112 protein-coding genes and 2 pseudogenes (2 of these 114 cut by a window edge) are annotated in these 113,130 nt (G+C 65.1%); 48 read left to right on the plus strand and 66 right to left on the minus strand.

Translation table 11 applies throughout. The annotated features are described in order from the left end of the window. A protein-coding gene (locus tag ACOGJC_RS03490) for an alpha/beta fold hydrolase (protein ID WP_419847122.1) crosses the window boundary here: on the minus strand, positions 1-420 show its 5' portion. It extends 486 nt beyond the left edge of the window; only the first 420 of its 906 coding nucleotides appear in the window; its start codon is at positions 418-420; its stop codon lies off the left edge, out of view. Positions 421-476: 56 nt separating this feature from the next. On the opposite strand from ACOGJC_RS03490, the pseudogene ACOGJC_RS03495 reads away from it, so the two are divergent. From ACOGJC_RS03495 to ACOGJC_RS03520, 6 genes and pseudogenes are all read left to right on the plus strand, one after another. Beyond that, positions 477-566: pseudogene (locus ACOGJC_RS03495) on the plus strand (DUF2510 domain-containing protein); the annotation flags it as partial. Positions 567-671: 105 nt separating this feature from the next. Next, a complete protein-coding gene (locus ACOGJC_RS03500; RefSeq protein ID WP_419848189.1) occupies positions 672-1,124 on the plus strand; it encodes an RDD family protein in 453 nt (150 codons plus the stop codon). A gap of 26 nt (positions 1,125-1,150) precedes the next feature. Further along, on the plus strand, positions 1,151-2,383 hold the full coding sequence (locus tag ACOGJC_RS03505) for an RDD family protein (RefSeq protein WP_419847123.1): 1,233 nt from the start codon (positions 1,151-1,153) through the stop codon (positions 2,381-2,383). A gap of 12 nt (positions 2,384-2,395) precedes the next feature. Continuing rightward, positions 2,396-2,482 (plus strand): annotated as a pseudogene (locus tag ACOGJC_RS03510) (DUF2510 domain-containing protein); the annotation flags it as partial. A gap of 147 nt (positions 2,483-2,629) precedes the next feature. Continuing rightward, a complete protein-coding gene (locus tag ACOGJC_RS03515) occupies positions 2,630-3,037 on the plus strand; it encodes an RDD family protein (protein ID WP_419848190.1) in 408 nt (135 codons plus the stop codon). Positions 3,038-3,110: 73 nt separating this feature from the next. Then, on the plus strand, positions 3,111-3,851 hold the full coding sequence (locus ACOGJC_RS03520) for an RDD family protein (RefSeq protein WP_419847124.1): 741 nt from the start codon (positions 3,111-3,113) through the stop codon (positions 3,849-3,851). 30 nt (positions 3,852-3,881) lie between these two features. On the opposite strand, the gene ACOGJC_RS03525 is transcribed toward ACOGJC_RS03520, so the two are convergent. From ACOGJC_RS03525 to ACOGJC_RS03535, 3 genes are read right to left on the minus strand one after another with little or no spacing between them, the layout of a single operon-like run. Next, positions 3,882-4,838 carry an LLM class flavin-dependent oxidoreductase gene (locus tag ACOGJC_RS03525; protein WP_419847125.1) on the minus strand — a complete coding sequence of 319 codons (957 nt, stop codon included), beginning with the start codon at positions 4,836-4,838 and terminating at the stop codon, positions 3,882-3,884. A gap of 5 nt (positions 4,839-4,843) precedes the next feature. Next, complete coding sequence (locus tag ACOGJC_RS03530; protein ID WP_419847126.1) at positions 4,844-5,695, minus strand: TIGR03619 family F420-dependent LLM class oxidoreductase; 852 nt, start codon at positions 5,693-5,695, stop codon at positions 4,844-4,846. A gap of 43 nt (positions 5,696-5,738) precedes the next feature. Then, complete coding sequence (locus ACOGJC_RS03535) at positions 5,739-6,581, minus strand: SDR family oxidoreductase (protein WP_419847127.1); 843 nt, start codon at positions 6,579-6,581, stop codon at positions 5,739-5,741. A gap of 86 nt (positions 6,582-6,667) precedes the next feature. Between ACOGJC_RS03535 and ACOGJC_RS03540 the strand changes: the two genes are divergently transcribed. Beyond that, complete coding sequence (locus ACOGJC_RS03540; RefSeq protein WP_419847128.1) at positions 6,668-7,474, plus strand: SDR family NAD(P)-dependent oxidoreductase; 807 nt, start codon at positions 6,668-6,670, stop codon at positions 7,472-7,474. Here ACOGJC_RS03540 and ACOGJC_RS03545 read toward each other — a convergent pair. The 5 genes from ACOGJC_RS03545 to ACOGJC_RS03565 are packed head-to-tail and all read right to left on the minus strand — an operon-like array spanning position 7,471 to position 13,537. Beyond that, a complete protein-coding gene (locus tag ACOGJC_RS03545) occupies positions 7,471-8,643 on the minus strand; it encodes an acyl-CoA dehydrogenase family protein (protein WP_419847129.1) in 1,173 nt (390 codons plus the stop codon). The genes ACOGJC_RS03540 and ACOGJC_RS03545 overlap by 4 nt on opposite strands. 52 nt (positions 8,644-8,695) lie before the next feature. Next, complete coding sequence (locus tag ACOGJC_RS03550) at positions 8,696-11,131, minus strand: CaiB/BaiF CoA transferase family protein (protein WP_419847130.1); 2,436 nt, start codon at positions 11,129-11,131, stop codon at positions 8,696-8,698. An 8-nt stretch (positions 11,132-11,139) separates the two neighbouring features. Further along, positions 11,140-12,042 carry a cyclase family protein gene (locus tag ACOGJC_RS03555; protein WP_419847131.1) on the minus strand — a complete coding sequence of 301 codons (903 nt, stop codon included), beginning with the start codon at positions 12,040-12,042 and terminating at the stop codon, positions 11,140-11,142. Between the two features lie 53 nt (positions 12,043-12,095). Then, positions 12,096-12,779, minus strand: coding sequence for a DUF3159 domain-containing protein (locus ACOGJC_RS03560; protein WP_419847132.1), 684 nt, complete (start codon positions 12,777-12,779; stop codon positions 12,096-12,098). Between the two features lie 20 nt (positions 12,780-12,799). After that, on the minus strand, positions 12,800-13,537 hold the full coding sequence (locus ACOGJC_RS03565) for a maleylpyruvate isomerase family mycothiol-dependent enzyme (protein WP_419847133.1): 738 nt from the start codon (positions 13,535-13,537) through the stop codon (positions 12,800-12,802). Between the two features lie 68 nt (positions 13,538-13,605). Between ACOGJC_RS03565 and ACOGJC_RS03570 the strand changes: the two genes are divergently transcribed. Next, complete coding sequence (locus tag ACOGJC_RS03570) at positions 13,606-14,010, plus strand: hypothetical protein (RefSeq protein WP_419847134.1); 405 nt, start codon at positions 13,606-13,608, stop codon at positions 14,008-14,010. A gap of 35 nt (positions 14,011-14,045) precedes the next feature. Here ACOGJC_RS03570 and ACOGJC_RS03575 read toward each other — a convergent pair whose 3' ends face one another. Next, positions 14,046-15,263: a hypothetical protein gene (locus ACOGJC_RS03575; RefSeq protein WP_419847135.1), complete on the minus strand. Its 1,218-nt coding sequence runs from the start codon at positions 15,261-15,263 to the stop codon at positions 14,046-14,048. 10 nt (positions 15,264-15,273) lie between these two features. Continuing rightward, entirely contained in the window at positions 15,274-16,455 is a 1,182-nt protein-coding gene (locus ACOGJC_RS03580; RefSeq protein ID WP_419847136.1) for a hypothetical protein, read from the minus strand. Positions 16,456-16,486: 31 nt separating this feature from the next. On the opposite strand from ACOGJC_RS03580, the gene ACOGJC_RS03585 reads away from it, so the two are divergent. Both ACOGJC_RS03585 and ACOGJC_RS03590 read left to right on the plus strand, forming a co-directional pair. Beyond that, entirely contained in the window at positions 16,487-17,305 is an 819-nt protein-coding gene (locus tag ACOGJC_RS03585; RefSeq protein ID WP_419847137.1) for a formate/nitrite transporter family protein, read from the plus strand. A gap of 63 nt (positions 17,306-17,368) precedes the next feature. Next, complete coding sequence (locus tag ACOGJC_RS03590; protein WP_419847138.1) at positions 17,369-18,274, plus strand: SDR family NAD(P)-dependent oxidoreductase; 906 nt, start codon at positions 17,369-17,371, stop codon at positions 18,272-18,274. A gap of 24 nt (positions 18,275-18,298) precedes the next feature. Here the strand turns inward: ACOGJC_RS03590 and ACOGJC_RS03595 are convergent, their stop codons facing one another. Then, complete coding sequence (locus tag ACOGJC_RS03595) at positions 18,299-18,886, minus strand: TrmH family RNA methyltransferase (protein ID WP_419847139.1); 588 nt, start codon at positions 18,884-18,886, stop codon at positions 18,299-18,301. Between the two features lie 66 nt (positions 18,887-18,952). Here ACOGJC_RS03595 and ACOGJC_RS03600 point away from each other — a divergent pair, with 66 nt between their 5' ends. Continuing rightward, positions 18,953-20,221, plus strand: coding sequence for a branched-chain amino acid ABC transporter substrate-binding protein (locus ACOGJC_RS03600; RefSeq protein ID WP_419847140.1), 1,269 nt, complete (start codon positions 18,953-18,955; stop codon positions 20,219-20,221). 17 nt (positions 20,222-20,238) lie between these two features. Here ACOGJC_RS03600 and ACOGJC_RS03605 read toward each other — a convergent pair whose 3' ends face one another. The 12 genes from ACOGJC_RS03605 to ACOGJC_RS03660 form a co-directional block, all read right to left on the minus strand. Continuing rightward, a complete protein-coding gene (locus ACOGJC_RS03605; RefSeq protein ID WP_419847141.1) occupies positions 20,239-21,264 on the minus strand; it encodes an acyl-CoA dehydrogenase family protein in 1,026 nt (341 codons plus the stop codon). Positions 21,265-21,266: 2 nt separating this feature from the next. Next, entirely contained in the window at positions 21,267-22,460 is a 1,194-nt protein-coding gene (locus ACOGJC_RS03610; RefSeq protein WP_419847142.1) for an acyl-CoA dehydrogenase family protein, read from the minus strand. Positions 22,461-22,481: 21 nt separating this feature from the next. Beyond that, positions 22,482-23,000: a hypothetical protein gene (locus ACOGJC_RS03615; RefSeq protein ID WP_419847143.1), complete on the minus strand. Its 519-nt coding sequence runs from the start codon at positions 22,998-23,000 to the stop codon at positions 22,482-22,484. Further along, positions 22,997-23,404 (minus strand): PaaI family thioesterase, encoded by a 408-nt coding sequence (locus ACOGJC_RS03620; protein ID WP_419847144.1) that lies wholly within the window; start codon positions 23,402-23,404, stop codon positions 22,997-22,999. Before ACOGJC_RS03620 ends, ACOGJC_RS03615 begins: the two co-directional genes overlap by 4 nt. A 37-nt stretch (positions 23,405-23,441) precedes the next feature. Then, entirely contained in the window at positions 23,442-23,891 is a 450-nt protein-coding gene (locus ACOGJC_RS03625) for an SRPBCC family protein (RefSeq protein ID WP_419847145.1), read from the minus strand. A gap of 12 nt (positions 23,892-23,903) precedes the next feature. Further along, a complete protein-coding gene (locus tag ACOGJC_RS03630) occupies positions 23,904-24,713 on the minus strand; it encodes an ABC transporter ATP-binding protein (protein WP_419847146.1) in 810 nt (269 codons plus the stop codon). A 24-nt stretch (positions 24,714-24,737) separates the two neighbouring features. After that, positions 24,738-25,610 (minus strand): TIGR03619 family F420-dependent LLM class oxidoreductase, encoded by an 873-nt coding sequence (locus ACOGJC_RS03635; protein WP_419847147.1) that lies wholly within the window; start codon positions 25,608-25,610, stop codon positions 24,738-24,740. Between the two features lie 85 nt (positions 25,611-25,695). Continuing rightward, complete coding sequence (locus tag ACOGJC_RS03640) at positions 25,696-26,676, minus strand: acyl-CoA dehydrogenase family protein (protein ID WP_419847148.1); 981 nt, start codon at positions 26,674-26,676, stop codon at positions 25,696-25,698. A gap of 2 nt (positions 26,677-26,678) precedes the next feature. Further along, positions 26,679-27,821, minus strand: a complete 1,143-nt coding sequence (locus ACOGJC_RS03645) for an acyl-CoA dehydrogenase family protein (protein ID WP_419847149.1) — start codon at positions 27,819-27,821, stop codon at positions 26,679-26,681. Between the two features lie 12 nt (positions 27,822-27,833). Next, positions 27,834-28,916, minus strand: coding sequence for an NAD(P)H-dependent flavin oxidoreductase (locus ACOGJC_RS03650; protein ID WP_419847150.1), 1,083 nt, complete (start codon positions 28,914-28,916; stop codon positions 27,834-27,836). Between the two features lie 7 nt (positions 28,917-28,923). Then, positions 28,924-29,691, minus strand: coding sequence for a CoA-transferase subunit beta (locus ACOGJC_RS03655; protein WP_419847151.1), 768 nt, complete (start codon positions 29,689-29,691; stop codon positions 28,924-28,926). Further along, a complete protein-coding gene (locus ACOGJC_RS03660) occupies positions 29,688-30,542 on the minus strand; it encodes a CoA transferase subunit A (RefSeq protein ID WP_419847152.1) in 855 nt (284 codons plus the stop codon). The genes ACOGJC_RS03655 and ACOGJC_RS03660 overlap by 4 nt, the downstream gene beginning before the upstream one ends. A 104-nt stretch (positions 30,543-30,646) precedes the next feature. On the opposite strand from ACOGJC_RS03660, the gene ACOGJC_RS03665 reads away from it, so the two are divergent. Continuing rightward, entirely contained in the window at positions 30,647-31,435 is a 789-nt protein-coding gene (locus ACOGJC_RS03665; RefSeq protein WP_419847153.1) for an SDR family oxidoreductase, read from the plus strand. Between the two features lie 10 nt (positions 31,436-31,445). After that, the gene (locus ACOGJC_RS03670; protein ID WP_419847154.1) at positions 31,446-32,348 is read left to right on the plus strand and encodes an MBL fold metallo-hydrolase; all 903 of its coding nucleotides are present in this window, start codon (positions 31,446-31,448) and stop codon (positions 32,346-32,348) included. Positions 32,349-32,388: 40 nt separating this feature from the next. On the opposite strand, the gene ACOGJC_RS03675 is transcribed toward ACOGJC_RS03670, so the two are convergent. The 3 genes from ACOGJC_RS03675 to ACOGJC_RS03685 form a co-directional block, all read right to left on the minus strand. After that, positions 32,389-33,057: a hypothetical protein gene (locus ACOGJC_RS03675; RefSeq protein ID WP_419847155.1), complete on the minus strand. Its 669-nt coding sequence runs from the start codon at positions 33,055-33,057 to the stop codon at positions 32,389-32,391. Between the two features lie 57 nt (positions 33,058-33,114). Beyond that, on the minus strand, positions 33,115-34,608 hold the full coding sequence (locus ACOGJC_RS03680) for a peptidylprolyl isomerase (protein WP_419847156.1): 1,494 nt from the start codon (positions 34,606-34,608) through the stop codon (positions 33,115-33,117). A 76-nt stretch (positions 34,609-34,684) separates the two neighbouring features. Further along, a complete protein-coding gene (locus ACOGJC_RS03685; protein ID WP_419847157.1) occupies positions 34,685-35,824 on the minus strand; it encodes a CaiB/BaiF CoA transferase family protein in 1,140 nt (379 codons plus the stop codon). Positions 35,825-35,874: 50 nt separating this feature from the next. Here ACOGJC_RS03685 and ACOGJC_RS03690 point away from each other — a divergent pair, with 50 nt between their 5' ends. Both ACOGJC_RS03690 and ACOGJC_RS03695 read left to right on the plus strand, forming a co-directional pair. Then, entirely contained in the window at positions 35,875-36,693 is an 819-nt protein-coding gene (locus tag ACOGJC_RS03690) for an SDR family NAD(P)-dependent oxidoreductase (RefSeq protein ID WP_419847158.1), read from the plus strand. Next, entirely contained in the window at positions 36,690-37,646 is a 957-nt protein-coding gene (locus ACOGJC_RS03695; RefSeq protein WP_419847159.1) for a zinc-dependent alcohol dehydrogenase, read from the plus strand. The genes ACOGJC_RS03690 and ACOGJC_RS03695 overlap by 4 nt, the downstream gene beginning before the upstream one ends. Positions 37,647-37,665: 19 nt before the next feature. Here ACOGJC_RS03695 and ACOGJC_RS03700 read toward each other — a convergent pair whose 3' ends face one another. Beyond that, a complete protein-coding gene (locus ACOGJC_RS03700) occupies positions 37,666-38,412 on the minus strand; it encodes a tyrosine-protein phosphatase (protein ID WP_419847160.1) in 747 nt (248 codons plus the stop codon). Positions 38,413-38,471: 59 nt separating this feature from the next. On the opposite strand from ACOGJC_RS03700, the gene ACOGJC_RS03705 reads away from it, so the two are divergent. Together ACOGJC_RS03705 and ACOGJC_RS03710 are read left to right on the plus strand one after the other, a co-directional pair. After that, entirely contained in the window at positions 38,472-38,810 is a 339-nt protein-coding gene (locus tag ACOGJC_RS03705; protein WP_419847161.1) for a hypothetical protein, read from the plus strand. Beyond that, positions 38,807-39,388 (plus strand): Dabb family protein, encoded by a 582-nt coding sequence (locus ACOGJC_RS03710; RefSeq protein WP_419847162.1) that lies wholly within the window; start codon positions 38,807-38,809, stop codon positions 39,386-39,388. Before ACOGJC_RS03705 ends, ACOGJC_RS03710 begins: the two co-directional genes overlap by 4 nt. Here the strand turns inward: ACOGJC_RS03710 and ACOGJC_RS03715 are convergent. Genes ACOGJC_RS03715 through ACOGJC_RS03755 form a run of 9 tightly spaced genes read right to left on the minus strand, consistent with a single transcriptional unit; the run spans position 39,385 to position 47,645 of the window. Beyond that, positions 39,385-40,167, minus strand: coding sequence for an SDR family oxidoreductase (locus ACOGJC_RS03715; RefSeq protein WP_419847163.1), 783 nt, complete (start codon positions 40,165-40,167; stop codon positions 39,385-39,387). The two genes, ACOGJC_RS03710 and ACOGJC_RS03715, sit on opposite strands and share 4 nt — an antisense overlap. Continuing rightward, complete coding sequence (locus ACOGJC_RS03720; RefSeq protein ID WP_419847164.1) at positions 40,164-41,057, minus strand: SDR family oxidoreductase; 894 nt, start codon at positions 41,055-41,057, stop codon at positions 40,164-40,166. Before ACOGJC_RS03720 ends, ACOGJC_RS03715 begins: the two co-directional genes overlap by 4 nt. After that, a complete protein-coding gene (locus tag ACOGJC_RS03725; protein ID WP_419847165.1) occupies positions 41,057-41,959 on the minus strand; it encodes an SDR family oxidoreductase in 903 nt (300 codons plus the stop codon). The genes ACOGJC_RS03720 and ACOGJC_RS03725 overlap by 1 nt, the downstream gene beginning before the upstream one ends. A gap of 11 nt (positions 41,960-41,970) precedes the next feature. Next, positions 41,971-42,708: a redoxin family protein gene (locus tag ACOGJC_RS03730; protein WP_419847166.1), complete on the minus strand. Its 738-nt coding sequence runs from the start codon at positions 42,706-42,708 to the stop codon at positions 41,971-41,973. A gap of 20 nt (positions 42,709-42,728) precedes the next feature. After that, positions 42,729-43,529, minus strand: a complete 801-nt coding sequence (locus ACOGJC_RS03735) for an SDR family NAD(P)-dependent oxidoreductase (protein WP_419847167.1) — start codon at positions 43,527-43,529, stop codon at positions 42,729-42,731. Positions 43,530-43,582: 53 nt separating this feature from the next. Then, the gene (locus ACOGJC_RS03740) at positions 43,583-43,999 is read right to left on the minus strand and encodes a Zn-ribbon domain-containing OB-fold protein (RefSeq protein WP_419847168.1); all 417 of its coding nucleotides are present in this window, start codon (positions 43,997-43,999) and stop codon (positions 43,583-43,585) included. Continuing rightward, on the minus strand, positions 43,996-45,174 hold the full coding sequence (locus ACOGJC_RS03745; protein ID WP_419847169.1) for an acetyl-CoA acetyltransferase: 1,179 nt from the start codon (positions 45,172-45,174) through the stop codon (positions 43,996-43,998). Before ACOGJC_RS03745 ends, ACOGJC_RS03740 begins: the two co-directional genes overlap by 4 nt. Positions 45,175-45,183: 9 nt before the next feature. Further along, positions 45,184-46,416, minus strand: a complete 1,233-nt coding sequence (locus ACOGJC_RS03750) for a CaiB/BaiF CoA transferase family protein (protein ID WP_419847170.1) — start codon at positions 46,414-46,416, stop codon at positions 45,184-45,186. Continuing rightward, on the minus strand, positions 46,416-47,645 hold the full coding sequence (locus ACOGJC_RS03755) for a CaiB/BaiF CoA transferase family protein (RefSeq protein ID WP_419847171.1): 1,230 nt from the start codon (positions 47,643-47,645) through the stop codon (positions 46,416-46,418). The genes ACOGJC_RS03750 and ACOGJC_RS03755 overlap by 1 nt, the downstream gene beginning before the upstream one ends. Positions 47,646-47,717: 72 nt before the next feature. On the opposite strand from ACOGJC_RS03755, the gene ACOGJC_RS03760 reads away from it, so the two are divergent. Beyond that, the gene (locus tag ACOGJC_RS03760; protein WP_419847172.1) at positions 47,718-48,644 is read left to right on the plus strand and encodes an NAD(P)-dependent oxidoreductase; all 927 of its coding nucleotides are present in this window, start codon (positions 47,718-47,720) and stop codon (positions 48,642-48,644) included. Between the two features lie 7 nt (positions 48,645-48,651). On the opposite strand, the gene ACOGJC_RS03765 is transcribed toward ACOGJC_RS03760, so the two are convergent. Continuing rightward, a complete protein-coding gene (locus tag ACOGJC_RS03765; protein WP_419847173.1) occupies positions 48,652-50,133 on the minus strand; it encodes a class I adenylate-forming enzyme family protein in 1,482 nt (493 codons plus the stop codon). A 61-nt stretch (positions 50,134-50,194) separates the two neighbouring features. Between ACOGJC_RS03765 and ACOGJC_RS03770 the strand changes: the two genes are divergently transcribed. The 3 genes from ACOGJC_RS03770 to ACOGJC_RS03780 are packed head-to-tail and all read left to right on the plus strand — an operon-like array spanning position 50,195 to position 52,967. Continuing rightward, a complete protein-coding gene (locus ACOGJC_RS03770; protein ID WP_419847174.1) occupies positions 50,195-50,872 on the plus strand; it encodes a class I SAM-dependent DNA methyltransferase in 678 nt (225 codons plus the stop codon). Between the two features lie 54 nt (positions 50,873-50,926). Continuing rightward, positions 50,927-52,153, plus strand: coding sequence for a cytochrome P450 (locus tag ACOGJC_RS03775; protein WP_419847175.1), 1,227 nt, complete (start codon positions 50,927-50,929; stop codon positions 52,151-52,153). Next, complete coding sequence (locus ACOGJC_RS03780) at positions 52,146-52,967, plus strand: class I SAM-dependent methyltransferase (protein ID WP_419847176.1); 822 nt, start codon at positions 52,146-52,148, stop codon at positions 52,965-52,967. The genes ACOGJC_RS03775 and ACOGJC_RS03780 overlap by 8 nt, the downstream gene beginning before the upstream one ends. Before the next feature lie 10 nt (positions 52,968-52,977). Here the strand turns inward: ACOGJC_RS03780 and ACOGJC_RS03785 are convergent, their stop codons facing one another. The 3 genes from ACOGJC_RS03785 to ACOGJC_RS03795 form a co-directional block, all read right to left on the minus strand. After that, positions 52,978-53,907, minus strand: coding sequence for a VOC family protein (locus ACOGJC_RS03785; RefSeq protein ID WP_419847177.1), 930 nt, complete (start codon positions 53,905-53,907; stop codon positions 52,978-52,980). A 10-nt stretch (positions 53,908-53,917) separates the two neighbouring features. After that, positions 53,918-54,796 (minus strand): hypothetical protein, encoded by an 879-nt coding sequence (locus ACOGJC_RS03790; protein WP_419847178.1) that lies wholly within the window; start codon positions 54,794-54,796, stop codon positions 53,918-53,920. 142 nt (positions 54,797-54,938) lie between these two features. Then, positions 54,939-58,790 carry a PIN domain-containing protein gene (locus tag ACOGJC_RS03795; protein ID WP_419847179.1) on the minus strand — a complete coding sequence of 1,284 codons (3,852 nt, stop codon included), beginning with the start codon at positions 58,788-58,790 and terminating at the stop codon, positions 54,939-54,941. 707 nt (positions 58,791-59,497) lie between these two features. Here ACOGJC_RS03795 and ACOGJC_RS03800 point away from each other — a divergent pair. Continuing rightward, on the plus strand, positions 59,498-60,406 hold the full coding sequence (locus tag ACOGJC_RS03800) for a DNA adenine methylase (protein ID WP_419848191.1): 909 nt from the start codon (positions 59,498-59,500) through the stop codon (positions 60,404-60,406). A 15-nt stretch (positions 60,407-60,421) separates the two neighbouring features. Then, positions 60,422-61,312: a NotI family restriction endonuclease gene (locus ACOGJC_RS03805; RefSeq protein ID WP_419847180.1), complete on the plus strand. Its 891-nt coding sequence runs from the start codon at positions 60,422-60,424 to the stop codon at positions 61,310-61,312. Positions 61,313-61,574: 262 nt separating this feature from the next. Here ACOGJC_RS03805 and ACOGJC_RS03810 read toward each other — a convergent pair whose 3' ends face one another. From ACOGJC_RS03810 to ACOGJC_RS03820, 3 genes are all read right to left on the minus strand, one after another. After that, positions 61,575-62,519 (minus strand): hypothetical protein, encoded by a 945-nt coding sequence (locus tag ACOGJC_RS03810; RefSeq protein WP_419847181.1) that lies wholly within the window; start codon positions 62,517-62,519, stop codon positions 61,575-61,577. Between the two features lie 225 nt (positions 62,520-62,744). After that, positions 62,745-63,149 carry a VOC family protein gene (locus ACOGJC_RS03815; RefSeq protein ID WP_419847182.1) on the minus strand — a complete coding sequence of 135 codons (405 nt, stop codon included), beginning with the start codon at positions 63,147-63,149 and terminating at the stop codon, positions 62,745-62,747. Between the two features lie 5 nt (positions 63,150-63,154). Beyond that, positions 63,155-63,901, minus strand: a complete 747-nt coding sequence (locus ACOGJC_RS03820) for an SDR family oxidoreductase (RefSeq protein WP_419847183.1) — start codon at positions 63,899-63,901, stop codon at positions 63,155-63,157. A 62-nt stretch (positions 63,902-63,963) separates the two neighbouring features. Between ACOGJC_RS03820 and ACOGJC_RS03825 the strand changes: the two genes are divergently transcribed. Further along, on the plus strand, positions 63,964-64,338 hold the full coding sequence (locus ACOGJC_RS03825) for a DUF2784 domain-containing protein (protein ID WP_419847184.1): 375 nt from the start codon (positions 63,964-63,966) through the stop codon (positions 64,336-64,338). Positions 64,339-64,412: 74 nt separating this feature from the next. After that, a complete protein-coding gene (locus tag ACOGJC_RS03830; protein ID WP_419847185.1) occupies positions 64,413-65,372 on the plus strand; it encodes a cyclase family protein in 960 nt (319 codons plus the stop codon). A 7-nt stretch (positions 65,373-65,379) separates the two neighbouring features. Here the strand turns inward: ACOGJC_RS03830 and ACOGJC_RS03835 are convergent, their stop codons facing one another. The 4 genes from ACOGJC_RS03835 to ACOGJC_RS03850 all read right to left on the minus strand — a co-directional run bounded on the left by ACOGJC_RS03835 (position 65,380) and on the right by ACOGJC_RS03850 (position 70,252). After that, complete coding sequence (locus ACOGJC_RS03835; protein WP_419847186.1) at positions 65,380-66,993, minus strand: MDR family MFS transporter; 1,614 nt, start codon at positions 66,991-66,993, stop codon at positions 65,380-65,382. A gap of 16 nt (positions 66,994-67,009) precedes the next feature. Beyond that, a complete protein-coding gene (locus ACOGJC_RS03840) occupies positions 67,010-68,575 on the minus strand; it encodes an acyl-CoA synthetase (protein ID WP_419847187.1) in 1,566 nt (521 codons plus the stop codon). Positions 68,576-68,641: 66 nt separating this feature from the next. After that, positions 68,642-69,415: an enoyl-CoA hydratase/isomerase family protein gene (locus ACOGJC_RS03845; RefSeq protein WP_419847188.1), complete on the minus strand. Its 774-nt coding sequence runs from the start codon at positions 69,413-69,415 to the stop codon at positions 68,642-68,644. Positions 69,416-69,427: 12 nt separating this feature from the next. Beyond that, positions 69,428-70,252 (minus strand): enoyl-CoA hydratase/isomerase family protein, encoded by an 825-nt coding sequence (locus tag ACOGJC_RS03850; RefSeq protein ID WP_419847189.1) that lies wholly within the window; start codon positions 70,250-70,252, stop codon positions 69,428-69,430. A gap of 218 nt (positions 70,253-70,470) precedes the next feature. On the opposite strand from ACOGJC_RS03850, the gene ACOGJC_RS03855 reads away from it, so the two are divergent. Next, on the plus strand, positions 70,471-70,737 hold the full coding sequence (locus ACOGJC_RS03855; protein ID WP_419847190.1) for a hypothetical protein: 267 nt from the start codon (positions 70,471-70,473) through the stop codon (positions 70,735-70,737). Positions 70,738-70,761: 24 nt separating this feature from the next. Here ACOGJC_RS03855 and ACOGJC_RS03860 read toward each other — a convergent pair whose 3' ends face one another. Together ACOGJC_RS03860 and ACOGJC_RS03865 are read right to left on the minus strand one after the other, a co-directional pair. Then, complete coding sequence (locus ACOGJC_RS03860; RefSeq protein WP_419847191.1) at positions 70,762-71,541, minus strand: SDR family NAD(P)-dependent oxidoreductase; 780 nt, start codon at positions 71,539-71,541, stop codon at positions 70,762-70,764. After that, positions 71,541-72,107 (minus strand): methylated-DNA--[protein]-cysteine S-methyltransferase, encoded by a 567-nt coding sequence (locus ACOGJC_RS03865; RefSeq protein ID WP_419847192.1) that lies wholly within the window; start codon positions 72,105-72,107, stop codon positions 71,541-71,543. Before ACOGJC_RS03865 ends, ACOGJC_RS03860 begins: the two co-directional genes overlap by 1 nt. Between ACOGJC_RS03865 and ACOGJC_RS03870 the strand changes: the two genes are divergently transcribed. Both ACOGJC_RS03870 and ACOGJC_RS03875 read left to right on the plus strand, forming a co-directional pair. Then, positions 72,106-73,194 carry a phosphotransferase family protein gene (locus tag ACOGJC_RS03870; RefSeq protein ID WP_419847193.1) on the plus strand — a complete coding sequence of 363 codons (1,089 nt, stop codon included), beginning with the start codon at positions 72,106-72,108 and terminating at the stop codon, positions 73,192-73,194. The genes ACOGJC_RS03865 and ACOGJC_RS03870 overlap by 2 nt on opposite strands. Before the next feature lie 148 nt (positions 73,195-73,342). Beyond that, the gene (locus tag ACOGJC_RS03875) at positions 73,343-76,489 is read left to right on the plus strand and encodes a hypothetical protein (protein WP_419847194.1); all 3,147 of its coding nucleotides are present in this window, start codon (positions 73,343-73,345) and stop codon (positions 76,487-76,489) included. Positions 76,490-76,568: 79 nt separating this feature from the next. Here the strand turns inward: ACOGJC_RS03875 and ACOGJC_RS03880 are convergent, their stop codons facing one another. Continuing rightward, a complete protein-coding gene (locus ACOGJC_RS03880) occupies positions 76,569-78,326 on the minus strand; it encodes an SLC13 family permease (RefSeq protein WP_419847195.1) in 1,758 nt (585 codons plus the stop codon). A 105-nt stretch (positions 78,327-78,431) separates the two neighbouring features. On the opposite strand from ACOGJC_RS03880, the gene ACOGJC_RS03885 reads away from it, so the two are divergent. The 9 genes from ACOGJC_RS03885 (at position 78,432) to ACOGJC_RS03925 (ending at position 88,435) form a co-directional block, all read left to right on the plus strand. Further along, the gene (locus ACOGJC_RS03885; RefSeq protein WP_419847196.1) at positions 78,432-80,147 is read left to right on the plus strand and encodes a bifunctional sulfate adenylyltransferase/adenylylsulfate kinase; all 1,716 of its coding nucleotides are present in this window, start codon (positions 78,432-78,434) and stop codon (positions 80,145-80,147) included. Positions 80,148-80,199: 52 nt separating this feature from the next. Continuing rightward, on the plus strand, positions 80,200-80,985 hold the full coding sequence (locus ACOGJC_RS03890) for a 3'(2'),5'-bisphosphate nucleotidase CysQ (RefSeq protein ID WP_419847197.1): 786 nt from the start codon (positions 80,200-80,202) through the stop codon (positions 80,983-80,985). Further along, positions 80,982-81,710, plus strand: coding sequence for a 3'(2'),5'-bisphosphate nucleotidase CysQ (locus ACOGJC_RS03895; protein WP_419847198.1), 729 nt, complete (start codon positions 80,982-80,984; stop codon positions 81,708-81,710). Before ACOGJC_RS03890 ends, ACOGJC_RS03895 begins: the two co-directional genes overlap by 4 nt. 36 nt (positions 81,711-81,746) lie before the next feature. Continuing rightward, positions 81,747-82,406 carry an endonuclease NucS gene (nucS, locus tag ACOGJC_RS03900; RefSeq protein ID WP_419847199.1) on the plus strand — a complete coding sequence of 220 codons (660 nt, stop codon included), beginning with the start codon at positions 81,747-81,749 and terminating at the stop codon, positions 82,404-82,406. A gap of 83 nt (positions 82,407-82,489) precedes the next feature. Beyond that, entirely contained in the window at positions 82,490-84,502 is a 2,013-nt protein-coding gene (locus tag ACOGJC_RS03905) for a VanW family protein (RefSeq protein ID WP_419847200.1), read from the plus strand. Between the two features lie 22 nt (positions 84,503-84,524). Then, positions 84,525-85,739 (plus strand): geranylgeranyl reductase family protein, encoded by a 1,215-nt coding sequence (locus ACOGJC_RS03910; RefSeq protein ID WP_419847201.1) that lies wholly within the window; start codon positions 84,525-84,527, stop codon positions 85,737-85,739. A gap of 19 nt (positions 85,740-85,758) precedes the next feature. Beyond that, positions 85,759-86,664, plus strand: a complete 906-nt coding sequence (locus ACOGJC_RS03915) for an SDR family oxidoreductase (RefSeq protein WP_419847202.1) — start codon at positions 85,759-85,761, stop codon at positions 86,662-86,664. Then, positions 86,661-87,341: a phosphatase PAP2 family protein gene (locus ACOGJC_RS03920; protein WP_419847203.1), complete on the plus strand. Its 681-nt coding sequence runs from the start codon at positions 86,661-86,663 to the stop codon at positions 87,339-87,341. Before ACOGJC_RS03915 ends, ACOGJC_RS03920 begins: the two co-directional genes overlap by 4 nt. A 14-nt stretch (positions 87,342-87,355) precedes the next feature. Further along, complete coding sequence (locus ACOGJC_RS03925; protein WP_419847204.1) at positions 87,356-88,435, plus strand: uracil-DNA glycosylase family protein; 1,080 nt, start codon at positions 87,356-87,358, stop codon at positions 88,433-88,435. Here ACOGJC_RS03925 and ACOGJC_RS03930 read toward each other — a convergent pair. Beyond that, positions 88,398-89,378 carry an LLM class F420-dependent oxidoreductase gene (locus ACOGJC_RS03930; RefSeq protein WP_419847205.1) on the minus strand — a complete coding sequence of 327 codons (981 nt, stop codon included), beginning with the start codon at positions 89,376-89,378 and terminating at the stop codon, positions 88,398-88,400. The two genes, ACOGJC_RS03925 and ACOGJC_RS03930, sit on opposite strands and share 38 nt — an antisense overlap. A gap of 62 nt (positions 89,379-89,440) precedes the next feature. Between ACOGJC_RS03930 and ACOGJC_RS03935 the strand changes: the two genes are divergently transcribed. The 7 genes from ACOGJC_RS03935 to ACOGJC_RS03965 all read left to right on the plus strand — a co-directional run bounded on the left by ACOGJC_RS03935 (position 89,441) and on the right by ACOGJC_RS03965 (position 94,714). Further along, the gene (locus ACOGJC_RS03935; RefSeq protein WP_419847206.1) at positions 89,441-91,204 is read left to right on the plus strand and encodes a PHA/PHB synthase family protein; all 1,764 of its coding nucleotides are present in this window, start codon (positions 89,441-89,443) and stop codon (positions 91,202-91,204) included. A gap of 78 nt (positions 91,205-91,282) precedes the next feature. Beyond that, on the plus strand, positions 91,283-91,594 hold the full coding sequence (locus tag ACOGJC_RS03940) for a hypothetical protein (protein ID WP_419847207.1): 312 nt from the start codon (positions 91,283-91,285) through the stop codon (positions 91,592-91,594). 128 nt (positions 91,595-91,722) lie between these two features. After that, positions 91,723-92,628: a 3-hydroxybutyryl-CoA dehydrogenase gene (locus ACOGJC_RS03945; RefSeq protein ID WP_419847208.1), complete on the plus strand. Its 906-nt coding sequence runs from the start codon at positions 91,723-91,725 to the stop codon at positions 92,626-92,628. Between the two features lie 9 nt (positions 92,629-92,637). Next, positions 92,638-93,000 carry a helix-turn-helix domain-containing protein gene (locus ACOGJC_RS03950; protein WP_419847209.1) on the plus strand — a complete coding sequence of 121 codons (363 nt, stop codon included), beginning with the start codon at positions 92,638-92,640 and terminating at the stop codon, positions 92,998-93,000. An 89-nt stretch (positions 93,001-93,089) separates the two neighbouring features. Next, positions 93,090-93,260 (plus strand): hypothetical protein, encoded by a 171-nt coding sequence (locus ACOGJC_RS03955; RefSeq protein WP_419847210.1) that lies wholly within the window; start codon positions 93,090-93,092, stop codon positions 93,258-93,260. After that, positions 93,257-93,844, plus strand: a complete 588-nt coding sequence (locus ACOGJC_RS03960; RefSeq protein WP_419847211.1) for a thermonuclease family protein — start codon at positions 93,257-93,259, stop codon at positions 93,842-93,844. Before ACOGJC_RS03955 ends, ACOGJC_RS03960 begins: the two co-directional genes overlap by 4 nt. Before the next feature lie 36 nt (positions 93,845-93,880). After that, a complete protein-coding gene (locus tag ACOGJC_RS03965; RefSeq protein WP_419847212.1) occupies positions 93,881-94,714 on the plus strand; it encodes a ChbG/HpnK family deacetylase in 834 nt (277 codons plus the stop codon). A gap of 17 nt (positions 94,715-94,731) precedes the next feature. On the opposite strand, the gene ACOGJC_RS03970 is transcribed toward ACOGJC_RS03965, so the two are convergent. Both ACOGJC_RS03970 and mca read right to left on the minus strand, forming a co-directional pair. After that, the gene (locus ACOGJC_RS03970; RefSeq protein ID WP_419847213.1) at positions 94,732-95,127 is read right to left on the minus strand and encodes a hypothetical protein; all 396 of its coding nucleotides are present in this window, start codon (positions 95,125-95,127) and stop codon (positions 94,732-94,734) included. 4 nt (positions 95,128-95,131) lie between these two features. Next, positions 95,132-95,986: a mycothiol conjugate amidase Mca gene (gene mca, locus ACOGJC_RS03975; RefSeq protein ID WP_419847214.1), complete on the minus strand. Its 855-nt coding sequence runs from the start codon at positions 95,984-95,986 to the stop codon at positions 95,132-95,134. Positions 95,987-96,095: 109 nt separating this feature from the next. On the opposite strand from mca, the gene ACOGJC_RS03980 reads away from it, so the two are divergent. Then, positions 96,096-96,998: an alpha/beta hydrolase gene (locus ACOGJC_RS03980; RefSeq protein WP_419847215.1), complete on the plus strand. Its 903-nt coding sequence runs from the start codon at positions 96,096-96,098 to the stop codon at positions 96,996-96,998. Between the two features lie 49 nt (positions 96,999-97,047). Here ACOGJC_RS03980 and ACOGJC_RS03985 read toward each other — a convergent pair whose 3' ends face one another. Beyond that, positions 97,048-97,380 carry a WhiB family transcriptional regulator gene (locus ACOGJC_RS03985; RefSeq protein WP_419847216.1) on the minus strand — a complete coding sequence of 111 codons (333 nt, stop codon included), beginning with the start codon at positions 97,378-97,380 and terminating at the stop codon, positions 97,048-97,050. Between the two features lie 189 nt (positions 97,381-97,569). Here ACOGJC_RS03985 and ACOGJC_RS03990 point away from each other — a divergent pair, with 189 nt between their 5' ends. Continuing rightward, positions 97,570-99,048: an MDR family MFS transporter gene (locus tag ACOGJC_RS03990; protein ID WP_419847217.1), complete on the plus strand. Its 1,479-nt coding sequence runs from the start codon at positions 97,570-97,572 to the stop codon at positions 99,046-99,048. 51 nt (positions 99,049-99,099) lie between these two features. Here the strand turns inward: ACOGJC_RS03990 and ACOGJC_RS03995 are convergent, their stop codons facing one another. The 9 genes from ACOGJC_RS03995 to ACOGJC_RS04035 form a co-directional block, all read right to left on the minus strand. Beyond that, complete coding sequence (locus tag ACOGJC_RS03995; RefSeq protein WP_419847218.1) at positions 99,100-99,897, minus strand: enoyl-CoA hydratase-related protein; 798 nt, start codon at positions 99,895-99,897, stop codon at positions 99,100-99,102. Beyond that, on the minus strand, positions 99,894-102,026 hold the full coding sequence (locus ACOGJC_RS04000) for an acetate--CoA ligase family protein (protein ID WP_419847219.1): 2,133 nt from the start codon (positions 102,024-102,026) through the stop codon (positions 99,894-99,896). Before ACOGJC_RS04000 ends, ACOGJC_RS03995 begins: the two co-directional genes overlap by 4 nt. 46 nt (positions 102,027-102,072) lie before the next feature. Next, a complete protein-coding gene (locus tag ACOGJC_RS04005; RefSeq protein WP_419847220.1) occupies positions 102,073-103,233 on the minus strand; it encodes an acyl-CoA dehydrogenase family protein in 1,161 nt (386 codons plus the stop codon). Positions 103,234-103,255: 22 nt separating this feature from the next. Continuing rightward, the gene (locus ACOGJC_RS04010; protein ID WP_419847221.1) at positions 103,256-104,797 is read right to left on the minus strand and encodes a 3-hydroxyacyl-CoA dehydrogenase NAD-binding domain-containing protein; all 1,542 of its coding nucleotides are present in this window, start codon (positions 104,795-104,797) and stop codon (positions 103,256-103,258) included. 16 nt (positions 104,798-104,813) lie between these two features. Continuing rightward, a complete protein-coding gene (locus ACOGJC_RS04015) occupies positions 104,814-105,203 on the minus strand; it encodes a type II toxin-antitoxin system VapC family toxin (protein ID WP_419847222.1) in 390 nt (129 codons plus the stop codon). Then, positions 105,196-105,441, minus strand: a complete 246-nt coding sequence (locus tag ACOGJC_RS04020) for a type II toxin-antitoxin system Phd/YefM family antitoxin (RefSeq protein WP_419848192.1) — start codon at positions 105,439-105,441, stop codon at positions 105,196-105,198. Before ACOGJC_RS04020 ends, ACOGJC_RS04015 begins: the two co-directional genes overlap by 8 nt. 115 nt (positions 105,442-105,556) lie before the next feature. Beyond that, positions 105,557-106,312, minus strand: coding sequence for an SDR family NAD(P)-dependent oxidoreductase (locus tag ACOGJC_RS04025; protein WP_419847223.1), 756 nt, complete (start codon positions 106,310-106,312; stop codon positions 105,557-105,559). After that, positions 106,309-106,782 (minus strand): cupin domain-containing protein, encoded by a 474-nt coding sequence (locus ACOGJC_RS04030; protein ID WP_419847224.1) that lies wholly within the window; start codon positions 106,780-106,782, stop codon positions 106,309-106,311. The genes ACOGJC_RS04025 and ACOGJC_RS04030 overlap by 4 nt, the downstream gene beginning before the upstream one ends. 23 nt (positions 106,783-106,805) lie before the next feature. Then, entirely contained in the window at positions 106,806-107,207 is a 402-nt protein-coding gene (locus tag ACOGJC_RS04035) for a helix-turn-helix domain-containing protein (RefSeq protein ID WP_419847225.1), read from the minus strand. Between the two features lie 382 nt (positions 107,208-107,589). Here ACOGJC_RS04035 and ACOGJC_RS04040 point away from each other — a divergent pair, with 382 nt between their 5' ends. Both ACOGJC_RS04040 and ACOGJC_RS04045 read left to right on the plus strand, forming a co-directional pair. After that, positions 107,590-108,432 (plus strand): DNA-methyltransferase, encoded by an 843-nt coding sequence (locus ACOGJC_RS04040; protein ID WP_419848193.1) that lies wholly within the window; start codon positions 107,590-107,592, stop codon positions 108,430-108,432. A 65-nt stretch (positions 108,433-108,497) separates the two neighbouring features. Continuing rightward, positions 108,498-109,208: a hypothetical protein gene (locus ACOGJC_RS04045; protein WP_419847226.1), complete on the plus strand. Its 711-nt coding sequence runs from the start codon at positions 108,498-108,500 to the stop codon at positions 109,206-109,208. 868 nt (positions 109,209-110,076) lie between these two features. Here ACOGJC_RS04045 and ACOGJC_RS04050 read toward each other — a convergent pair. Both ACOGJC_RS04050 and ACOGJC_RS04055 read right to left on the minus strand, forming a co-directional pair. Then, positions 110,077-111,015 carry a zinc-dependent alcohol dehydrogenase gene (locus ACOGJC_RS04050; RefSeq protein WP_419847227.1) on the minus strand — a complete coding sequence of 313 codons (939 nt, stop codon included), beginning with the start codon at positions 111,013-111,015 and terminating at the stop codon, positions 110,077-110,079. Between the two features lie 37 nt (positions 111,016-111,052). Then, on the minus strand, positions 111,053-113,130 hold the 3' portion of the coding sequence (locus ACOGJC_RS04055) for a CaiB/BaiF CoA transferase family protein (RefSeq protein WP_419847228.1). Its footprint extends 358 nt past the window's final position; 2,078 of the gene's 2,436 nt are visible here — the last part of the coding sequence; its start codon lies beyond the right edge, outside the window; the stop codon is at positions 111,053-111,055.

A 113,130-nucleotide genomic window follows, 5' to 3' on the forward strand; every position in this document is an offset into this window, starting at 1 on the left:
CGGCACCAGATCCGGGTGGCGCGCGCCCAGGCAGATCGCGGTCAACCCACCAAGCGACATGCCCACCACCAGCTCAGCCTGCGGGGCCAGCTCACGGATGGCAATCGCCAAGTCATCGGCCATCGATGGCGGCCAATAGTCGTGCTCGGGACGCCAGTCAGAGTGCCCATGGCCGGGCAGATCTATAGCAACAGCGGGTTCTCCCAGAGCCAGCACCACCGTGTCCCAAGTGTGGGCGTTCTGGGCGCCCCCGTGCACCAACACCACTCGGGCTGCTGCATCTCCCCACACGATGGCGCTCAACCCAAGCCCGCTGGGCAACTCCACCCGGCGGCGCTCCACCGGAGGCGGCCCATCCCAGCTGAACCCCACCTCAATGGCATTGTCCGCCAGCATGGAAAACTCGTCATAGCCCGTCATCTACATCACCCTGCCGGTGTTCGATTGTCGCTGCCAACTACTAGTGTGACATCACGATGAGCGTTTCTTCCTGGGAGCCCGACCCAACCGGCCGCCACCAATATCGCTGGTTCGATGGCGAAGAGTGGACAGGCCAAGTAGCCGACGACGGCGCTCAGTCAGTCGATCCAATCACCTCTAGCGAGGCGAACCTCCCTCGCAATGCGCCACCATCGCCGCCTCCACCTCCGGGGTCGGTCCCGGGAGTGTCAATGCCCGATTCTGGGTCAGGTACCCCCGACCCACTTTCGATGCTGGCATCGAAGGGGCGGCGGTTCGGGGCGTATCTGCTTGAAATTCCATTGACAATCGTGACCCTGGGCATTGGCTACCTCATTTGGATGCTTATCGTCTGGGCACGCGGCCAGACCCCGGCCAAACAACTGCTCAAAATGAGAGTGGTGCGGTTGGAAGAGCGCAGAGCCGCCCACTGGGGATGGATGGCTCTGCGTAACTTTGTGCTGGCCATGCTGATTGGCATTCCCTTGGAGTTGATCTTTCCTGGACTCAGCATTCTCTGGCTGTTGGCCAACGCAATTGCCCTGCTAGTCAGCAGCCGGAATCAAGCACTATGGGACATGATGGTGAAGACGGTGGTGGTTCACGACCCCAACTACCTCTTCGACCGTCCCCGCCGCTCGTCGCAGACTGGGACAAACGACTAGTTGGACTATTGGCCCCCAACTGAGTTGTGAGCAACCCCGCTTGGCTTCCTGACCCCACCGGGCGTCACCAGTACCGCTGGTGGGACGGCGAAAGGTGGACCCACCATGGCGCCGACGACGGCGTTGCCACCAGCGATCCGGTCACAGGCCTCGACGCCCTGCCTACCCCTTCTGATCCACAGGCCGCTGAGGCGGGACAATTTCATTTCGGCGGCCGAATGGCCGAATTCGGCGACGGGCGGAGCGTGACGCTGGCCAGTCCCGGCGCTCGGCTCGGGGCGAAGCTCATCGACTCTTTCCTGGTCTCCACGCCACTTGCATTCCCCGCATTCTTCACAACAGAAGGGGACATCAACTGGGGCGATTTCGCCGGTATTTTCGTAACGTCACCAACCGTTGAAGATTGGATTTTCTTCGGGGTGGTGTTGTTCATCAGCTTCGTCTACGAGGTCGCGTTCACTGCCACAAAGGGCCAGACCTTGGGCAAGATGGCCGCGGGGATCAAAATGGTAGGAATCAAGGACGGCAGCATCCCCGGTGTCGGCATGGCGCTGCGCAGGTGGTCTATCCCCAGTTTGCTGGGCCTGGTCCCCTTCGCCGGGTTGATCTTGGCCCCACTGTGCTTTCTCGCTCTGACCTGGCACCGGGACCGCCGAGGATGGCACGACTTGGCCGCAGGCACCATGGTCGTCAAAGTGAACCGGGCTGCCTCCCCCAAAGCGGCCTGGGCCCGCACAAGAACCGGCCAACCGGTCTTACTGGCCACCCCAGGCGCCCGACTCGGAGCCCGAATGATCGACTTCTTGGTCATGTCTTTCTTTTGGCTTGCCCTGATTTTCCCCATTGGCTTCGCTCTCGATGCCCTGGACTTTTGGGACGACCAATCCTGGCCCGGGACAGCGATCTATTGGCTCATAGTTGCCCCCGTTTTCATTGTTGGCTTGCTCTACGAGGTCACGATGATCTCGGCTGGAGGGCGAACACTGGGGAAGATGGCCACTGGAATCCATGTCATCCGCAAAGACACTGGAGGCAGGCCAGGACCCAGCCGATCGATCCGTCGCTGGGTCATACCTGGGCTGCTGCTTCTGATCCCATTCGTTGGATGGCTGGCGACGCTGTTTTGCCGTCTCTCCCTCACCTGGGGCAAAGAGCGTCAGGGTTGGCACGACAAGGTCGGGGGAACCCTCGTCGTTGTGAGGCAATCCCGACAACCAACCACCGGGCTGGCAAGTGTCGAATTGCCAGCCCACGGCTAGCCTGAGTCCGCTATGGGTGTTTCTTCTTGGGAGCCCGACCCGACCGGTCGCCACCAGTACCGCTGGTGGGATGGTGAGAATTGGACCGACCAAGTCGCCGACGACGGGGTCCAGTCGGTCGATCCCGTCAGTTCCACTGAGGCAGGGCTCCCCCTAGAAACGCCCCCGTCAGCGCCACCGCCTGCTGGCCCGACTTCAGAAGAGTTCGACAGCGGCCTCAGCATTGAGCAACCCGAGTTGTCGAGAATGCTGGCGTCCCGAGGTCAGCGTTTCGGGGCCCTGTTTCTCGAGCTCCTGCTGGCCGTAGTCACACTGTTGATCGGCTGGCTGATTTGGTCGCTGATCGTCTACGCCCGAGGCCAGTCGCCAGCCAAGCAGGTGCTGAAAATGAGGGTGATCCGTCTGGAAAGCCGTTGTTCGGCCGATTGGGGATGGATGGCCCTGCGCGAATTGGTGCTGAAGGCGGCGGTCATCTTCTTCTTGGCCGGTGTTTTTCTTTTGGGCATCATCTGGGTCATCGTCAATGGCATCGTCCTGCTGAACAACGACCGCAATCAGACGGTGTGGGACAAAATGCTGAAGACCGTGGTCATCAGCGACCCCCACAACCTCTTCAAACCGGTCCCTCAGGCGCGCTATCCACAAGGCAGCTAACGCCGATGTCACCTAGGTCGACGCAGACTGAGCCACGGGTCGGTTGACAGCCACCGGTTAGCCTGACCTCCGCATGAGCAACCCCGCTTGGGAGTCGGATCCCACCACCCGCCATGAGTACCGCTGGTGGGATGGCGAGAAGTGGACAGAGTATGTGGCCGACGACGGGGTCCAATCGCTGGACCACCTAACCGGGGCGGAGAATCTCAAACCGCCGAAGAGCCGAACAGCCCCGCCAGCACCTCAGACATCGAATCAATCCGACCAGAGCACCCCGGATTCTCGCCAGTCCCAGGAACTGGCTACTCGCTTTGCCCGATTCGGCGCCCGGCTCATCGATGGGCTCATATTCGTGGCATTCACCATTGCCTTGCTCTTTGCCCTTCACTTCATCGATGTCAAGCCGATGCCACTCGACGAACTATCCGACTCAGACACTGCCGATGAGTTCTTCGACCATTTGCAGGACTATTCCGAGAGCATTCAGTCGGTGGGCATCTGGCTAGCTGCCATAGGGGCTATCTACGAGATTGCATTCACAGCAATGCGGGGTCAGACACCGGGGAAAATGGCTACCAGAATCCAGGTAGTTCGAGCCGACGACCTCTTCCAGCCTGAATGGGGCCGGCCTCCGACATGGGGCAGTTCACTCGGTCGCTGGGCCCTGCCATTTGTTCTGGGTCTTCCTGCATGGTTTGTTCCGTACGTTGGAGAGATTCTGGTGCTGCTTTGCTACCTCTCCCTCGTGTGGGATCGAGACCGCCAGGGTTGGCATGACAAGGCCGCGAAAACGTTCGTCGTCAAAAAGCAATAAAGCGAGAGCATCCGACGCTCAGGCGCGGCGTTATGAACCGGAGATCATCCTTTTCAGGGGTCCCACGAGTTCGCCGTGGAGGTCGAGCTGGTCGCGGATGTAGCCGGGGGACAGACCGACTACGTGGATGCGGATGTTGATGGTGTCGGTGCCGGTGGCGGCCATCTCGGCGTGCAATCGCTCGGCGACTTCGGCGCCGTCGTCGGCCAGAACGGTGTTGGCGCCTTGGTCCCAGCGGGCCATGGTGCCCTCGGTGGTGTAGGTCCGGTATAAGTCGAGCTGGTTGTCGACGGCCTCGCCGGGGGGGCCGCCGATCCACACTCGGCGGATCAGGATCTTGGGGCCGGTCCCCCCGGCCTCGTCGTAGGCATCCGACAGCGCCCGGACGTGGTCTGTGGCTTGGAGGCTGTCGTAGAGGATTCCCAGACCAAGCCTGGCGGCCCGACGGACGGCGGCGAGCGACTGGGCAGCCGCCACCATCGGTACCGGGTGATCGGCGCAGGCGGCGATAGCCCGATCGCTGGCCAGCGGAGGGTCGGCCTCCCCGCGCAACGCGGCCACCACCTTGGGGAGGGCTTCTTTGAACCGCGGAGTGATCTCGTCGAACGGGACCTCAGCTAGTTCGAAATCGACCGGCAGCGCCCCTGACGCGAACCCTGCTCCCACCCGACCGGGAAACGCCGCGGCCAGCCAGGCCACTTCCTCCGCGATGAGCGGGTAGGGCTTCATCGGCAACAGCAGCGGGCAGGGCGCGGCCCATCCCGAGGGCATGGCCGCCAGCAGAAATCCGGCCATCTGCTGAGGGTTGGGAAAATAACCCGGGAATCCGGCGTGGTGCTCCGACACCATTACTCCGTCGTAGCCCACCTCCACCGCCCGGCAAGCCAAGGAGCGCACCTCGTCCAACTGCTCGGCGGCGGGGCCGTCGTGGGGATACAGCCGCAGCGACACCGAGCCCTTGGCCAGCGGTGGTGCGGTGTCAACCATGGAGTTCAGCGCCGGATGAAGGCGTCGGCGAAGCGACCGAGGGCGTCGCGCTTGGCCTCGATGGATGCGTGAGTCGGGTCGCCGGGGTACCAGGGCATGGCGATGGTGGAGGTGACCCCGTGCTCGTTCATCTTGTCATGCAGCCGGGGAGACGGTTCGGCGTTAGGGATCACCATCGTCTCGAACGGACCGTCTTCCTTGCCGGCCTCCTTGCGCAGCTCGCCCAGGCGGTCGAGCAGGCGGTGGATCTCAGACAGGTCGTAGTTCATGCCCACCCAGCCGTCGTTGCGAACCGCACGGGCCAAAGCGGCCTCTGACTTGCCTCCGACCCACACCGATACCGGCGCCTCGGGCTGGGGGTACATACCGGTGGAGCCGAAGTCGAAAAACTCGCCGTGGAACTCGGCGGTGCCGTCGCGCCAAAACCGGCGGCAGATCTCGATCATCTCGTCGGTGCGCCGCCCCCGGCTGCTGGGGTCCGCTCCCAGCAGCTCGATCTCCTCCCGCAGCCAGCCCACCCCTATGCCCAGCCGGAGCCGGTTGTTGGATAGCAGCGACAGAGTGGCGACTTGGCTGGCCACCGAGAATGGGTCGCGCATGGGCAGGATGTACACGTAGGTGAGCACCTCCAGCGTGGTGGTGGCGCTCAGCATGGCCGACGCGGTGATCAGCGGGTCTGGGAACGGCGAGGTGTGGCTGAAGGGGTTCTCGCCCGACGGGTGTACCGAAGCGAACCCCTCGGGAACGGCCACGTGGTCGGCCAGCGCCACTCCGGTGAGCCCCTCGGCCTCAGCGGCTCGAGCGATGTCCACCAGCTGGTCGGTGTCCTCGAACATCACCGCGGCGTAGTACTTCACTGGCCTCTCCTTCTTTCGGCACCCGCTGAGCCGCCTTGGCCAGTCATGATCCCGGTATGTCGCCCAGCATTACGTCGCGGCCCAACGCGGGCTCGATAAAGGAGCCGAAATAGGGTCCCCGCCGCAGACTGTGGCCACCGTCGATGTTGATGCACTGCCCGGTGATCCATCGGGACTCGGGACCGATCAGAAATCGGGCCAGGTGGCCCACGTCTTCGGGATACCCCACATCGGCCATGGGAGTGTTCTCGATGTAGCTGTCGTACACCTCGCCGTCTCGGGGGATGCCTTCCATGATCTCGGTGGCGATGAAACCGGGGCGGATGGCATTGAACCTGATGTTGGCCGCGCCATACTCATCGGCCGCGTTCCGCATGATGGCCTCGATGCCCGCCTTACCGGGGGTGTAGGCCCCAAAGTACATGTGGGTCACGTGACCGGCAATCGAGGACATGCCCACGAACGACCCACCCCCGGCGGCCCTCATCAGGGGTACCGAATGCTTGACGGTGAGCATGGTGCCCAGCACATTGAGGTGCAACACCCGCAGGAACTCGTCGGTGTCCTGGAGGTGGTAGGGGCCCATTCCGCCGCCCCCGCCAGCGTTGGCCACCACCCCATTCAGTGTCCCGGTGGGCTCGGCGGCGGCAGCCACTGCGGCAGCCACCGAGGACTCATCGGTCACGTCGGCCACCACGTAGGCCACGCTGCCCCCGTTGCCAGCTTCTTTGCTGATGCGTTCGGCCGAATCGGCCAGCTTCGACTCGGTACGCCCGCAGATGGTCACCGCAGCGCCGTCGGCAGCCAGCGCCGCCGCACAGGCATGACCGATTCCTGTGCCGCCACCCGTCACCAGCACTCCATATCCCTTCACGCCATCTGCCATGATTGCTCCCTGATGAATCGCACAAGGCATCTTCACCTTGTGCGGTTGATTGATCTCAGCAGCCGCAAAGGTAACAGGAGGATCTGATGAAGGCAGACGCGCTGGACGCATTCCGGTTGGACGGCAAAGTCGCGGTGATCACCGGGGCGGCCTCGGGCATAGGTGAGGCCACCGCCGAGCTGTTTGCCGCCGCCGGAGCCAAGGTGGTGTGTGGCGACCTGGACGGCGAGGGGGCCGAGAGCACCGTCAAGGCCATCCGCGAGGACGGGGGCGAGGCCATCGCCCAAGCCTGCAACGTGACCTCCCGCGACGAGGTGGACGCCCTGGTGGCCCGAGCAGTGGCCGCCTATGGCGGACTCGACATCATCGCCAACGTCGCCGGCGCCATGTTCCCCGGTTTGATCGAGGACCTCACCGACGAGGACATCGACCGGGGCATCGACCTCAACCTCAAAGGGGTGCTCTACGGCTGCCAGGCGGCCATCGGGGCGATGAAGGACGATGGCGGCGGGGTGATCCTCAACGTGTCTTCCGGGGCCATCGATCTGGCCTATGAGGGCATCGGGGTGTACGCCTTCACCAAGGCGGCGGTGGCCATGCTGGGCCGCACTTTGGGGCTGGAAGTGGGGCGCTACGGGATCCGGGTTTGCACCCTGGCCCCGGGCAGCACGCTCACCAACTTCACCACTTGGCGCCTGCACAACGAAGACGGCACCCTGAATCAGGAGGCCTATGACGAGTTCTTGGACTACGCCCGGGACTTGTCCCCCATCGGCGCTCTCGGCGAAGCCATCGACCAGGCCTACCTGATGCTGTACTTGGCCTCAGACGCCGGCAAGTTCACCACCGGCAACGTCTTCCGCTCCAACGGCGGCCAGACCACCACCTTCTAGCGAGGCGACCGGGGCAACCCCATCCCCGCGGTGGCGATGATGTCGCGCTGGACCTCGTTCACTCCCCCGCCGAAGGTTCCCACCGGCGCTCCCCGGTAGGCCCGCTCCAGCTCGCCGGCGAGCACCGCCTCCGGCGTGCCCTTCACGAGGTATGACCGCTGTCCCAGCACCTCCATGAGGGACTGGAACGACTTCACCTTCAGCTCCGTGCCGAACACCTTCATGGCCGAGGCATCGGCCGGCTTCAGCTCGGTGTCTTCCAGAGCGGCGGCCACCTTCCAGTTGTACATCTTGAGCGCCTCGTTGCGGGCGTACACCTCGGCCAGTGCCAGGCGCACCCACTCCTGATCGATCACCCGGCGACCGTCGTCCAGGGCGGTCTGGCGGGCCCAGTCCACCACCCGGCGCAGCGGCCCGTCGATGTTGCCGGCCGGGGCCAGCCCCACCCGCTCGTGGTTGAGCTGGGCGGTGATGAGTTTCCAGCCTCCGTTGACTTCGCCGATGCGGGCCCAGTCGGGCACCCGGATGTCGTTGTAGTAGGTGGCGTTGGTGTGGCCCCCGCCCAACAGCCAGATGGGGGTGTGGCTGAACCCGTCCAGGGTGGTGTCCACCGCGAAGATCGTGATGCCCTTGTGCTTGGGCACGTCGGGATCGGTGCGGGTGGCCAGCCATATCCAGTCGGACTCGTGGCCGCCGGTGGTCCAGATCTTCTGGCCGTTGATGATCCACTCGTCGCCGTCGCGCACCGCCCGAGTCTTGAGCGAAGCCAGGTCGGTGCCTGCGGTGGGCTCGGAGTAGCCGATGGAGAAGTGCAGTTCGCCGGCCAGGATCTTGGGCAAGAAGAACGCCTTTTGCTCCTCGGTGCCGTACACGTTCAGGGCCGGCCCCACCGTGTTGAGGGTCACGAACGGCAGGGGCACACCAGCCCGGTTGGCCTCCTCGAAGAAGATGAGCTGCTCCAGCGGGGTGTAGCCCTGTCCGCCCCACTCCTTGGGCCAGCCCACCCCCAGCCAGCCGTCCTTGCCCATCTGGCGGACGGTCTCTCGGTAAACCTCCCCCGCCCGTCTGCCTTCCATGGCGTCCCGACGCTCGGGGGTCATCAGGTTCTCGAAGTAATTTCGCAGCGTGGCTTGCAGCTCGAGTTGGCTTTCGGTGAGGTCGAGGAACATCGACGGAAACCCTATTGTCCTTCAGGCCGCGATCCGCAGCCCGGAGTCGTCTTCAGCCCGCATGGGCGGGACGGGTGCCGATGACTTTGGCTTCGGCTAGGCGGGCGATCTCGGAAGCGTCGAGGCCGAGCACGTCGCGCAAGATCTCCTCGTTGTGCTCGCCCAGGGTGGGGGCGGGGCGACCCAGGCGGTGGTATTGGCCGTTGAACCGGCCGGGGAAGCTGGGATAAGGCACTCGACCAACAACTACGTGGTCCATCCACTGTTGGTGGCCCCGGGCGACAAGCTGAGGGTTGTCAACCGACTCCCGGCCACTGATAACCGGGGCGGCGGGCACACCGGCTTCAAGGAGCTCGTCCACCGCGGCATCGCGGTCCCGATCGGCCACCCATGCGCTGATGGCAGCGTCGATCTCGTCGTGGTGGGCATGGCGCTCATCCCGGCTGGCCCACGCCACCCAATCCTCACGCCCAAGCAGGTGGGCCAATGCGGGCCATTGGGCATCTTGGTCCACTGAGATCACCACCCACCGGTCTTCGCCCGGCGCGGCGTAGATGCCCTGGGGGGCGGAGTAGGGCGAGCGATTGCCTTGGCGTTGGAGGAGCTGTCCGTAAGCCGACCACTCGATCACCTGCTCAGCCGCCGCATTCAGCCCGGCCTCGATCAGGGGAACTTCTACCAGCTGCGCCTCACCGGTCTGGGCTCGGTGCTCGACGGCCAGCAGCGTGGCGAACACCGCGTGCATCCCGCCGAGTTGGTCGCACATCCCCCGGGGCACCAGCGGCCGCCCCTCGGGATCGCCGGTGAGGAAGGCCAGGCCGCTGGCCTGCTCGATAGTCATGGCGAAGCCGGTGCGATCGCGCCACGGCCCATCGAGCCCGAAGGCCGGCATCCGAACCATGATGGCGTTGGGGTTCAGACGGTGAACCTCGTCCCAGTCCAAGCCGAAGTTCTCCACTACCCGGGGGGAGTAGTTCTCGATCACGATGTCGGACATCTCGACGAGCCGCTTCACCTGAGCTAGACCGTCGTCGCTGGACAAGTCCAGCGTCACCGAGCGTTTGCCGGTGTTGGCCCCGTGGGTAACCGGGCTCCACTCCCACAAGTCCTCGCGTTGGAGCCCGCTGGCATAGCGCATCCCGTCGCACCGCTGGATGGACTCCACCTTTATGACGTCGGCCCCCAGGGCGGAGAACAGGCACGACGCAACCGGCCCGGCCCAGAACGTGGCCAGATCGCACACCCGGAGCCCGGCCAGCGGAAGCGACGGCTCAGTACGGGCGGGTAGCGGGGTCGGGGCCCGACTGGTAGCGCCATTCGCCCCGAGCAGTGCATCGCCGGCTTCTCCCAATTCAGGGGCAGGCCACACTGGGCGAGACGGCCGAGCACTGAGCTTGTAGGGCACTCGAGGTTGGGTGAACCCGCCGGGGTTATGCACGTAGACGCCCCGCTCGGCGAAGTGGTCGATCTGGGCGACCCGACTGCCGTCGCCGATCGGGGCCACCGGCACCCGCAGCAAGGTGGCCTTCTCTACGATCTCGTCCACGGTGTGGGCTTGGGTATATCGGGCGATGCGCTCCCAAACCTCGTTGCGGTTGTCCATCCGGCCATCTCCGCTGGCCAGCTTCGGATCGTCGGCCATTTCAGGGTCGTCGATGACCACGCAGAAGTCCTTGAACTGCTGGCCGGTGATGGTGCAAAACCCCACCCAGCCGTCTTTGGCCTGCTCAATGGAGGGGATCTCGATGGAACGAGTGGCCCCAGTGCGGGACTCGGGGGCGTAGGTGGCGTAGAGGTGGGCATAGACAATGAAGCTGGTGGTCATGGCCTCGTAGGCCGACACGTCGACATGCTCGCCCTGGGCGTTGTCCCGTCGGGCAGACATCAGAGCGGCCAGTCCCAGTGCGCTTGCGTTTGCTGCTGTCAGGAACTCACCAAGCTTGCCCCCCACCCCGAGGGGCATTTCCCCGGGAATGCCCCGGCTGTGGGTGGAACCCACCCAGGATTGGAGGGTGAACTCGTTGGCCGGGCGCTGGTCCCACGGCCCGCCTCGGCCCCACGGCGAGATCGACAGCAGCACCAGGGCCGGATTCTGTTCGGATAGCTCGGCGTGGCCCAGCCCCATCGACTCGATGGTCCCGGAACCCAAATCCTCCACTACCAGATCGGCGGTGGCAGCGAGCTTCAAGAACCGGTCCCGGCCCCCGGAATCATCCAAGTCGATCACCACGCTGCGTTTGCCCGCGTTGAGGAATTGGAAGAAGGCGCCGTCACCGGAATCGCCGCCCGCGGGCGAGCCCGATGCCGACCACGACCGCAATCGATCGCCGCCGGGAGGTTCGACCTTGATCACCTCGGCACCGGCGTCGGCGAACAGCTTGGCGGTGTAGGCCCCGCCAATGGTGCGCGAGAGCTCCAGCACCCGCACTTGGTCGAGCACCGCCCCTTCAGGGGTGCCCAGCAGGCCACCTCCGGCCATCTCGGGCATGGGCAGAGCTACCCGATGACCACAGGGTTGATGGGGCTGCCGGTGGCGCCGGTCACGTTGAGGGGCGACACGGTCATGAAGCCCTCGTGGCATCCGTCGGCGGCCATTTCAGAGAAGCTCAAGAACTCCAGCATGTAGATGCCCGCTCCCACCAGCAGGATCTTGTGGACGGTGAGAAAGTCGTTCTCGTCGAACGGGATGACCTCGATGGCGGCATTGTCAGACCCGACGGCCACGACATCCCTTTCAGCCAGCCACCTGGCCCCGTCGTTGTTGATGCCCGGCTGGGCGAAGGGCTGTTCGGCGTTGGGATCGGCCTCAATTGACCACCACATGTCGAGATAGCCGGTACGGATCAACACGATGTCGCCCGCTCGAACTGGGGTGCCCTGAGCCTCCGCGCAGGCCGCCATGTCGGCCCCGCTGATCGGCGTGCCCGCCTCCAGCCACTTGTCGGCGCCCATGTGGGCCACCATGTCGAGCAGCACAGCCCGCCCGGCGATAGCCCCCACCTTCTCGATGCCCAGTCGGGAAGCCCCGGTGTGGGTCTTCATGGCCTCCTTGGAGAAGCCGTTGTAGTGCTTGTCTTGGCCGTACACATGGCACAGAGCGTCCATGTGACTGGTGGTGTGGGAGGCGAACACCAAGACGTCCTCATGGGCCCCGGTGCCGTCGTGGCAGCCGTAGGCCGCATAGATGCCCTCATCGGAGGCGTTTTGAAGGGTGAGCCGCATGGGCGTCCCCCGGTAGTCCATGATGGGCACGCCCTGCGACTGGATCGGGATGCCCAACGGGTACACCTTCCCGGTGGTGATCGAGGCACTGGCCTCCTTCACCACGTCGGGAGTGAGCAGATTCAGCGCCCCCCGCTCATCCTCGTCGCCCCATCTTCCCCAATTGTTCTCTCCCATGGCCGAGACTCTAGTTACGGCGGTGTCGCCCGGTCACCCCAGCCTGCCGGTCTTTACTCCGAGGACGACGGCGGCCTCATGCCCAGGTCTTCCAAACGCCGCTCCACCAACGGCATCAAGCCGGGGAAGCCGGGGATGCGGCGGAGACGGCGGTCAAGGTACAAGCCCACGCCCAGGATCGTGGCGATCGATGCCCCCCAGTTGACCCCCAAGCGGATGAGCACGAACTTGTTGACCGAGGCGTTCTGAAGCAGCCAGGTGTCGAATCCTGCGCTGGCGAACACAATCAAAGCCACCGCGATGGAGACCCGTCGGGTGGCGGCTCGGTATTCGGGGTGGGACTTGGTGTCACGGTCGATCGGCACGAGATAGGGAAGGGCGTAGCCGGTGGCGTTGCGCCTCATGGCTGCCGATACCAGCAGCGCCAGCGCGGCCAGCGCCTTGGCCGAGATACCGATGCCGAAGTACACCTCCTCGCTGTCGTAGATGATGCCCAAAGTGCCCCGGATCAGCAGGTACACCACGATGATCGGCATCACCCTCCCGAGGGGCAGACCCCGGCGGTATCGGCTGACCTGGGCTTTGACGGCCCACAGCGTCATGGCCGCGATGGCAGGGATCAAGCCGAAGGCGCTGTTGAGCACCAAAAACAGCACGACCGGCATGTACTGGTCGAACACATCGGCCCGGGTGGGGACCGACGGCATCGGCGCCGGTGAGGATGCGTCGTCGGCCATTGTCGGGTTACTCGGCGGCTCTACCGGGACAGGGCGAACCAGGCGCGGGCGGCGTCTGCGTCGCCGAAGGTCTCCACGCCGGGGCTGTCCAGCCCGATGCGCTCCCACGACAGCAGCAGCAGGTCGGTTCCGCTGGCCCGCACGGCGGCGTCGCCCTTGGAGTGCTCGAGGCTCATCTTGATGCGGCCGCCGTCGTTCACCAGCAGCCACTCCCCCTCACCGTCGGTGCGGTGCAGATGGAGGCTGGCGTCGGGCAGGGTCATGTTCCAGTTGGCCACCGCGAACGGCAGCACCACCTCGAACAGCTCGCTCACCCCGTCGGCCCCCAGGTCGGAGTCGATGGTGTCGGACTGGCCGAAGGCAGCTTCGGCATCCCAGCGGTGTACGGCGGTCTCGTGGGCCATCCGGCGGAAATAGAAGGCCATGGTGCTCTGGCCGGTCCAGGTCCACACCGCCTCGTCGGGATCGGCACCATCCAACGCCTCCTGCACGAATCGGTGCCCTTCCTCGAACCATTCCCCGATGGCGTCGCCCTCGGGGGGACGGGGGATCTCATCGGCGGGAATCATCTCGGTGGCTCGTTCGGCCACGTGGCGCCCCACCGAGCGGTACACCCGGCCCACGTGGGCCAGCAGCTTGTGCATCGTCCATCCCGGGCATGACGGCACCTCTGCGTCGATGTCCCTTCGCCCGGCAGCGGCGATGGCCTCGCCGTCGGATCGCAGGGCTTGCTGATAGACGGCTCGGTCGATGCTCATGGCGCGACGGTACCAATCGCAGACCGCCGAACTGCTACTAGCTCGACGCGGTTTGCTAGAACCGAGTCATGATCGAAGCCAATTGGGACCTCGACGCGCTCCGAGCCTTCCTTCACATATTGGGCGCCTCGGTGTGGGTGGGCGGCCAGGTGATAGTGGCCGCCCTGGTGCCGGCCTTGCGCAAGGTGGGGCCAGAGGCCACTCAGGCGGTGGCCCAACAGTTCGGAAGGGTGGCGTGGCCGTTCTTCGCCCTGTCGGTGGCCACCGGGCTCTGGAACATCTTCGAGGTGGATTTCGCCGACGCGGCCACGAGCTATCACGTGACTTTCGGCGTCAAGTTCGTGCTGGTGATCGCCACCGGGCTGGCTGCCTGGCTGCACACCAAGGCCACCGAACGCCGCCACATCGCCATGCTGGGTTCGGTGGCAGGCGTGACTGCTATCGCCGCGCTGCTCTTGGGCGTGACCCTGTAGGGCGGGAGCAAGTCCTCAGCGGCCCAGCGGCAGCCTCATTCTCTGACCCTGACGAAATCGGGGACGGCGAGAACCATGCCAACCTCGAAAGCCTCCCGGGCCTCCACCAGAGCCTCCAGCGCCGAACTAGCCATATCGTGCGCAGCCCGAGTTTCGATCAGGGCCTCGGCGCCCACCGCGGCTCGGGCCTCGATCAAGGCATCGGCCGCTACGGCTCGGACTTCGGCCAATACGCCTTCCACCGCCTCGTAGGCAGCCTTGCAGCTAAGAAGGTCGTTGGTCACTTCGACAACCACATCCACAGCGGCGTCATAGGCGTCCGGCGACGTCTCGTCGGAGTCGCCGAGGGCCGCGACCATGGCCGAGGCGGCATAGGGATCGCTGTCTTCGCGGTGGACGTCGACCGCGGCCTGGACCTCCCCCAGGGTTATGGCCGCCTTGGCGAAGGCCATCCGCACCTCGGCGAGGAGGTCCCATACGTCGTTCGTCACGGTGGCGTTGTACGCCGATCGCACAACGCGCAGTTCGGCCAAAGCAGCCCTGACATCGCCCACCCGGTCCATCTGGGCCTCGGCGGCCAGATGAATCTGGATGTCGGCCGCGATGGCAGTTTGCCAGTCGGTGCCGATTTCCTGCCGGTAAGCCTCCAGGGCCTCCAGCAAGGTGATCAGGGCATCGGCCACGTCGCGATAAGCGCCCCGGGCCTCCGTCAACACGCTCAGGCTTTCTGCCAGTGTGATGTAACCGTCGTCGGAACCGTTACCTGTATCGGCGGTCACGCCGTTTCGACGCTCCTCGGCCAAAGAACTCAAGGCGTCCACAAGCGCATCGAAGGCGCTGCTGGACGAGGTGTCTGCGCCTTCGTCTGTGCCTCGTTCGGGCAAAGTGTGGGCGCCTTCTGTGGCGGCACTGGCTCCCATGCTTTCGTCGCCCTCCTCAGTGGCGGCGTAGGCCGAGGCGATCTCGGCAACGGTTTGGCGGGCCGCCTCGGCAAAGACGGCTGTCTCCCGCCTTGCCCGACGAGCTGAGACCGCGGCCCAAACTGCGGTCAGGTCGGCCTCGACGGCTGCGGCGTCGGCCTCGTCGTCCCAATTGGCCATGCTGGCGAAGAACCCGGCCCTTTGCGCGGCATCAGCCGCCTCGCCCACAAGAGCGAAGGTGCTGCGAATGGCGTCAGCGGCTCGGGCATAGAAGCCCGAATCGCCCATCACACCCCCTGGGGGCAGCTCAATGCTCAGCTCAGGCTCAGACATGGCCGTCACGCTATTCGAGGTCTCCGAAAATCTCAGGGAGAGTGAAATCGAATCCCACTTCGAAAGCGGCCCGAGCTCCGAACAGGGCGTCCATGGCGGCGCTGGCCGTGTCGTACGCAGCCCTGATCTCAAAGAGGGCCTCAGCACCGACCACTGCTCGGGCCTCAATCAAGGCGTCAGCGGCAACTGCCCGGTTCTCCACCAGCAGGGCATCGACCGTGTCGCAGGCGCTCTGGGCCCGTCGCCGATGCTCCTTGGCCTCGATGACCACATCTCGGGCTGCGTCATAGACGTCGGTCGGAGTCCCCGAGTCGCTGAACGAATACGCCAAAGCCGAAGCGGCGTGAACGTCGTCGGCGCCGCCGTGATCGCCAGCGGCAGCCTGGATCTCGAACACAGTGGAAGTGGCCGCGGCCAGATTGGCCTGAGCCTCAGCCAAGGCGCTCCACAGACCGTCGGCGACTTCCGCGTTGTAGGCCGTTCGGGTTACCGCCAGCGTGGTCACCGCGGATCGGAACTCGCCGACGAACGACGACCGGATGTCATCGGCCAGAGCGGCCCCGATATCGGCAGCCACCGCGGTTTGCGAGGCCGCTTCCGACTCCTTCAGGTATGCGGTTCGAGCGTTGGCCAGCAGAATCAGAGCCTCATCGACGTCTCGATAGGCCGTACGGGCGTCAGCGAGCACCGACAGGGTCTGGGCCAGCTTGCTGTAGCCATCGTCTTCGCCGCGGCCGGCCTCATTCTCCCGCTGCTCGGCGAGCGCAACGAGCGCACCGGACAAGTGGCCCGAGAACGACCCCTCTTCTTCCCCATCCTCCTCGACGGCATCGGCCTCTTCGGCACCGGTATCGCCGATTGAAATGCTTGGCATTGCGGGCGCGGCAAACGCCGCAGTCACCTCGGCCAGCGTTTGCCGGGCGGCGTCGGCATAGGCGGCGACCGCTTCTTTGGCCCGCAGAGCCTCGGCCATCGCCATGACCGCGGCCTTGCCTGCATCATGGGCCGAGGCGTCGGCTTCGTCGGTCAGATCGTCGATATCGGCGAAGAATCCGGCTCGTTGGGCCGTGTCGGCCGCCTCCCCGATCTGGGCGCAGGCACTGCGCAAGGCCTCTACGGCACCGGCGTAATACCGGGAGTCGGAGATAACGCCCCCGGCAGAGAACTCCATACTTGCGACCGAATCAGCCATGCCTACACGCTAGTTGGGTAAGAATAGGAACATGTCGGAAGCCCTGACTCCAGAGGAGATTGCCCGGAAGATCAAGCGAGCCGGGATCGGCAAGGCCAAGTTCGACCTGGCCCAGACGACCATCCTCGGCATCATGGCCGGGGCGTTCATCGCCTTGGGCGGTGTTTTCGCCCTCACCATCGCGGTCAGCCCCGAGTTGGGCACTGGCCCGGCCCGGCTGCTCATCGGCGTGGGATTCTCCCTGGGGCTGTTCTTGGTGGTGGTCACCGGGTCGGAGCTGTTCACCGGCAACAACCTCATGGTGGCCAGTTTCTTCAGCCGCCGCATCAGCGGCCGCGAGCTCACCCGCAACTGGGCGCTGGCGTTTGCGGCCAACCTCATCGGCTCGCTGGTGATCGTGTTCTTGCTGTACTACAGCCGGTGGTGGGCCCAGGGAGACTTCTCCTTCTCGGTGCGGACCATCCAGATCGCCAACGACAAGGTCAACCTCTCCTTCGGGACCGGGTTCGTGCGGGGGCTGATGGCCAACATGCTGGTGTGCTTGGCGGTGTGGATGGCGGTGGCCGGCCGCACCCTGGTGGACAAGATGATCGGGATCATCCTGCCCATCACCGCCTTCGTGGCCGCCGGCTTCGAGCACAGCATCGCCAACATGTTCTTTTTGCCCCTGGGCTGGCTGGTGTCCACCGACGCCGACGCCCTGGCCGCCGCCGGGCTCACCTCCGAGCAGATCAGCCGCCTGAACTTCCCCTGGGTAGTCCACAACCTCGCCGCCGTCACCCTCGGCAACATCATCGGCGGCGTCCTAGTAGGCCTCGCCAACTGGACCGTCTACCTGCGACGGCAGTAGCAGCCCGTCCACCAACGTCTCCACTTCGAAAGGCCGCTGCCACCGGCGGCTACTGTGCCAGCCATGAGCAAGAGGCTGGATGGAAAAGCGGCGATGGTTACGGGGGCGGGGAATGGGATTGGGCGGGCTATTGCGCTCTTGTTGGCGGAGCATGGGGCTCAGGTGGTGGTGAACGATCTGGGGACCGACGAGGCGGGCGACGGGGCCGATGATTCCCATGCGGCTCGGACGGTGGCCGAAATTGAGGCGGCGGGGGGCACGGCGGTGGCCAACCACTCAGACGTGGCTTCCTTTGAGGGGGCTGGGGCGGTGGTGCAGCAGGTGGTGGATACCTATGGGCGCATCGACATCGCGGTGAACTGTGCGGGGGCGGCTATCGAGGGGTCGATCTACGAGATGGCGCCCGAGCTCTACCACAAGACCATCGCCTTGCAGATGTCCCAGAAGTGGTTCATCGCCCGCCACGCGGTGCCGCTGATGGTGGGCCAGGGCTGGGGCCGGGTGGTGAACACCACCTCGCACGGGGCGCTGGGCGATCTGGGCCAGCCGGCGTTCGCCGCGGCCATGGGCGGGGTGATCTCGATGACCAAGGCGCTGGCCACCGAAACGGCGGGCACTGGCGTCACCGTGAACTGCCTGGCGCCGGGGGCGGCCACTCGGCTGCACGCCAAATCGCACGACGGCTTCAAGGCCTGGCACGAGCAGGGGATCATCGACGACGAGATGTGGCAGAGCTACCTCACCACTCCCCCACCCGAGTACGTGGCCCCCGCGGCGGTGTGGATTTGCACCGACGCGGCCGACTACATCAGCGGCCACGTGGTCCATGCGGCCGGGGGCCAAGTGGCGGTTTTCAACGAGTTGCGGGAAGAGCGGGCCATCTACCGGGGCGACCACGCCGAGGTGGACCCGTGGACCTTGGATGAGCTCGACCACCTCTTCCCCCGCAACCTATTGCCCCGGCCCTGAATATCGGCTGGGTCGCCCCAGCAATCAGAGGGCGTGCTGACAAACCCAGCGGTGCATGGCGATGCCCGAGGCGACGCCGGCGTTGATGGAGCGGGTGGAGCCGAATTGGGTGATGGCCAGCACGCTCTCACACACCTCTATCGCCTCCGACGACAGGCCGGGTCCTTCCTGGCCGAACAGCAGCACACAGCGCTCGGGCAGCGAGTAGCTCTCGATGGGCTCAGAACCGGGGCCGTTGTCAATGCCCAGGATCGGCAGCTCGGCTTCGGCAGCCCAGGCCACCATGTCGTCCAACTCGGGGTGGTGCAGCACGTGCTGATAGCGGTCGGTGACCATGGCCCCCCGACGGTTCCAGCGCCGACGGCCCACGATGTGTACCGCGGCGGCTCCGAAGGCGTTGGCGTTGCGGACCATGGTGCCGATGTTGAGGTCGTGCTGCCAGTTCTCCACCGCCACGTGGAATCCGTGGCGGCGTTCGTCAAGGTGAGCCACGATGGCCTCGTGGCGCCAGAAGCGGTAGGCGTCCACCACGTTGCGGGTGTCGCCGCCCTCCACCAACTCGGGGTCGAGGTGGGGCGGCAGGCGTTCAGCCCACCGCCGCTGCGTCCGCACCCTCGTACCTGTCGACACCCATCGGATGACCGTACCAATTCGTCGAGAATCGACTAGAAACTGCCCATGGTTAACCGCCTTGTTACTGCTGGCACATCGATCCTGCTGGCCATTTGCCTGCTGGCATCAGCGTGCAGCGACGCTGACGGCCCCGCCCTCGGCGACAGATCACTCGGGGTCATCACCGTCCGCCCGGGCGATGCTGTCCAGATCCGGTCGCTCAGCTCATTCGACATCCCCGGCGCCGGCGCACGGGACTACATCGATGCCGTCGAGCTCGCCATCGAGGACTACGGGCCGATCCACGGCGGGTTCGCAGTCGAGCTGGGCGACGGCATCAACGACCTGTGCACGGCCGACGACGGTCCGCTAGCAGCCCAGGCCGTGCTGGCCGATGCGAGAACCGTGGGGGTGATCGGCTCGTCCTGCTCGGTGACCGCCATCGCTGCCGCACCGCTGATCACCGCCGCCGGGCTGGTGATGATCTCCATGTCGAACACCTCGCCGCAGCTCACCTCCGACCTGGCCGGCACCCCCAGCCAGCACTACCTGCCGGGGTACTACCGCACGGCGCACAACGACCTCTATCAGGGCGAGGCGGTGGCGGCCTTCCTGCACGACACCCTCGGCCCCCAGAATGTGGCGGTAGTCCATGAGGGCGACGCCTACACTGAAGGGCTGGCCCAGGCGTTCCGCAGCTCGTTCGAGGGCCACGGCGGCACCATCACCCATTACATCGAGATCGACTCAGACACGACGGATCTGGTTGAGGTGCTGACCCCGATCGCAGCCGACGAGCCCGATGCGCTGTTCTTCCCGCTCTACCAGGACACGGGGGCCGACCTCATCGAGGTCTTGAGACAGCACGGGGGTTTCGAGGACACCGTGCTGGTCTTTGCCGACGGCGTGCTCCACTACTCCTTCATGGAGCTGGAGTTCTCCGCCGGGGTGTACATCTCCGGTCCCGACCTGGACTTCCGCGACAATGCCAACCAAGCCACCGGCATGAACGCCGAGGAAGCTGTCAAGCGTTTCGCAGACATGACAGGAGCGCCTCCCGTGCGGGCCTTTTGGGCCCACGCGTACGACGCCACCACGCTGCTGTTGGACGCCGTCACCGCCGCCTCGCGGGTGGAGCGCGGGAAGTTGGTGATCGACCGGGCCGGAGTCCGCCAGTACCTCGATCAAGTTGCCGGATACCAGGGCATCATCGGCGAAATCAACTGCGACGCGTTCGGGGACTGCGGATCGGGGAAGATCTCCGTCATCCAGCACCTCGACCCCGAGAATCCCGACGCCACTTGGGACAACGTGGTCTACCAGTTCTCCCCGTAAACGCCCGCCACAAACCTCTAGACCATCGCGGCGATGCGCTCGGCGTGGCGGTCCAGCGAACCGAAGCACGGGGTGAGCGCCCAGGCCCGCTTGAGGTAGAGGTGGGCGTCGATCTCCCAGGTGAAGCCCATGCCACCGTGAATCTGCACGCAGTCTTTGCCGTTGTGGTCGGCGGCCTCTGCGGCCAATATGCGGGCGCCCGATATCGCTCGAACCATGTCCTGCTGCTCCTCGTCGCCCAACGTGTCTCCTTTGAAATTCGTGCAGCCGTGGAAGAACAGATAGTCGCCGGGGCTCGAGGGCAGGCCAGGCCCCATCGTGGCGTCCATCACGCAGCCGGCGTAGTACAGGGCGGCTCGGGCCACTTCTTCTCTGCTGTACATGTCGGCGCACTTGTGCTTGATGGCCTGGAACTGGCCGATGGGCTTGCCGAACTGCTGGCGCTCCTGGGCATAGGCCACGGCCAGCTCTCTAGCGCCCGTCGCCAGGCCCACTTGGAGGGCTGAGCACAAGAACACCGCCCGGTTGGCCCAGCCGTAGGTCATCTCAGCTACCTGTTCACCCTGGGGCAGTTCGGCCACCCGGCCCACCGGAGTGAGCGGGTCCACCGACTGGGCCGGCTCCACTGACAGCTCGGCGGCATCCACCCGCCACACCCCGTCGCCGTCGAGCACCAACAGGGCGTCAAGCACGTCGGGGTACTCCACCAAGGCGGGACCATCGGTGCGCTCGATGAGGCCGACCACCGCGTCATCGACCACCCCGGCAGCCAACAGAGTGCCCACCAGGGGTCCAGGCACCAGGGCTCGGCCCAGTTGCTCGAACACCAGTCCTGCCTCGGCCCACCCCAAGCCGACGCCGCCGTCTTCCTCGGGCACTACCAGCGAGAACACGCCGGTGTCGGCCAGCTCGCCCCACAATTGGCGGTCCACTCCGCCGCAGTCGGCCAAGCCCCGCACGGTGTCGATGTCGAAGCGGCCCTGGCACAGATCCCAGATGCCGTCGCACAGCGCTACTTGATCGTCGGATAGCTCGAAGTCCATACCTATCGCTCCTTGGGCAAGCCCAGGATGCGCTCACCGATGATGTTCCGCTGGATCTCAGATGTGCCCGCCGCGATCGACAGGCTGAGCACATACAGCCGGCTAGCCACCATGTCGCCGCCGGTCTGCTCATCGCCTACGTCGTCGGCGAGCACGAGGGCTTCCCGATCGAGCATGCGGTGGGCCAAATCGGCCATTCGCTTTTTGACCTCGGCGTAGTAGAGCTTGAACACCGACCCGCCCGGGCCGGGCATCCCCGTGCGCTGAGCCTGCGACACCACCCGCTTGGTGAGCGCCCACAGGGCGTCGTATTCGGCCTGGAGATGGCCGATCTCCCGGCGAATCTCGTCGTCATCCCAGGCGGTTGACCCGTTGCGGGGAACGCGCTGGGCCAATTCAGACATCTCGGCCAGCTGGTTCATCGTGCCCAGCAACTCGCTGATGAAGGCGGTGCCGCGCTCGAAGCTGAACGTGACCATGGCCACTCGCCACCCGTCGTTCTCGTCGCCCACCCGATTCTCCACCGGGATGCGGACCTCGTCGAAGAACACCTCGCAGAACTCGCTGGACCCGGCCACCGTGGTGATGGGCCGCACTTCGATGCCGGGCAGGTCCATCGGGCAGATCAGCCAGGTGATGCCCCGGTGCTTGGGGGCGTCGGGGTCGGTGCGCACCAAGAGCTCGCAGTAGTCGGCCACATGGCCGAACGAGGTCCAGATTTTCTGGCCGGTCACCACGTAGTGGTCGCCGTCGCGAATGGCCCGGGTGGACAGCGAAGCCAGGTCGGATCCGGCGTTGGGCTCGGAGAATCCCTGGCACCACACCTCCTCGCCCTTCAACATGGCGGGCAAGTGGCGGGCCTGCTGTTCAGCAGTGGCCTCGAGGATGAGGGTGGGGCCGGCATGGAGCTGGGCGACGAAGTTCATCCCCACATACGGGGCACCCATCCGGGTGGTCTCCTCCAGGAAGATCAAGTGCTCGGTGGGAGTGGAGCCCCGGCCGCCGAACTCAGAGGGCCAGTTGATGCCCGCGTATCCGGCGTCGTAGAGCTTGCGCTGCCAGCCCATGTCCCACTCCCGGCGAGCGATCCAATCGTCGCGGTCGGGAGGGTCGCCCAGCGTGGGCAGCACATCGCCCAGCCAGGCCCGCAGCTCGTCGCGGAACGCAATCTCTTCCGCGGAGAATCGAATATCCATCGGCAGCGATGGTACCGACCTTCAGAGAAGGGGCAGTAGTCGGTCCATGAGCGAGTCGACCTCGCGGGCGCAGGCGATGAAGATGTCGTCGTCAAAGCCGCCGGGATCCACCACTTCCTCGCCATAGGGCACCGGGGCGTCGGCCAAGTTGAGGGCGGCTACCCGCTGAGCCAGCGGCTCAGGACCAGGTGGCAACACGTCTACTAGGCGCTTGATGGTGGCGGTGCGGGCCGCGGCTTCGGGGTGGACTCGGCGCACATAGTCGACGTGTTCGGGGGCGAAGGCCACGATGAGATCGGCACCCCCGGCCTCGGCGGCGGTGAGCTGGTGGCTGCGGTGGCTTCCGTCGGCCAGACCCAGGGATTCCAGCGCCCGCCGGGTTCGCCCGCTCATGGGCAGACCCTCGATGCTGTGGGTGCCGGCTCCGATGAATCGAACGGCGTCGGTCCGGTCCCGCCCGATAACAGTGGCCATCACCGAGCGGACGGCGTTGCCGGTACACAGCATTACCACCACTGGCCGGGGGTCTGATTCAGTCATGGCCTCTCAGCGGCAGGGCGGACGAACAGGGCCTCGGCTTCGGCGGTCAGTACGCCACCAGCATGGCACTGGCCCGCCGCGGTGACCCGCCGGCTGCGGACACTGGTCAACCGGCCGGTGAGAACCAGCTCGGTGTTGAGCGGGGTGAGCACTCTGTAGCGCACGGTGAGTCGACCGGTAAACGCCCCCTTGCGCCCGGTCAGTCGGTAGGGCAGCACCCCGAGCAAGTTGTCGAACATGGCGGCCAGATACCCGCCGTGGATGGAGCCGGGCGGGCCTTGATAATCCTCGCCCAAGCACACCACGGCAGTCACGGTGGGGTGGCCCAAGTCGTCAACGTCGTAGCTCACGTCCAAGGCCGCAGGCAGCAGGTTGGGCGCTGGCAGCCGCCCCGACTCGCTCACGCTGCGTTCCGGATCGACCAGGTCGCCAGTGGACGCCTCACGCCGATTGAGCTCGGTTCTGAGCCTCCTCGGCGATGCCGGCAGCCATCTTCGCTACCGCCGACGCCATGAAATTGCGCAAAATCCCGCCGGTCAGCGGAATGACGACGTCGAACCAGGAATCCCAGTGAAGCTGGCAGCTATCGCCCCCGTCGTCGCCCACCAGAATCATCTCGGAGCGGTAGTTTCGTATCGGCAGCGGCGCGCTCAGCAACCGATAGACCATGCGATAGGGCGGCTCGAAAACGGTGACCTCCTCACGAGTGCTCACCGGGCCGGTGCGAAACGCCCGGACCGCTCCCACGCCGTTGCGCTCGGGCGATCCCTCGATTTCCACGTCGACCCGGGAAGCGGGCGTCCACCGGGCATAGAGCTCGTGGCTGGTCATGACCTCCCAAGCGATCTCCCGGGGAGCCGCTATAGAAGTGGAGGATGAGAAAGTCTGCATCGGCGGCAACCGCTAGCCCAGATAGGCGTCGCGCACGGCCGAGTTGTTGCGGACTTCCTCGGGCGAGCCCTCACCGATCACCTGGCCCAGGTTCAACACGGTGATCAAATCACACTGGGCCATCACAAAGGCCACGTCGTGCTCCACCAGCAGCACCGAGCACTGGTCTTCAGACCGGATGGTTTGGATGATCTGGCCGAGTTGTTCGGCCTCGTCGTGCTCGATGCCCGAAGTGGGCTCGTCCAGCAATAGGAGTTTGGGACGGGACACGATGGCCCGGCCCAACTCCACCATGCGGGCCCGGGCGATAGGCAGCTCACCTGCCGGAGTGTCGGTGATGTCGGTGAGGCCGCAGAGCTCCAGCACCTCATCCACCCGCTCACGCCGCTCGGCCTCGATGCGCCGCCGGGAGGGCAAGGCGAACAGGTCGGCGGTGATGCCGCCTCCTCCCCCCTCCCACTCCAGAGCAGCCAGAACATTGTCGGCCACCGACAGCCAGCCGAACGGCTGCTGGCGCTGGAATGTGCGGCGGATGCCCTGCCGGGCCCGCCAGGTCGCTGGCCGGCCGGTGAGCTCCTCGCCTTCCAGGCGGATCGAGCCGGCTGCCGGGGTGTTTACCCCGGTGATGCTGTCGAACAGGGTGGTCTTGCCCGCGCCGTTGGGTCCGATAAGTCCTCTGACCTGGCCAGGCGGAACCGACATAGACACATTGTCAACCGCCACCACCCCGCCGAAGCGCACGGTGACTCCTTGAACCTCCAAGAGGGGCTGGCCCGAATCGGCGGGACGCTCGGCCACCGCAGTGGCGCCCTCAGTGCTCATCTCCGCCACGCTACTCCCCCAAGCTCACAGGCGGGAGATCACCGCGTCGGCGACGGCTGCCATGGTGTCGCGCTTGAACTCTATAGACGAGGTGGCCAGACCGTGGCTGAACAGCCACGGGACCACGTTCAGGTCGGTGACCCCCAACTCCTTGAGCTGCTCCACGTCATCCAGCGTGGGCGCCTCGTTGAGCGCCATCATGATGCGGTAGTCGGCGCGGTCGGCGGTGCCAGCCTCTTGGCGGGCGGCGGTGAGCTGGCCCACCATTTCTCTGAGTTCGCTGATTTCGAAGTTGATGCCCAGCCAGCCGTCCCAGCGGGCCGCGCGGGCCAGAGCGGGCTTGGACACGCCCCCGATGAGCACGGGTACTGGCTCGGTGGGCACCGGCTCCATCTGTACCGGCGGGAAGTCGTAGAACTCCCCGGAGTGGCTCACCATGCCGTTGGTGGTCAGGAACTTCCTCAGCACCTCCAGCATCTCGTCGGTGTGGCGGCCCCGGCGGTGGAAGTCCTGGCCGGTGAGCAAGAACTCGTCCTTCATCCAGCCGACACCGGCGCCCAGCTCCACCCGGTTATCGCTGAACACCGCCGCGGTTGAGATCAGCTTGGCCACCGAGAACACCTCCCGCAGCGGGGGGATGTACACCAGGGGCATGAACCGCAATGTGGTGGTGTGCTGGGCCAGCACCGCGGCGGTCATCCACACATCGGGAAAGTCGGTATTGGGATCCCACCAGATGCTGCCGTCCTCGGAATAGGGATAGGGCGCTTCGATGTTCTGAGGGGTGACCAGGTGATCGGCAGTGGTCAGCCCGGTAAAACCCAGCTCCTCGGCAGCCACGGCTATGTCGACCAGCTGCTCCGTCTCCGCAAACGCAATGCTCTGCCAAACGCGCATAAATCCCTCCTGGATAAATCTCCGTGGCCGCAGCGTAACCGGCCACTGATTCCAGGGGCCCGGTCGCTGACGGTCCTTCGGCGACTCAGATACCTAGAGCAGCGGCGATTCGGTTCTGGTGCCAGGCCGCATCGCCCCAAGCGGCCGAAAGAGCCCAGCCCCGCTTCATCCACAGGTGCAGGTCGTATTCGAAGGTGTAGCCGATGGCCCCGTGGCACTGAAGGGCGGTGCGGGCGGCCAGGTCCACCGCTTCGGAGGCCAGGGCCTTGGCCAGGGACACGTCCCGGCTGCGGTCGGGATCACCGGCGGCGATGCACCAGGCGGCATGGCGGGCCGCGGGGCGGGCGAATTCGATCTTGAGCGCGGCGTCGGCCAGGTGATGTTTCACAGCTTGGTAGCTGCCCACCGGTTTGCCGAACTGATAGCGCTGGGCCACGTACTCCACGGTGGCGTCCAGCAGGTGCTGGGCCACACCCACACACTGGGCGGCAGCCGCCCCGGCGGCCCGGTCGAAGGCCAATGCCGGATCGGCGTCCAGCACCACAACCTCCCCGTCCACCTCGTACAGGCGTCGCGATCCGTCCACCGATCGATGCTCGACCAGCGATGCGCCCTCCACCGGCAGAGCCCGAACCTCGTCGCCGATGAGCAGCACCACATCGCATGTGGCCGCTCCTACGGCATAGCCCCCCTCGGGTCCTGCACCCAGCGTCGCTTCCCCGGCTGCCGCCTGTTCCAACCAGGCGTCGGCCATGGAGCCACCGGCTTCGGCCAGGGTGGGGATGCCCACTGCGGTGTGCTCCAGCAGAGGCTCGGGCAGGGCAGCCCGGCCGGCTTCTTCGAGCAACAGCACCAGGTCGGCCTCATCCATGCCCAGCCCACCAGCCGACTCGGGGGCAGTCATGCCCACCACGCCCATCTCAGCCAGTGCCGCCCACAGGCCGTCGGTTCGGCCGGTGTCGTTCTCCCAGGCCGATCGAACCACCTCGGGCGGGCACTCGTTGGCCAGGAAGTCCCGCACCGCCTCCTGAAACATGACCTGGTCGTCGCTGAACGAGAAATCCACGCCTACCGCCTCGGAAGCCCCAGGACCCGCTCAGAGATGATGTTTCTCTGAATCTCGTTGGTGCCGGCGTAGATCGGCCCCGACAGAGCGAACACATAGCCGTCCATCCACGAGCTGTCGGCCCGCTCCCCGTCACGGCCCAAAAGGCGCAGGGCGGTGGCGTGCAGTTCCACGTCGAGCTCCGACCAGAGCACCTTCATGAAGCTGGCCTCTGAGCCGATGGGGGCACCGCCCCGCAAACGGGCCTCGGTGGCGTAGGTCTGCCAGCGGTAGGCCTGGGCCCCCATCCAGGCGCCCACCACTTGATCGCGCCGGTCCAGGTCGGGGCCCCGACTGTCGGCCAGCTCCCGGTAGAGGCCCACCAGACGGTCAGCGGCCGCCATGAACCGGCCCGGCGCCCGCAGGTTCAGCCCCCGCTCGCTGCCGGTGGTGGCCATGGCCACGGCCCAGCCCTCGCCCTCGCCGCCCAGCAGGTAGCGCTCGTGCACCCGGGCGCCGTCGAAGAACAGCTCGGCGAAACCGGGCTCGCCGTCCAAACGGCCGATGGCCCGAGCATCAAGGCCCTCGGTATCGGCCGGAATCAGCAGATAGCTCAGCCCGGCGTGGCGCTCGGAGTCGGGATCGGTGCGCACCAAGCAGAAGAACCAGTCGGCAAACGCCCCCCGAGAACACCAGGTCTTCTGGCCCTCGATCACGAAGTATTCGCCGTCGCGCCGGGCCTTGGTCTTGATCCCGGCCAAGTCCGACCCGGCGTCGGGCTCCGACCAGCCCTGGGCCCAGATCTCATCGCCCCGGGCCATGGGCCGCAGGAATCGGTCCTGCTGCTCGGGGGTGCCGAAGTCGAAGATGGTGGGGGCCAAGAGGCTCACCCCGTTGGATGACACCCGTCCCGGCGCACCCGACGCCCAGTACTCCTCCTCGAAGATCAGCCACTCCACCAGCGACGCCTCTCGGCCGCCGTAACGCTCGGGCCACGACACCACCGCCCAACCGGCGTCAAACAAGATGTGCTCCCACGCCCGGTGCTCCTCGAACCCCTCCGGAGTGTCCATCGACGCCAGCGGATCAGCAGGTACGTTCTCAGCCAGCCAGGTGCGGGCCTCCTCCCGAAATGCCTCCTCGGCCGACGTGAACGACAGATCCATCAGCGCAGAACTCTAGAAAGAACTCTGGTCAGGACCCGAACCGGCCAGGCGATCCAACACTTCCAGGGCTTCGGCGACGGTGGAGTCGATGATCTCCTGACAGCTGGGTAGAGCGTCGATGTTGCCCACCACCTGCCCGGTGGGCAGGATTCCGACCTCGGGATGGCCGTCGACCATGGCGGCCTTGGTCATCATGGGGGCGTTGGCGGCCATGGCCATCTGGGCCCAGGTGAGGTTGAGGCTGCGGCGCATGGCCAATCCCTCCGACAAGAGTTGGCGATAGCCCACCCCGGTGAGGGCTCGGAACTTGAGTGCGTTACGGGCCGCCCGGATGAACGACAGCGGCCCCGACCGCTCTAGTCGGGAGATCACACGGGTGTTGATCACCCGCTGGGGCACGCCGTCCACCGCGGTGGTAACCACCGTGCCGGTGAGCTTGGTGTCGAGGTAAACGGCCTTGACGTGATCAGGCACGTCGCTGTCAGACGACAGCAGAAAGCGGGTACCCATTGCGACGCCGTCGGCCCCAAAGGCCAAGGCCGCCGCCAGAGAGCGTCCGTCCACCATGCCGCCAGCGGCTATGACCGGGATATCCACGGTGTCGATCACCGCGGGCAGAAGAAGCGTGGTGGCGATGGGCCCGGTGTGGCCTCCGCCCTCGGCCCCTTGGGCAATCACCGCGTCGACCCCCCAGGCAGCCACCTTCTCGGCGTGACGGGGGGCACCGATGGTGGGAACCACCGCTACTCCGGCGTCCTTCAGCTTCTTGACGATGGCCTCGCCAGGGGCTTGGGCGAAGCTGGCCACGGGGATCTGCGCCGCGATGATGTGGTCAACCCGACGGTCGATGTCGGCGGCATCGGTGCGGAGGTTGACCCCGAAGGGGCGGTCGGTCGTCGCAGCCACCGCGTCGATGGTCTCGACCATCTGATCGAAGGTGAGGGGCGCGGCGGCGATGATGCCCAGGCCGCCGGCATTGGAGGTGGCCGCTGTCAGCCGGGCTCCCGACACCCAGCCCATTCCGGTTTGCACGATGGGATACTCCACCCCGAACAGCTGGCACACCCTGGTCTGGAGTCGGGGATCTACAGCCATCGGGGGCTCAGCGGAACTCGGCCTTTCGGGCACTGGTGGGGTCGAGCACCTCGCGGACCAGGCGTAGCTCTTCGTCGGTGGGCAGCCGGGTCTCGGCCACCTCGTCGGTGCCAGCCAGCTCGAAGCCGGTTGCCTCCACCACCTGCTCCACGGTCACACCAGGGTGGACCGAAGCGACCCTCATGCGGTTGTCGTCGGTCTGGAAGTCGAACACTCCAAGGTTGGACACCACCCGGCGCACCTCGTGGTAGCGGTTGCTCGGCGAGCCCAATTCCCGCATGCGGTCGTAGCCCGGCCCCGAAACCACGTCGACCGACGACACAAAGGAGCGGGTGGAGTGGTTGGGCACCCAGTAGCTAGTGGTGTGGTTGACCAGATTGCCCGGGGCGCCCCGCAAGCCGAGAAGCTGGGCCTTGGGCTGGCGGAAGTCGCCGATGGCAGCGATGTTCTGGTTGCCCCACTGGTCGATCTGGCTGGCGCCCATCATCACGTGGCGCTTGCCCGACCACACGATGTCGAAAACCGTGCGGTAAGGCACCCACGCCTCCACCACCTTGGGGGCATCAGGATCACCCACCGGGAAGTCGTTGGCCGGCAACACCGACACCGTGTCGGTGTACACCAGGTCGGGCTCAAAGGTGGCCCGAGCCAGCCGGCCGCCCACGATGGGCACGGTCCCGATGGGGTTGCACAGAATCTCGCCGTCACCCCGGAAGGCCTCGGCGCAGGCCACCACGCAGATCTCGTCGATGGTTGCTTCGGTGATGCTGCTCATGCCCGGGCCTCCAGCGCCTTCAGGTATTCGGCATGGGAGGGAGCTTCCAGGTAGGTGGCCCGGAACGCCTCCCAGGCCTCGGGGTCGCGGGCGGTGGCGGCGTATTCCCGCTGGAAGGCCTCGTCGCGCCCGTAGTCGGGCGGGCATTCGGTGAAATGCGCCCCTTGGGGCGCCTCAACCACACCGTCGGTGAATATGCGCTGGATGCGAAGCGTGTGCACGGGCCCCTCGTCCAGCAGGTTCTCGGTGGGCACAATCTTCTCGGTGCTCAGATAGGTCTTATCGGCGGCCATGGCGAACAGGTCGTCGAAATACAGATCAGGCCCCAAGAACTGGCCGTTGCCGGCGGCATCGGCCCGGTTCATGTGGATCAGTGCAGCGTCGAGCTTGAAGGCAGGAATGGCCACCAGTTCCTCCCCATCGTCATACGGCGACGTCACCGTGCGCAGCTCGGGGTTCATGGTCAACATGTCGGAGCCCAGACCGGCCCGGGTGGGATAGAACGGCACCCGGTGGGCGGCGGCCAAAAGCCCCAGGTAGAAGGCCCCCTCGTCCAACTCGGTGAACTCGATGGCCCCGCTTTGGCGAGCCTGGCGGAAATGAGGCTCCAACGGTATGGAGTCGAGGGACACGAATCCGTACACCGCCCGGCGCAGCTTGCCCGCCGCACACAACAACCCAATGTCGGGTCCCCCGTAGGCCACCACCGTGAGGTCCTTGAGATCGGAGCGCAATATCGCCCGCACCAGCGACATGGGTTTGCGCCGGGACCCCCAGCCGCCGATGCCAATGGTCATCCCGTCCTTGAGTTCGGCGACGACCTCGTCTTCGGTCATCCGCTTGTCGACCATGGCGGCGACGATAGCCCGCGCCTATGACCTGGCCCACACTGGCAGTAGAGCCTCCTTCAGCGTGGTAGTGCTCCCAGCAGTCCCCATAGGGCACACTGGCAGCAATGGATGACCTCGATTTCACCGGCAAGACCGCCATCATCACAGGCGGCACCAAGGGGCTGGGCCGAGGCATGGCCACTCGCTTTCTGGCCGCTGGTGCCGATGTGGTGATCTGCGCCCGCCGTCCGCCAGACGAGCCGGTGACCGCTGACGGCCGTGAGGCACTGTTCGTGGCCGCCGACGTGCGGGACCCCGAGCAGATCGCCGGGGTGGTGACTGCCGCGGTGGAGCGCACCGGACGGGTCGACACTCTCATCAACAATGCGGGCGGAGCTCCTCCGGCAGAGTCGGCCACGGTGTCGCCCCGATTCAACGAGAAGATTGTGGCCTTGAACCTGATGGCCCCGATGGCATTCAGCCAGGCGGTGTATCCGGTTATGCAGAGCCAGGACAGCGGCGGGGTGATCCTCAACATCTCGTCGGTGTCGGGCATCCGACCCAACCCCATGGGGATCGCCTACGGGGCAGCCAAGGCCGGGCTGTTGAACCTGAGTGAGACCCTGGCGGTGGAGTGGGGGCCCAAAATACGGGTGCTGACCGTGACCGTTGGGCTAATTGTGACCGAAGACGCCCACCTCTATTACGGCGACGAGGCCGGCATCGCCGCGGTGGGCGAGACCATCGCCTTGGGCCGCATGGGCCAACCCGACGATGTGGCCGACGTGTGCCTGTTCTTGGCGTCACCCATGGCCCGGTGGATGTCGGGGGCCAACATCAAGGTTCACGGCGGCGGGGAGAAGCCGGCCTATCTGGGCGTCTCCACCGGCGAGGTGGCCGCCGAGGAAGGCTGACTGCCCACAAATGGCGGTGAGCATCCCGTTTCTGACCGAGCCGGAAGTGGACTACGGCGCGGTGGTGGAGATGGCCCCGGGCCTGCGCCGGGTGATGGCCAACAACCCCAGCAAGTTCACCTACCGGGGCACCGGCACCTACATCGTGGGACGAGGCCGGGTAGCCATCGTTGACCCCGGCCCCGACGACGCCGACCACATCGCCGCTGTCGTAGCCGCGGTGGAAGGCGAACAGGTGGAAGCCCTGCTCATCACCCACACCCACCGTGACCACTCCCCCGCGTCCCGGGCTGTGGCCGAGGCCACCGGGGCTCAGGCCTATGGCTTCGGCCCCCATCCGGCGGCTGACACCGACGATGGCAAGAGCGAGGAGCGGGGCGACGTCGATTTCGCCCCCGATGCGGCCGTGGTCCACGGCGATGTGATCGAGGGGCCGGGGTGGAGCTTCGAGTGCCTGCACACCCCCGGCCACATCTCCAACCACATCGCCTACCGCTGGCGGGAGGCGGCGGGTGTATTCACGGGCGACCACATCATGGGCTGGTCCACCACCATCATCCCCCCGCCCGACGGCAACATGACCGACTACCTGGCCAGCCTGCGCCTATTGGCCGATTCCCCCGACGACCGGGTGTACTGGCCCACCCATGGCCCGCCGGTCACCGAACCCCATGCGTTGGTGGAGGCTCTCTATGCCCACCGCCTGGACCGGGAACACCAGATCATGGAGTGCTTGACCACCGGACCGCAGACCATCCCGGAAATGGTGGAGGTGATGTACGCGGAGGTGGCCAAAGAACTGCATGAGCCCGCCGCTCGCTCGGTGCTGGCCCACCTCATCGCCATGGTCGCCGACGGCCGGGTGGGCACCGACGAAACCGCGACCGCCGAGGCAGTATACTACCGCAACTAACAGGGGGTTCGGAGCGCCGCCGCCTCCCCCTGCTGTTCAACTACGAGACCGTCTCGGGAGACGCGTTCAAGTAGCAGGAGGTAAGCGCGGACGCCACCTCGTCTTGTGCCTGGCCGAAGCCCTCCCCCGTGTCGACCACCATGGCATCCCTCACGACGGCCCGCAGCCCGTCAACGGAGATTTGGGAGGCGATGCATTGGGCTCGATCTATCGGCTCACCTTCTGAGACCAAGACCTGCACCACGAAGTTCCGCCAGTCAACACAACCCAATGACAGGTTCTCCAGATCAAACGCCTCACGGTCGGAAATGTCGAACCAGTCCCCGAAGACGAACAATCCAGGCTGCCGGTATGCCTCAGCAAACGACTCTGGGTTGAGATCCAATTCGTCAAGCCGTTCGTCGGTGAATACGGCAAAGGCCTCCTCGGCCAGACACATGATCTCCTGTCGGGTCATGAAGGTGGTGACCAGTTCGTCACCCAAGACCAACTCGGCAAATGTGTCGGTCAACTCTTGTCGGTTGGGTCCGGGCGGATCGCCGCTATCAGCCTGCTCGCCGTTCTCAGGATCAGCAGCGCCGGGAACAGCGGCGTCGGTGGGCGGCGGCGTGGGGGCTTCGACCGCCTCGGTGGGTTGGGCCGCGGGGGCCTGGGTAGTCGGCGCGGACGGTGCGCTGCCCTCGCTTTCGCTCGAGCAGGCTGTCGCCATAATGGCGACAAGGAATATCGGAATGAACCAGCCGCGGCGCACAGGACAGCTCTTGTGTCAGCCGGTTTCCTCGATGGTCACTGAATGAACGATAACCGGAGGCTCAGGGCCCCCACCCAGAGGATTGTCAGGCTGGTCCACGTGGCTGGCCAGAATAGCCTCGGCCACCGCCAGGCTCGCATCGTCCATCTGACCGAACACCACGTAGGTGCCCTGGCTGTTGAGCCGGGCGGTGTTCTCGTTGACGGCGATGAAGAACTGGGCGCTGGCGCTATCGGGCGCCGCAGTGCGGGCCATCACCAGTTGGCCCGGCTCATAGGTGAATCCTGCGCCCTCATCAGGAATGGTGTAGCCCGGACCGGGATCAGACGGGGAATTCGTATGGGGCGCCCCACCCTGGATAATCCCGATGCTCGGATCGGTCCGGAACAACAGCGTCTCGTCGTAGTAGTGATGGCGGGCCAACACTGCGAAATTATTGGCCGTGACCGGCGTGTTCGCCATGTCGAGGGCGATTCTCATCTCCCCTGCGGTGGTGTCGAACACCGCGGTGTACTGCTTCGTGGGGTCCAAGCACATGGGCTGCGGACCGTCGAAATACAGCACGGACGGACCAGATCCGTCAGCAGGCGGGCAGGCACCTGATCCAAAAGTCGTGGTGAAAGCGGGATCGGGGTTGTCGAACGCCGAACCGCCCATTAGCTCCATTTCCTCGGGGGTCAGGCAGCGGTTCTGAAGGGCAATGAGCTCACCCATCATCTCCAATACTGCTTCTTCTTCGTCAGGCTCTGAGCCCTCAAGCATCATCTCGACCACTTCATCGGGCAATCCGTCGGCCACACATCGGGCGCTGTCCTCAGAGAGGCCCTGTAGGACGTATGTCTCATAGAGCATCTCCCGCACATTGACACAGGATTGAAATGCCGCCATCGCCTCCGAATCAGCAATCCCAAGGTCATCCTCGGACTCGGCCAGCAACGAAGCTGCCACTGCGGACCGAATCCCCTCTTCAGAGATCTCAGATGCAATGCAATTTGCCTGGTCTGCCGGAAGGCCCTCGCTTGCTATTGCCTCAGCTAGAACGGTTCGCCATTCCATGCACTCCAAGGCCTTGTCCACGACTTGTGACTCCTCTTGGTCGGTTATGTCGTAGTCGTCGCCCAGGGCAAAAGTGCCCCTATCGGTGTACGCCTCGGCCAGCCGAGCCCCGTTCATGCCCAACTCATCGATCCGTTCATCAGAAAAGACACCGGCCAAGTTGTCACCCAAGCAGCGGATCTGGTCTTCACCCACGACGGCTGGCCGCTCGGCGTCCTCCAACATCACCGTGAAAATTGCGTCGGACAGCTCGCGCTGGCTGGCAGAGAGCGGAGTAGCGGCCTCGGCGGGCTCAGGCGCAGATTCCTCGGCAGCCTCGGGGGGCTGGGATACGGCCTCGGTCGCTACCGCGGCCGGTTCGCTGTCGTCGCTGTCGCTCGAGCAGGCCGCGGCAATCAGGCAGACCAGGGCTAAAGGCAAAACCAGTTTCAATATGCGCATGTAGGCACCCATCTTCCAATCACCATCAACGACGTACCAACGGTACTCACGGTTCCGCCAAAAGCGGCGAAATTACCTGTATGCCATTTCAGGCCACGGCGCCCGTCGTCCGGAGCTCGGCCACCTCCCCGGTGGAATAGCCCAACTCGGCGAGAAGCGCATCGGTGTCGGCCCCGGGGGACTGCGATTGCACGGAGGGCTCCGATGGCGTCCCCTCGAAGCGGGGAGCGGGCCGGGGCTGGGTAACCCCGCTGAACTCGAAGAATGAATCACGGGCCTGGGCGTGAGGATGCGACGGAGTTTGGCCCATGGTCAGCACCGGGGTGACGCAGGCGTCGGTGCCGTCAAACACGGCCATCCACTCATCCTGGGTGCGGTTGGCGATGATCTCGCCCACTCGCTGCTTCATCTCTGGCCACCGGTCCCGGTCCATCTGGTCGGGCAAATCGTCGGCGCCGGCCAGGCCGATCCCGGCCATGAACTCGGCGTGGAACTGGGGCTCGATGGCCCCCACCGACAGCCATTTGCCGTCGGCAGTGCCGTACACCTCGTAGAAGTAGGCCCCGGAGTCCAAGAAATTGGCCCCGTATTCGTCGGTCCAGAATCCGCTGGCGTGGGCTGCGTACAGGGGTGACAGCAGGTAGGCGGCGCCGTCCACCATGGCCGCGTCCACCACTTGGCCGTCGCCGCCCCTCGCCACCTCCAACAGCGCGGCCACCATGCCCAGCACCAGGAACACCGAGCCGCCCCCGAAGTCGCCGATGAGGTTGAGCGGCACCGACGGAGGCTGTCCTGTCCGCCCGATGTGGGCCAGCGGTCCGGCCAGGGAGATGTAGTTGATGTCGTGGCCGGCCCGGTCGGCCAGCGGGCCGCTCTGGCCCCAGCCGGTCATTCGCCCGTACACCAGCTTGGAGTTTCGGGCCAGGCACTCTTCAGGCCCAACGCCGAGGCGCTCAGCAACCCCGGCCCGGAAACCCTCGAACAGCCCGTCAGAAGCCTCGACTAGACGAAGCACGGCTTCCACGCCTTCGGGCTGTTTGAGGTTGAAGGCCACGGTGCGCTTGCCCCGCTCCATGGGACCCGACTGCGAGGCCACTGGGTTGCCCGAGCCGCCCACCCGGTCGATCCGGATCACCTCGGCACCCAAATCCGACAGCATCATGCCGGCGAACGGAGTGGGGCCGATGCCGGCCAACTCGACGATGCGCATTCCCTTTAGCGGACCCATGGCCCTACGGTATGCCTGCGAGCCGGAGCAACCGAAAGGCAGAGACCCAGATGAGCGCCAATGATCGAAAGACCGCCTTGGTCACCGGAGCCAGCCGGGGAATCGGAAAGGGCAGCGCCATCGCATTGGCTCGGGCCGGCTTTGACGTTGCTGTGTCGGCCCGGACCCTGGTGGATGGTGCAGGCCGGGACATGTACGACCCCAACCTCACCATTCCCGGCGGACTCGACACCACCGTGGAGGCCATCGAATCCGAGGGCCAACAAGGAGTGGCCTTCACCATGGACTTGTTGGACCGAGAAAGCGTGACGGCGTGCATCGATGGAGCGTTGGAGCACTTCGGCCACCTCGATGTGCTGGTGAACAACGCCATCTACCAGGGCAAAGTGAGCATGACCCCCTTCCTGGAACTGGAAGAGCCCGAGGTTCACAAGCTGTTCGAGGGGAACGTATTCGCCCAGCTGGCGATCACCGAGCGGGTGCTGGCCGCCATGGTGGAACGGGGCTCGGGCACCATCGTGAACATGATCTCGGCCTCGGCCTACACCGACCCGCCCGGCCCCATCGGCAAGGGTGGCTGGGGCATGGCCTACGCCATGAGCAAGGGGGCGTTCACCCGCATGACCCCGCACATCCACGTGGAGCACGGCCCCGACGGCATCCGCTGCTTCAGCATCGACCCCGGCTATGTGATCACCGAGGCGGCACGAGCCCGCAACACTGCGGGATCGTTCCCCTACCCGGGCGGAGAGCCGGCCACCATCGGCGCGGTAGTGGCCTGGTTGGCCACATCGCCCGACGCCGATGAGCACTTGGGCGGCATCGTGTACGCCCAGAGCGAATTCAAGAAGCGGGGCCTGTCGGCGTGAGGGCGGTGCGCCACACGCCCGAGGGCATCCGCCCGGTGGAGGTGCCGGTGCCCACCAAGGTGGCGGTGGGCGGCGCCGAGGGAGTGCGGATCCGGCCTCGCTCGGTGGGCATCTGCCAGACCGACCTGAACATGGTGGGCTTCGGGCCAAGGGAGATGACCTTCGGCCACGAGTTCGCCGGAGTGCTGGACGATGGCACGCCGGTGGCGATTGAGCCGATGGTGCCATGCGGGACGTGCGAGTTCTGTGGGATGGGCGACTACCACTGGTGCGAGAAGTCGCACGAGATGATCGCCGGAGTGGCCTTCGACGGCGGCATGGCCGACGAGATTCTGCTTCCCGAGCGGTGCCTGGTGAGGTTGCCCCACGGGCTGGACGTGGCCAACGCCTGCCTGTGCGAGCCGCTGGCCGTCAACATCCACAGCCTGGTGCTGGGGCGGTTGGAGAGCCGCCACCGCGTGGCCGTCGTGGGCCCCGGCATCACCGGATTCGGCTTGCTGGGTGGGGCCGCGGCCCGCTGGCGGGGCTGTGTGGTGGATGTCGAGCCGGATCACGACCTGCACGCGGAAGCTGCCGAGCAGATGGGCCTGGGGGTGGGGCTGTCGGGCACCTACGACATGGTCATCGAAGGTGACGGATCGGAGCGCTCCATCACCCGCTCCGCCGAGGTAGCCCGGCCGGGAGGAACGGTGCTGCTGGTAGCCGGGTATTACCAGAACAAGCTGTTCGAGGTACTGCCCTGGGTGCTGAAGGAACTGACCGCGGTGTGGGGAACGTTCTACGGCCACCACGGCGCGGGACGGGCCTTCGATTCCGCCGCCGCCCTGCTGGCCCACCGCCCCGAGGTCGCCGAGGCCATGATCACCCAGCGATTCCCCCTCGACGCCGCCAGCGAAGCATTTGCCCTCGCGGCTAGCGACACCCCCACTCTCAAAGTGGTCGTTGAGCCATGATTCGGGTGAGCTAGCAAGCTCAGACCAAGAACGACTCTCGCAGTCGCTCGATGCTCTGGGGCTTGACCCCGTATTCGAGGGCATAGCCCTCGGAGCCACCCCATTGGTCATCGACGATGCCCAACAGCTCGGTCATGGCACTGGTCGGGGCATTGGTTATGTCGTCGGGGAACTTCTCCCAGACATGGGCCAGATCTGGCAGCTCGACCAGGGACCGCTCCCGAATGGCCGGAACGGCAGGAGCGGTGGCGGCATAGTCGGCCACGATGTCCTGGCGATCTACCCCGGTCAAGCCCAGGATCAAAGCCGCTAGACAACCGGTGCGGTCTTTGCCGGCCATGCAGAAAAAGGCGGTCGGCCACCGATCAGGATCGGCCACCACCTCGATGGCGGCCGCAAATCGCTCGCCTCCGCTGCGGATCATGTTCTCGTAGAGCTGGCCGAAGGACTGGGTCCTGATCTCGGGATCGGGACGCTCGTAGGTGTGCATGGTCCGGTCGGTCGTGCCGACATGGTGCTCGACAATGCCCAGGGACGGATCAAGCACCCCGACCCGCTCTCGCTCGTCGTGCGCCCGCAGGTCCACGGCCGTGCGGATACCCAATCGACCGGCGACCACCTCGCCGTCGGCCGGGCTGAGGCGATGCATCGAGTCTGCTCGAAACAGCACTCCCCACTTGGTGGTGCCGCCCAGTGTGCTGGCGTAACCGCCCAAGTCCCGGAAGTTCACGCACCCGTCCAGCGGGATGCGCCTTTGATGGTTCATTGCTTCAGTTCCCGTCTTCCTTCCGGCCTTGCAATCTAGAACACCACTAGCGTGTGGTCGTGGTCGGGAAGATCCATGTGCTGGACGAGTTGACAGTTGAACCAAGGAACCTCGCGGGAGTGCGGCAGTTGATGGCCGAGGGCTACATGGCGGGCGCGGCCGAGCGAGGCATGACGTTGGAACAGACGTGGCTGACTCCGCCGATTGAGCTGTTCGACCAACCCAACACGCTGGTGTACTTGTGGTCGGTGCCCGATGCCGCCGCGTGGTGGGCCATGCGGGGCGCGGCCGGGCGAGATCCTGGCATCGCCGAATTCTGGGCTGAAGTCGACGCCCTCTGCGTTGAGCGGCAGCGGCGGTTCCTGGTGGACCATCCCCCTTCTGAGGAAGAGCGATGAGCCGCAAGCTGGCGCTGGTCACTCTGGCCGATGGGGCCGATCCCGGTCGGGTGGCCGAGCTGGAGACGGCCGCGGTGCTCGGTCGGCACCTGCCGGGCACGGTGGGCGGCGGCCAATACACCTGGGACGGCATCGACGACCCGATCCCACCCGGCTTCGAGGACGTGACTCATGTCGACCTGGTGGAGTTGGAGCTCATTGACGGTTCGTTGGCCGACCCCGATTTCACCGGGGAGATCAAACGCACCCTCCTGCTTCGGGTTGAGCCCGACGCCCCGGCCGATTCGGTGGCTGCGTTCGAACGGGATCTCATGGCCATGCCCGACCACATCCCGGCCATCGTGAACTGGACCCTCAGCCGGGTGGCCGGCCCGTCGAGCACCCGGTGGACCCATAGCTGGGAACAGGAGTACTACACCCTGGACGGGCTCAAGGTGGACTACATGATGAGTCCGCATCATTGGGGACTGATCGACGGCTGGTTCGATCCCGAGATGCCCCGGCAGATCGTGGACCTTGAGCTGGCCCACGTGTATCACGCCACCGACCGCTCGGTTTTGGCTGCCGCCCTCGGCTAGGGGTGCTGGGAGCTGACCGAGACGATCTCGCCGGTCATATACGTCGAATAGTCGCTGGCCAGAAAGACCATCACGTTGGCCACCTCCCACGGCTCGGCGGCCCGGTCGAACGCCTCCAGCGAAATCAAGCTGTCGAGGAACTCCTGGCTGGATGTCTTGGCCAGAAACGGGTGCATAGCCAGGCTGGGCGCCACACAGTTGACCCGCACGCCGGTCTCGGCCGCTTCAATGGCCGCGCAGCGGGTGAGCGCCATCACCCCGGCCTTGGCCGCGGCATAGTGGCTCTGGCCGGCTTGGGCCCGCCACCCCATCACCGAGGCGTTGTTGACGATGACCCCTGAACCCCGAGGCATCATGTGGCGCAGGGCAGCCCGGGTGGTGCGCATGGTGCCGTTGAGGGTCACATCGATCACCACCTGCCACTGCTCGTCGGTCATATCCACCAAGTTGGCGGTTCCCCCCAAGCCAGCGTTGTTGATCATCACGTCCACGTGGCCCAGTTCGGCCACTGCGGCGTCGATCAGGGCTTGGACCTCCTCCTCAGCCGTCACATTGCACATCTGTGTGGCCGGTCGCACTCCGAACTCTTCAGCCAAACGGTCGGCGGCTTCATCCAAGCGGCGCTCGTGGATGTCGCTGATAAGCACTTGGGCGCCCTCGGCTAAGCACCGCCGAGCCGCGGCATAACCCAGGCCGGTGCCCGCCGCCGCGGTCACCACCACGGTCTTGCCCTCCAACAGCCCCCGGCCTGGCGGTTCGGCGGGAACTTCCCGGCTCACGGCGACACCGGTGCCGGCGGCAGATCCTTCATGGCCTCGGCCAACTCGGCGATGGTCCACTCCCGCTCGTCGTCAAGAAAGTCTTGACGCAGCCACGGGGTGTACCAGCGGACGTCGCCGCCTTTGGCCATGAACACCCGACCGGTCACCTCGCAATCGGCGGTGGCCAGCCACCCCACCACCGGAGCGGGATGGAAGGGGTGGTACACGTCGAACCCCTCGGCGGGCTTGGCCACCATCTCGGCCACTCCCGGCGCCCCCTCGGTCATGCGGGTGCGGCCCGCGGGGGTCACGCAGTTCACCCTCACGCCGTAGCGCCCCAATTCTTGGGCGATGATCACCGTCATGCCGGCGATGGCCGATTTGGCCGCGCCGTAGTTGGACTGGCCCACCTGGCCGATCAGACCTGAAGTAGAGCTGATGTTGATCACCGAGGCGTTCACCGCCTCCCCGGCCTTGGTCTGGTCGCGCCACCAGCCGGCGCATACCCGGGTCATGCAGAACGTGGTCTTGAGGTGGCCGCGGATCACCGAGTCCCAGTCGTCCTCGCTCATGGAGGCGAACATTTTGTCCCGCAGGATGCCGGCGTTGTTCACCAGTACGTCCACCCCTCCTAAGGCGTCCAGCGTCTGAGCCAGCACTGATTCGGCCCCGGACATCTCAGCCACGTCGTCGCTGTTGGCCACTGCTGTGCCTCCGGCGGCAGTGATCTCGTCGACCACCGCCTGCGCTACCGCCGGATCGGCCCCAGTACCGTCGGCCTCACAGCCCAAGTCGTTGACCACCACCTTGGCGCCCTCGCCAGCGAACAAAAGGGCGTAGTGGCGGCCGATTCCCCGCCCGGCGCCGGTGATGACGGCGATCCGCCCCTCAAGCGCGCCGCCCGACATCAGCTGCCCTGAGCGGCCTGGCGCTGGGCGGCCTGCGCAGCCAGCAAGGCCATGGTGGGGTGCTCTTCGAAGCCGATGGTGCGAGGCAACGACTCTTCGATGCCCTCGGGCGTCCAACTGCTGTCGGGGGCGTACATGGAGCGAAGTTCGCCGAATTGGGCCCACACAGAAATGCGGGGACCGACCACGGTGTACACCTGGGCAGTGAGGTCCCGAGCAGCATCGCTAAGCAAGTACACGGCCAACGGCGCCACGTCTTCGGGCTCGCCGGCCTCGATCTCGAACGGGACGTTCTCCGACATGCGGGTCTTGGCGCTGGGTGCGATGCAGTTGGCGTTGATGCCGTAGCGCTTCAGGGCCAGCGCCGCGCTCTTGGTGAGCGAGATGATGCCGCCCTTGGCCGACGCGTAGTTGCACTGGGAGGTCGATCCGGTGAACGCCCCCGAGGTGATTCCCACCAGCGACCCGCCGGTCTCCTGCTTGCGCATGATGGCCGAGGCGTGCTTGTACACCGTGAAGTGGCCCTTGAGGTGTACCCGGATCACATCGTCGAACTCTTCTTCGGTCATATTGAAGATCATCCGCTCCCGCAGGATGCCGGCTACGCACACCGCGCCGTCGATGGACCCCCAAGCGTCCACCGCAGCCTGAACCGCGGCCGCGCCCCCCTCCATGGTGCTGATGTCGGAGGCCAAGGCCAGAGCGGTACCGCCCGCCGCCTCGATCTCAGCCACCACCGCGTCAGCCACCTCCGATGACGGGTCGGAGCCGTCCAGCGACACGCCGTAGTCGGCCACCACCACGTTGGCCCCGGCCGCCGCACAACCCATGGCGATGGCCCGCCCGATGCCGTTGCCCGCACCGGTGACGACGATGTTCTTGCCTTCGAGATATCCAGTCACGGGCGAAAACCCTACCCTTCGCCTGGAGCCAACAGTTGGTCGAAGAGCTCAGCCAATCCCTCGGGGGGAATTCGGCCGCTTCCTCTGAGGGCCAACGTTCCGTCCCCAAACACGAAGACCCAGAACGGGGTGCCTGACTGACCATAGGCGGCGGCTATTTCATTGTCGGCGCTGTCCACCAGAACCGGGAATGGCCAACCCTCGTCGGCCAACCATTGGCTGGGCGGGTAGTAGTCCCTGTCGGGGTCAACCAACGTGACCACGCTGAGAAGATCTACCCCTTCAGGCAGGTTGTTGCCTGCGGCTAGCCAGTTGGTGAATTCGACAACCTCAGCCTGACAAGCCGGGCACCAGTGAGCCAGAAACACGATGGCAGCCGGCCGCTCTCCTGGTGTCCATTCCAGCGGTGAGCCGTCTATGGCGGTGCCAGAAAGGCCGGGCACCGGTTGGCCGAATGCGGGATCGGCTTCCGGAGATTCCCCAATTGGCCCAAGCGGTGGACCGAAGATCTGCACCGGAGCAACCTCGACCGGCGTGGGAACCTCGGTAGCAGGGACAGTTGCGACGGGTGTGGGCTGCTCGGTTGCCGTCGGGGTCGCCAATTGCGTCGGCTGCTCGGTTGCCATCGGTGTCTCGACTCCGGTGGGAGCCGGTGCAGCTTCGTCGTCGTTACCACCGCAGGCAGCAGCCAGCAGCAGGGCAGCGGCAAGCAGCGCTACTACGCGGCGGACAGTGCGCTTGAACTTCATGACCACAGGCTACGGGCTGGCTACAGCGGCATCACCACGCCGCCGTTGGGCCGCATGGTCTGCCCGGTTACGAACCGGCCAGCCTCGGAACAGAGGTAGAGAATGGCGTAGGCAATGTCGTTGGGGTTGCCCACATAGCCAAGGGGGTTCATCTGGGCGATGGTGTCGAAGTGGTTCCTCTGGCGCTCCGGGTCCACCTTGCCGTCGTCGTCGAGGAAGTGGCGGTCGTAAATCGGGGTCTCAATGGAACCGGGCGCCACCGCATTCACCCGGATGGGAGCCATCTCCACCGCCGCGGTTCGGGTGATCATCTTCACCGCCGCCTTGGTGAGGGCGTACACCGAGATCATCGGGGCGGGCATATCGGCCCCGGCCGATGACAGGTTGACGATTGACCCCGATTTCTGATCAGCCATGGCCCGGCCCGCGGCTGCGGTGCCCCAGTAGACACCCTTGATGTTCACGTTCATCACCCGGTCGAGCTGCTCGGGGGTGGTGTTCACGATGAGGCTGTCGGTGATGATCCCAGCGTTGTTGACCATGACGTCCAGCCGACCGTGCCGGTTCACCGCGTCGGCCACCAGAGCATCCACCGCGGCTTTGTCGCTCACATCAGTCGGCACCGCCGACCACGAGGCCCCCAGCGCGTCCAGCTCCCCACCGGTCTCTCCCATCCCGTCGGCGTCAACGTCCCCCAGCACTACCGAAGCCCCAGCCTTGGCCAGCGTCACCGCCGTCCCCCGGCCGATCCCCGAAGCCGCCCCCGTGACCACCGCCACCCGGTCGGAAATATCAAACGCAGCAATGATGTCGTCGTGCATGGCCCCATCATGGCCCGCGTCGGACAGGGATCAGGAACCGTGATTGAGGTCCATTAGCTCGGCTCCCAGAAGACCATGGCGTGGGTGTCGTCGTAGGTGCGGGCGTAGGCGGTGACAGGCATGCCGATCTCTACGGATTCGGGGTCGATGCCGGTCAGGCCGCCGAACATTCTCACTCCTTCGGGGAGGTCGATCATGGCCAGCACATAGGGCAGTTCGGCGAAGGCGGGGACGCCGTATTGGCGGACCACGGTGTAGGTGTAGATGGTGCCGGTGCCGGCAGCCTCCATCCACTCGGGCTCGGCGCCGCAGGCGGTGCATATTGCTCGGGGATAGTGCTGACGATGGCCGCACTCCGGGCACTGCTGGATAAGCAATCGGCCCTCAGCCGCAGCGGCGAAGAACTCTCCATATTCGCCCTCGCCGGCGGGTACCGGTCCCTGCCACTCCAGGTCGCGTACAACCCTCATGACGGCCGGTCCTTGCCCAAGATGACGGTGGCGATGGCCGACAGCCAGCCGCCCGAGCCACAGGCCAGGGCTAACTCCGCGTCGGGCACCTGGGCCTCGCCAGCGTCGCCCCGGAGCTGGCGGACCGCTTCGATCAACAAGAAGATGCCCCGCATCCCCGGGTGATTGGACGACAGGCCCCCGCCGTCGGTGTTGGTGGGCATCGACCCGCCCCGGCGCAGGTGGCCTTCTTCCACATAGGCGCCCCCCTCGCCCCGACCGCAGAAGCCCAAGCCCTCCAGCATGAGCATCACAGTGATGGTGAAGCTGTCATAGAGCTGGGCGGTGTCGATGTCGGCGGGTGCCACCCCCGCTTGGCCCATCGCCTCCGGTCCGCACACCGCGGCGCCCATCTCCGTGAAGTCGGGCATCTGGTGGATGTTCCAGTGAGTCTGGGTGCCCGCCGCGCCCAGCACGTAGATCGGGGGCCGGCGCAGGTCGCGGGCGATCTCCTCGGTGGTCATCACCAAGGCCCCGCCCCCGTCGGTGATCACACAGCAGTCCAGCTTGTGCAGCGGATCGGCAATCATGCGGCTGTTCACCACGTCGTCCACCGTGATGGGGTCGCGGTAGCGGGCATCGGGATTGAGGCCGGCGAACTCTCGGACCCCCACGGCGATCTCGGCCAATTGCTCCGAGGTGGTGCCGAACTCGTGCATATGGCGGCGGGCGGCCAGGGCATAGGCGCCCACCAGGGGCAATCCGTAGGGGGTGGCCATCTGCATGGCTCCGGTCACCGGCTGGGCATCGCGCTGAAACCCGCCGGTGCCCAACACCCGGCCCATGCGGGTGAGCTGGTCCGAGCCGTACGTGATCAGCACGGTGTCGCAAAGCCCCTCCCGGATGGCGGCGGCGGCGTGCTGCACATGGAACTCGAACGAGGAGCCGCCAACCATAGTCCCGTCGATGTATCGGTGGTTCACCCCCAGGTACTCGGCCATGGAGACCGCGTCATCGCCCGCTCCCGGCCCACCGCCGCTGGTGCTCACGTAGCCGTCGATGGCCGACTTGGCGATGCCGCAGTCGGCGATGGCCCGGCGGGCGGCTAGGGCATGGTGCTGCACCGAGTTCAGGTGCGGCACCACCGGATAGTCGCTGAGGCCGATGCCGCAGATCACCGGGTTTCGGGAAGGCACTGGGGCAGCCTAGGCGAGAAGGTTGTTGTGCTCGCCGACGTGGGGGGCGCGGTGGCGGATGCGGTAGGGGGATTTGGGGGCGATGTACGGCGCTCCCAGATAGGTGAAGCTGCGGCCCAGGTCTTCGTGCACTACCTCGACGGGGAAACCTCGCTCTTGGAAGTGGGGGTCGGCCAGCACTTCTTCGGGCGAGTAGATGATGCCCACCGCCAGCCCCCGCTCTTGGGCGCCGATGAAGAACTCGTAGGCGGTGATGTTCTCGGAGATGAACCTGACTGCCTCTCGGGCGGCGCCGAACATGGCGGTCACCTCCGGATCCTGGCCGACCTGCGAAAGATGCAGATCCTCTTCGAGTTGGGCCCCCATCTCCAAGAAGAAGAACTCTTCAAATTGGTCTTTCAACCCCAGACTCTCCATCCACTCCACTACCACGGCGAAGTCCCGAGCCGAGCGGGGTGGGAAGCCGGTGTTAACGTCGATGCCGTCTGCCGACAGTGCCCGGGTGAACGTGGTGGGCTCGATGGCTGCGTGGCGCCCGGTCTGGCGCTGCACCTCGTCGCCAGCCACCAACCACTGCACCGAGCCGAACTCGGTGGTCACGTTGGCCGCCGCGTGCATGCTGACGTCCACAAACTGTCCTTGCCCGGTGCGGTCTCGGGCCAACAGGGCGGTCTGGGCGGATAGCACCGCGAACACCGAACCGGTCTGGTACCCCTGGTTGCCGCCGCCCCGCTGGGGCGGAATGGCGTGGTCGTCATAGCCGCAGCTCCACACCGGCCCGCCCGCGGCCAGCACGGTGAGGTCAATGCTCTCTTCTTGAGACCGCGGTCCGTTGCGGCCAAACGGTGTGAGCGACACCCAGATCAATTCAGGATGGTCGGCCCGCAACGTGTCATGGTCGATGCCCAGGTCAGCCAATCGGCCAGGACGCTCCGACTCCAGCACCACATCGGCGCTGGCTACCAGCGAACGGAACCGATCTCGATCGCCTTCATCCCCTAGATCCAGAGTCACTCCCAGCTTGGAGGCGTTGTAGTGCCACCACCACAGGCTGCGTTCGGGATCGGGTTCGTCGTTTAGAAACGGTTCAAATCCCCGGGTGTGGTGACCATCGGGGGGCTCTACCACTATGACCTCAGCCCCCATTCCGGCCAGCAGCAACCCGGCATAGGCCGAGGCCTCTCCGGCCAGCTCCACCACTCGAATTCCCGCCAGTGCGCCGGGCAGGTCGTGCCCCGTCATCAGATCACCCCTTCGGCCGCCAAGTCGGCCAACTCGGCGTCTGAATGACCGAGCAGGCCCCCGAGAATCTGGCGGTTGTGCTGGCCCAACAGGGGTCCGCCCCGCTCCAGAACCCAGTCGGTTTCGGAGAAATGAGCGGGAATGCCGTCGACCCGGACCCGGCCCATCTCGCCGTGGGTGACGGTGGGCCACAATCCCCAGGCCTCGGTGTTGGGGTCGTTGTCGATTCGGTCCACCGGCTTGGCCACCCCCGCCGCGGGCACGCCCACTGCCTGCAACTCGGCAGCCGCCTTGAACCGATCCCGACCCGAACTCCAGGCCCGCACCGCATCGTCCAACTCGTCCTCATGGGCCAGTCGCCCGGCTAGATCATCAAACCGGCTGTCGTCGATGCCCATAAGCCCGGCGATGGCCTGCCAATCTCGGTCGTCCCGGGCAGCCAGGGCCAGCCAGGCGTCGTGCCCGTCGGCCTCATAAATGCCGTGGGGGGCCATGGCCGGGAACTGACTGCGGTTGGAGTAGGGCATGCCGTCGCGCCGCAGTGGCCTTCCGTTCACGGTGTTGTCCAGCACCACCGGGCCGAGCATGGTGGCACCCGCGTCGGTACACGACATGTCGATCCACTGGCCCTCACCGGTGCGGCTGCGGTGGAGGAGCCCGGCCATGATGGCCATGGCCATGAAGTTGCCGCCGTGGTGGTCCATGTAGGAGTAGCCCCAGCCGGCCGAGGGCATGTCGGGAAGCCCGGAGGTGAACGTGAGTCCACAGCAGGCCTGCACGATCGGGCCCCACGTCTTGTACTTGCGATAGGGACCGACGTGGCCGAACCCGCAGTTGGACACGTACAAGACGTCGGGCTTGATCTCCTTCAGACGGTCGTAACCGAAACCCAAGCGCTCCAGCACTCCGGCGGCGAAGTTCTCGGTGACGGCGTCGCTCACCGCGATGACCTCGGCCAGGAGCTCTTTGCCCCGCTCGGTGCGGAGGTTGAGCGTGACCCCCAGCTTCTCCACGTTGTGGTTGTTGAAGCAGCCGCCGAACTCATGGCCCCGGCGGTCGTCCACGAACGGGGACGTTCCCCGGAGCACATCCCATTTGCCAAGGCGCACCGGATCCTCGATGCGGATGATCTCGGCCCCGAAGGCGGCCATCCACCGGGTGGCCCCCGCTCCGGCCAGCTGCCCGGTGAAGTCGCAGATGCGAATGTGGGACAAAGCCTCAGATTTCACGGCCCGACCTTATGCGGTCGGATTCAGCGGCCACCGAGTCGGGAAACGCCCACAGTCCCTAGGCTTCAGCCCGTGCGAGTGCTACACCACATGGAAGACGGGCGGCTCGACTCGATCATCGCCCAATTCGAAGACGTGGAGTTCGTGTACGTACCCCGCCAAGGCGACATCCCCGAGGGTGCGTCCGGCGACGTGCTGTTGACCATTCCCCGGGGCTATCCCAATCTGGCCGAGCTGCTGGACCGGGGCGTGGAGTGGGTACACGTGACCAGCACCGGGATCGACAGTTTCCCCCTCGAACTGCTGGGCGACCGGGTGATGACCTGCTCCCGAGGGTCCTCGGCCATCGGCATTTCCGAGTGGTGCCTGGCCATGATGCTGGCCTTCGAAAAAGATCTTCCCCACGTGTGGCTGAACCGCCCGCCCGAGCGTTGGTTTACCGCTGATTTGGGGGCGCTCTACGGCAAAACGCTGGGGCTCATCGGCCTAGGGGGCATAGGCACCGCGGTGGCCCGTCGAGCGCTGGCCTTCGAGATGTCGGTGCTGGCTTTGCGACGCACCGCGGCACCCTCGCCCATGGCCGAGGTGGAGATCGCCCGGTCGTTGGAAGAGCTGTTGGAGCGCTCCGACCACATCGTGGTGGCTGCGCCGGCCACTGCCGCCACCCATCACCTCCTGGATGCCGACGCCCTGGCCAAAACCAAGCCAGGCGCTCACATCATCAACATCGCCCGGGGCGACCTCATCGACCAAGTCGCCCTGCGAGCCGCACTCGACAACGGGCACATCGCCCGGGCCTCATTGGACACGGTGGAGCCCGAGCCCCTGCCCGAAGGCCACTGGCTCTATGACCATCCCCAGGTCCGACTGAGTGCCCACGTGTCCTGGTGCATGCCTGAGTCGTGGGACTTTTTGATGGCCCCCTTCGCCGACAATCTTCAGCGACGCTTGGACGGGCATCCCCTGGAGGGAATCGTTAACCTCGACGAGGAGTATTAGTGGACCTCTAGCCGTCGGTTGACGATACTGCCGCCACCACGTCGCGGCGGCGAACCTGGCCGGTGGCGGGGGTGCGGGGGATGGCATCCATGGTCTCGATACGGCGAGGGTGCTTGAACCGGGCCAAGCGGTCGCTCAGGTGGGCCTGCACTGCATCGAGGGTGGGTAGGGCAGCACCGGGAGCCAACACGAACACGGCGCAGACCACCTCGCCCCAGCGGTCGTCGGGAATGCCCACCACCGCTACCTCGACCGCACCGGGGAAGTCGGCCAAATGGCCCTCGACCTCGGCGGGCGACACCGTCTCCCCACCGGTGCGGATCACGTCCTTGACCCGCCCGACGATCGAGTAGAAGCCGTCGCCGTCCACCTCGGCCAGATCGCCGGTGCGGAACCAGCCGTCGTCGGTGAATGCCTCAGCCGTGGCCTCGGGATTGTCGAAATAGCCGTCGAACATGAACGGGGATCGAGTTTGCAACTCGCCCTGTTCGAGGCGCACCTCGGCTCCGGTGTGGGCCTGGCCGCAGCTTCCCGGCCGAGACTCCATGTCGGCGTCGTCCAGCATCGTGACCGAGCCCGCTTCAGTGGACCCGTAGAACACCCGTCGATGGGCGTTGGGGAACGCCGCCTTCAAGTCGGCCAGCAGTTCGGGCGGGGTGGCTGAGGTGCCCGAGGTGGCGAATCGCAGCGAGGCCAGATCGGCATGGCGACCAGCTTCCAGCACCCGGCGCCACACCGCCGGAATGCAGTTCATGTAGGCGGCTTGGTAAACCTGGACCGCGTCGATGAGGACGTCGGCGTCGGCCCGGTCGGTGAACACCACCAGGCCCCGGGCCTGCCAGGCCTGAAGAGCGATGGTCCACGCCCCCATGTGGAACATCGGGAACATGCACACCGTGGCCCCCCTCGGCTCCAGCAGCGCCGGAGTGCGGGTGCGGAGCCAATTGCAACGGTGCGACAGCACCACGCCCTTGGACTTCCCGGTGCTGCCGCTGGTGAAGAACACCACATGGGGATCGCTCTCCCCCACTCCCGACGGCGCCGGCGCGATGGCCGACGCCGACTCGGCCTCCGATACCAGATCGAGCCCCGGCCCGGTCCCCCCCAGCCGCACCAGCGGCACCCCCACCGCATCGGCCACTGACTGTCCGGCCTCGGCATGTCCAGGATCGACCACCAGCAGCCGGGGTCTGGCCAGGCCCACCATCTCGGCCGCCTCTTCGGGCGACAGCCGGGCGTTGGCCGGGGCGAACACCGCCCCTGCTCGGGCCAAGGCCACAAATAGGGCCACCGACGCCAGGTTGTTGTCGCTCCAGGTAACCACCTGATCGCCCCGACTCACGCCGAGGCCGGCCAGCACATGGCTCATCTGGCTGGCCTGCCGACTCAGCTCTCCGTAGGTGATCGTCTGCTCACCTAACACCGCCGCCGGACGAGACGGCACGGTCGCGGCCGCATTGTCGAATACCGAGCCGATAACCAACTCCATCGCCGGGCACACTACCGGGAGATGGGGCCTCCAACCGGTGTGGTCACTACCGTGAAGAGTAATGACGGAGCAAACAGAGCCACGATCTAGGGCCACAGAGCTCGCGCTCGAAAAGGCCTACGCGGCCAAAGGTCCGAAGGCCAATCGCGAGCTGTACGCATCGTGGGCCAAGACATACGAGTCGGGCTTCATCGTCGACAGCGGATACGTCTACCACCAAGAGGTGGTCAAGGTTTTCTGCGATGGATTTGCTCAAAAAGGCCAGCCTGTTTTGGACGTGGGCTGCGGAACCGGAGTCATCGGCGGCGAGCTGGCCAAGTTGGGGATGTCGGTCATCGATGGCATCGACATCTCGCCGGAAATGCTGGCCGAAGCTGCGGCCAAGAATCACAACGGCCGCCCGGTGTACCGGCAACTCATGGAAGCCGACCTCACCATTCCGACCGATCTGGCCGACAGTGCCTACGCCGGCGTGGTGAGCTCAGGAGCGTTCACCCATGGAATCCTCGGACCGGAGACGATTTTGGAGTTGCTTCGAGCGGCCAAGCCCGGTGCTCGTTTCGCGCTCGGGATCAACTCTGCTCACTTCGAAGAGTTCGGCTTCGGTAACTGGCTCGGGCAGCAGCAGTCGGATGGCCATATCGAGGAGCTTAAATTCAGGTTGCGGCCCATCTATGGCGAAGCAGACGAGGCCGACCCCAACCAGTGGAGCCGCATCGCGGTTTTCGCCGCCACGTGAGCAAGGCCGCCGGACTCTTCAGCCCGGCGAGCGGCAACGTGGCACCATAGGGCCATGAGCTTGACGTCCGATCCGCTCCCCGGCACCGATGAGGCCAAGGGGTTCGATCCCTTCGCCTATCCCGAGGAGGTGCCCATCGACACGCTGGCCGAGCTGCGGTCGGAGTGCCCGGTGGCCCGGACTCCCACCGGCTGGTACCTAACCAAGTTCGACCATGTCCTAGATGCCACCAGGGACGTGGAAACCTTCGTGTCCAGCTTCCGCGATCCCGGCGTGGTGGTACCCGAAGAGGAAAAGCTCATCAGCGAGATCCCCGAACCCCGCCACGGCAAGGTGCGGCGGATCATCAACGCCACCGTGGCCCACCACAAGTCGATGCGGGCCGAGCCGTTCGTGCGGGATCTGTGCCACCTATATCTCGACCCGATCTTGGAGCGGGGCCACGGGGAGTTGGTGGCCGAGTTCATCACCCCGGTGCCCATCAACGTGATCTCCCATCTCATCGGGGTGCCGGCCGAGGATTGGGAGCAGTTCCACGCCTGGACCGACGAAGTGGTGCTGGGCGACTACCCCCGCACCAACCGCAACGAGCGGGGCGAGGGCCTGGCCGGGGCCCACCCCGAGTTCTGCGCCTACATCGACGCCCTGATCGCCGAGCGGCGGGCCAGCGACGAAGCCCCCGACGACCTAGTAACCCGGCTCATCACCACCGAGATCGAGGGCCATCGCCTCAGCGATGTGGAGATCCGCACTCAGCTGGCCTTCCTCATCATGTCGGGCAACGAGACCACCCGGCACCTGATCGGGAACCTGCTGTGGCGCATCATCGGCGACCCCGAGCTGTTCGCCACCCTCAAGGCCGACCGGAGCCTCTCTGAGCGGGCAGTGGAGGAATCGCTGCGGATCGACTCCCCCGCCCACATGCTCATTCGGGATTGCACCGTCGACACCGATGTATTCGGTGCTCCGATGCGCAGTGGCGACAAGATCGTGTTCGGCGTGTCGTCGGCCAATCGGGACGAGGACTACTTCGACCACCCCGACGAGTTCCGGCTCGACCGGGACCGCCCCAAAGATCACGTCGCCTTCGGCGGCGGCCCCCACATCTGCCCCGGCGCCAGCCTGGCCCGCCTCGAGGGCCGGGTGGCACTCGAGGTGTTCTTGGACCGAGTGGCATCTGCCGAGCTGGCCCCCGGCTGTGTTCGCAAGAAGACCCCGGTGTTCTGGGCCAACGGACCCGACCGCCTCGACGCCTTCTTGACTCCCGAACCCGTTGGCTGACCAACAGCCCGAGGGCGAGACCTACACCCACGGTTACCACCAGGTGATCGTGGGATGGCACTCCCGGCGCACCGCCGAGTCATGTGCCGCCTTCCTGCTGCCTCGACTGCGGCCCGATGCGGAGGTGCTCGACATCGGTTGCGGCTCGGGCACCATCACCGCTGGTTTGGCCCGCCGCGCTGGCCGGGTGGTGGGCATAGACCTGTCGGCTGACGTGGTGGATGTGGCCCGTGCTCACGCCGACGACTGTGGCCTGTCCAATGCATCCTTTGAGGTCGGCTCGGTCTACGAGCTTCCGTGGGACGACGCCAGCTTCGACGTGGTGTACGCCCATCAGGTGCTCCAGCACCTTTCCAATCCGGTCCGGGCTTTGCGGGAGGCCCGGCGAGTGCTGCGGCCCGGCGGGCTGGTGGCCGTGCGCGACTCCGACTACGCCACCATGGTCCACGCCCCCGTGTTCCCGGCCATCGAGCGCTGGCGAGACCTCTACCACCAGGTTGCGACCGCCAACGGCGGTGAGGCCGACGCCGGTCGCTACCTGCTGTCGTGGGCAAGGGAAGCCGGTTTCACCGATATCGAGACCACAGCCTCCACCACCGCCCACACCGACCACGAAGGCCGGACTGTGTGGGGCGAGATGTGGGCGGTGCGGGCAATCGAAAGCGATTTTGCCGAACACGCAGTCAACAACGGATTCGCCACCCGCGATGAACTACAGGAAATCTCCGACACCTTCCGCGAATGGGCCGTCCAGCCCGACGGCTTCTGGGCCTGGGTAAACGGCGAGGTGATCGGGGTCCGCCCGTCGGACTGACTGGTCGCCGCTAATCGACCGGCGGGCTCTCAATGAGCTCGACACAGGTGCCGTCGGGGTCCTCGAAGAACAAGGCTCGAAGGTCAGAGGGAAGACCTGGGCCCATTTCCAACTCCACCGGCGGGGAGTAGCACATCACCTCGGCATCGACCAGTGCGGCGTAGTCCCGGTCGATGTCATCGGTGAGCAGGGCCATCCGGAAGATGCCGAGCTCGTTGGCCTGCCGTCGAGCACTGCCAGTGGGTCGGGGCTGCTTCCACTCCACCAAATCGAGAATGAACCCGGAGGGGCTGGCGTTGGGGGCGCCGATGAACCAGGCGTCCCAGGCCACCTGCCCGTCTACCCGGAACCCGCTGCCGGGTTGAGGCTCCGAAGGACACGAGCGAATCCGAGCGTTCAGTCCGAGCAAGTCGCAGTAGAAGTGGCGAGAGCGCCTCAGGTCGGAGCAGTTCACGTTTACGTGGGCCAGCCGGGTGCTGTCGCCCTGGACAAACTGCACCGCGGTCCCATCGGGATCGGAGCACAAGAAAAGCTCTGGAGCCGCCATCCCCTCGGCCCCGAGGTTGACCCGCACCGGCGGCGACCACACGTCGTGCCCGGCATCGGTGAGTCGGCGGTGCAGCCCGGCCAGGTCGTCGGTGAGGATGCACAGCCGGCCGAAGCCCAACTCGGTAACCGACGCCGGCGGCAACCCTGTCGGTCGGGGCACCTGCCACTCCAGCAGATCCAGCACCACCCCGCCGAGAGCGTCGTCACCCGCCATGATCCAGGCGTCCCACTGCACCTCGTCCAACCCGAACGCCCCACCCGGCTGAGGCCGCTCCGGCCGAGTCCGAACCGTCGTCCGCAACCCCACCAGATCCCGATAGAACCCCAGCGATCGTTCCAGATCCGAGCAATTCACATTCACATGAAAAAACCGCAGCGGTCCCACAGGCATAGATCGTTGACTACCACACCGTCTTCAATTTGTTCCTAGCCCATTCCGCGAATTCATCGACTTTCCCATTGGCTCCTGGCGACGAAGGCAGATTCCAGTTCCATCCCAACACCCTGATCGAGCGACCCAGCGGGACTCCGCGGATCTCATCGATGGCTCCAAACCAGGCAAATCCTCTGCTCCGCCTGCCGCTTCGAGAAACTAAGTCCAGATCTGGCACCCGCTCCTCAACGAGAGGCTTGCCAACAAGATCTTGGAATCCCCCTACAACCCTTCTGCCGTTTAGCCACAGCAGTTCAACTGGCATTCCACGTAGCATCGCAGTCACGGCGCGCACCCCTAGTCCAAGTAGCTTCTCCTGCGTCAGCGGCGGAACATCAGCCCACACCTTGTAGGTCGGCCAAGGCACCAAATCGATATGACACGCAGTGCCCGCCTTGAAGGACGCTCCGTCCACGATCTTGCCAAGAAGCTTGTCAGGATGGCCGAACCACGTCATCCAGGGGTCAGGACGGCTCAACTCAGGCTGATGTTGGAAATACCGCTGACAGGATGCTGCAATCTCTTCAAGGTGTCTCCGTCTGGCAGCTTCCCAACTCTGGATCCCCAGAAACCCCAGGTCGGTAAGCCTCTCGTCGGCACCCTTGGGGTTTAGAGCGACCGATGCCACCTTCGCGTTGGGAGCGTCGCCATAGAACGGCACAGGGGATTTCCAGTCAATCACCTCCGGCTCCCCATCCAGTGAGCCATTACGTAGCGGCTCAATCGCTGCCTCAACCGCATCACTCAGATACTTAGGCGTTTCTGCCATGCATTCCCTCGCCACTCCATCCCGGCCCCATTTGTAATGCCGGCAGAGAATAGGGGCGTCCACCAGCATTGATGCCATCACGGCTATGCCTGGTGGAGGTGTCACGACTGAGGGTTAGACGTTCCTTCCTTGCGAAACTTAGCCAGCACTTAGTAGCGCAGCTTAAACGCTACCCTTCTTCAGGAATGGTCGGGAGTCTTGCTTCGTTCACGATTGATACCTACCTGCTGCCCAGCACAATGGCGGAGACCGCGAGTTGGTCTGCGGGCTGTGCTTGGGAAAAGATGGCCCGCACGAACCGGGCAGTCATCGCAGGGTCAATCCGCTGGCTGCGGAGGATCTCCAATAGGCGCCCGGTGGCGTTTTCGAGCGGGTCGATGTTGGCGGCGAGGTCAATCCCTCGGCCGGCGAGTCTGCTGGCTTCCAACAGAATGGGCGTCATTGTCGGGTCGTTGAGTTGCCAGAGGGTGTCGGCCAGGACGCGTCCCAGGGCCCTCGTCCTGTGTTCGGGTGCGACCGCTGTTCCTAGTCCGTAGCATGCTGCGATCAGTAGACCTGGTACCTGAGGCCTGTGAGGGCCGGCGATTTGCGCGGCCACTCGACCCAAATACCATCTGAGGGTGTCCTCTGGGTTGTTCGCCCAACTGGCCGGCCGGCCCAGATAGAGGTCGACTGCGGGATCAGGTCCGTCGGTATCGTCGGCGGCTTCGGAGAGCTCCCCGAGACTAATGGGGATGTCGGCTATCCGAGTGCGCAGGAGTTGCATCTTCATCTCTGTCGGGCCGGGCAGGTCGCCCGCTTCGGCAGTGCCCACTAGTGCTTCGTAGAGGGCGTAGGTTCCGAAGACGGGAACGCCAGCAGCGGCGGCCATCCGCCGCAGGGCGATGTCGTCGCACCACAGCGCGCAGCCGCGGCCCAAGGCGAGGCGGATGGACGAATCCCACGGGCGCAAACTGTCCTCTTGGGGGAATTCTGGAGGTCGGATCCGGTTGCTGAGTGTCCTCTGCCAACTGCCGAAGGTTGCCAACAATCCCTCGGCGGCGTCGATCATCTGTTCTTTGTCTTCTTCTTGGATCTCGGAGAAGTTATGGTCGCCAAGGACGGGGTCATATCCCGCCGAGGCGTCTGGGGCGGTACGTGCACTCGCCACTGCAGCTCGGGCGTCGTCGATCAGTTCGCTGGCCACCAGCACACTGCTGAAGGCCGAGCCCATGGCGACCACGTCGACATCGGCAAGGTGCCCGAGCACGGCGACGCTCGTGTCGACGGCAATGGCAGCTCCGAAGGCGGTCTGCGCCGCTACCCGCTCTTGATTTCTTTCGGCGGCATCCGGGGAAACTGCGGTGAGGAATGCGGAGGCGGTACAGAGCAGGTACTCGGCGTATGGCAGAGGCCTGAGCCATTGGAGCACTCCATAGGGCAGTTGCCCAAGGCGGATCTGGCCGATCCAATGCGCCCTCTGGCGTGCCGGCTGCTCGGTCCACGATTGCAGCATCTCGACAAGCTCTTCGATGTCCGAAAAGGTCACCTGCCTGAAAGAGCTGCTGTCGGGGTACTGCTGCAAGTACGCCTCGACCAGCTCATTCAGCTCAGTTGTGTGCTCCTCGCTGAGATGGCCCTCTTGGCTGCTGGCGGTCATTAAGGCTCCGATGGCGCTACCGACTACTTCCTCGGAATCGGCGAACTCGCGTGCGATCCCTAGCATCTGTTCGACACCGTCGGCCTGAGCACCCGAGTGGATGTACACGCTGATAGCTAGCATTGCTGTCTGCTCGTCGACGGGGCGCATGTCGTGCTCGGCCAAGTACTCCCAAGCCTCGCCGAATCGAGCTTGCTGACACAGTGCGGACACCACTGACCACCGCGCTTTCGGATGGCCGGGGAACGCGTCTGCGAACTCCCGCCCGTAGCGCTCCGAAAGAGGCCAATCCCTAAGCCCTTGGGCTGCGTCGACCAAAGCGGCCAGCAAACGCAACTTCGCGGCTCTCGATGGGTTCGCGGCCAGCGCGCGCTGCGCTTCTGTCTCGGCCCTCTGGAATTGTCCGAGGTCCATGAGCAGCCCGACCGCCAACGCGTGCAGCATTGGGACTCCCACCGCTTCTGCGGTCTCCAGCAGCGCCGTGACAGCCTCCTCGGATCGGCCCCGGCCGTGCAGGGCGGCTGCGAGTATCTCTACGTGGGAGGCGGACCGGCTCCGGTAGGGTTCCAACATAGCTATCGCGCCGTCGAGGTCACCGTCGTGGTAGGCCGCCGAGGCCCTGATCCTGTCGACTTCACCCTGGTCGCCGTCCGAGAAGGATCCGAGAGCTAGCTCGTCGGTCTCGCCGAAGAGCGCCAGCCCCTCCAAGGCCAGCACCAGCGCTCTATGGTCTTCGGCCTCCTCGACTGCCTGCCGCATCAGGTCTGCCGCCCCAGGTTCGCCCTTGGAGTGGGCTTGCGTTGCTCGGAGCAGTGTGCTTTCGGAACCGTCGACGCGATCCAATGTGGCATCGTCGATTTCGTCGCCGCGGCCGAGTTGCAACAGGGCGTGGGCCAGATACCGTCCGACCTCTCCATCCTGTGCCTCCTCTGGGGTTGCCTCCCCTTTCGGATGGACGACGGCAATTTCGACAACCTGCTGGGGCTGGTTGAGCAAGTGAAAGGCGGCCGCGGCCACCGCCACCGCTTCTGCTGACGGGCCCCGCCATCTCCGGAACTCGTCGCGGGCACGGATCGCGTTCTCAGCAGCTGAAGATGGGAGGTCGTGGCGGGCTGCGTCCGCTTGGTCAATCGCCAGCGCCGTCTGTTGCCGCGCAAGCGTCAAGTGCATCGACGCACGATCTGGGAACCTCGCGATAGCGTCCTTCATCACGCTGATGGCCTGGCCTGGCTCGCCATTTTGGGCATGCGCCGAGGCCAGCATCAGAATGCCAGTTGCGGCCAACTCCGGGTCGTCAGACTTGTGCGCACGACTAGCCCTGAGGGCTGTCACAGCGGCGCTGTGGTCGCCAGCGACTACCGCCTTAGCCGCCTCGGCTAGCGGATGCTGCGGCGATGCCAAAGCAAGGAGCTGTTCTGCTTTGTCTGCGTCACCGTCGAAGTGGGCTGTTATTGCCTCCGCTATCCGGTACTGGTCGCTACGCTGAGAGCCCCCCTCAATGGCTCGACATCGCATGTCCCAGGTTCCGGGCAGCTGATGGGCGGACAGGAAATCGGCGAGCGCCTCCCACGCGAGACAGTCCGCTTGTTGGAGCCATTCGGGTGGGTTCACCGCCAGCTGGGCGAGCACACCTGGCGTGCGCGAAGCCGTTTTTTCGAGCTCGGCGGCGACGCGATCCGCTGTTTCGGCGGAGACCTCTGCCAATGCCATGATCCGGGCGCGGCACGCCGGAGGAACCGACGCCAGAGCGTCTTCCGCCGCATCGCCACCCGATAGAGACGAAGAAGGGGGTTCAGGAACCAACCCCAGCTCCGCGACCTGGCGACCCACATCGGCGGCGGTCTGCGGCCCCGACCCGTCGCTGACCCAGCCCCTCACGATGCCGACACCGATCATGACAGCGCCCTCGTCGTGTCGCAGCCCGACCAGCTTCATGTGCGTCTTTGCCTGGCTGCGGATATCGGTCTCTGAGTCGGTGTGTTTCCACCGCACACACACCAAGAATTCGGCCAGTTCGCCACCGCTGATTCCGAGGTGATCGGCCCAGGCGTCCCGCTCCTTGCCGACCTTGCTGTTGGACCCCTTCTCAAGCATCAGGTCTGTGTCGATCCTGTCGTGCTTGAGGTCACGCAGCTCCTCCAAGAGCGGGTTCTCCCGGTCGAAACCCTTGTGGGTCCAGAACTCCAAAGAGACCCTGCCTCCATTGGCCGCGAGATCGGTGTAGGTGTTGTAGAAGTGCTGAAGGGGGCTTTTCCCATTGGGTCGGGCAGGGGTGAGCAGCATCTCCCGGTCGATGATCTTGTCTGCGTAGTTGGAACTCTTCGCCTGTATGTAGATGTGGCCGCCGAATTTGCGGCGAACCACTACATCATCGAACGCTCCGCCTTCGATGTCCTCAACCGAGACGGTCTCAATCCCATTTTCGTGGAGCATCCGGCACGCCCACAGCCACCCGATCGCATGGTGGTAGTCGTCCCCGCGAATAACCGAAGCACGCCGTGAAAGAGGCACTACAACTCCCGGTGCCCACTATCACAGACACCCACCGGAGCTCGTCGCCCTTGGGCAAATCCTCTGGCGTTACGCGCCAAGACCTCGTGCCCGAATTCCGTTCGCTTTGGCAACTCGGTTGCGCCCATGGCTCCTCCTCATTTCCACCACCGCTGTGTCGGGCCGGGCCGCACCCTACCCGCAAGCAGTGACAACTTCGGTGACGCTTCCCGAGTCCACGACGCTCCGACGCTTCCACCAAGAGTCTCACATGGAGGAGCAGGGACAGGGGCCAGGCAGTCAGCGGCTAGACCTGGCGACGACGCAACGCCCTCGTGCTGGGCAGCTGTCGTATCTGACGAGTGCAATTCGCTGCTTGTGGGATCTAGAAGCTACGAGTTCTTGCGCTTCCATCTCAGCAATTGGTTGGGCCCAGAGGCCTCCTCTGAAACTGTCATACCCATCTCTAACCTTGCAGAATGAAGCCGAAGCCAAGAACCGAACAGATGCAGATTCAGGCGTGGCCACCTGCACGTCATGGAAATCTAGGCCACACCGCGCGAAGGTCCACCGCTAGGGATCGCGACCGTGACATGCTGGTCAGCAATGAAGGGTATGGAGGCAACTCTTCGGAGGCTACGGACGCCATGATGGCGCAAAGGGAGCCAACCGGGACCGAATCGTCGGTGCCTGACTACGGCCCTGGCTTCCCTATCTCGCCCATCCCGGCTGTCAATGTCGCCTCGGTGCCTCAGCGCTCACCACTGCGGTACCCAGGGGGCAAGACCTGGCTCATTCCCCACATACGGGCATGGCTCGCACCCATACAGCCCAGACCAAGGACGCTCATTGAGCCATTCTGCGGCGGAGGCATAGTTGCTCTCACGGCCGTGTGCGAGAGCTTGGTCGAACAGTGCTTCATGGCCGAACTGGACCACGATGTGGCCGCTTTCTGGCATGCGGCGCTGCGTCACAACGCTGAGTTGTGTCACCTCGTTTCTGAGTTCGAACCGACACGCGAATCTGTATCGGCCCTGGCAAACCAAGCCCCCCGAGAGTTGCTCGAGCACGGGTTCCGCACCTTGGTCCTCAACCGAACCCGTCGCGGCGGCATCCTCGCCCCCGGGGCTGCCTTGACAAAAACCGGGGAAAACAACAAAGGTCTCGCATCTCGTTGGTATCCCGACACCATCATCCAACGATTGCGAAACATCGAAGCCCACACGCCGCAGATCAACTTCTGTGAAGCCGATGGGCTAGATCTCTTGGAGGTCATTGCCGAGGCTCCCGGTACAGTCGCCTTCATTGATCCTCCGTACACTGCTGGCGGCAAACGAGCTGGCAGGCGTCTCTACAGCCACAGCCAGATAGACCACCGACGACTCTTCAAGATCCTGGCGCAAACCCCGGTGGACTTTCTGATGACCTACGACCGATCCCCGGAGATCGCCGAACTCATAGCAGAGTACGGTTTCCACGCCGTTGAAGTAATCATGAAAAACACCCACCACGCTCAGATATCTGAACTCGTCATTACCCGACGAGCCGTCTTCGCATAGCAACCAGTCAACAAGATGCCCGACAAAGTCAAGACGCGATACGGCATTGCAGAGTGGTACGGACGGGAATTCACTTTCCTCGATGCGCCACAGAGGAAGATCTACGCCGAGCACGCGCTAGGCGAGTCCGCAGCTAAAGCTCCAGTCTGCCCCTTCCAACCAGACCAACCGCCCTGTTCAAAAAGGGGAGGCGTCTGCTCGATGCAGCGATACAAGGAAGATCGCAACGGCCGTCTTGGAGAATCAGTCGGCGAGCCCGTCATCATGTGTCCACGTCGCTTTGAAGCTGACGGTCTCGTCTACAAGTGGTTGGCGCAGGCCGCTGATTTTCCCATCCACGAAACCGAGGTGGCCAAAGAAGTCCCTTTCATGCGTAGCACTGAGACGAATAAGCCCGCGGGCAAAATCGACATGATTGTCGCCCATCAGGATGGCGAGCGTCTTCAATGGCACGGGCTTGAAATTCAAGCGGTATATTTCTCTGGTCAAGGAATGGAAAGCGAGTTCAAGGCCCTGCGAGACGACCTCTCTGAACCCCCACCCTTCCCCTCGGCGAACCGCCGTCCTGACTGGCGCTCCTCCAGCGCTAAGCGGCTGATGCCACAGCTACAAATCAAGGCTCCCACGGTCCGCCGATGGGGAGCCAAACTGGCTGTAGCGGTAGACCAACCGTTCTTCGACGCTATCGGCGGACCTAGCAATCAACTAAGCCACGATCTCAACGAAGGCGACATCATCTGGCTGGTCGCCCGAATTGAACGAGCCTTCAATGGAGCGTTGCATCTCGCCCAGGCCCACTGGGAAGTTCTTACCCTGGAAGACTCCAACAAACGACTACAAGCTGCAGAAACCATCAGTAGAGAGGGCTTTGAGGAAGCCCTTAGGTCACGCCTCCGACCCTTGTAGTTGGACAAGACAGCATTAGGACTTCTTCTCTAAGTCAAGGATTCCGCTCGACAGGGACTACCTCCGAGCTAGAGAGGTTCATAAAATACTGTAGAAAGTGTCACTTTAAGGGCCGGCACAACAACTGACAGCACACTTGCCGACGACTTATTTGTGGCCATCAGTCTGGTCTCATTCTGTTCCAAATATTACAGAGTCGGCCAAATCATCTTCTTTAGATGTCAGTCCGTTACGCTGTAGCAACGTTAGCTCAAGAGTGCGACTACTCATTCATGGCTTCGTAGAGAAGCGCTGAAAGGTCGTCCAGACTATGAATGACCTTTGTATCGGTTCGCTCTGCAATACCAGCCCTATTGATGTGAGATGCAGCAGCCTTATCGGTCACCACAACATCGCAATACGGCACGGTCGACGCAAGGGCATCGATATCATGTATATCATTCTGAGTCCACCCATGGCTCAAGTCACGGTGATACGCAGTCTTCATTGTTACTGACACATCAAAACTAGGCATTGCGTCAAACGCCAATCGAGCTTCCTCTTGGGTTGAGAACACAGTTGCAAAGGTTGTATTACGTTTGACCAATTCTGTTGCAAGATTCGATGCTATTTCGATCTCGATTTCGCGAACGGAGACCACATCTCTAGTCCTCCCTCTACGCCACTTAGAATCATTGGTCAATATCTCTACCAGTTCCTTTTCTTGCTCCAACCTCTTACCAACTACGTCAGCGATTCCCTCTGGATTCCAGCCCGAAGCCCGCAATTTTGATTCCTCGTCTTCAGTTGGACCTTCAAGAATCATTCGATTCAATGCTAGCTCAGCCCCATCCAACAAAGCCATGAAATTATCGTAACCCAATGGGTGCCTTCTAGCGACTTCGTCAGTGACATCATTCTCAGCTTCGTCATACACTCGGAAGCCTCCGACCATGCCGAACGATCTTGCAACTCCCCATTCCAAGTAACTCACCCGTCCTGCAGGGAAACTGCATACTCCCAGTCTGGAATCCAATAGAGCTTCGATTTCGAGTTCGTAAATTATTGTCCTCGAGGCAACGACAAGGAATCGGGAGAGCATTTCTATGGCTTCTGATAGATCCCTCCTTTGATTGTGCCGTCGTATCTTATTGACTTCAACATATGTGCTGTCAGATATAGGAAAGACGGCTTGTCCAGATTCAAGCGCCTTAAGGCAAACGTCCAATGAGTCCTGATACTTGCTGCCATCTTTGTGACCTGAAATACACTTCGCCAAACTAATCCAATGATTCAAGTCCAAATACACCAACTGGGGAGGGCGTGGAGGTTGAACTAACTTTTCTGGCCACACATACGGTCCATCAGAGCGCTTGATTCCATCCGACAAGTTTCTCACCCCATAATGGCTAGATAATCCTAAATCCTATCGATCGGGATGTGCCACCATTAACTAATTTTTGATGGTGAGCAGTTCTAGGAGGTTGCCGTCGGTGTCGCGGAAGTAGACGGACTGGCCGCGTTGGCCGTTGCTGGCGGGGCGGGGGGCAGGACCTTCGATGACCTCGATGCCGCAGTCGGCCAGGTGGGCCTGGGCCTCGGCGATGGTTCCACCCCAGCGGAAGCACAGGTCTACCGACCCAGGGGTAGGCAGGCGGGCGTGGGGAGACGCGGGGGCGGCCGCGGGATGCACATTGATGCGGTTGGCCCCCACCTGCATCATCACGATGGGGATCTTCCCGGCCCGGAACTCCTCCAAGTACATCGGCTCGGCACCTAACACCTGACCATAAAAGGCCACGGTGGTTTCCACGTCGGCCACGGTGATGGCCAGGTGGTCGAATCCCTCAACACTCATGATGCCTACCCTCGCATTGGGATACCCGCGGTGGAGCCTCCGTCGATGATGTACTCGTGGCCAGTCTGGTACGACGAGGCGTCTGACACCAGATAGCAAGCCAGATCGGCCACCTCAGAGGCCACCCCGGCCCGACGCAGTGGGACATGGCCAAACAGCTCAGGGCGCCCGTGGCGGTCGGACGACAACATGGCGGTCTCGATCGGGCCGGGATGGATCGAATTCACCCTGATCCCTCGCGGGCCCAATTCGATAGCCGCAACCTTGGTCAGCCCCCGCACCGCCCACTTGGTGCCCCCATAAGCCGAGTGGTGGGCGATCCCCTCCATGCCGGCAATGGACGAGATGTTGACGATCCCCCCGCCGCCAGCCTCGGCCATGGGATCGGCCACGCTTTGGATGCCCAGAAATGTGCCCAGGTAGTTCACCTCCCAGATGCGGCGCAGGCTCTCGGGAGTCTCATCGGAAATGGGGGCGGTCCAATGGATGGCAGCGTTGTTCACCAGCCCCCGCAGCGGTCCCTGCTCCGTAGCGGCGGCCACCACCCGGGCCCAATCCTCAGCAGAGGTCACATCGTGGTGGAGATAAACGGCTTGGTCGCCCAACTCGACGGCCACCGCCTCCCCCGCCTCGTCGAGCACGTCGCCCATCACCACGAACGCGCCCTCGGCGACAAACTTCCGGGCCTCGGCCTCGCCTTGTCCCCGGGCCGCCCCGGTCACGATCGCTACCCGTCCATCGAGACTTCCCATGGCGAAGTTCTAGCCCAACTACCGCTCCTGCCACACCGTTGGGCCGGGGATAGAGTGGATCTGTGGCGGCATGGCTGCTGGCAATCGCCATCGCGCTCGCTCACGGACTGTTGTGCGGATTCCTCATCGTGGGGGCCCCGCTGGCCGCCCGCAGGCCCCGGCTCATGAAGTGGTACCTGTTGGCGCTGGTGCCGACCGGCGTGGTGAATCTCACCGGGCAGCCGTGCCCGCTCACCGTCTGGGAGAAGCACTTCTGGCGCGTCGCCGGCGAGACCCCGTACCGAGGGGGCTTCATCTCCCAGTACTTCATCGAGCCGTTCTATGCTCCCGGCCTGCGGCCCGGTGACGAGACCATTCTGCTGGTGAGCGTGGTGGTCTGGTGCCTCTTTTGGCTGGGGTACTCCGCCGTGGTGCGCCTGCGGCTGCGTAGCGGCTGATCCCAGCTATCCGAAACCGAAGACGGACGCCTGGGAGTGAGTTTTCGCCCGCAGGTGACTACTAGGGTGCGGCCATGCCATACCCGCAATCACTTCTGGACATCGCCGCTCGCATCAACAACTGGGGCCGCTGGGGCGAGGACGACCAGATCGGCACGCTCAACTTCCTCACCGACGAGGTGGTGAAGGAGGCGGCCCAGTGCATCCGCTCCGGCAAGCGGATCTCGCTGGCCTATCCCCTGCACAAAGACGGCCTGCAAACCGGTGTCATCCCCGGGCGGGTGAACCCGCTGAAGACGATGGTGTCGCTCAACGCCTCCATGCTGGGCGATCCCGACATGTTCCACACCAGCGACGACGTGGTCACCATGGGCCTGCAATGCGCCACCCACTGGGACGGGCTGTGCCATGCCATGTACCGGGGCAAGCTCTACAACGGCCACGACGCTTCCACCATCACCGAGTGGGGGGCGTCGGTGTGCGGCATCGAGCAGGTCAAGAGCCTCACCGGGCGGGGCGTGCTGCTGGACATCGCCAAGCTCCACGGAGTGGACGTGCTGGAACCGGGCCATGCCATCGGCTACGACGACCTGACCAACGCGGCCGAGGCCCAAGGCGTCGAGATCCGCACCGGTGACATCATCCTGGTCCGCACCGGCCTGTTCGCCTACGCCAAGGCTGGCGATCTGGACAGCTACTACGGAGAGCCCATCCCCGAGTTGGGGGTGGTGCGCTCCGCGGGCATCGGCGTGACCGCCTGCGAGTGGTTCTACGACAACAACATCGCCGCGGTGGCCACCGACAACATCGTGTTCGAGGTACTGCCCTACGACCCGGCCTTCGAGGGGGCGATCATCGCCATCCACTGCCTCGACCTGGTGGACATGGGCCTCACCCAAGGCCAGAACTGGGATCTGGAGGAACTAGCTGCCGACTGCGCGGCCGACGGCCAGTACGACTTCTTCCTGGAGGCCTCACCGCAGCCGTTCGTGGGCGGCCTGGGGTCACCGGTCAACCCAGTGGCCATCAAGTAGCCCGCGATCAGCCGACCGGAGGCGACTCCCGGAGGGCGGCGGCCTCGGCGCGCTCCTCTTCGGAGCGGATCTCCTGGCGCAGAGGGATCTGTCGGACCAATAGGGCGGCCAAGATTCCTACGGCGATGATCGGTGCTCCGAAGATGAAGCAGCGCCCTACCCCCACCGTGAAGGAATCCAGCACTGCATCCACAATCGACGGGTCCTGAATGGCCCGGATCTGCTGAGGGCTGCCCAACAGTTTGTCGGGATCGGGCAGGGCGGCCAACTGATCGGGGGTGACCTTCGACTCCAGGGAGGATTGCAGTCCGTTGGCGTAGATGGCACCCATGACGGCCGCGCCGATGGTGCCCCCCAGCGATCGCACGAAGTTGGTGGCCGCGCTCACCATGCCGATGTCGCGGTGCGGGCTGGCATTCTGCACCACTAGCACCAACACCGGCATGGTCATCCCCAGACCCAATCCGATGACGAACACCATGACCCCCACCTGAACCTGGGTGGTGTCCCGGCCTAAGAACAAGGCCAACAGCGACATACCCACGGTCATGAGCACGGTGCCGAGCACGATAAACACCTTGTAGTTCCCAAACCGGGTGAGCATCTTGCCCGACAACACCGAGGTGAGAATGATGCCGATGAACATGGGCATCATGTTCAGACCCGAACCGGTAGCGCTCACCCCCGACACCACCTGCAAGAACACCGGAATGAACAGGGTGGCCCCGAACATCACCAGCCCGATCAACAGCATGACCACCATCGACCACCGCACGACATCGTTGGAGTACAGCCGGGGCGGAAGGATCGGATCGGCGGCCTTGGTCTCCCACCAGAAGAACGCCGGCAGCAGCACGGCGGACACCGCCAGGATCAGGACCATCCCCGGCGAAGACCACGCCAGCTGGTCCCCCCCGATGCTGAGGGCAATCAGCAACGGAGTGAATCCCGAGATGAGCAACCCCGCGCCCAACCAGTCGATGGGGCGCGACACGGCGTCGAGGCGCACGTTGAACAGCACCGCGATGGCCGCCATAGAGATCAGGCCCACAGGAATGTTCACGTAGAACACCCAGCGCCAGCTCAGGTGGTCGACAAAGAAGCCTCCGATAAGGGGTCCCGCCACACTGGCCGTGCCGAACGTGGCCGCGATGTAGCCCTGGTAGCGGCCCCGCTCGTTGGGGGCGACGATGTCTCCCACGATGGCCATGGGCAGCGCCAGAAGGCCGCCGCCGGCCAACCCCTGCAAGGCCCGGAACAGCACCAATTGCAACATGGTCTGCGACAGGCCGGCCAACCCCGAGGTGATGATGAAGAAACCGATGGTGAGCTGGAAGACCAGCTTGCGGCCGTAGATATCGCTGAGCTTGCCGATGATAGGCGTGGCGATCGTACCGGTCAGCAAATAGGAGATGATGATCCACGCCACTTGGTTCTGACCGCCCAGCTCGCCGGCGATAGTGGGCACCGCGGTGGCCAGCACCGAGTTGTCCAGCGCGGCCAGGAACATGCCCGTCATCAGGGCGATCATGATGATGTGGACTTGGCGGGGAGCGAGCTCCTCCGGCTCCACCAACTCGGGATTGAACAGGCGGGCCATCAGCTCATCCGGCTCCTGCATTCAACCCGTCCGCCGCCTAGATGGCTCGGGTCTTGCCCTCCCAGTAGGGGTCCCGCAGGCGGCGCTTGTACAGCTTTCCGTTGGGGTCGCGGGGCATCTCGTCGGTGAAGTCGATGGAGCGGGGCCACTTCTGCTTGGCGATCTGGTCGCGGAGGAACTCCATGATGGCCCCCCGGGTGTCGTCGTCGGCAGCCACCCCGGCGGCGGGCTCGATCACCGCCTTGATCTCCTCGCCAGTGTCTTCGTTGGGTATCCCGAACACCGCGGCGTCGCCCACCAGCGGGCTCTGGAGCAGCGCTCCCTCGATCTCGGCGGGGTAGATGTTCATCCCACCCACGATGATCATGTCGTTGGAGCGGTCGTTGAGGAACAGGTAGCCGTCGTCGTTGAAGTAGCCAACATCCCCCACGGTGAAGAACTCCTCGCCCAGACGGGCCTTGTCGGTTTTCTCCTTGTCCTTGTAGTACTCGAAGGTCTGGCCCTGGGGCATCTTCATGTAGATGGTGCCGCTGGCACCGGGGGGCAGGCGGTTGCCATCGTCGTCCACCACGATGACCTCTGATCCCGGCCACGGCCGGCCCACCGTGCCGGGGTATTGGCGCCACTCGTCGGGGGGGATGTAGGTGCCGCCGCCTTCGGTGGCCGCGTAGTACTCCCAGATGCAGTCGCCCCACCAGTCAAGCATCTTCTGTTTGGTCTCCACCGGGCAGGGGGCGGCGGCGTGGATCATGCGCCGCAGCGACGACACGTCGTACCGCTCCTTCACCTCATCGGGGAGCTGGAGCAGGCGGTGGAACATGGTGGGAACCATGTGGCTCTGGGTGACCTTGTAGCGGTCGATGCGCTCCAGCGCCCCCTCGGCGGTCCAGCGGCCCATCACCACCGCGGGATGCCCCATGTGCAGCGAGGTGGTGGTCCAGATATTCACCGCGGTGTGGTACAGCGGGGCCTGGGTGATGTGGACGTTGCCTTGGTGGGGCATGATCCCCAGCAGCATGAACAGGCCGCCGGAGCCGGCGGCGGATTCGTCGGGGTGCACGCCGGGCAGAGCCCGCCGCACGCCCTTGGGCCGCCCGGTGGTGCCCGAGGTGTAGAACATGAACGAGCCGGTGGTGAGGTCGTCGGGTCTGCTGGCATGCTGGGAGTCGACCAGCTCAGACAACGGGCGGAATCCGTGGATGTCGCCCACCGAGAAACGGTTGGCGGCGGGTACCTCGCTCTCCTCCAGAACCCTGGTGGCCTGGTCGGCGAAGTCCTCGTGGACGATGAACGCCTTGGTCTCGCTGTCGTTGACGATGTAGGCGATCTCCGGGCCAGCCAGGTGCCAGTTCACCGTGGTGAGGTAGAAGCCCCCCTGGTAGGCGGCCAAGGAGACGGCCGTCTGCTCGATACCGTTGGGCAGCACGGTGGTCACCTGATCGCCCACTTCCAAACCGGCAGCCCGCAGACCGTGAACGATGCGGTTAGTCAGCTCGGCCAGCTCCCCATAGGCGATCTCGTTGTAATCGGGGTCGACGACCGCTAGGCGCTCCGGATCGGCCTCGGCGATCTTCCAGAATCCCAGCACATCGGTCTCAGGCATTTTTCCTCCTGTTGGCGCGCGCTTGGAGGATGGTAGGCGCAGGCCGCAAAGAGGCCGAAACTGTGGCTACAGGCCGGTGAAGTCTGGGGGGCGCTTCTCCATGAAGGCGGCGATGGCCTCGGTGTTGGCCGGTGCCCCCATCAGGCGGCTGAAAGCGGCATTCTCCCTCTCCCGAGCCGCGGCCACTCCATCGTGCCAGCCGTGGGTGATGAGCGCCTTCGACTCCATCAGAGACGACACCGGCAGCGCGGCCAGCTTCTGGGCGTGGGCCATCGTGGTGTCCAGCAGCTCCTCAGGCGGGCACACCTTCCATACCAGGCCTATCTTCTGGGCCTCCTCGGCGCTGATCCACTCGGCGCTCAGCAGGGTCCACATGGCCTGCTGGCGACCCAGCAGCAGCGGGAAGGTGTAGCTGCTGGCCGCCTCAGGGGCCACCCCCAGGCTGGAGAACGGACACCGCAGCCGGGCCTCAGACGACATGAAGGCCAGATCGGCGAACCCCAGCATGGTGGCCCCCACTCCGATGGCCAAGCCGTTGACCGCAACGATGAACGGCTTGGCGAACGAGTCCATCTGATCGATCATTCCGGCGAACCCGTGGACGCCGGGCTCCACGCCGTCCCCACCGGGGTTGCGAGCCCCCATCTCCACCAGGTCAGTGCCGGCGCAGAACGCCCGCCCGTTCCCGGTGAGCACCACCACGGCCACATCGGGATCGGCGGCGGCGTCGATCAGGGCTTGGGCAGTGGCGTCGTACAGGGCTTCGCTGAAGGCGTTCAGCGCGTCGGGCCGGTCCAAGGTCAGCAGCCGCACCCGGCCGTGGTCTTCTATCTTCAGCATCGGTCCGGCAGCCTATAGCGGGTTCCAGCGGGGCTCACGGCCCTCGCGGAAGGCCTCAGAGGCCTCGGCCATGTTCCCGGTGAACGTGCCCAACACCTGGGTGCGGTTCTCCAACTCCATGGCGTGGCGCAGGCTGGGGGCGTCGAGGGTGGCGTTGGCCCCCAGTTTGGTCATCCACACCCCGTACTCGTTGTTGGCCGCGATCTGCCGGGCCACCTCTAGGGCCGCCTCCACCACCTGCCCGTCGGGTACGACTCGGGACACCAACCCGATGCGATCAGCCTCAGCGGCGTCGAAGATCCGCCCGGTGAGCATCAGCTCCCGGGCCCGGCTGGCGCCGATCAGCCGGGGCAGCAGGTAGCTGTTGCCCACATCCAGCGACGACAGCCCTACTTTGATGAACACCGAGCCGAATCGGGCCGATTCTGCGGCCACCCGCACGTCGCAATGGAGGGCTATGGCGAAACCCCCGCCCACCGCCGCGCCGTTCACCGCGGCGATAACCGGCACCCGCAGCTCGTAGATCTTGAGCATGAGGTTGGCCAGGTCGAGTTGCATGTCGTAGATGGCTCCCACCCGACGGTGATCAGGCTGCTCGGCGAACTCCTGGTCGCCCCCCGCCTTGAGGTCGGCGCCCGCGCAGAACCCCCGTCCGGCTCCGGTGAGCACCACGACCCGCTGGGACCGGTCCCGCTCTACTTCTTCCAGAGCCTTGTGCAGGTCGGCGATGAGTTCGGGGCTGAGGGCGTTGAGCCGCTCTGGGCGCGACATGGTGATCAGGGCAATGCCCGATTCGGGCTTTTCAACCGAAACAGTGGGTGGAGATGTCACGGCCATCACAATAGAACTAGGTCGCGGAGCAGCCCGAGTTGCGCTCTCCGGGGTTCAGGCGACAAGCTCGGGCCTCAACCTGAAATGCCTGCTCACAATCCCGCATCGAACCAACAACTGCGGACGAGAGCGGCAATTATATGGAATGGGCGGACTCAAATGGTGGATTTCCCTGTGAACCAGTTGTGGACATCCCATGTCGGACCTATAGTGCCGTCCACCGCATGACACTCGGGATCGCGTTAGGGGCCTATCTCGTCGTGCATTTGCTCGGCGCCTATCTTCTGCGCGCCTCCGGTGTTGGCCAAGATCTCTTCGGCCGATTCCGCAATGTCCCCGACCTCCCCGAGCCGAAGCAGCTATCCGAATACACCGCCTTCGTGGAGACCCACTCTTTCTGGGACACCGAGGATGGTGAGGCCTTCGAGGAGATCGACGAGTTCGAGATCGAAGCAGTCTTCTGGAGCCGGAGGCGGCGTCGCACCGCCTGATCCCACCCAGGTACGGCAACAGAATCAGTTGGACTTGGCGTGGAGGCCGCCGTCCACCAGCACCACGGCGCCGTTGATGAATGAGGCGGCCGGCAGCACCAGCGACAGGGTGATCTGGGCCACCTCCTCAGGATCCCCATAGCGGCGGGCCGGCACCCGGCGGCGGGCGTACTTCTGCTTGGCCTCCTCGGGGATGGAGGCGGTCATCCCCGTGCGGATGGGTCCGGGGCACACTGCGTTGGCAGTTACCCCCCATTGCCCTAGCTCCACGGCCAATGCCCGAGTGAGCCCCACCGCGCCGTGCTTGCTCACCGTGTAGGGAGAGTTGTTAGGGGTGGCCATGATCCCCTCAGTGGAGGCCACATTGACGATGCGACCGTCGCCGTTGCGCTTCAGGTCGTCCAGACAGGCCCGCACCAAGCGCATCTGGGCGGCCAGGTTCACCTCGAGCACCGCGGCCCACACATCCTCGTAGTCGGCGGCATCCACCGGAGCGCCCGCGGCCACGCCCGCGTTGTTGATCAAGATGTCCACCGGCCCCAACTCGGCCCGCACCCGGGCCACCGCCTGGTCGATGGCTTCGAGGTCGGCCATGTCGCACACCGCCGCGAGGGCGGTGCCGCCTGCGTCAGTGATGGCGTCAACCGTCTCGTTCAATCCGCCGTGGTCGATGTCCAGCGCAGCCACTTTGGCCCCCTCGTCGGCCAACAGCCACGCGGTGGCCCGGCCCATGCCCGAGGCCGCGCCGGTGACCACCGCCACCCGCCCGGCCACCGAGCGGTCAAGCTTGCTGAGGCGAGCCATCAACCGCGATGGGAGTGCTCGTGCTCAATCAGCCAGGTCTTGACCTCGGGGCGGCCTCCGTACTCCCCCACCGACCCATCGCTTCGCACCACCCGGTGGCAGGGCACGATAAGGGGGATGGGGTTGGTGGACATGGCCGTGCCCACCGCCCGAGCCGCTCTCGAGGAACCGGCCATGCGAGCCAGCTCCCCGTACGACACCGTGGTGCCGTAGTCCACGGTCATCAGTGCGTTGAGAACCATGCGATAAAACCCGCTGGTCAGCCGCCAGTCCAAAGCCAGGTCGAACCGTTGCCGGCGACCCTCGAAGTACTCGCCAATCTGGGCGATGGGCTCGTCCAGCCATACGGGGTCGCCCTGGTCGCCTGAACAGGACAGTTCGGCCAGCTCGGCAGCCATGTCCTCCCTTGCTTCCATGTAGCCGAAGCCCATCCTCACCAGCCCCTGCGAAGTGGCTGCGAGGTTCAACAGCCCGATGGGCGTGTCCATCGACCCCACGGCGATGCCCAGGTCATCAGCCTCGGGCAGAGTGGATTCGGTGCGGGTTAGCAGTGCAGTTGGAGACATGGCACCGACCGTAGCGGAATACCAGACTGAGGCGGTGGAGTCTTTCAACAGCGAAATTCCCGGCATCGACCAAGAAGCGGTCACCAATTGGCTGGTCGACAACATCGCCGACAGCGAGCCGCCGTTCACCTTCGACCTGATCGCGGCGGGCGGGTCCAATCTCACTTTCCGGCTGGCCGATTCCGGCGGCCGCCAGTGGGCACTGCGGCGTCCCCCGGTGGGATCGGCGCTGGCCACCGCCCACGACATGGGCCGGGAGTGGCGCATCATGGCCGCGCTGGGCGAGGCCAGCGACGTGCCGGTGCCCGAGATGGTGGCCTTTTGCGACGACCACTCGGTGAACGGGGCCGACTTCTATGTGATGGGTTTCGTGGAAGGCCGCATTCTGAGGGATCAAGACTCAGCCGCCGACATGACCCCTGAGCAGGCCGAGATCGCTACCCAGAGCCTGCTCGATGTGCAGATCGCCTTCCACACCCTCGACCTCGACGAGGTCGGTCTGGGCGACCTGGGCCGCCGGGAGGACTACGTCGGCCGCCAGCTCAAACGCTGGCGCCGCCAGGTGGAGGCCGCCGGAGTGCGGGAGGTGCCGTTGCTCATCGAGTTGCACGAGCGGCTAAGCGCGGCCAAGCCCCCCGAGGTCGCCCCCGCCGCGCTGGCCCACGGCGACTACCGGTTCGACAACACCGTGCTCGACAACCAATGGAAAATCGCCGCCGTGCTCGACTGGGAGCTGTGTACCACCGGCAACCCCATCGCCGATTTCGCCTGGTCGCTCCAATACTGGGCCGACCCCGGCGACGAGATGAGCTTCCTGACCGATCCGCCCACTCTTCAGGGCTGCTTCGTCCGCCGTCGGGAGGTGGCCGACCGCTACGCCACCCAGTCGGGCTTCGACCTATCCGACCTCGGCTACTACGCCGTGTTCAGCTGGTGGAAGCAGGCCTGCATCGTGGAGGGGGCCTACGCCCGCCGCTTGCAGGGGATGACAGGCGGCATGGGAACCACCGGCGATGTCCACGACATCGCCCGACGAGTAGACGCCATGCTGGCCCACGCCGCCGACATGGCCGCCGGGGTGCTGTAGCGGGCCAAAGTAGGGTGCTGCGGTAATGCGGCAGGGCAACAAGGGCTTGGCACGAGGGCGTGCCGCTGGCCGAGTTGCCGAGGAAAGGGGACAGACAACCATGCAGGTCAGCAAGCTCCGATCCTCTGCCTCTAGGAGGGCTTCAGCCATGTTCAGCGATGACCGACCGCCGCGAACTTACCGCGGAGCCGTCGGCAACAAGCGGGTCGCTTTGCTGGTTGCGGCTGCGCTGGTTGCAGCCGTTCTGGGGTTTTCCGGTGCTGGGTCGGGCGTGGCGCAGACCAACGCTGACGCGGTCACCTTCAGTGGCACCGTCACCGCCGCAGGCGGCGCCTCCACGGAGAATGTGATGGTCACCGTGGGTGCCTTGTGCTGGGACTCGTGCGGGATCGAGGCGCTGCCCGACGACCAGCCCGAGCGACCCCGGCCGTTGGGGCCGGTGGAGTACTTCGGACAGACAAGCGTCGACACCTCGGGCACATGGTCGGTGACCGTGTCCGGTGTCCTGGCCGAAAATGTCCGCTCGGTGCTGGTGGTGGTATGGGACACAAACGGCGAGCTCGCCACCCGCATCATCGACAGCGGAACCCTCTACGAACTCCGGCACTGGGAGTCGCTGTCAGACATCGACGTCGAACTCGAGGTCGGCGGTCGGGTGTCGGGCCGCTTTGAAGACTCCGCGGGCGGCCCACCGCCGACCGGCGGCTACGCGCTGATGATGAACGACTGGCCCCGTGCCATCTACGCGCTCGACGTCGATCCCCAGAACGGCGCATTCATCTCACCGGTGGTGACCCCCGGCGAATACCGCATCGCCCACGGCGACCACAGCAACGGGTACCTCGCCAACAACGACGCCGCCCGTGTCAACATCACCACCGGCCAAACCGCCGACGCCGGCACCGTACACGTCCAACAATCCGGGCAGATAACCGGCATCGTCACCGACAGCGCAGGCCGTCCTCTGAGCAACATCACCGTGTCAGGCCGAGTCACCTCGCAGAACCGCTACCGGTCAATGCCCCCCGGCCCATTCAACCCCAGCGCAATAACAGGCTTCGACACGACCACCGCTGACGACGGAACCTACACCGCAGACAACATCGCGCCCGGCAGCGACTGGCGGGTCCAATTCGAAGACCCCACGGGAACTTTCCCACCCCAAAAATATGCCGACGCCAACGCGAACAGAACCATCGCCGCCACCGCCATCGCCGTCTCCGAGACCCACTCCTGCGCCATCAAAACCGACCGCACAATCGTCTGCTGGGGCGACAACACTTACGGGCGGACAGATGCGCCCGACGGCCAATACACCGCCATCGCCACCAACTTTCTCCACTCCTGTGCCATCAAGACCGACCAAACAATCGAATGTTGGAGTGAGAACGTGTCCGGGCAAGCAGTAGTTTCGCCCCACGGCCAATTCACCGCCATCGCCGCGGGCGGTTACCACTCGTGCGCCATCAAGACCGACCAGGCAATCAAATGTTGGTTCCCTGACCATTTCTACGAAGACAACAGCGATTTCGACCAAGGGCAAGCCGAAGCACCCGGTGGTGAATACGCCGCCATCGCCGCCACCGCCATCGCCGCAGGCACCTCCCATTCGTGCGCCATCGCAACCGACAACACCATCACCTGCTGGGGCGACAATACCTACGGACAGACAGACGCTCCCGACGGCCAGCACGCCGCCATCGCCGCAGGCACCTCCCATTCGTGCGCCATCGCAACCGACAACACCATCACCTGCTGGGGCGACAATACCTACGGACAGACAGACGCTCCCTACGGCCAATACACCGCGATCGCCGCCGGAACCTCCCACTCCTGTGCCATCGCAACCGACAACACCATCACCTGCTGGGGCGCCGATGCCCATAGCCAAGCCGACCCCCCCGACGGCCAATACACCGCCATCGCCGCCGGCACCTCCAACACCTGCGCCATCAAAACCGACAGCACCATCACCTGCTGGACAGTCAATGCTTGGGGACTGGTGGATGCCCCTGACGGCCAATACACCGCCATCGCCGCCGGCTTTTTCCACTCCTGCGCCATCCGCACCGACAGCACCGTCGCCTGCTGGGGCGACAACACGGACGGCCAAACCGACGCGCCCAGCGGCCAGTACACCGCCATCGCCACCGGCTTTTTCCACTCCTGCGCCATCGCAACCGACAGCACCATCGCCTGCTGGGGCGACAACACGGACGGCCAAACCGACGCGCCCAGCGGCCAGTACACCGCCATCGCCACCGGCTTACTCCACTCCTGCGCCATCAAAACCGACAACACCATCGCCTGCTGGGGTCTAGGCGACAGCACGCCCCAGGGCCAGTTCGCCGCCATCGCCACCAGCTTTCTCCACTCCTGCGCCATCCGCACCAACGGAACAATCGTCTGCTGGGATGACGACGGGTACGAGCGGGCAGATTCGCCCGACGGCCACTACACCGCTATCGCCGCCGGCACCTCCCATTCGTGCGCCATCGCAACCGACAACACCATCGCCTGCTGGGGCGACAACAAATTTGGGCGGGCAAACGCGCCCGACGGCCAGTTCGTCGCCATCGCCGCCGACTGGAGGCACTCCTGCGCCATCAAAACCGACGGCACAACCGCCTGCTGGGGCGACAACGCGTACGGGCAGACAAACGCGCCCGACGGCCACTACACCGCCATCGCCGCCGGTCAAAGCCACACCTGCGCCATCAAAACCGACGGGACTATCGAATGCTGGGGCATAGGCAGCAGCGGAAGCCATCCCGCCACATCGCCCTCGTCGGGGATCTTCTCGTTCGTAACCGTTGAACCAGGCCAGACCACCACCGGCATCGATGCCCAGATTCCAACTGCGGAGACCTCTGACGAGACCGCTCCCGAAGAGACCACCCCCGAAGAAGACGACACCGCGCAGCGGTGCTTCGACCACCATAAGTTCGGCGCCCAACCCGTCGACGTGGCCAAATCCGCCGACCGCCAAACCGTGCTCGCCCAGGTGAGATGGGGATTCCACGAAACCATCGGCTGCTACCTAACCCTCGACCCCGCCGCCCTGCAAACGCTGCGCGCCGCGCCCGCGCCGCTGGGCTTCCCCGCCGGAGACCCCAGCGCAGCCCGACAGTGCTCGGCAGTCCACAAATTCGGCGCCCAACCCGTCGACGTGGCCAAATCCGCCGACCGCCAAACCGTGCTCGCCCAGGTGAGATGGGGATTCCACGAAACCATCGGCTGCTACCTAACCCTCGACCCCGCCGCCATAGCCGCCCTGCGAGCCGCCCACACCTAGCAGCAACCCGCTGGAACCGAATTCCTATCCGAAGGTGGTCAGTGAAAGTGGAAGCGTTTTCGCGCTACGAATTGGAGGGTCACGCCGCGGCAGCCACCAGGGTTGTGAGCAAAACCAAGGTCAGCAACGACATCGGCGCCCCTAAGCGGAGGTAGTCGGTGAAGCGGTAGCGGCCGGGGCCGTAGACCATGGTGTTGGTCTGGTAGCCGATGGGGGTGAGGAACGAGGCTGAGGCGGCAACAGCTACCCCGAGGGCCAGGGTGCGGGGATCCAAGCCGGATTGGGCAGCCGCCTCTAGCGCTACCGGGAACACCAGGGCCACCGCGGCCACGTTGGTGATGAGCTCGGTCAACAGCATGGTGGCGATCACAATGCCCAGCACCACGCCGGCGTCGCCCAGAAAGTCGAAGCCGGTGACGATGCCGTCGGCCAGGTCCTCGGCCAACCCCGCTTCGTCGAGCGCAGCCCCCAGCCCGAACGCAGCGCCGATGGTGATGAGCACGCTGAAGTCCACTGACATCCGGGCTTCTCGGGGGGTGAGCACCCCGCCGACAACCACCGCTCCTGCCGCGATCAGCGCCGCTTCCAGCACGCTCAATACACCGGCCGCGGGCAGCACGACCAACGCCACTACCGCCAGCAGCGCCACCGGGGCCCGCCGCGTGGCCCGAGGAGGCGATCCACCCAACCGCGACACCAGCAGGAAGTCGCTGTGGTTGCGCCACCGCTCGTCGAACCCGTCGGCGGCCAACACCAGCAGGGTGTCGCCAACCCGCAGCCGCACCTGCCCGAACTTGGCCTCCACCGCAGCGCCGGAGCGGTGGATGCCCACCACCGCCGCCTGGTAGCGGCCGCGGAACCCGGCTTCGGCCAACGTGCGCCCACTCAGGGGCGAGGCCGCCCCTACTACCGCTTCGAAGAAGGTGTGGTCGTCGGAGTCCACCGCCTCCAGGTGGGGATCCTCGGCCGAGACCAGCCCGGCCATGGCTTGAAGATCGACCACCAAGTCCACCCGCCCGGCGAAGGTAAGCCGGTCGCCGCCCCGGAGCACGAACGTGGGCGCAACGGGGGCGATGACCGTTCCCTGCCGCTCTACCTCCACCAGGAACACCCCTTGGAGATGGCGCAGTCCCCCGGCCTCCACCGACTGCCCATCGAACGCCCCCCGATCGGCCACGTACATCGACACCAGATAGGAGCGCCCTTCGCCGGTGGCCTCGGGATCGCGGCGGTCGGGCAGCAGCCAGGGGGCAGCGACAACGATCAACACCATCCCGGCGCCGGCCAGCGGCAGGCCGAATCGGGCCAACTCGAACATCTCCAACTCGTCTTGGCCCACCGATTGCAACAGGCCGCCCAGCACCAGGTTGGTGCTGGTGCCGATGGCGGTGATGGCCCCGCCCAAGATGGTGGCGTACGACAGCGGGATCAGAAACCGAGACGCAGCCCGGCCGTAGCGCTCGGTCCAACCTCGAACCGCAGGCACCAGCATGGCCACGATGGGTGTGTTGGCCAAGAATGCCGAGGCTGCGCTGGCCGGCGCCAGTAGCCGAATCAGCGCCACCCGGGTTTGAGACCCTCGATCCAGCATCCGGGCCACCAGGGGTTGAAGGGCGTTGGTCTTGGTTACCGCGCCGGCCACCACGTACAGCGCTCCAATGGTGAATGGAGCGGGGTTGGCGAAACCGCTGAAGGCCTCGTCAAAGTCAATCACTCCGAGCAGAAACAGCCCGCCAGTGGCCCCCAGCACGCCAGCGGCAGGCGAGAGCCGATTGCTGACGAGCCCGGCGCCCATAACCGCCAGCACCGCGACGGTGAGCACCGCATCGCTATCCATCCCAGAGAATGCTAGGGGTCGAGAATCGAGTTTCCCGCCCGCTTTGGGCGTGGATTGGCGGCTCGATGGCTCAAACGGTGCCGTCCTGCGATATGAAATACCTTCGTGGCTTCAAACTTGATTCAACCCCACGGCGGCGAGCTCGTCGATCTGCTGGTCGACGACGCCACTGCTGAGGAACTCAAAGCGGCATCGCGCGACCTTCCGTCCTTCACCCTCCAGCCTCGCCACTTGTGCGACCTGGAGCTGCTGTTGAACGGCGGCTTCTCTCCCCTGCGGGGTTTCATGGGCCAAGCCGATTACGAGCGGGTGTGCTCCGAAATGCGGTTGGCCGACGGGACGCTGTGGCCCATGCCCATCACCTTGGATGTGGACGCCAAAACAGCCGAGGCCGCCCAAGCCGCTGGGCGGCTGGCACTGCGAGACGTGGAGGGGGTCATGCTCGCCGTGCTCACTGTGAGCGACGCATGGCGGCCCGACACCTCAGCAGAGGCCGAGGCGGTATTCGCCAGCTCCGACCCCGATCACCCCGGCGTGGGCCATCTGATGCGCAGCACCGCGCCCATGTATCTGGGCGGGACGGTGCAAGGCCTCCAACTCCCCGTCCACTACGACTTCACCGAGCTGCGCCGCACCCCAGCCCAGGTGCGGGCCGCCTTCGATGCGGCTGGCTGGAGCCGGGTGGTGGCCTTCCAAACCCGCAACCCGATGCACCGGGCCCACGTGGAGCTCACCCGACGGGCCGCGGTGGAGGCCGACGCCAACCTCCTCATTCATCCGGTGGTAGGCATGACCAAGCCGGGCGATGTGGACCACTACACCCGGGGCCGCGTGTACCAGCACATCATCAAGCGCTACCCGGAGAACTCGGCCATGCTGGCCATGCTGCCCCTGGCCATGCGGATGGGCGGACCCCGGGAGGCGGTGTGGCACGCCATCATCCGCAAGAACCACGGCGTGTCCCACTTCATCGTGGGCCGCGACCACGCCGGACCGGGCTCCGACGCCGCAGGCAACCCCTTCTACGGCCCCTACGACGCCCAGGACATGTTGCAGGACTACACCGACGAGCTGGGCGTGACCATGGTCCCGTTCAAGATGATGGTGTACGTCCCCGACAGCGACAGCTACCACCCGGTGGACGAGGTGAGCGAAGGCACAGCTACCCTCAGCATCAGCGGTACCGAGCTACGTGACCGGCTGGCCTCGGGCGACGACATCCCCGAGTGGTTCAGCTACCCCGAGGTGGTGGCCGAACTGCGCCGCACTCATCCCCAGAAGTCCAAGCAGGGCTTCACCGTGTTCTTCACCGGGCTCAGCGGCTCGGGCAAATCCACCATTGCCAATGCGCTCATGTCCAAGCTGCTGGAGCGGGGCGGGCGGCCGGTGACCTTGCTCGACGGCGATGTGGTGCGCACCAACCTGTCGTCGGAGCTGGGGTTCTCCAAGGAGCACCGCGACATCAACATCACCCGCATCGGGTATGTGGCCTCGGAGATCACCAAGCACGGTGGCATCGCAATCTGCGCCCCAATCGCCCCCTACGCCGAGCCCCGGCGCCGCAATCGGGAAGCCATCTCGGCCAACGGCGGCTACGTGCTGGTGCACGTGTCCACCCCGCTGGAGGTGTGCGAGCAGCGGGACCGCAAAGGCCTGTACGCCAAGGCCCGGGCCGGGATCATCAAGGAGTTCACCGGCATCTCCGACCCCTACGAGGAGCCCATCGACGCCGATGTCGTTCTGCCCACCGTGGATCAGACACCCGACGAGGCGGCCCAGACCATCATCGACCACCTGGTGGCCGAGGGATATCTCGAATAGCCCGGCAACCAAGATGCTGCGCTCCGACAACTCGATTGGATAGCCGGCTGAAATGTCCCGCTCCGACGATCTGGCCCGAATTGCCGATGCGCTGGCCGCGGCCGCCGAAGCGCTGGAGCGGTTCACGCCCGGCGAGGTCGAGGCCGAGCTGAAGGACGGAGGCGATCCGCTGACCGCGGCCGACACCGCGGTCAACGAGGTCCTGGCCGAGGCCCTGCGGGGGGGCGACGAGGGCTGGCTGTCGGAGGAGACCACCGACGCCGGCGACCGGCTCGACCGCCGCAGGGTGTGGGTGGTGGATCCCATCGACGGAACCCGGGAGTTCATCGACGGCATCCCCGAGTGGTGCGTGTCGGTGGGGCTGGTGGAAGACGGCGTGCCGGTGGCCGGCGGCGTATTGAGCCCGCCCAACGGACACCTCATCATCGGATCGGACGAGACCGGGGTGGTGTGCAACGGCACCCCGGCCAACACGACACCCACCACCGACCTGCGGGGCGCGCTGGTGCTGGCGTCGCGCAGCGAGGTCAAACGGGGCGAGTGGGAGCGCTTCTTCTCCACGCCGATTGCGGTGCGGAACATGGGCTCGGTGGCCTACAAGCTGAGCCTGGTGGGCGCCGGACTGGCCGACGCCACCTGGACGCTGGTGCCCAAGAACGAGTGGGATGTGGCCGGCGGGGCCGCGCTGGTAAGAGCGGGCGGCGGGCGGGTGTTCGGGACCGACGGGGCCGATGTGGTGTTCAATCGGGCCGACCCGCTGATGGACGGCTTCATTGCGGTTGCCCCCGGCCTCAGCGACCAGGTGATGGATCTGCTCGAGATATCGCCGAGGCCGTGAACGACCATCAACTTGCCGCTTGGCTGGCCACCGAGGCCGGAGAGCGGCTGGTGAACCTGAGGGCCGAGATGAGCGGTCAGCGTCTAGCCCCGTTCGCGGTGGGAGCTCGAGGCGACGCCGCCGCCCATGAGTTCATCGAAGATGCCCTGAACGAGCACCGTCCCGACGACATGGTGCTGTCGGAGGAGTCGATGGACGACCGCCGACGGCTTCAGCACCACCGGGTGTGGATCGTGGACCCGCTGGACGGCACCCGGGAGTTCTCCACCCCGGGCCGCACCGATTGGGCGGTCCACGTGGCTCTGGTGGCCGACGAGATCCCCATCGCCGCGGCAGTCGCCCTCCCCGCCCAAGACATCACCTTGGCCACCGAGCCGGTTCCCCCCACTCCAGAGGCTGCCGCCCCTCCTCGGGTTATCACCAGCCGAAGCCGCCCCGGCCGTCTGTCCCGGCACATCGCCGACGCCATCGGGGCCGAGATCGTCCAGTTGGGCTCAGCCGGGGCCAAGGCCGCCGCGGTGATCCGAGGCCAGGCCGAGGTATACGCCCACGCCTCCGGGCTACATGAGTGGGACTTGTGCGCTCCCGCCGCGGTGGCCGCAGCCGCTGGGCTTCATGTCTCACACCTCAATGGGTCGGAACTGCGGTTCAACCAGTCCGACACCTATGTGTCGGATTTCGTGATCTGCCACCCCGAATTCGCCTCTGCCGTCATCGCCCGGTGATACCCACCGCTTTCTCCCCGTAGATTGGGAGTCGCTGTGAGATTGGTGATCGCCCGATGCTCGGTGAACTACGACGGACGGCTGGCCGCGCACCTGCCCGAAGCAGTGCGGCTCATCATGGTCAAAGCCGACGGCTGCGTGGCCATCCATGCCGACGGCGGGGCCTACAAGCCGCTGAACTGGATGAACGCCCCCAACCGGTTATCAGAAGACGACGGCGTCTGGACGGTGGTCAACCCGGCCGGCGAGAAGCTGACCATCACCATCCACGAGCTGATCTCCGACACCGCCCACGAACTGGGCCACGACCCCGGTTTGGACAAAGACGGGGTAGAGGCCCACCTCCAAGAGCTGCTGGCTGCGTCGCCCGAGGTGCTGGGAGACGGATTTCGGCTGGTGCGCCGGGAGTACCCCACCGACATCGGCCCGGTGGATCTGCTGTGCCGAGACACCGACGGCCGCGCCATTGCGGTGGAGGTGAAGCGCCGCGGCGAGATCGCCGGTGTGGAGCAACTCACCCGCTACCTCCAGTTCTTGAACCAAGATCCGGCCCTGGCACCGGTGCGCGGAGTGCTCGCGGCCCAGGTCGTCCGCCCCCAGGCCCGGGCCTTGGGCGCCGACCGAGGCATCGAATGCGTGGAGATCGACTACGACCTGCTCCGGGGCATCGAGCCCGACCAGACCAAGCTGTTCTGAGACGCTGTTCTGAGTCCGACCATGTTCGCTGCCTGGCCTGAACCCGATCGGCAACTTGATCCCACTACCATCCGATAACCGGCATGGATCCGCATCCCCCCCTCCGCCTGCGCCGACCTCCCCGTCCCCTCTGGGTCTGGGCCCTCATGGTCGCTCCGGTGGTGCTGTTGGCCATCTGGCTGATCTTTTGGCTGGTGGACTCCACCAGCAACGACGACAAGACCCCCCGAGGCCTGAAACTGGAAAGTGCGACCATTCCCGACGTCAGCATCGACATCGGAGGGCTGAGCGAGGACGACGTCACCGGTGTGGTGGTCGAGCTGGCCGAGGGCTTCCAGCAAACTCAAATAGAGATCGCCACCCCCACCCAGACCGTCACCGTCACCGCCCGACAGGTCGGACTGGCGGTCGATGTGGAGGGCACGGTGGCGGCGATAATGGCGCTGGACAGCGACGAGAGCAACCCCATCGGCTGGACCGCCTCATTCTTCGAGACCTCTCAGTCAGAACTGCTATTCGAGTTGTCCACCGATGACAGCCAGATCGCCAAGCTGGAGGCCGATCTGCACCAACCACCGGTCGACCCCACCATCGTGCTGGCCAACGGCCTATTCCAAGTGACTCCGGGTGTGCCCGGTGAAGTGGTCAGCCTGTCCTCGGCACTCCCCCAATTGCTGGAGGCGGCGAAACGCGGCACCAGCCCCCTGATGGCCGAGGCCGACGTTCGCCTCATCCCGTACGAGGTTTCCGACACTGCGATAGAAACAACCGCCGCCTGGATAAATCGGCGCACCGAACAGGGCCTGTTGGTGACGGTCGAGGAAGTTACCAAGCGGGTGCAGCCGGCCCAGCTTCGATCGTGGCTGATCCTCCACAACGACAACGACGAGTGGAGCTACGAAATCGACCGCCAGATACTGGAAGACGACTTGGCCGAGCTTTTCGTGGAGGTGGCCACCGTGGCGTCCGAGCCTGTGCTCACGGTGATCGACGACACGCCAGTGCTGGTCAGCGAGGTGCCCGCCCTCATCTGCTGCGATGAGTCGGCCTACCGCGAGGTGCTCTTGGCCCTGGAAACCGAGCTTCCCGCGGTGGAATTGGAGCTGCGGGAATCCGACAAGATCAACGACCAGAGCTGGCTGGTCGAACGGGGAATTGTGGAGTTGACCGGCCGGTTCACCACCAACTACACCCCGGGCCAAGACCGGGTCTCCAACATCCACCGAATCGCCGAGTTGATCCAGGGGGCGGTGGTCTATCCGGGCGAGACGTTCTCGGTCAACGAATACGTGGGTGAGCGCACCGAGGAGAAAGGGTTTGTGTCTGCGGGGGTGATCTACGCGGGCGTGTACGACAAGGACGTGGGCGGGGGCATCTCCCAGTTCATCACCACCCTGTTCACGGCCACCTTTAACGCGGGAATGGAGTTCCTCGAGTATCAGGCCCACAGCATCGACATCGAGCGCTATCGGGAAGGGGTGGACGCCACCATCTCCTGGCCGAAGCCCGACTTCAAGTTCCGCAACCCCAATCCCTACGCCGTGCTCCTGTGGCCCACGGTGACCGACGACAGCGTCACCGTGAGCGTGTACTCCACGGCCTATGCCGAGGTGGAGTGGACCAACCGCTATGACACCCCGCGCCGGTTCTGCACCGTGCGAACCACCGAGCGCAGCCGAACCTACTCAGACGGCACCGTGCTGCGAGACTCGGTGTTCGCTCTCTACCAGCCTCGAGAGGGCATCAACTGCGACGGCGTTTGCACCTCCTCGGTGCTGCCCTTCGACGCCGACGGCGACGGCGAGGTGGAATACGACGACGATGGCATTCCCGAGCTGTGTGTCCTCCCAGAGGACTGCACCGACACCCACGCGCCGGTGGACGTCGACGAAGACGACAGACCCGATCTCTGCACCATCGCGCCGCCGGCCCAAGAGGGCGAGGAGAGCGAGACGGGCGAGCCGGCTCCCGAGGAGGGTGAGCCGGGGGAAACCACCCCTGAAGAAACCGCGCCCGAGGCGACCCTGGCTGACGACCCCGAGGCGACACCGGGCCAGACCCAGGCTTTAGACCCCGAGCAAGGGCAAAGCACATGATCCGGTCGAGCAAATCGAACAAATGAGCCGAACGTGGGACGCCGCCGTCGTGGGGGCCGGGCCGGCCGGCTGCGCGGCGGCCATCACCCTGGCCCGGGCCGGAAAACGGGTGGTGATGGTGGACCGGGCTCGCTTCCCCCGACCCAAGGCGTGCGGCGACGGCCTCACCGCAGGGGCGTTGCGGCTTCTAGAGGGCTTGGGGCTAGACCCGACCCCCATCTCGACGTGGATGCCGGTGGAGGATGTGTGCATCCGGTCGCCGTCGGGCCGCACCGTCGAGTTCCCCCTGCCCCGGGGAGGCGGGCAGTTCGCCGCGGTGGTGCCCCGGGCCGAGTTGGACAACGCCCTGGTGGAACAGGCCAAGTCAGAAGGCGCTGAGCTGATGGAGGGGGCCAGCTCTCAAGGGGTGCTCGAAGAAGACGGCCATGTCGTGCTGGATGTGGAGAATATCGGGGCGATGCACGCTCACTACGTGATCGCCGCCGACGGGATGTGGTCGCCCACCCGCAAGTTCCTGGGTCTGGCCCATGACGGCTACCGGGGCGACTGGCATGCGTTCCGCCAGTACTGGTCGGGGGTGGACCCCTCAGCCAGCCGGGCTTTGTGGGTGTGGTTCGAAGAGGAGATCCTGCCCGGCTACGTCTGGTCGTTCCCTCTGCCCGACGGTCGGGCCAACGTGGGGTTCGGCGTGCGACGGGGCGGCCCGGTGGCGGTGGGCGAGATGGGCAAGCTGTGGCGGGAGCTGTTGGAGCGGGACCACATCCGGGCCGTGCTGGGCCACGGCGCGGCCCCCGAGACGTCCCATCGAGCTTGGCCCATTCCCGCCCGCATCGACAAGACCCCGCTGACCGCCCAGCGCACCATGTTCGTGGGCGACGCCGCGGCGGCCACCGACCCCATGAGCGGCGAGGGCATAGCCCAAGCTCTGCTCACCGGCATCGGCGCGGCCAACGCCGTGCTCAACGGCGGCGGCGCCGATCAAGTCATGGCCAACTACCGCCGCTTCGTGCGCCGGGAGCTGTTCGCCGACCACCGCATGGCCCGCCGTCTGGGCCGTGTCCTGGCCACCCGCCCCGGCGCCCGGGGAGCGGTGCGCATCGCCGGCCTCACCCCCTGGACCCGGCGCAACTTCGCCCGCTGGCTCTTCGAGGACTACCCGAGGTCAATCATCACCACCCCCCGCCGCTGGCACCGCAAACCCCTCACCACCCCCGGCGCTTACCGTTCACAACGCTGATCGTCGTAACCTTCCATTCATGACATTGAGCTTTGACAACCGGGTGGCGATCGTCACCGGGGCCGGAGGCGGACTGGGGCGCCTGTACGCGCTGGAGCTGGCCCGGCGGGGGGCTCGGCTGGTGATCAACGACCTGGGCGGATCGGCCTACGGCACCGGGGCCAGCGAGGGGCCGGCCCAGAAGGTGGCCAACGAGATCAACGGCGGCGGCGGCGAGGCAGTGGCCGATACCAACTCGGTGGCCACCACCGAGGGCGGGGCGGCCATCACCGCCACCGCAATGGAGGCGTTCGGCCGGGTAGACATCGTGATCAACAACGCCGGCATCCTGCGGGACAAGACCTTCCACAAGCTGGAGGACGAGCAGCTTCACCCGGTGCTCGCCGTGCATCTTCGGGGGGCGTTCAACGTCACCCGGCCGGCCTTCGTGCAAATGAGAGAGCAGGGCTACGGCCGCATCGTGTGCGCCACCTCCAATGCTGGCGTGCTGGGCAACTTCGGCCAGTCCAACTACAGCGCGGCCAAGATGGGATTGGTCGGGCTCACCAACACGCTGGCCCTGGAGGGGGCCAAGTACAACATCAAGGCCAACTGCATTGCGCCGGTGGCCACCACCCGCATGACCGAGGCCATCTTCGGCGAGGAGATCAAAGAGGCAATGAACCCGGAACTGGTCACCCCGGTGGTGTGCTTTTTGGCCCATGAAGACTGCCCGGCCTCCGGCGAGGTGTACTCCGCGGCCGGCGGCACCGTGGCCCGGTTCTTCATCGGCCGGACCCCCGGCTACTACAACCCCGACCTCACCGTGGAGGACGTGGCCGAGAACTTCGAGCAGATCCGCGACGAATCCGGCTACAAGGTGCTGAACGACGCCAACCACGAGGTAGGCGTGGCCTACAAGACGATCCGGGCAGCCCGCGAATGACCGCTGACGAGGCCGAGCGCCCCGAGGAGGCTCCCGACGCGGCCGACCCGCTGGAGGACCTCGAAGACGAGGACCTCGACGATGTGGCGTTCTTCAGCGAAGCCCCCGACCAGGAGATGCTTGACGAAGAAGCGTTCGAGGATGAAGTCCCCGCAGACACCTCGGCGGCTATCGAGGCTTTCGACGAGGCCGTCGAGCAGCTTTTCGCCCGCCTGCGGGGCAACCCAGTGGCCGATCGGGTGTTCTATACCGCCTCGGAGCTGGGCAACTTCAGCATCCTGTGGCACGCCCTGGCCTGGGCGGGAGCCACGTCCAAGAAGGGCCGGCGCCGGGCGTTGCGGGTGTCGGTGGCCCTGGCGGTGGAGTCGGCACTGGTCAACGGGCCAATCAAGTCGGCCTTCAACCGCTCCCGCCCGCTGGCTGAGCACGACCACCCCCACCGACTTCGCCAACCCCTCACCAGCAGCTTCCCCAGCGGTCACGCCAGCGCGGCGGTGGTAGCCGCCGCGCTCTTGTCCGAATCCCGACACCGGCGCTGGCCATTTTGGGCAGCCGCCTCGGTGGTGGCCGCTAGCCGGGTCCACGTGCGTATTCACCACGCCTCCGACGTGGTGGTCGGGGCCCTGGTGGGCGCGGTGATCGCCCGGCTGTTCAAGAAGATCTGGCCGCTGCGCTAGAGGACAAGAGAGTTATGGCCGATCGAGCCACCGTCAGCGTCTACGAACAGCGGGCTGCTGAATGGCGAGCCGAGCGAGTGCCCAAGTCCACCTCGGCGGTTGAGGCGTTCGCCGCCCTCGACCGCCCCGCCGGGGTCACCGCCGACCTGGGCTGCGGCCCTGGATGGCATACCGCCGCCCTGCCCGTCCCGGCGCTGGCCATCGACGCGGCCAAGTCGATGCTGGACATGGTCCCCGACCACGCCCCCGATGCCCTGAGATGTCGGGCTGATCTGGCCGCGCTACCCGTGGCTACGGGGTCGTTGGCCGGAGCGTGGGCGTCGCGCAGCTATGTCCACCTCGACCGCCGCCATGTCCCGCTGGCTCTGGCCGACCTGCACCGGGCTCTGGCTCCCGACTCCCCCGTGGAGCTTCACATCTTCGAAGGCGATGACGATTTCGAGCCGTTCTCCGACGACGACTTCCCCGGACGACGCTTCTCCCAGTGGCCTCAAAGCTGGATTACGCCCCTCATGGAAGGGGCCGGGTTCGCTCTCGACGCCCTGGAGCGTTTGGACCGGCCCCCCAAAGTGGCCACCCTCATCGTCAAGGGCCGCCGAGCCCGAACACTGCCCGACACCGTGGGACCGGATATGGGCCTGTTGATCTGCGGCCTGAATCCCAGCGAGTACGCGGCCGACGCTGGCGTGGGGTTCGCCCGGCCCGGCAACCGGTTCTGGCCCGCGGCGCTGGCCGCCGGCCTGGTGAACGCCGACCGGGATCCCCGGCGGGCGCTCATTGACCACGGCGTGGGCATGACCGACTTGGTGAAGCGGGCCACCCCCCGGGCCGACGCACTCACGACTGAGGAATACCGCCACGGCCTCGACCGGTTGGAGTGGCTCGCGGGGTGGCTCAAGCCCGCCGCCATCTGCTTTGTGGGACTGGCCGGCTGGCGGGCCGCAGTGGATCGAAAGGCCCAGGCCGGACCTCAAACCCAGGAACTCGGAGGCCGCCCGGTGTATGTCATGCCCTCCACCAGCGGCGCGGCCGCCGGCTACCGGCTAGACGACTATGTCATCCACCTCCGGCAGGCCGCGGCGCTAGCGACCTGACTGCCTCCCACGGGTCGATCCCGCCTAGGGGCATCACCATGAGCGACGACGTTGTGGCCCCGTTATCGAAGTAGCGGTCGATGTGCTTGCGGCACTCCTCGGGGGTGCCGTTCACGATGAGGTCGTCCACCACCTGCTCGGGGATGGCCTCCAGCGATCCGGCCCGATCCCCGGCCGCCCATCGCTCCCAATGCTCGGCCAGCAGGTCACCCCGGCCCAACCACTGGTGGAAAGCCCGATAGACCGGCACGTTGAGATAGCCGGCCACTGCCCGCCGCCCCTGGGCGATCACCGTCTCGCGGTCGGGGTTGGGGCACACGAAGATGCGGGCCACGATCTCCTTGTCGGGCCCCTGGGCGTTGACGATCTCGCTCACCCGGGCGGTGTCATCGGCCGACAGCCAGTTGATGATGGCCCCGTCGGCCTCCTTGCCGGCCAGCGTCAGCATCTGAGATCGCAGCGCCGCCACCAAGATGGGGGGCGGATCGGGAGGAACCAATCCCAGCCGAAACCCCTGCACCGAGAAGGTCTCATAGTCGCCGCTCACCTTCTCTCCGGCCAGGGCCGGCTTGAGGAATCGCACCAGATCGCGTACCCGCTGATAGGGCGTCTCGAACGGGATCGAGTTCCACCGCTCCACGATCACATCCGAGGAGCTGCCCACCCCCAGTAGAAAGCGCCCCGGCGCCAGCGACGCCAGCGTGGCCGCCGACTGGGCCAACAGCGCCGGACCCCTGGTGTAGGCCGGGACGATAGCGGTTCCCAAGCGAAGCGTCGGCGCCCACTGCGAGGCCAGTACCAAAGGGGTGAAGGCATCATGGGAGTTGGACTCCGACGACCACACGTCGGTGTATCCCAGTTCGACCAGCTCGGCCATCTGGACCGCCTGCTGGTCGAGGGGTCCGAACAGCGGAACCGTCATCCCGTCACGTCGTGAAACCATGCGGCAACCCTAGGACTTTTGGGTGAGGGTTCCGCCAAACTTGCTTGATAAAGTTCCCAACCGTGAGCGAAGAGGTTGAGGCGGGGACTATCGGGGCAACCGCTGGCGAGTCCGACGTCCTCGACCCCAACTGGGTGGGCGACCAGATCATCGACACGCTCGATCCGGTCTATTTCGCCCGCACTCTGGTCAACGCGGGCATGAAGGCCGCGGCCAACCCGGTAGGGGTGGGCACCGCTCTGTTGAAGGCAGCCGCCGGGGCGATGAAGGTGGGAGCGGCCACCATGGCCAAGGCGGCCAAGACCGCCGACCCCGAGGCCCCCGCACCCATCCAGCCCCAGCCCAAGGACCACCGCTGGTCGTCCAAAGCGTGGCAGGACAATCCCTACTTCTTCGGCCTCCAGCAGACCTATCTGCTGACCAGGAACTTGGCCGACGACCTCATCGACGCCGCCAACCTGGACGAAGCCGATCACCGCAAGGCCAAGTTCGCCGCCTCCTTCGCCTTCGACGCCCTGGCGCCCACCAACATGCTGCTCACCAATCCCGACGCATTGGCCAAGGCGGCAGCCACCGGTGGGGCCAGCGTGGTGAAGGGCGCCTCCAACATGCTCCACGACCTGCGCCACAACGACGGATGGCCGTCGAAAGTGGACGACTCGGGGTTCGAGCCGGGGCTGAACATGGCCATGACTCCCGGCAAAGTGGTGTATCGCAGTGACCTCATCGAGCTGATCCAGTACGAGCCCCAGACCGACCAGGTTTATGAGACCCCGTTGCTGTTCTGCCCTCCATGGATCAACAAGTACTACATCATGGACTTGGCCCCGCAGAAGAGCTTGATCGAGTGGGCGGTGCAGCACGGCCACACCTGCTTCACCATCAGCTATCGCAACCCCGACGGGTCGATGCGCGACACGAGCTTCGAGGACTATCTCCGCCAAGGCCCCCTCGACGCCCTGCGGGTGGTGCGGGAGATCACCGGCCAGGAGAAGGTGAACACCGTCAACGTGTGCCTGGGGGGCACACTCACCGCCCTGGCCATGGCCCACGGCGCGGCCACCGGCGATGAGCCGGTCCACACCGCCACGTTCTTGAACACCCTCACCGATTTCTCCGACCCCGGCGTGCTGGGGGCGTTCACCGACGAGCCCACGGTGGCCGGGCTGGAGCGCAAGATGGCCGACCAGGGATACCTGGAGGCCAGCGAAATGGCCCGCACCTTCGACGCCATCCGGGCCAACGATCTGATCTTCCAATACGTGGTGAACAACTGGCTTTTGGGCGAGGATCCCCCGGCATTCGACCTGCTGGCCTGGAACAACGACAGCACCCGGATGCCAGCCCGCATGCACAGCAGCTATCTGCGCCGGTGCTATCTCCACAATCAGTTCGCCAACGACGCCTTCGAGATTGACGGCACCATGCTGCACCCCGCCGACGTCAAACAGGACGCTTACGTGCTGTCGGCCATCGACGACCACATCGTCCCGTGGACGGCGGCCTACCGCACGGCCACCCTGCTGGGCGGCCACAACCGATTCGTGCTCAGCACTTCAGGGCACATCGCCGGCATTGTCAACCCGCCCAGTCCCAAGGCCCGCCACTGGACCAACGACCACATCGTGGATTCGCCCGAAGAGTGGCTGAAGGGCGCGGAGCAACACCAGCAAACCTGGTGGGAGGACTGGGCCCAATGGATCAGCGGGAGGGCCGGCGACAAGGTCGATGCTCCCAAGCAACTCGGCAGCAAGTCCCATGCGCCGATGGATGACGCACCGGGCCTCTACGTGAAGATGCGCCCTGGCGACGCCGTCTCAGCCTGATCGATTGTCTCCGCAAATTTCTCCGAAAAAACACCCGTTGAATTGCCGATCAAGCCTTTGCTAAGTAAAGTAAGCAACATGACCGACGTCAAAGAAATCACCGAAGCCGTGCAAGAGCAGGTGCTGAGCGCCCTCAAGATGGGCCAGACCGCCATCGTCGAAGGTGTCCGCACCTTCACCGATACGGTGGGCAGCATCACCCCCGAGAGCCTGAAGCTCGACTCCGTGCCCGGCCTTGACTCCCTGCCCGATCCCAAGGAGCTGATGAGCGTCAGCTTCGGGTTCGCCCAGGAACTGCTCAACACCCAGAAGGAGTTCGCCCAGAACTTGCTGGCCGCAGCGACCGCCAACGGCGCGGCCCCGGCGCAGCCAGTTTCCAAGAAGAGCTGATTCCCCCCTCAGCTCTCTCTTAAGCAAACGGGGCCGGTCACTGACCGGCCCCGTTTTATTTTTCTAACATTTGCGTACTATCCTGAACAACCACATGGGGCCGTCTGAATAGGCGGTGGGAGGGAATAATGAGCACGGAAGCTGGCGCGCTGCCGCCACAAGAGTTCGAATCGCCTTTAGAGCCGATCAACAAGGTTGGAGTGATCGGCGGCGGGATAATGGGATCGGGCATCGCTGAAGTGTGCGCCCGAGTCGGCTTGGACACCCTGGTGATTGAGGTGGACGACACCGCAGTCGGCATCGCCCGGCAGTCGATCGAGAACTCTCTGAACAACGCAGTCTCACGCAACAAGGTGCCGGCCGCGACTCGAGACCTGGCTTTGGACTCCCTCAGCTTCAGCACTGACATGGGCGACCTGGCCGACCGGGATATGGCGATCGAGGCCGTCATCGAATCGCTGGAAGAGAAACTGTCGGTGTTTCGGGCCATGGACAAAGTGATGGCCCCAAACGCCATCTTGGCCACCAACACATCCTCCATTCCCATCATCACCCTGGGTTCCATCACCAGCCGGTCAGAGATGGTGCTCGGCATGCACTTCTTCAACCCAGCACCGATACAACCCTTGGTGGAGCTGGTGCGCTCGCTGGGCACGTCGTTGGAGACCATCGACCGGGTCGACCGCTTCGCAGTGGAGGTGCTGGGCAAGCGGGTGATCCGCTGCCGGGACCGAGCCGGGTTCGTGGTCAACCGTCTCCTGGTCCCCTACCTGCTCGACGCCATCCGTATGTTCGACGAGGGCAAGGTAAGCGCGGCCGACATCGACAGCGGGATGATGCACGGCTGCGGCCATCCTATGGGCCCGTTGTCGCTCTGCGACCTCATTGGGCTGGACACCATCGAGGCGGTGGCCGACGTGCTCTACGAGGAGTTCAAGGGCTCCCACAATGCCCCGCCCCCATTGCTCCGCCGCATGGTGGCCGCTGGCCATCTGGGCCGCAAGACCGGCAAGGGCTTCTACGAGTACGACTGAGGCCGAACCATGGATCAATCCGCCGTAGAAGCATTCGGAAGCTACCTCCGCAGCCAGCGCAAGCTGGCTCAACTCACCCTGCGGGAACTGTCCGACCTCGCCCAGGTTTCCAACCCCTACCTCAGCCAGCTGGAGCGAGGACTGCACCAGCCATCGGTGCGGGTGATCAAGTCGCTGGCCACCGCGTTGAACCTGTCGGCGGAGACCCTCTTGGCCCAAGCCGCCGGCATCGACGACGCCAACGGCGAGAACCCTGGCGGTGTAACCGACACCGAGGCCACCATCAGAGCTGACGCCAGCCTCTCCGATGAGCAGAAAGCGGCGCTGCTCGAGGTGTACCGCAGCATGACCAGCGGCGGCCAAACCCAATAACGCAATCCTTTCCCCACTTCAGAGGCATTTCCTGAAGAATTCCTCCTCTTCCCGGTCCAAACTGTCACTCCCACCGGGATACTGGAAGCATGAAGCAACAGCTCACGCTTTTGGAGGCACCGCCAGACTGGCGGATCGATGAGCGCACCAAAGAGATCGGGCGTCGGGGCCTAGCTCAAGCCAGAGCTGCCTTGCAGAGCCACTCCCCCGCCAATCTGCCGTCACCCACGCCCTCCGACGACATCCCCCGTGCTGCGTGAAGCCGCCGGCTGCCGCCCCATCCGGGGCGACCGGGTGGACCGCGGCCGGGCTGCTGGCCTGCGGACTTCTGGCCGCTGCCGGCTGCTCGTCCAGTTCAAGTGGGTTCATCGGCCAAACCGTCAGCCCCACTGAGCCAGCAGCGGGACTTGTGGGGGCATCGGCCATTGTGACCGAGGTGGTCGACGGGGACACGGTGATAGCAGAGGTGGCCGACCGCACCGAGCGAGTGCGCCTGATCGGCATCGACACTCCTGAGGCCACCGGCGGGTTCTTGCCGGTCGAGTGCTTCGGCGACGAGGCCACTGCCTTCACCAAGTCGCTCCTGCCGCCGGGCACCGAGGTGCGCCTCACCCGCGACGCGGAGGCCCGCGACCGCTACGACCGCCTGCTGGCCTACATCCATCGAGCCGATGACGGCCTGTTCGTCAATCTCGAGATTGCCGCCAACGGCTATGCCGAGGCATTGATCATCAATCCCAATACCATCCACGCCGGTGCCTTCTACGCGGCCGCGGCCGCGGCCCGGGAACAGGGATTGGGGCTGTGGGATGCCTGCGGCAGCGCCGATGTCGTCCTTGAGTGACCGCCTCTGGGTGCTAGGGGCGATAGCTTTCGAGTAGTGAGCGAGCTATTGGAACGCTTGGGCGGTGCCCCCCAGGGTCGAGCCCTCATCATCACCTGCGACAACCTGGGTCAATCCCATGCGGCAAACGCGGCCATTGCCGAGTGCTTGGACATCGGGGTGGCCACCGCGGCCAGCCTGATGGTGCCGTGCCCATGGGCCCGGGATGCCGCTGGACGCTTCGCCCACACTCCAGTGGGGGTCGATCTCACCCTCAACGCCGAGTTCGACAACTACCGGTGGGGACCCATCACCCAGGCACCGTCTCTGTTGGACGGCGATGGCGGATTCCCCCGCACTCCGGCTGATTCTTGGGAGCACGGCGACCTCGACGAGGCTCACCGGGAGTGCCGAGCCCAGATCGAACGAGCCAGCCAGTGGGGCAGCGACTTGACCCATCTGAGCCCCCACCTGGACACCCTGCTCATGCGCCCCGAGTTCTTCGATGTCTACTTGGAGCTGGCCGTGGAGATGGCGCTGCCCATGCGCCTCGGGGGAAGCGATCAGGAACGTCGGGCTGGCTTCCCGTTCCGCCGCCTCGCCGCCGACGCCGGTGTGCTGGCCCCCGACCACCTGGTGCAGGTACGTGCCCGTCCCGCTCGGCGGACCCTGGAGGAGGCGTTAGAGAATTTAGAGCCCGGCGTGACCGAATTGGTGGTATCGCCGGCCATCGACACCCCCGAACTACGGGAGATGGACCCGGGCTGGCTCAGCCGGGTAGAGCAGTACCTGTTGGTCGCCCACGACCCGTCGCTGCGCACTGCTGTCGAGCGCTCTGGCGCACGGATGTTGACTTACACCGACCTCCGCGACGCCCAGCGCCGGAACTGACCAAGCCGACGCTGAGTCTAGAAATCCGTGTACTCGCCCAGGGCCGACCGGAAGTCGTCGTACTCGGCTGAATCCAAAAGCGGGCGCAGGCCGAACACCCAGCGGGCGTAGTCACCTTCCAGCTTCATCCGGCCGGTCATGTAGGCCAGGTCGGGGTGATCGCCTCCGGAGACCTCGGCTTTTGCATCGGCGTACTTGTAGATGATATTGACATCGGCGTCGGCCAACTTGCCCGAGGTCATCTCCACTAGCCGGCCACCGCGGATAACGGCGTGGTAGCGGACCTTCCCGTCGGGTGCGCCGGTCACCTCGAAATTGGCCGAGCAATCTACTCCCGGCCGCTCTGGCCAGCCCGACGCCGCCTCCAGATTCAATCCGAACCAGTCATCGCTGAGGAATCGGGCCCGCTCCATAGGCTCAGGCAATTCCTGCGAACAGGTCGGTCTCTGGAATGTCGGTATCCACCAGGCTGCGGGCCAGCACATAGTCCTCCCACGGATAGGCATCGGCCATGTGGTGGTCGGGCAGGCCGAACCAGAACTTGGAGTCGGGGTCGACCTGGGTGCGATGGGCCAGCAGCGCCTTGGACCGGCGGTCGAAGAACTCGGCGCACTGGATGCGGGTGGTGATGATGTCGTCGTTGGAGGGACGGCTGAACCACCGTTCGTCATAGGGCGACTCCAAATCCAGCTCCCCGAACTTCTCGTGGAGGGCGGTGATCCGGTTCCGCGACCAAGTCACGTAGTACATCTTCAGCGGCTGCCACGGCTCGCCGGCGTCGGGATAGGAATCGGGGTCGCCGGCCGCGTCGAAGGCCGGACCGCTGATCTCGGCCACCCGGAGATGGTCGGGGTGGCGATAGCCCTGCTGGTCCTCCCCGTAGGTCACTACCACGTGGGGGCGCTCGGCCCGGATGATGGCCACCAAGCGGCCCACCGCCTCATCCAGGGGGGCTTGGGCAAAGCTGCGGGGGTCGGCGTTGGCCTCGCTGTCGGGCATGCCGGAGTCGTGATACCCCAGCCAGTGAACGCTGCGATAGCCGAGTACATCGGCGGCCTCGATCAGTTCGTCTCGGCGGACCTGGTCGAGATTGTCCCGAACCTCGGGGCGATCCATGGCCGGGTTCAAGATGTCGCCCTGCTCCCCGCCGGTGCAGCACACCAAAGAGGCCGCCACCCCTTGGTCGGCGTACATGGCCACCGTCGCTGATCCCTTGGACGCTTCATCGTCGGGGTGGGCGTGGATGGTGAGCAGTCGAAGATCACCGGTCATCGACCGCTTAGGCTACCGCTACCTCGGCTCGGCCAAGAACCCAAGCCCGACTGCTCTCGGTGGGCCTCCGAGGCCCGAGGTCTCGTGGGGCAGGCGTTAGTCTCCGGGGATGCCAAGCCCAGAATTCGAAGCGGTGCGGTCCATGCTGGCGTCCGCACCCAAGCCCGACCCTTCCGAAACAGCCGCCGAGCGCCGAGCCCGCTTGGACGCCAACGCCGCGGCCACTCCGCTGGCCGACGGGGTGGTCAAAGAGGAGCTGCAGATACCCGGTGTGCCCGGCGCTGCCTGGCTTCGTCCCGAGCCTCACGATCCCGAAAGCCTGCCGGCCCTGCTGTTCTTCCATGGAGGGGGCTATCGGGTGGGATCGATCATCTCGCACCAGGGCTTCGGATCCCACCTGGCTTCGTTGATTCCGGCCCGGATCCTCTTGGTCGACTACCGCCTGGCCCCCGAGAATCCGTTTCCCGCGGCGGTGGACGACTGTTTGGCCGCCTATCGGTGGATGCTGGACACCGGGATCGATCCGGGCCGCATTGCGTTCATCGGCGATTCCGCCGGCGGCGGGTTGGTGGGCGCCGTCTTGCTCGGAGCCCGCAACCAGGGGTGGCCGCTACCCGGTGCGGGGGTCTGCCTGTCGCCCTGGGTAGACCTGACCAACTCCTCGGCCAGCCACGCCGAGCGCGACGAGCTGGATGTGATGTTCGGCCACGACGACGCGGTGACCGCGGCCAGCTGGTATCTCGACGGCCACGACCCCCGTGATCCGCTGGCCTCGCCCCTGTTCGGCGACTGGGTCGGTATGCCCCCCATGCTGGTGCACGCTGGCGACCACGAGGTGCTGCTGGACGACGCCACCGGGTTCGCGTCTGTGCTAGCCGATGCTGGCGTCGAGGTGGATCTCCGCATCTGGCCGGGGATGATCCACGACTTCCAGATCATGTACCCCAACTACCCCGAGGCGATAGAGGGAACCGAGGCCATCGCGGCCTTCGTTCGGCGCGTTGTGGGGTGAGAGAGTTGGCGGCGCCAGATGTACCCGGCGCCCGTTCGGTGCGGTTGGCTCAGGCCGATTCCCGCTCGGTGCGGTGCCGCCGCAGACCGATGACCGGAGTAGAGGGGGCGAATCCCGCCTCTGCCCGCTCGATCTCCGACTCTCCGCCCCAGAATCCGAGCTCGCGCTGGTCGCGGGCCCAGCTGCGGCACGCCCGAATCACGACGCACTCTCCGCAGATGCGACGGGCTGCATTCTCCCGCCGCTCACGAGCCGACGGACGTTCGCCGGCCGGAGGGAAGAACAGCTCACTCTTCCCCTTGCAGTTCGCATTTTCCATCCACCAAGGACGAGGCTCCATTGCCATCTCCACCCATCGCCTCCCGTACGAGTCCGGGGGCATTTCTCCATTTGGCTATTACTTCCACAACCGAAACACCAAGCAATTACTTAGTGATCCGACTGCTTTCCGTACCAAAAGTTAGACGCTCGAATAGCGCTCGTCACGATATCCTATATGAATAGTTTTGATAAATCTATCTCGATAAGTGATAGTGCTTCGGCAGGGAGCGACAACCTGCCCAAACGTCAGGTGCTGGTCATCATACTAACCCTGATGCTGGCCCAGATGATGGCGGCCATAGAGGGCACGGTGGTGTCCACCGCGCTGCCCACCATCATCGGAGACCTGGGCCGGCGGGACCTGTACACCTGGGTGTTCACGTCTTATTTCATCGCCTCCACCTCGACCACCCCGCTGTGGGGGAAGCTCTCGGACCTGTGGGGCCGCAAGAGCCTGTACCAGGCCGCCATCGTCATCTTCATGGCCGGCTCGGTGCTGGCCGGCGTAGCGAGCGACATGACCATGCTGATTGTGTTCCGGGCCATCCAGGGGCTGGGCGCCGGTGGGTTGTTCACGCTTTCCATGGCCATCCTGGCCGACGTGCTGTCGCCCCGGGAGCGGGGCCGGTACCAGGGATACATGGGCGGGATCTTCGCGCTGGCCACCATCTTGGGACCCCTGGCCGGGGGCCTCCTGGTGGACTACGCCCACTGGCGATGGGTTTTCTTCATGGTGCTGCCGCTCGGTGGTATCTCCCTGGTGATGTCGGTCACCCATCTCGAGTTGGCCTTCACCCGCCGGGAAGCCCGGGTGGACTACACCGGAGCGGGCCTGCTTTTGGTGTGGGTGATCACCATCATCCTGGCCTTGGAGTTGGGGGGCGACTCCTGGGACTGGGCGTCGGCCCCGTCGGTCGGATTGCTGGCGGTGGGAGTCATCGGAGTGGCCCTGTTCATTGCTCAGCAGCAGCGGGCAACTGAGGCCATCCTTCCGCCCCATCTCTTCCGGCTGCGGCTGTTCAACATCTCCTGTGTGATCCAGTTCATCGCCGGGGCGGCAATGCTCAGTGCGGGCATCTTCGGGCCACTCTTCCTCCAAGTGGTCACCGACGTGAACGCCACTCGGTCGGGGCTCCTTTTGGTGCCCATGATGTTGGGAATGCTGCTCACCTCGGTGAGCGCCGGGCAGGTGCTCACCCGTACCGGGCGCTACAAGGCGGTGCCGATCTTCGGAGCCGGCGTGCTCACCCTTGGGGTGTGGCTCATGTCAACCCTGAGCGGCGAGACGTCGACGGTGACGGCCATGGCCTATCTGTTCACCATGGGCTGCGGGGTGGGGGCCATCATGCAGGTGCTCTTGGTGGCGGTGCAGAACATCGTCCCCCACGACGACTTGGGGGCGGCTACCTCGGCGTCCAACTTTTTCCGCTCGCTGGGCCAGACTTTCGGCTCGGCGGTGATGGGGGTTCTATTCACCGCCCGGTTAGATCACTACCTCCCCCGGTTGGTGCCGGGCGGCGATCAGATCGACATCGAAGCGCTCATCGAGGCCCCTACCCAAATTGGCGCCATTGAACCCGCGTCGGTGCGCAACGGCATCATCGAATCGTTCGCCAGCGCCATTGCCGACGTCTATTGGTGGGCCATCCCGGTGACGGCATTGGCCGTGGTCTTGGCCATTCTGGTACCCGAGTACCGCCTGCGAGAGAAGGCCGCGGTGGGAAGCTGAGGGCCACAGCCTCCCACCAGCAATGGCAGTCCCCTTGCGTTGAGAGCGGCCTCAGCAACCCTGCCAGCGTGGAGACCGACCCTCGGTAAAGGCACGAGGGCCCTCTTCGGAGTCTTCGGAGGCGAGCATGGCCTCATAAGCGTCCAAATTGCCGGAGCGCAGAAGCTCGAACGCGTCGGACAGCGGGAGATGGCCGGTGCGGGCGCCAATCTCGATCACCGCGGCCACCGACAGCGGCGCGGCCTGCAATACCCGCTCGGCCAGCGCGCGGGCTTCGACCAGCAACTGTTCACGCCCTACTACCGCGTTCACCAGCCCCCACCGCAGCGCCTCGGTCGCGTCGATTCGACGACCGGCATAGAGCACCTCATTGGCCACCACCGGCGGCAGCATCCTCGGCAGGCGTATCGACGCCACATCGGCCACTATGCCCAATGCAGCCTCCGGCAACCAGAAACGGGCTCCCTCAGCGGCCACCACCAGATCAGCCGCCAGCACGATCTCGAAACCGCCGCCAACTGCCATGCCGTTGACTGCGCAGATCACCGGCTTGCGGAGCCCCGGCAGTTCGCCAAACCCGCCGAAACCACCCTCGCCGTAGTCGGCCTCGAACTCCTCTCCGGCGGCCGCGGCGTTCAGATCCCAACCAGCGGAGAAAAATCGATCGCCGGCCGCGGTGAAGATCGCCACTCGCTGGGCGGGGTCGTCGCGAAAGCGAGCAAAAACGGCGCTCAGCTCCCGGCTGGTGGCCGCGTCGATGGCATTGGCCTTGGGCCGGTCGAGGGTGACCTCCAACACCGGCCCATCGACGACCGCAGTCACCGCAGAATCAGGGACGGGGTCGGTCATCTCGGTCTCCGATCAGGAGGGGAGGCAACGACGATGAGCGCATCAGCGGCAATGGCTCGTTGAGCAGTCACCAGCAGCGGGTTGACCTCCACCTCGATGATGTCGCCATCGTCGCGCACCAGCGAGCCCAAGCAGTCGACCGCCTCTACGACGGCGTCGACCGCGGCAGACGGTCGGCCCCGATGTCCACCCAGCAACGGCCAGAACTTGAGGCTTCTCAAAGCCTCCCGCACGGCCTTCGGACCAGTGGGCAGCAACAAGCAGGCGAAATCGTCGAGCAGTTCGACGAGCGTCCCGCCAGCGCCCAGCGTGAGCAGCATCCCCACCGGCGGCGCCGATCGCACGCTCACCATCAGCTCAGCAACAGCATCTTCGATGTAGGCCTCCACCAACACAGTCCCGGCGCCGAGAGCACCGAGTCGGGTGGCAGCCGCAGCCACCTCGGGGAGCTCGGCCAGCCCGACAGCCACTCCGCCCACGTCGGACTTGTGGGCCAGACCGGTCGCCTTAACTACCACCGGGCAGCCGATCTCAGCCGCGGCGGCCGCGGCATCGCCTGCCGGCACTAGTCGCCCGGGCGGCACGTCGACACCCGCCTCGGCCAGCCGCTGTTTGGCCTCGCGCTCAGACAGCGTCCTTGTTGACGTCGGAGCACGGGGGGACAGAGGCAGCCGCGAAGTATCCGACGGCAGGGCGTCGGCGGGCGGGCACCTGAGGGCAGACGCAGCTTCGATTGCGGCCAAGGCGTTGTCAAAGCCGCAGCAGGCGGCCAGCCCCAGATCGGCTGCCCGACTGCGGGCTTCGTCGGGCAAGTTCTCTGCCATTGACGCCACCAGCACGCCCGGCGTGCCGCTGGTCGCACAGGCCGCGCCGAACGCCTCGAGGGTGGGCCACCATCGCGACCGGTCAAGTCCCTCGGCAGGAAAATCGAGCACCAACAGGGCGGCGTCAAAGGGCCGTTGGGCATCAACCGACTTGCTGGCGCCAACCGATCCGGCACCCTCGACCGCCTCCAGAGAACCAGGCTCGCCGTTCAGCACTGTGGTGAAGCACTCGGTGAGACGGTCGTTGTCCCCCCAGATGAACGTGTGATAGTCGAGTGGGTTCGTCACCGTAACCCGACCGTCCAAGGTGGCGGCCACCCGGTCGCGGTGATCGGGGGCGAAAGCCGGAAAGGCCACCTGGTAGTTCCTTCCCCGATCGGCCACCAAGGCAGCTTCACCCCCCGAACAGCTCAAAGACACCAACCGGTTACCGGCCAGCGGTCCGACAACCGAGAGCACCCCCAACAAGTCGAGCAGTCCGCCCACCGTGCGCGCCCGCCTTGCGCCGAGCCTGCGGAATAGGGCTTCGTAGGCGTCATCGCTGCCCACCAGCGAACCAGTGTGGGAAACCGAAATGGCCTCCGCTTCCTCCGAGGCACCTGCCTTCAAAACCACCACCGGAAGGCCGCGTCTGCGGGCCTCGTCGGCGGACGCCGCGAACCGAGCGATGTCGTCTATCGCCTCTATGTACAAACCCACCCCGGTGACCGCGGAATCGGCAACCAGCGCTTCGAACACCTCGGCCAAGCCCACGCCAGCCTGGTTGCCCAATGAGATCACATGGGTGATTTCCAAACCGCGCCGCTGCATGGTGAGGTTCAGCGCAATATTGCCGCTCTGGCTGACGATGGCCACGCCGCGCTCGGCGCGCACCAGCCCGTGCAGGTCGGGCCACAGCGCGGCGCCGGTGACCGCCGACAGAGTTCCGTAGCAGTTGGGTCCTACCAGCGGCATGCCGGCGGCTGCCTCCACCAGCTCCCGCTGGCAGGCGGCCCCGGCTTCACCGATCTCGGCGTAACCCGAGGCGTAGCACACCGCCGCGCCCGTCCCCCGCGTGGCCAACTCCCGCACTACTTCGGCTGCCTCATGTCGTCCCACGCCGACAAAGGCGGCGTCTACGCCCTCGGGCAGTTCCGACGCAGAGGCCAAGGTGACAACATCGCGCAGTTGGCGGCGGGGGTTTACCGCCCACATATCACCTTGAAAGCCGAAGGATCGGGTGGCGTCGATGGCCCGCTCGGCGGCCTCGCCCCCGATGAAGGCCAGCGACCGGGGTCGCAACAGCCGCGCCAGCCCGGCGGTCACTGCCTCATCGCCGTTCGCTCCACATCCGAAATACCCCGTTCACCTCTCATGCGCCCAATGGGCGCAGCATGTCGCGCGACACGATGTGGCGCTGGATCTCGCTGGTGCCGTCCCAGATTCGATCTACCCGGGCATCGCGCCAGATCCGCTCCAAGGGCAGCTCGTCCATCAGCCCCATTCCACCCAGTATTTGGATGGCCTCGTCAGACACGAATTGCAGCATCTCGGTGGCCGACAGCTTGGCCATGGCTGCGTCGGCGTCGTCCATCTCGCCCCGGGCCGACAGCCAGGCCGCCCGGTAGGTCATCAGCTCCGCCTCCAACAGCCGGGTACGCATATCGGCCAGCTTGAACGACACCCCCTGGAAGCGCCCGATGCGCTGGCCGAACTGCTCTCGGCTCACGGCCCAGTCGAGCGCCACCGCCAGCGCCCGGTCGGCCCGGCCCAAACAGGTGGCGGCCACTTGCAGGCGGGTGCTGCCCAGCCATTCGTTGGCAACATCGAAACCCCGGTGCTCCTCTCCCAGCAGGTTGGCCGCTGGCACCCGGGCGTCGTCGAAGTTGAGAATGAAGTTGTGGTAACCCCGGTTTGACACGCAGTTATAGCCCGGTGCCCGCTCCACGCCGGGTGTGTCGAAATCCACCAGCAACGACGAGATCAGCTTGCGAGGCCCGCGGTCGGAATCGACAACACCAGTGGCCGCGAACAAGATCACATAGTCGGCCAGGTCGGCGTGGCTGATGAAGTGCTTGGTGCCATTGACCAGGAAGTGATCGCCTCGGCGCTCGGCCCGACAGGTCATGCCCCGAAGGTCGGAGCCTGCGTCGGGCTCGCTCATGGCCAGGCACTCCACCCGCTCGCCCCGTACGGTGGGCAGCAAGTACTGCTCAACCTGGTCGCCAGCGCAGGCCCGCAAGATATTCGAGGGGCGGGCCACGATGTACTGAAGGGCGTAGCCGGTCCAGCCGAAGGCCCGCTCGGCCATGGCCAGAGTGAGGTCGTCGAGTCCGCCGCCTCCCATCTCGACGGGCATATTGGCCGCGTAGATGCCAGCGTTCAGCGACCGCTGGCGAATCTGCTCCACCAAATCGGGGCGCACCTCGCCGGTGCGCTCCACTTCTTCCTCGTAGGGGACCAACTCGCGATCCACGAAGGCCCGCACGGTGTCCACCACCATCTCCTGAGAATCGTCGATTGAGAAGTCCAAGGGATGCTCCTTCTCTATGGCTCTATGGGTTCTTGGGGGGCGTGGCACCAGCCGGGCGGGCCGAGGGCCGGGGTGGTGAGGCCGGTGTCGGTATCTCCATGCGGCGGCCGACCTGGAGCGGTAACGGCAATTCGGCATGGGCGGCGGCAACCGCCGCGGCTGCGGCGGCCGGACCGGGCAGCATCGGGGCACTGCGCCCGGCCCCAGTATCCACATGCAGCAGCATCTGCTCGGTGGTGCATAACAGTTCTTCGCCATCTCCCCGATACATGGAGTGGAAGATGTGAAGCCGTTTGGCATCGCTGCCCAATACCTGCGTGGTCACCCGAAGGGGCTCGCCCAGGGTGGCCTCGCCCAGATAATTGATATGGGTCTCCACGGTGTAGAAGGAGTGGCCACCCTCCCGGTAGTCCTCGTCGATTCCCAGATAGCGAAAGAGACTGTCCGACGCCCAGCCGAATGCCGTGAGAAATGCGGCCTCGGTCATGTGGTCGTTGTAGTCCACCCAATCGGGTTCCACGACGGCTGAGTACAGCGCCAGCGGGGCAGGCGGCTCCCTGCTCGGCGCCCACTGCTCGGTTGTGACCCCAGCGGCCAAGATGCGGGCCTCCCGTTCGGCCATCAATCGCCCGGCGCCGACCCCGCTGGGGCGCAGCGCCCGCATCACAGACAGCAGGCAGTCGTCTCGCAGTCGCTCCAGCTCGGCGATTGAGCGCCCGGCGGCTTGGGCTTCGCAGCCGGACGCCAGGGCCTCGATCAGCTCTTCGGTGAGCTCGGGTGCCTCCATGTGGGTCCACGGCAACTTCAGGGCGGGGCCGAACTGGCTCAGCATGTGGCGCATCCCGCCGTCTCCTCCGGCGAGGTGGAAGGTGAGATTGGTGCCCATTGCCGCCCAGCGAAGGCCGGGGCCGTACACCACCGCGTCGTCCAGCTCGGCAGTGGTGGCCACCCCGTCGTTCACCAGGTGCAGCACCTCGCGCCACAGGGCTTCCTGGAGGCGGTCCGAAAGGTATCCCTCGATCTCGTTTGTCACCACCAGGGGGTGCATGACGAGATCGTCGTAGTGCTCCACCGCGGCAGCCACGGCTTCGGGGCTGGTGGCCTTCCCGGCCACCACCTCCACCAGCGGCAGCAGGTACACCGGGTGGAATGGGTGGCCGATGAGGATGCGCTCCGAATGACGGCATCCTTCAGCCAGGCGGGTGGGCAGAAGCCCCGAAGAGCTGCTGGCGATAACGGTGGCGGGTCGTGCGGCGTTGTCGAGGCGGCGAAGCAGGGAGCGTTTCAGGCCCTCGTCCTCCGGGGCGCTCTCCTGCACCCATTCGGCCGATGCCGCCACCTCCTCGGGAGAATCGGCCCACTGAAGCCGGGCCGGGTCGGCCCCGGGGAACAGGCCGAAGCGCACCGCTGAGGGCCAAGCCCGCTCAATCGCCTGGCGAAGCCGATCTTCGGCGCCAACGGCTGGATCCCAAGCCACGACGTCGTACCCCCGGGCCAGCACCCGTACCGCCCAACCCGAGCCGATGACCCCCGTCCCCACCAGCCCTATGGTCTTGGTCGTCATCTCTCGTGTCGTGCCTTCACCACAGGACCCGGACGGGGAACTCTCGGAACGCGGTGTCTCTCGTGACCAATATCAACGACTCCAACTCCGCCTGAGCGGCCAGAATCCGGTCAAATGGATCCCGGTGCTCTGCAACATAGCTACCGGCACGCAGACCGTGCTGGTAGGTGACTGGCAAGTGCTGCATCGCCGCGTCGAGGGCAAACTCATTGAATCGCAGCACAGCACCCTCATATTTGGGCAGCCGGCCAAGCCGGAACTTCGTGGCAATCTCCCAGGCGCTCGCCGCACTGACGAATACGTTGTTCCGCGAATCTCTCAGCGCTTCTTGTGCGCTGTTCGACAGCGCAGGATCAGCCGACCACCACCACAACAGCGCATGAGTGTCGAGCAGCAGGTCACTCACCTGAATACGCGCCCTCCCACGCCGCGAGCTCTTCCTCGGGAAGCGGTTCAAAGAACTCAGGGCCAACGACCAATCCGGCAAGCTGCCCACAGCGACGGGGTCCGCTGGGTGCCAGCGGCATCAGCCGAGCATAGGGCTTGCCCGCTTTGGCCAAGATGATCTCCTCTCCGTTGTGCGCTCGTTCCAGCAGCCTCGACAAATGCGTCTTGGCTTCGTGGACATTGACCAGATCTGACATTCCCATCACTCCTGCCTAGTGCTTTGCGCTTACGAAAATGACTTAGTCTGATGACTAGACTAACTACAGTATCCTGTTCTGGCAACAGCATTCTCGCCGTCGAGGAATGAGTCGGTCACCATGTGGGGTTGGTGAGGATCCCGCCGTCCACCACCAGATCGGCACCGGTGATCCACCGGGCCAGATCAGAGCAGAGGAACACACAGGCGTCCCCGACGTCTTCGGCGGTGCCCAAACGGCCGAGAGGGACGGCGGCCATCCACCGCTCCACGCCCTCGGGCCAGTCGTCGGCCAGACCGGGACGGTCGATCAGCCCCGGCGACACCGAGTTGACCCGGATGCCGTAGGGCCCCCACGCCAACGCTGCTGCCCTGGCATGCATCACCAGGCCGGCTTTTGAAGTGGCGTAGTGGCCGTGCACCGGGGTGGGGTGACGGGCCTCAATCGAGGCGATGTGGACGATGGCGCCGCCGGTGCCCTGATCCCGCATGGCGGACGCCGCCGCTTGAGTCAGCCGGTGTACCGCAGTGAGGTTGGTGTCGATCATCTCGGCCCACTGCTGATCGTCCAGATCGGTGAACGGGGCCACCGGCTGGATCCCTGCGTTGTTGACCAGGGCGTCGATCCGCCCGTGACGCTCTCGGGCCGCGTCCAGCACCGCAGCCGGACCGTCTTCGGTGGTGAGATCGGCCCGCACCTCGGTGATCTGCCCTTCGTTGTGCTCAACCGGAGACGAGCGAGTGTGGGCCACTACAGAGGCACCGGCAGCCGCCATGCGTCTAACAATTCCCCCGCCAATCCCCCCACCCGCACCAGTGACCACCACCACCTTGCCGGTGAGGTCGATCATCTCAGCGGGCGATGCAGTCACAGCCTCACCAACTCAGCGATTTCGCCCGCCGCCGACGGATACTGCTCAACAAGCTGGTCGGCGTCGCCCAACTCGAAGCCGTCGTGGTGATACGGCGGGGCCATAGTGGTCCCCACCAGCGACCATTCCCCCCGAGTAGCCGCCCCCATCCAGGTGTGGGCCGGAACCACCACACAAGGCCGCTCCCCCGCCCCCAAGTCGTCGCCCAACACCGGTCGCTCCACCGACCCGTCCGGCCCCAGTAACAGCATCCCCACCGCCGCCCCCGCATAGTGATGCCAAATCTCCGGCCCATCCAGCCGATGCATGGCAGAAAAGTCCCCCGGCTGCATCAAGAAGTAAATCGCAGTACTCCGCTCATCCCGCCAAACCTCCCGCCACATCCCCCCTTCCTCAGGCAACGCCACCAACCCCAGCATCGCCACCACCTCAACCCCAGACAACCCCACCAACTCCTCCCTCTCCCCCATCGCCACCGACCCTAGCTTTCCCGCTATACAGACCTGCTCACAGGAGGAACCGAGGCCGCCTCAACTCTCGAATGATCTTGCTCTTCCAGCGAAGAGGCCTCTGGCGATGATGGATAGGTGAGATTGATCGCGCGGTCGCCAACACTGATTTCGATGCTGAGCGTTCCACCAAGAGCGGAAGTGAGCTTGCACAAAGTGGACAGCTTGGGGTCAGCCGACCGCTCGAGCCTCGACACTCCCCCCTGTGTGATGCCGAGCCTCTCAGCCAGATCGACCTGATTGATGCCGAGCTCACTCCGCAGCTCTGCCAGCTGAAAGGCGAAGATTTTCGCCTCCACCTTCTGCCTGTACTCCTCAGCCCTAGAGCTTCGTATCGGATCAGAGTCAATAGGTGCGGCGAGTTCATCAAAGCTCTTGGTGATCATGGGACTGGTCCTTGGTGCATTACTTCTAGATCATATGAGTTTCAAGTATTTCTTGTGCTAGCCAGAGGCCAGAATTGCCAGCCAATATTCGATATGCTTTAGAAGCCCACTGGTGCTGTTCTAGTGGGAAGACGCAAGCCCCGGAGTGCCAGGCCGAGGATCTCACTAGAGATCGACTAGGACGGGAGCCGGGGCTTCCGCACTCTTTGGAACGGTTGTTCAGCCAGTGTCTGGATTCCCCGAATTTGTCACTGCCTGGAAGTAGGGTCGTGTCGTGGGTTCAAGAGGCAAGTCCGGGATCACCAAGGATCCCCAATTCCCCCTTCCGGGGAATGAATCTGCTGCTATCCCGCCATTTCCTAAGCCAGGTCAACATGCTCGACTGGATGTGGGGGTTGATGGTCCGCTGGATGCACTGTGTGGCCCCCTGTTGGTATGCGGCCCAGCGATCGACGCCTTGGGATTGCTACCTGATGGGTGTGTGCAGACAGTGGTCACGTCACCGCCGTACTGGTCTCTGCGGGATTACTCGGCCGAAGGCCAGATTGGCCGCGACGACGCTCTGGGCGAATACGTCAAGAGCATCGTCATGGCATTCGACCAGGTGCGTCGGGTGCTGACGAATAACGGCACGGTGTGGCTGAACGTGGGGGACTCCTACACATCGGGAAACCGCAGGTACCGGGCACCTGACCGTAAGAACCGAGCTCGGGCGATGTCCGTGCGTCCTCCCACTCCAGAGGGCTTGAAGCCGAAAGACCTGATCGGTGTTCCGTGGCGATTGGCGTTCGCTCTCCAGGATGCGGGGTGGTGGCTGCGTTCCGAAGTCATCTGGTACAAGCCCAACGCTCACCCCGAGTCAGTCTCCGATCGCCCTACCAAGTCCCACGAGACGGTGTTTCTACTGTCCAAGAACCAGGACTACTACTACGACACAGCCGCTGTGAAAGGCCCCAACGGCCGCCGGCTGCGAACCATGTGGGACATCAACACAGAGCCCCGGAGAAAGGACGCTGGCGGGATCGAAGACCACCCAGCCGTAATGCCCATGACTCTGGCCCGCCGCTGCATCCAAATCACCAGCCGCCCGGGCGACATTGTCCTCGATCCCTACGCCGGATCAGGGACCACCTTGATTGCTGCCCAAGAACTCGGTCGAATCTGGGCAGGCATTGAACTCAACCCTGCCTACGTCGATCTAATTGAGCGCCGGATCACCGAGTGAACCAACCATACGACCAATCCACAAATAGGGTTGACCTGAGGGCCAGTATTGAAGACCTCTCTCCCATGGGAGAGAGGTTCCTCGCCAGGATCATCGATTCACTCTCGTCCCCACTCCAAGCTGAGATCTCCGATACCTGGCTCGGCCGGGCACCTGGATGGACCGAGTACTTCGGCCTCACCATCTCCGTCCACCACGGAACTACCACAGAACCACTCGGCCTCGTCGGCTTCGAAGTCGCATTCCGCAACGCGTGCGAAGCAGTCGGCTGGACAGTCGACGAACCAGGTTCCGCCACCCAGCGTTTCGTGGACATGACAGTCCAAACCAACGATGAAACCAAGCGGAAGCTCTCTTTGAAGTCCACCGCCGCCCTCAGGTTGTCCGCAACCACCGCTCACATTTCCAAACTCACCGAGGCCGCCTGGATTCAGGACGTTCGATCCGCCAAGACTCGGCGAGACCACACCCTCGACCTGTTCCGCCAGTACCGGGAAGCCGTGGACTCCATCATCATGCTCCGAGCCTTCCGCCCCGACCGCACCTCCCTCCCCACCAAGTACCAGCTCCTAGAAATCCCCACCGACATTTTCACTTCCCTCGAAGACGCCCCACAAGATGCCTTTGCAGCCGACGGCCCCACCATTGACTGCTCCCACGAAGGCGACCCCACAGCCGCAAAGGTCTCCCTCGACCGCTCTGACGCCAAAATCACCGTCAAACAAATCAAGCTTTCAGCCTGCAATATTCACGCGGAGTGGGTCTTCGACTCTTAGGGGATCCAGCAAGGGCACAAGACCACCCACTTACGGCTACCGAGCGATCCACCTTCGGCCGTCAGTTACCTAATCCTCAGACATCAGAACCGTTGCTTCGCAACCACTTGTCAAGTAGAACGACAGACGACACCGAACCAAGTATCAATGGTATCCAACCCACTTTACCGAACGTCTCGATAATGAACTTCCCAAGAGCCGTTGCGGTAATGCTCAATATGGGAACGAGGCTTGACGCGACATAAAAGACTACACAATGCAACTTAGTATTAGGTGACAATATGCTTGGTTCTGTAGTCAATAGATTGGAACTTGCACTCACCACTAGCCTGTAAAGAAGCCCAACGGGTATTATTGATATCGCTAGGGTATATGGAGTCAACTCGTAGACTGATGTGGCAACAACCACTCCACCAATAGATACTGCCCCGTATACTCCAATAGCAAGGAATACGCGCTTTGAAGTGTATTGAACTTGGCGATCTTGCCGTCGTCTATTGACCTTATCCAAGGCACTTGGAAAGCGCCTCAAGAAGTAACTTAGTACACTATATCCTGGATGTTTAACAGTAACAGGCCACAGCATTATGATGCAAATAGCCAGTGATGATGCGTAATGTCTTAGTTCAAATGATTCTGAAAGTTCGATTTTCAGGAAATAAACGACTATGTGCACTGCTACAGAAATGACGATAGGCGCTACCCTGCTCCAACCCCCACATATTGTTGTCATAACAACCTAGCTTCAATTTCAACAACCCTATCCAAGGATTATATGGCAGTTGCATACACGATCGGTCCGTGCGAAACCAGCAAATGAGCCCACACGCAATAGCAATTGAACACAGAGGCTCAGCCTATGCATTCGCTAGGGCTCTAGGACGACTTTGATGGCGCCGGAGGCGCGGTTGGCGGCGGTGGCGAATGCTTCGGCGGGGGCGTCTAGGGGGAAGCGGTGGGTGATGACGGCGTCGGGGAGTTCGGGGAGTTGGGCCAGGACGGCGGCGGCGACGTCCATGTCGCGGGTGGGGCCGTGACGGCCGTACATGGAGGAGGGCACCAGGGTGATCTCCTTCATGCTGATCTCTATGCCGGGTAACTCCACTGGTTCCCAGTAGCTGCCCAGGATGACGATCTTGCCGCCGGGGCGACACTTCTTGACGGCATCGGCCAGGGCTGAACCGGTACCGGCGGCCTCCACCACGATGTCGTAGGGCTCATCGGTCAGCGGGACGGCGCCCAAGCGCTCAGCGGCTTCCTTTTGGGCATCGTGGCGGGCCGAGATGGCGACCTCGCATCCGGCCAGGCCGGCCACGGCCAGTGCTGTCTGGCCCACGGCGCCGCCGCCGACAACGGCCACCCGCATGTCGCCCCGCAGTCCGGCCAGGCGGAAGCCGTGTACCGCGATGCCCAGGGGCTCGACCAGGCAGGCGTCCCGAGCATCGGCCCCGGAGGGCAAGGGCACGATGGCCTCGGGCCACATGAGAATCTCGTCGGCCATTCCCCCGTCGCGGGAGATCCCGGCGATGTCGGTGAGGGTGACCGGGCAGCGGTTGTAGTCGCCGGCCAGGCACAGCTCGCAGGTGCCGCAGCCGTGGATGGGCTCGATGGCCACCGGGCGGCCGTCGTCCAGCCAACCGGCGAATTCGTGGCCGATGGTGAATGTGTTGAGCATTCCCAAAGGGAGCATGTGCAGATCAGACCCGCACACACCCGCCGATGCCATCTTGATGCGCACTCCCTCGCCCTCGGGAGGGGCCACCTCCACCGTGGCGGGCTGGCCATCGACGCATCGAACTGCTCTCATGGCTTCATTCTTTCACCGGACGGGCTCGCGCTTGGGCTCACAAGCCCTTCGGACGGGTGCCGATAACGCCGTCGGCTTCCAGTTGGGCAATCTCATTGGCTGACACGCCTAGCTCGGCCAATATCTCGTGGTTGTGCTGGCCCAGGGTGGGCGACGGTGAGGTGATCCAGCGGTCCACCGAGGCGAACCGATAGGGCATTCCCGGCATGGGGTTGGTGCCCACCGCCGGGTGCTCGACCATCTCGAACAGCCCCCGATGGGCAAGCTGGGGGTTCTCGTGCTGGATCCGAGGATCCCAGGCCGGGGCGGCAGGCACGCCGGCGCCCACCAGTCGGGCCACCGCGTCTTCGAGGTCCTGCTCGGCGGCCCAGGCGTACAACCCTTCGTCGATGGCGTCGTGGCCCGCCCGACGACCGGCGTCGGTGGCGTATTCGGGCCGGTCGGCCCACTCCGGCGACCCGAGCACCTCCACCAGCGCCTGCCATTGCTCGTCGGTAGCTACGGCCAGCGCCAGCCATTGCTCGTAGCCCTGGCAGGGATACAGGCCCTGAGGTGCGGCGTAGGGACTCCGGTTGCCAGCCCGCTCCATCACGTTGCCGTAGGCGGTGTACTCCACGATCTGCTCGGCCGAGCAGTTGAGCGCGGCCTCCACCATGGTGGACTCCACGAACACCCCCCGCCCGGTGCGCTCCCGTACGGCCAAGCCCAAGATCGCGGCATAGGCCCCGTGCATCCCGGCGATGGGATCACACGGGCCCCGCATGATGCGGGGCTGGTCGTAGGGGTGGCCAGTGACCCAGGCCATGCCGGTGAGCTGCTCCATGGTCTGGGCGAACCCCACCCGCTCCCGCCACGGCCCGCTCAAACCGAACGCGGGCATCCGGGTGAACACCGCCTGGGGGTTACGGGCCGAGACGGCCTCCCAGCTCAGGCCCCACTTCTCCACCACCCGGGGGGAGAAGTTCTCGATCACCACGTCGGCGCTCTCGATGAGCTTCCACAGGAGATCCATGCCCGCCTCGGTGTCCAAGTCGAGGGTCAGGCCCCGCTTGTTGTGGTTGATGGCCACGAACATCGAGCTCCACTCCCACCAGTCCTCGGTGCCGAACATGAACCCGGTCATCCGCATGCCGTCGGGATGGCCGGTGGACTCGATGTGGAGCACATCGGCCCCCAGCATGGCCAGCGTGCCGGTGGCCGACGGCCCGGCCCACCAGCTGGTGAGGTCCAACACCCTGACGCCAGCTAGCGGTAGATCAGGAGAGCTGTCGGAATCGGCCTCGAGAGACGACACCACGGGCCGCGGGCGGGCTTCCACCGTGCCGGTGTGCTCGCCCAGCGCGGGAGCGGGCGTCGCCGGCCGTCGCTCGCCGCCGTCGTCCATCAGGTAGGGCGGCCGGGGCTGAAGGAACCCGCCGGGGTTGCGCACGAACACCCCCCGGGCAGCGAACTGCTCGTTGTCGAGCACGCTGCGACCGTCGTTGACCTCGGCCACCGGCACCCGCAGATCAGACGCCGCCTTGATGATCTCGGCCACGGTGTGGCGAGAGGTCCACGGGTGGACCATGGCATTCCACTCGTCCAGGCGGCCGGCCCGCTCCCCGATCTGGCTCCACTCGGTGTCAATCAGGTCGGGGCGCTCGATCATCAGCACGAAGCCCTGGTACTGGAGCGCGGTGTTGGTGTTGAACCCCACCCAGCCGTCGAGGGCAGGCTCGATGGAGGGCGCCTCCACCGACCGCGCCACCCGGTCGAAGTCGTGGCCGCCGCCCCGCATGGAGTGGGCCAGGTCGCTGAACGTGGTGGCGGCGATGCCCATCACGTCGGCCACCGCCAGGTCGATGTGCTCGCCCCGTCCGGTGCGCCGGGCCCGCAACAGTGCGGAGAGCACCGCAGGACCGGCGTAGGCCCCGGCGGTCCACTCTGCAATGCCCCCACCGGCGTGGATCGGGGGCTGGTCGGGTCGCCCCCGACAGGCGATGGCCCCGCACTGGGCCTGCACGGTGTACTCGGTGGACGGGTGGGACACCAGCGGCCCGTCCTGCCCGTAGGGCGTGACCGACAGCACCACCAAATGCGAGTGCTGGTCGGCCCAGGCCCGGCCCAATACCGACC

The organism is Candidatus Poriferisocius sp., from assembly GCF_965204015.1.
In the GTDB taxonomy this organism is placed as follows: Bacteria; Actinomycetota; Acidimicrobiia; order Acidimicrobiales; family Bin134; genus Poriferisocius.

Coding starts and splice junctions, on each gene's coding strand:
- ACOGJC_RS03500 (WP_419848189.1), top strand. CDS start 672: ATGCCCGATTCTGGGTCAGGTACCCCCGACCCACTTTCGATGCTGGCA.
- ACOGJC_RS03515 (WP_419848190.1), top strand. CDS start 2,630: ATGCTGGCGTCCCGAGGTCAGCGTTTCGGGGCCCTGTTTCTCGAGCTC.
- ACOGJC_RS03520 (WP_419847124.1), top strand. CDS start 3,111: ATGAGCAACCCCGCTTGGGAGTCGGATCCCACCACCCGCCATGAGTAC.
- ACOGJC_RS03525 (WP_419847125.1), bottom strand. CDS start 4,838: ATGGTTGACACCGCACCACCGCTGGCCAAGGGCTCGGTGTCGCTGCGG.
- ACOGJC_RS03535 (WP_419847127.1), bottom strand. CDS start 6,581: ATGGCAGATGGCGTGAAGGGATATGGAGTGCTGGTGACGGGTGGCGGC.
- ACOGJC_RS03540 (WP_419847128.1), top strand. CDS start 6,668: ATGAAGGCAGACGCGCTGGACGCATTCCGGTTGGACGGCAAAGTCGCG.
- ACOGJC_RS03545 (WP_419847129.1), bottom strand. CDS start 8,643: ATGTTCCTCGACCTCACCGAAAGCCAACTCGAGCTGCAAGCCACGCTG.
- ACOGJC_RS03550 (WP_419847130.1), bottom strand. CDS start 11,131: ATGCCCGAGATGGCCGGAGGTGGCCTGCTGGGCACCCCTGAAGGGGCG.
- ACOGJC_RS03555 (WP_419847131.1), bottom strand. CDS start 12,042: ATGGGAGAGAACAATTGGGGAAGATGGGGCGACGAGGATGAGCGGGGG.
- ACOGJC_RS03560 (WP_419847132.1), bottom strand. CDS start 12,779: ATGGCCGACGACGCATCCTCACCGGCGCCGATGCCGTCGGTCCCCACC.
- ACOGJC_RS03565 (WP_419847133.1), bottom strand. CDS start 13,537: ATGAGCATCGACCGAGCCGTCTATCAGCAAGCCCTGCGATCCGACGGC.
- ACOGJC_RS03570 (WP_419847134.1), top strand. CDS start 13,606: ATGATCGAAGCCAATTGGGACCTCGACGCGCTCCGAGCCTTCCTTCAC.
- ACOGJC_RS03575 (WP_419847135.1), bottom strand. CDS start 15,263: ATGTCTGAGCCTGAGCTGAGCATTGAGCTGCCCCCAGGGGGTGTGATG.
- ACOGJC_RS03580 (WP_419847136.1), bottom strand. CDS start 16,455: ATGGCTGATTCGGTCGCAAGTATGGAGTTCTCTGCCGGGGGCGTTATC.
- ACOGJC_RS03585 (WP_419847137.1), top strand. CDS start 16,487: ATGTCGGAAGCCCTGACTCCAGAGGAGATTGCCCGGAAGATCAAGCGA.
- ACOGJC_RS03590 (WP_419847138.1), top strand. CDS start 17,369: ATGAGCAAGAGGCTGGATGGAAAAGCGGCGATGGTTACGGGGGCGGGG.
- ACOGJC_RS03600 (WP_419847140.1), top strand. CDS start 18,953: ATGGTTAACCGCCTTGTTACTGCTGGCACATCGATCCTGCTGGCCATT.
- ACOGJC_RS03605 (WP_419847141.1), bottom strand. CDS start 21,264: ATGGACTTCGAGCTATCCGACGATCAAGTAGCGCTGTGCGACGGCATC.
- ACOGJC_RS03610 (WP_419847142.1), bottom strand. CDS start 22,460: ATGGATATTCGATTCTCCGCGGAAGAGATTGCGTTCCGCGACGAGCTG.
- ACOGJC_RS03615 (WP_419847143.1), bottom strand. CDS start 23,000: ATGACTGAATCAGACCCCCGGCCAGTGGTGGTAATGCTGTGTACCGGC.
- ACOGJC_RS03625 (WP_419847145.1), bottom strand. CDS start 23,891: ATGCAGACTTTCTCATCCTCCACTTCTATAGCGGCTCCCCGGGAGATC.
- ACOGJC_RS03630 (WP_419847146.1), bottom strand. CDS start 24,713: ATGAGCACTGAGGGCGCCACTGCGGTGGCCGAGCGTCCCGCCGATTCG.
- ACOGJC_RS03635 (WP_419847147.1), bottom strand. CDS start 25,610: ATGCGCGTTTGGCAGAGCATTGCGTTTGCGGAGACGGAGCAGCTGGTC.
- ACOGJC_RS03645 (WP_419847149.1), bottom strand. CDS start 27,821: ATGGATCTGTCGTTCACGTCGGCCGAGGAGGCATTTCGGGAGGAGGCC.
- ACOGJC_RS03650 (WP_419847150.1), bottom strand. CDS start 28,916: ATGGCTGTAGATCCCCGACTCCAGACCAGGGTGTGCCAGCTGTTCGGG.
- ACOGJC_RS03655 (WP_419847151.1), bottom strand. CDS start 29,691: ATGAGCAGCATCACCGAAGCAACCATCGACGAGATCTGCGTGGTGGCC.
- ACOGJC_RS03660 (WP_419847152.1), bottom strand. CDS start 30,542: ATGGTCGACAAGCGGATGACCGAAGACGAGGTCGTCGCCGAACTCAAG.
- ACOGJC_RS03665 (WP_419847153.1), top strand. CDS start 30,647: ATGGATGACCTCGATTTCACCGGCAAGACCGCCATCATCACAGGCGGC.
- ACOGJC_RS03670 (WP_419847154.1), top strand. CDS start 31,446: ATGGCGGTGAGCATCCCGTTTCTGACCGAGCCGGAAGTGGACTACGGC.
- ACOGJC_RS03675 (WP_419847155.1), bottom strand. CDS start 33,057: ATGGCGACAGCCTGCTCGAGCGAAAGCGAGGGCAGCGCACCGTCCGCG.
- ACOGJC_RS03680 (WP_419847156.1), bottom strand. CDS start 34,608: ATGGGTGCCTACATGCGCATATTGAAACTGGTTTTGCCTTTAGCCCTG.
- ACOGJC_RS03685 (WP_419847157.1), bottom strand. CDS start 35,824: ATGGGTCCGCTAAAGGGAATGCGCATCGTCGAGTTGGCCGGCATCGGC.
- ACOGJC_RS03690 (WP_419847158.1), top strand. CDS start 35,875: ATGAGCGCCAATGATCGAAAGACCGCCTTGGTCACCGGAGCCAGCCGG.
- ACOGJC_RS03700 (WP_419847160.1), bottom strand. CDS start 38,412: ATGAACCATCAAAGGCGCATCCCGCTGGACGGGTGCGTGAACTTCCGG.
- ACOGJC_RS03710 (WP_419847162.1), top strand. CDS start 38,807: ATGAGCCGCAAGCTGGCGCTGGTCACTCTGGCCGATGGGGCCGATCCC.
- ACOGJC_RS03720 (WP_419847164.1), bottom strand. CDS start 41,057: ATGTCGGGCGGCGCGCTTGAGGGGCGGATCGCCGTCATCACCGGCGCC.
- ACOGJC_RS03730 (WP_419847166.1), bottom strand. CDS start 42,708: ATGAAGTTCAAGCGCACTGTCCGCCGCGTAGTAGCGCTGCTTGCCGCT.
- ACOGJC_RS03735 (WP_419847167.1), bottom strand. CDS start 43,529: ATGCACGACGACATCATTGCTGCGTTTGATATTTCCGACCGGGTGGCG.
- ACOGJC_RS03740 (WP_419847168.1), bottom strand. CDS start 43,999: ATGAGGGTTGTACGCGACCTGGAGTGGCAGGGACCGGTACCCGCCGGC.
- ACOGJC_RS03750 (WP_419847170.1), bottom strand. CDS start 46,416: ATGACGGGGCACGACCTGCCCGGCGCACTGGCGGGAATTCGAGTGGTG.
- ACOGJC_RS03765 (WP_419847173.1), bottom strand. CDS start 50,133: ATGGAGTTGGTTATCGGCTCGGTATTCGACAATGCGGCCGCGACCGTG.
- ACOGJC_RS03770 (WP_419847174.1), top strand. CDS start 50,195: ATGACGGAGCAAACAGAGCCACGATCTAGGGCCACAGAGCTCGCGCTC.
- ACOGJC_RS03775 (WP_419847175.1), top strand. CDS start 50,927: ATGAGCTTGACGTCCGATCCGCTCCCCGGCACCGATGAGGCCAAGGGG.
- ACOGJC_RS03785 (WP_419847177.1), bottom strand. CDS start 53,907: ATGCCTGTGGGACCGCTGCGGTTTTTTCATGTGAATGTGAATTGCTCG.
- ACOGJC_RS03790 (WP_419847178.1), bottom strand. CDS start 54,796: ATGGCATCAATGCTGGTGGACGCCCCTATTCTCTGCCGGCATTACAAA.
- ACOGJC_RS03795 (WP_419847179.1), bottom strand. CDS start 58,790: ATGCTCCACGAAAATGGGATTGAGACCGTCTCGGTTGAGGACATCGAA.
- ACOGJC_RS03800 (WP_419848191.1), top strand. CDS start 59,498: ATGGCGCAAAGGGAGCCAACCGGGACCGAATCGTCGGTGCCTGACTAC.
- ACOGJC_RS03805 (WP_419847180.1), top strand. CDS start 60,422: ATGCCCGACAAAGTCAAGACGCGATACGGCATTGCAGAGTGGTACGGA.
- ACOGJC_RS03815 (WP_419847182.1), bottom strand. CDS start 63,149: ATGAGTGTTGAGGGATTCGACCACCTGGCCATCACCGTGGCCGACGTG.
- ACOGJC_RS03820 (WP_419847183.1), bottom strand. CDS start 63,901: ATGGGAAGTCTCGATGGACGGGTAGCGATCGTGACCGGGGCGGCCCGG.
- ACOGJC_RS03830 (WP_419847185.1), top strand. CDS start 64,413: ATGCCATACCCGCAATCACTTCTGGACATCGCCGCTCGCATCAACAAC.
- ACOGJC_RS03835 (WP_419847186.1), bottom strand. CDS start 66,993: ATGCAGGAGCCGGATGAGCTGATGGCCCGCCTGTTCAATCCCGAGTTG.
- ACOGJC_RS03840 (WP_419847187.1), bottom strand. CDS start 68,575: ATGCCTGAGACCGATGTGCTGGGATTCTGGAAGATCGCCGAGGCCGAT.
- ACOGJC_RS03845 (WP_419847188.1), bottom strand. CDS start 69,415: ATGCTGAAGATAGAAGACCACGGCCGGGTGCGGCTGCTGACCTTGGAC.
- ACOGJC_RS03850 (WP_419847189.1), bottom strand. CDS start 70,252: ATGGCCGTGACATCTCCACCCACTGTTTCGGTTGAAAAGCCCGAATCG.
- ACOGJC_RS03855 (WP_419847190.1), top strand. CDS start 70,471: ATGACACTCGGGATCGCGTTAGGGGCCTATCTCGTCGTGCATTTGCTC.
- ACOGJC_RS03860 (WP_419847191.1), bottom strand. CDS start 71,541: ATGGCTCGCCTCAGCAAGCTTGACCGCTCGGTGGCCGGGCGGGTGGCG.
- ACOGJC_RS03870 (WP_419847193.1), top strand. CDS start 72,106: ATGGCACCGACCGTAGCGGAATACCAGACTGAGGCGGTGGAGTCTTTC.
- ACOGJC_RS03865 (WP_419847192.1), bottom strand. CDS start 72,107: ATGTCTCCAACTGCACTGCTAACCCGCACCGAATCCACTCTGCCCGAG.
- ACOGJC_RS03875 (WP_419847194.1), top strand. CDS start 73,343: ATGTTCAGCGATGACCGACCGCCGCGAACTTACCGCGGAGCCGTCGGC.
- ACOGJC_RS03880 (WP_419847195.1), bottom strand. CDS start 78,326: ATGGATAGCGATGCGGTGCTCACCGTCGCGGTGCTGGCGGTTATGGGC.
- ACOGJC_RS03890 (WP_419847197.1), top strand. CDS start 80,200: ATGTCCCGCTCCGACGATCTGGCCCGAATTGCCGATGCGCTGGCCGCG.
- ACOGJC_RS03905 (WP_419847200.1), top strand. CDS start 82,490: ATGGATCCGCATCCCCCCCTCCGCCTGCGCCGACCTCCCCGTCCCCTC.
- ACOGJC_RS03910 (WP_419847201.1), top strand. CDS start 84,525: ATGAGCCGAACGTGGGACGCCGCCGTCGTGGGGGCCGGGCCGGCCGGC.
- ACOGJC_RS03915 (WP_419847202.1), top strand. CDS start 85,759: ATGACATTGAGCTTTGACAACCGGGTGGCGATCGTCACCGGGGCCGGA.
- ACOGJC_RS03920 (WP_419847203.1), top strand. CDS start 86,661: ATGACCGCTGACGAGGCCGAGCGCCCCGAGGAGGCTCCCGACGCGGCC.
- ACOGJC_RS03925 (WP_419847204.1), top strand. CDS start 87,356: ATGGCCGATCGAGCCACCGTCAGCGTCTACGAACAGCGGGCTGCTGAA.
- ACOGJC_RS03930 (WP_419847205.1), bottom strand. CDS start 89,378: ATGGTTTCACGACGTGACGGGATGACGGTTCCGCTGTTCGGACCCCTC.
- ACOGJC_RS03940 (WP_419847207.1), top strand. CDS start 91,283: ATGACCGACGTCAAAGAAATCACCGAAGCCGTGCAAGAGCAGGTGCTG.
- ACOGJC_RS03945 (WP_419847208.1), top strand. CDS start 91,723: ATGAGCACGGAAGCTGGCGCGCTGCCGCCACAAGAGTTCGAATCGCCT.
- ACOGJC_RS03950 (WP_419847209.1), top strand. CDS start 92,638: ATGGATCAATCCGCCGTAGAAGCATTCGGAAGCTACCTCCGCAGCCAG.
- ACOGJC_RS03955 (WP_419847210.1), top strand. CDS start 93,090: ATGAAGCAACAGCTCACGCTTTTGGAGGCACCGCCAGACTGGCGGATC.
- ACOGJC_RS03970 (WP_419847213.1), bottom strand. CDS start 95,127: ATGGAGCGGGCCCGATTCCTCAGCGATGACTGGTTCGGATTGAATCTG.
- mca (WP_419847214.1), bottom strand. CDS start 95,986: ATGACCGGTGATCTTCGACTGCTCACCATCCACGCCCACCCCGACGAT.
- ACOGJC_RS03980 (WP_419847215.1), top strand. CDS start 96,096: ATGCCAAGCCCAGAATTCGAAGCGGTGCGGTCCATGCTGGCGTCCGCA.
- ACOGJC_RS03985 (WP_419847216.1), bottom strand. CDS start 97,380: ATGCCCCCGGACTCGTACGGGAGGCGATGGGTGGAGATGGCAATGGAG.
- ACOGJC_RS03995 (WP_419847218.1), bottom strand. CDS start 99,897: ATGACCGACCCCGTCCCTGATTCTGCGGTGACTGCGGTCGTCGATGGG.
- ACOGJC_RS04010 (WP_419847221.1), bottom strand. CDS start 104,797: ATGACGACCAAGACCATAGGGCTGGTGGGGACGGGGGTCATCGGCTCG.
- ACOGJC_RS04020 (WP_419848192.1), bottom strand. CDS start 105,441: ATGTCAGATCTGGTCAATGTCCACGAAGCCAAGACGCATTTGTCGAGG.
- ACOGJC_RS04030 (WP_419847224.1), bottom strand. CDS start 106,782: ATGGGGGAGAGGGAGGAGTTGGTGGGGTTGTCTGGGGTTGAGGTGGTG.
- ACOGJC_RS04035 (WP_419847225.1), bottom strand. CDS start 107,207: ATGATCACCAAGAGCTTTGATGAACTCGCCGCACCTATTGACTCTGAT.
- ACOGJC_RS04045 (WP_419847226.1), top strand. CDS start 108,498: ATGGGAGAGAGGTTCCTCGCCAGGATCATCGATTCACTCTCGTCCCCA.
- ACOGJC_RS04050 (WP_419847227.1), bottom strand. CDS start 111,015: ATGAGAGCAGTTCGATGCGTCGATGGCCAGCCCGCCACGGTGGAGGTG.